The 112,414-nt window shown below is 65.1% G+C and carries 105 protein-coding genes, 3 tRNA genes, 1 rRNA gene, 1 pseudogene and 1 riboswitch (2 of these 111 cut by a window edge); of the genes and pseudogenes, 50 read left to right on the forward strand and 60 right to left on the reverse strand.

The window, feature by feature from the left end:
• The 3 genes from NLM15_RS40450 to NLM15_RS40460 form a co-directional block, all read right to left on the reverse strand.
• A tRNA-Ala gene (locus tag NLM15_RS40450) sits at window positions 1-12 on the reverse strand; it reaches 64 nt to the left of the window's first position.
• A gap of 33 nt (window positions 13-45) precedes the next feature.
• Window positions 46-122: transfer RNA gene (locus NLM15_RS40455), tRNA-Ile, on the reverse strand.
• Window positions 123-314: 192 nt separating this feature from the next.
• A 16S ribosomal RNA gene (locus tag NLM15_RS40460) occupies window positions 315-1,803 on the reverse strand.
• A 1,137-nt stretch (window positions 1,804-2,940) separates the two neighbouring features.
• On the opposite strand from NLM15_RS40460, the gene NLM15_RS40465 reads away from it, so the two are divergent.
• Together NLM15_RS40465 and NLM15_RS40470 are read left to right on the forward strand one after the other, a co-directional pair.
• Window positions 2,941-5,004 carry a M23 family metallopeptidase gene (locus NLM15_RS40465; RefSeq protein ID WP_254123523.1) on the forward strand — a complete coding sequence of 688 codons (2,064 nt, stop codon included), beginning with the start codon at window positions 2,941-2,943 and terminating at the stop codon, window positions 5,002-5,004.
• 155 nt (window positions 5,005-5,159) lie between these two features.
• Window positions 5,160-6,779, forward strand: coding sequence for a hypothetical protein (locus tag NLM15_RS40470; protein ID WP_254123524.1), 1,620 nt, complete (start codon window positions 5,160-5,162; stop codon window positions 6,777-6,779).
• A gap of 113 nt (window positions 6,780-6,892) precedes the next feature.
• Here the strand turns inward: NLM15_RS40470 and clpB are convergent, their stop codons facing one another.
• Entirely contained in the window at window positions 6,893-9,532 is a 2,640-nt protein-coding gene (clpB, locus tag NLM15_RS40475; protein ID WP_254123525.1) for an ATP-dependent chaperone ClpB, read from the reverse strand.
• 240 nt (window positions 9,533-9,772) lie between these two features.
• Between clpB and NLM15_RS40480 the strand changes: the two genes are divergently transcribed.
• The gene (locus tag NLM15_RS40480; protein ID WP_254123526.1) at window positions 9,773-10,561 is read left to right on the forward strand and encodes an MOSC domain-containing protein; all 789 of its coding nucleotides are present in this window, start codon (window positions 9,773-9,775) and stop codon (window positions 10,559-10,561) included.
• A 123-nt stretch (window positions 10,562-10,684) separates the two neighbouring features.
• Here the strand turns inward: NLM15_RS40480 and NLM15_RS40485 are convergent, their stop codons facing one another.
• A complete protein-coding gene (locus NLM15_RS40485; RefSeq protein WP_254123527.1) occupies window positions 10,685-11,353 on the reverse strand; it encodes a TIGR02594 family protein in 669 nt (222 codons plus the stop codon).
• A 216-nt stretch (window positions 11,354-11,569) separates the two neighbouring features.
• On the opposite strand from NLM15_RS40485, the gene NLM15_RS40490 reads away from it, so the two are divergent.
• Complete coding sequence (locus NLM15_RS40490; protein ID WP_254123528.1) at window positions 11,570-12,433, forward strand: alpha/beta fold hydrolase; 864 nt, start codon at window positions 11,570-11,572, stop codon at window positions 12,431-12,433.
• Between the two features lie 33 nt (window positions 12,434-12,466).
• Here the strand turns inward: NLM15_RS40490 and NLM15_RS40495 are convergent, their stop codons facing one another.
• The 4 genes from NLM15_RS40495 to NLM15_RS40510 all read right to left on the reverse strand — a co-directional run bounded on the left by NLM15_RS40495 (window position 12,467) and on the right by NLM15_RS40510 (window position 16,996).
• Window positions 12,467-13,174 carry a hypothetical protein gene (locus tag NLM15_RS40495; protein ID WP_254123529.1) on the reverse strand — a complete coding sequence of 236 codons (708 nt, stop codon included), beginning with the start codon at window positions 13,172-13,174 and terminating at the stop codon, window positions 12,467-12,469.
• Between the two features lie 140 nt (window positions 13,175-13,314).
• Entirely contained in the window at window positions 13,315-14,952 is a 1,638-nt protein-coding gene (locus NLM15_RS40500; RefSeq protein WP_254123530.1) for a hypothetical protein, read from the reverse strand.
• A 163-nt stretch (window positions 14,953-15,115) separates the two neighbouring features.
• Window positions 15,116-15,778 carry a methionine biosynthesis protein MetW gene (metW, locus tag NLM15_RS40505; RefSeq protein WP_254123531.1) on the reverse strand — a complete coding sequence of 221 codons (663 nt, stop codon included), beginning with the start codon at window positions 15,776-15,778 and terminating at the stop codon, window positions 15,116-15,118.
• Between the two features lie 15 nt (window positions 15,779-15,793).
• Window positions 15,794-16,996 (reverse strand): homoserine O-acetyltransferase, encoded by a 1,203-nt coding sequence (locus tag NLM15_RS40510; protein WP_254124679.1) that lies wholly within the window; start codon window positions 16,994-16,996, stop codon window positions 15,794-15,796.
• A gap of 92 nt (window positions 16,997-17,088) precedes the next feature.
• A riboswitch (SAM riboswitch) is annotated at window positions 17,089-17,168 on the reverse strand.
• 206 nt (window positions 17,169-17,374) lie between these two features.
• Here NLM15_RS40510 and NLM15_RS40515 point away from each other — a divergent pair.
• The 3 genes from NLM15_RS40515 to NLM15_RS40525 are packed head-to-tail and all read left to right on the forward strand — an operon-like array spanning window position 17,375 to window position 20,286.
• The gene (locus tag NLM15_RS40515) at window positions 17,375-18,223 is read left to right on the forward strand and encodes a chorismate mutase (RefSeq protein ID WP_254123532.1); all 849 of its coding nucleotides are present in this window, start codon (window positions 17,375-17,377) and stop codon (window positions 18,221-18,223) included.
• Between the two features lie 33 nt (window positions 18,224-18,256).
• Window positions 18,257-19,351 carry a histidinol-phosphate transaminase gene (hisC, locus tag NLM15_RS40520; RefSeq protein WP_254123533.1) on the forward strand — a complete coding sequence of 365 codons (1,095 nt, stop codon included), beginning with the start codon at window positions 18,257-18,259 and terminating at the stop codon, window positions 19,349-19,351.
• Entirely contained in the window at window positions 19,348-20,286 is a 939-nt protein-coding gene (locus NLM15_RS40525) for a prephenate/arogenate dehydrogenase family protein (RefSeq protein ID WP_254123534.1), read from the forward strand. Before hisC ends, NLM15_RS40525 begins: the two co-directional genes overlap by 4 nt.
• A gap of 134 nt (window positions 20,287-20,420) precedes the next feature.
• On the opposite strand, the gene NLM15_RS40530 is transcribed toward NLM15_RS40525, so the two are convergent.
• Entirely contained in the window at window positions 20,421-21,605 is a 1,185-nt protein-coding gene (locus tag NLM15_RS40530) for a DUF2125 domain-containing protein (protein ID WP_254123535.1), read from the reverse strand.
• Window positions 21,606-21,715: 110 nt separating this feature from the next.
• Here NLM15_RS40530 and NLM15_RS40535 point away from each other — a divergent pair, with 110 nt between their 5' ends.
• Window positions 21,716-22,321 carry a gamma-glutamylcyclotransferase gene (locus tag NLM15_RS40535; protein ID WP_254123536.1) on the forward strand — a complete coding sequence of 202 codons (606 nt, stop codon included), beginning with the start codon at window positions 21,716-21,718 and terminating at the stop codon, window positions 22,319-22,321.
• On the opposite strand, the gene NLM15_RS40540 is transcribed toward NLM15_RS40535, so the two are convergent.
• From NLM15_RS40540 to ftsE, 4 genes are all read right to left on the reverse strand, one after another.
• Window positions 22,318-23,091: a 1-acyl-sn-glycerol-3-phosphate acyltransferase gene (locus NLM15_RS40540; protein WP_254123537.1), complete on the reverse strand. Its 774-nt coding sequence runs from the start codon at window positions 23,089-23,091 to the stop codon at window positions 22,318-22,320. The two genes, NLM15_RS40535 and NLM15_RS40540, sit on opposite strands and share 4 nt — an antisense overlap.
• Before the next feature lie 23 nt (window positions 23,092-23,114).
• Window positions 23,115-23,819 (reverse strand): YdcF family protein, encoded by a 705-nt coding sequence (locus NLM15_RS40545; RefSeq protein ID WP_254123538.1) that lies wholly within the window; start codon window positions 23,817-23,819, stop codon window positions 23,115-23,117.
• Window positions 23,820-23,924: 105 nt separating this feature from the next.
• Window positions 23,925-24,893 (reverse strand): ABC transporter permease, encoded by a 969-nt coding sequence (locus NLM15_RS40550; protein ID WP_254123539.1) that lies wholly within the window; start codon window positions 24,891-24,893, stop codon window positions 23,925-23,927.
• Window positions 24,886-25,545: a cell division ATP-binding protein FtsE gene (ftsE, locus tag NLM15_RS40555; RefSeq protein ID WP_247435624.1), complete on the reverse strand. Its 660-nt coding sequence runs from the start codon at window positions 25,543-25,545 to the stop codon at window positions 24,886-24,888. Before ftsE ends, NLM15_RS40550 begins: the two co-directional genes overlap by 8 nt.
• Window positions 25,546-25,726: 181 nt before the next feature.
• Here ftsE and NLM15_RS40560 point away from each other — a divergent pair, with 181 nt between their 5' ends.
• Both NLM15_RS40560 and NLM15_RS40565 read left to right on the forward strand, forming a co-directional pair.
• Entirely contained in the window at window positions 25,727-26,605 is an 879-nt protein-coding gene (locus tag NLM15_RS40560; protein WP_254123540.1) for an MJ0042-type zinc finger domain-containing protein, read from the forward strand.
• Window positions 26,606-26,655: 50 nt separating this feature from the next.
• Window positions 26,656-27,030: a response regulator gene (locus NLM15_RS40565; protein ID WP_254123541.1), complete on the forward strand. Its 375-nt coding sequence runs from the start codon at window positions 26,656-26,658 to the stop codon at window positions 27,028-27,030.
• A 93-nt stretch (window positions 27,031-27,123) separates the two neighbouring features.
• Here NLM15_RS40565 and NLM15_RS40570 read toward each other — a convergent pair whose 3' ends face one another.
• Both NLM15_RS40570 and NLM15_RS40575 read right to left on the reverse strand, forming a co-directional pair.
• The gene (locus NLM15_RS40570; protein WP_254123542.1) at window positions 27,124-28,023 is read right to left on the reverse strand and encodes a DUF4175 family protein; all 900 of its coding nucleotides are present in this window, start codon (window positions 28,021-28,023) and stop codon (window positions 27,124-27,126) included.
• A 3-nt stretch (window positions 28,024-28,026) separates the two neighbouring features.
• Complete coding sequence (locus NLM15_RS40575) at window positions 28,027-30,147, reverse strand: TIGR02302 family protein (RefSeq protein WP_254123543.1); 2,121 nt, start codon at window positions 30,145-30,147, stop codon at window positions 28,027-28,029.
• Between the two features lie 178 nt (window positions 30,148-30,325).
• Between NLM15_RS40575 and NLM15_RS40580 the strand changes: the two genes are divergently transcribed.
• Entirely contained in the window at window positions 30,326-30,709 is a 384-nt protein-coding gene (locus tag NLM15_RS40580) for a carboxymuconolactone decarboxylase family protein (RefSeq protein ID WP_014491654.1), read from the forward strand.
• A gap of 137 nt (window positions 30,710-30,846) precedes the next feature.
• Window positions 30,847-31,755: an NAD(P)-dependent oxidoreductase gene (locus tag NLM15_RS40585; RefSeq protein WP_254123544.1), complete on the forward strand. Its 909-nt coding sequence runs from the start codon at window positions 30,847-30,849 to the stop codon at window positions 31,753-31,755.
• A gap of 186 nt (window positions 31,756-31,941) precedes the next feature.
• Here NLM15_RS40585 and lysA read toward each other — a convergent pair whose 3' ends face one another.
• The 3 genes from lysA to argH all read right to left on the reverse strand — a co-directional run bounded on the left by lysA (window position 31,942) and on the right by argH (window position 35,012).
• Window positions 31,942-33,207 carry a diaminopimelate decarboxylase gene (lysA, locus tag NLM15_RS40590; protein ID WP_254123545.1) on the reverse strand — a complete coding sequence of 422 codons (1,266 nt, stop codon included), beginning with the start codon at window positions 33,205-33,207 and terminating at the stop codon, window positions 31,942-31,944.
• 23 nt (window positions 33,208-33,230) lie between these two features.
• Window positions 33,231-33,521, reverse strand: a complete 291-nt coding sequence (locus NLM15_RS40595; protein ID WP_254123546.1) for a lipoprotein — start codon at window positions 33,519-33,521, stop codon at window positions 33,231-33,233.
• A gap of 93 nt (window positions 33,522-33,614) precedes the next feature.
• Window positions 33,615-35,012 (reverse strand): argininosuccinate lyase, encoded by a 1,398-nt coding sequence (gene argH, locus NLM15_RS40600; RefSeq protein ID WP_254123547.1) that lies wholly within the window; start codon window positions 35,010-35,012, stop codon window positions 33,615-33,617.
• A gap of 112 nt (window positions 35,013-35,124) precedes the next feature.
• Here argH and NLM15_RS40605 point away from each other — a divergent pair, with 112 nt between their 5' ends.
• Complete coding sequence (locus tag NLM15_RS40605) at window positions 35,125-35,790, forward strand: TlpA disulfide reductase family protein (RefSeq protein WP_254123548.1); 666 nt, start codon at window positions 35,125-35,127, stop codon at window positions 35,788-35,790.
• Between the two features lie 7 nt (window positions 35,791-35,797).
• Here NLM15_RS40605 and NLM15_RS40610 read toward each other — a convergent pair whose 3' ends face one another.
• From NLM15_RS40610 to NLM15_RS40635, 6 genes are all read right to left on the reverse strand, one after another.
• Entirely contained in the window at window positions 35,798-35,992 is a 195-nt protein-coding gene (locus NLM15_RS40610) for a hypothetical protein (protein WP_028182113.1), read from the reverse strand.
• A gap of 163 nt (window positions 35,993-36,155) precedes the next feature.
• Window positions 36,156-37,037: a 3-hydroxybutyryl-CoA dehydrogenase gene (locus NLM15_RS40615; protein WP_254123549.1), complete on the reverse strand. Its 882-nt coding sequence runs from the start codon at window positions 37,035-37,037 to the stop codon at window positions 36,156-36,158.
• 208 nt (window positions 37,038-37,245) lie between these two features.
• Window positions 37,246-38,190, reverse strand: a complete 945-nt coding sequence (locus tag NLM15_RS40620) for an electron transfer flavoprotein subunit alpha/FixB family protein (protein WP_254123550.1) — start codon at window positions 38,188-38,190, stop codon at window positions 37,246-37,248.
• On the reverse strand, window positions 38,190-38,939 hold the full coding sequence (locus NLM15_RS40625; protein ID WP_254123551.1) for an electron transfer flavoprotein subunit beta/FixA family protein: 750 nt from the start codon (window positions 38,937-38,939) through the stop codon (window positions 38,190-38,192). Before NLM15_RS40625 ends, NLM15_RS40620 begins: the two co-directional genes overlap by 1 nt.
• Window positions 38,940-39,076: 137 nt before the next feature.
• Window positions 39,077-39,649: a cob(I)yrinic acid a,c-diamide adenosyltransferase gene (locus tag NLM15_RS40630; RefSeq protein ID WP_254123552.1), complete on the reverse strand. Its 573-nt coding sequence runs from the start codon at window positions 39,647-39,649 to the stop codon at window positions 39,077-39,079.
• A gap of 2 nt (window positions 39,650-39,651) precedes the next feature.
• Window positions 39,652-39,846 carry a twin transmembrane helix small protein gene (locus NLM15_RS40635; protein ID WP_254123553.1) on the reverse strand — a complete coding sequence of 65 codons (195 nt, stop codon included), beginning with the start codon at window positions 39,844-39,846 and terminating at the stop codon, window positions 39,652-39,654.
• A 164-nt stretch (window positions 39,847-40,010) separates the two neighbouring features.
• Here NLM15_RS40635 and NLM15_RS40640 point away from each other — a divergent pair, with 164 nt between their 5' ends.
• A complete protein-coding gene (locus tag NLM15_RS40640) occupies window positions 40,011-40,904 on the forward strand; it encodes a YihY/virulence factor BrkB family protein (protein ID WP_254123554.1) in 894 nt (297 codons plus the stop codon).
• Here the strand turns inward: NLM15_RS40640 and NLM15_RS40645 are convergent.
• Both NLM15_RS40645 and gluQRS read right to left on the reverse strand, forming a co-directional pair.
• Window positions 40,831-42,087 carry an ATP-binding protein gene (locus tag NLM15_RS40645; protein ID WP_254123555.1) on the reverse strand — a complete coding sequence of 419 codons (1,257 nt, stop codon included), beginning with the start codon at window positions 42,085-42,087 and terminating at the stop codon, window positions 40,831-40,833. The genes NLM15_RS40640 and NLM15_RS40645 overlap by 74 nt on opposite strands.
• Window positions 42,088-42,190: 103 nt before the next feature.
• Window positions 42,191-43,060: a tRNA glutamyl-Q(34) synthetase GluQRS gene (gene gluQRS, locus NLM15_RS40650; protein WP_254124681.1), complete on the reverse strand. Its 870-nt coding sequence runs from the start codon at window positions 43,058-43,060 to the stop codon at window positions 42,191-42,193.
• A 114-nt stretch (window positions 43,061-43,174) separates the two neighbouring features.
• Here gluQRS and NLM15_RS40655 point away from each other — a divergent pair, with 114 nt between their 5' ends.
• Window positions 43,175-43,828: a DNA-3-methyladenine glycosylase gene (locus tag NLM15_RS40655; protein ID WP_254123556.1), complete on the forward strand. Its 654-nt coding sequence runs from the start codon at window positions 43,175-43,177 to the stop codon at window positions 43,826-43,828.
• A gap of 117 nt (window positions 43,829-43,945) precedes the next feature.
• Here NLM15_RS40655 and NLM15_RS40660 read toward each other — a convergent pair whose 3' ends face one another.
• A complete protein-coding gene (locus NLM15_RS40660) occupies window positions 43,946-44,833 on the reverse strand; it encodes a LysR family transcriptional regulator (protein ID WP_254123557.1) in 888 nt (295 codons plus the stop codon).
• A 181-nt stretch (window positions 44,834-45,014) separates the two neighbouring features.
• Between NLM15_RS40660 and NLM15_RS40665 the strand changes: the two genes are divergently transcribed.
• From NLM15_RS40665 to NLM15_RS40700, 8 genes are all read left to right on the forward strand, one after another.
• Window positions 45,015-45,989, forward strand: a complete 975-nt coding sequence (locus tag NLM15_RS40665; RefSeq protein WP_254123558.1) for a nitronate monooxygenase family protein — start codon at window positions 45,015-45,017, stop codon at window positions 45,987-45,989.
• Between the two features lie 51 nt (window positions 45,990-46,040).
• Window positions 46,041-47,225, forward strand: coding sequence for an ABC transporter substrate-binding protein (locus NLM15_RS40670; protein ID WP_254123559.1), 1,185 nt, complete (start codon window positions 46,041-46,043; stop codon window positions 47,223-47,225).
• A 24-nt stretch (window positions 47,226-47,249) separates the two neighbouring features.
• Window positions 47,250-48,776: an acyl-CoA synthetase gene (locus NLM15_RS40675; RefSeq protein ID WP_254123561.1), complete on the forward strand. Its 1,527-nt coding sequence runs from the start codon at window positions 47,250-47,252 to the stop codon at window positions 48,774-48,776.
• Window positions 48,777-48,875: 99 nt separating this feature from the next.
• Window positions 48,876-49,961, forward strand: coding sequence for a DUF2855 family protein (locus NLM15_RS40680; protein WP_254123563.1), 1,086 nt, complete (start codon window positions 48,876-48,878; stop codon window positions 49,959-49,961).
• Window positions 49,962-50,038: 77 nt separating this feature from the next.
• Entirely contained in the window at window positions 50,039-51,838 is a 1,800-nt protein-coding gene (locus NLM15_RS40685) for an NAD(P)/FAD-dependent oxidoreductase (RefSeq protein WP_254123565.1), read from the forward strand.
• A gap of 125 nt (window positions 51,839-51,963) precedes the next feature.
• On the forward strand, window positions 51,964-52,941 hold the full coding sequence (locus NLM15_RS40690; RefSeq protein WP_254123566.1) for a peptidyl-alpha-hydroxyglycine alpha-amidating lyase family protein: 978 nt from the start codon (window positions 51,964-51,966) through the stop codon (window positions 52,939-52,941).
• A gap of 222 nt (window positions 52,942-53,163) precedes the next feature.
• Window positions 53,164-53,721, forward strand: a complete 558-nt coding sequence (locus NLM15_RS40695) for an HNH endonuclease (RefSeq protein ID WP_254123568.1) — start codon at window positions 53,164-53,166, stop codon at window positions 53,719-53,721.
• A gap of 180 nt (window positions 53,722-53,901) precedes the next feature.
• Window positions 53,902-54,147 (forward strand): hypothetical protein, encoded by a 246-nt coding sequence (locus NLM15_RS40700; protein WP_254123569.1) that lies wholly within the window; start codon window positions 53,902-53,904, stop codon window positions 54,145-54,147.
• A gap of 761 nt (window positions 54,148-54,908) precedes the next feature.
• Here the strand turns inward: NLM15_RS40700 and NLM15_RS40705 are convergent.
• Both NLM15_RS40705 and NLM15_RS40710 read right to left on the reverse strand, forming a co-directional pair.
• Window positions 54,909-56,383, reverse strand: a pseudogene (locus tag NLM15_RS40705) (GH1 family beta-glucosidase).
• 2 nt (window positions 56,384-56,385) lie between these two features.
• Window positions 56,386-57,387 (reverse strand): family 16 glycosylhydrolase, encoded by a 1,002-nt coding sequence (locus NLM15_RS40710; protein ID WP_254123571.1) that lies wholly within the window; start codon window positions 57,385-57,387, stop codon window positions 56,386-56,388.
• Between the two features lie 272 nt (window positions 57,388-57,659).
• Between NLM15_RS40710 and NLM15_RS40715 the strand changes: the two genes are divergently transcribed.
• Window positions 57,660-58,907, forward strand: coding sequence for a glycosyltransferase family 87 protein (locus tag NLM15_RS40715; protein ID WP_254123572.1), 1,248 nt, complete (start codon window positions 57,660-57,662; stop codon window positions 58,905-58,907).
• A 5-nt stretch (window positions 58,908-58,912) separates the two neighbouring features.
• Here NLM15_RS40715 and NLM15_RS40720 read toward each other — a convergent pair whose 3' ends face one another.
• Window positions 58,913-59,794 carry a DMT family transporter gene (locus NLM15_RS40720; protein WP_254123574.1) on the reverse strand — a complete coding sequence of 294 codons (882 nt, stop codon included), beginning with the start codon at window positions 59,792-59,794 and terminating at the stop codon, window positions 58,913-58,915.
• Between the two features lie 148 nt (window positions 59,795-59,942).
• Here NLM15_RS40720 and NLM15_RS40725 point away from each other — a divergent pair, with 148 nt between their 5' ends.
• The 4 genes from NLM15_RS40725 (at window position 59,943) to NLM15_RS40740 (ending at window position 64,179) form a co-directional block, all read left to right on the forward strand.
• Window positions 59,943-60,164: a dodecin gene (locus NLM15_RS40725; protein WP_254123576.1), complete on the forward strand. Its 222-nt coding sequence runs from the start codon at window positions 59,943-59,945 to the stop codon at window positions 60,162-60,164.
• A 180-nt stretch (window positions 60,165-60,344) separates the two neighbouring features.
• Window positions 60,345-62,249 (forward strand): diguanylate cyclase domain-containing protein, encoded by a 1,905-nt coding sequence (locus NLM15_RS40730; protein WP_254123578.1) that lies wholly within the window; start codon window positions 60,345-60,347, stop codon window positions 62,247-62,249.
• A 178-nt stretch (window positions 62,250-62,427) separates the two neighbouring features.
• Complete coding sequence (locus NLM15_RS40735; RefSeq protein WP_254123580.1) at window positions 62,428-63,459, forward strand: helix-turn-helix domain-containing protein; 1,032 nt, start codon at window positions 62,428-62,430, stop codon at window positions 63,457-63,459.
• Between the two features lie 96 nt (window positions 63,460-63,555).
• Window positions 63,556-64,179 (forward strand): HAD-IA family hydrolase, encoded by a 624-nt coding sequence (locus NLM15_RS40740; RefSeq protein WP_254123582.1) that lies wholly within the window; start codon window positions 63,556-63,558, stop codon window positions 64,177-64,179.
• Window positions 64,180-64,203: 24 nt separating this feature from the next.
• On the opposite strand, the gene NLM15_RS40745 is transcribed toward NLM15_RS40740, so the two are convergent.
• The 6 genes from NLM15_RS40745 to NLM15_RS40770 form a co-directional block, all read right to left on the reverse strand.
• Window positions 64,204-65,172 (reverse strand): ABC transporter ATP-binding protein, encoded by a 969-nt coding sequence (locus NLM15_RS40745; RefSeq protein WP_254123584.1) that lies wholly within the window; start codon window positions 65,170-65,172, stop codon window positions 64,204-64,206.
• Window positions 65,169-66,164 carry an ABC transporter ATP-binding protein gene (locus NLM15_RS40750; RefSeq protein ID WP_254123586.1) on the reverse strand — a complete coding sequence of 332 codons (996 nt, stop codon included), beginning with the start codon at window positions 66,162-66,164 and terminating at the stop codon, window positions 65,169-65,171. The genes NLM15_RS40745 and NLM15_RS40750 overlap by 4 nt, the downstream gene beginning before the upstream one ends.
• Window positions 66,164-67,081: an ABC transporter permease gene (locus tag NLM15_RS40755; protein WP_254123588.1), complete on the reverse strand. Its 918-nt coding sequence runs from the start codon at window positions 67,079-67,081 to the stop codon at window positions 66,164-66,166. Before NLM15_RS40755 ends, NLM15_RS40750 begins: the two co-directional genes overlap by 1 nt.
• Complete coding sequence (locus tag NLM15_RS40760; RefSeq protein WP_254123589.1) at window positions 67,047-68,006, reverse strand: ABC transporter permease; 960 nt, start codon at window positions 68,004-68,006, stop codon at window positions 67,047-67,049. Before NLM15_RS40760 ends, NLM15_RS40755 begins: the two co-directional genes overlap by 35 nt.
• Before the next feature lie 30 nt (window positions 68,007-68,036).
• Complete coding sequence (locus NLM15_RS40765; protein WP_254123590.1) at window positions 68,037-69,827, reverse strand: peptide ABC transporter substrate-binding protein; 1,791 nt, start codon at window positions 69,825-69,827, stop codon at window positions 68,037-68,039.
• Between the two features lie 260 nt (window positions 69,828-70,087).
• Window positions 70,088-71,506, reverse strand: coding sequence for a M20 family metallopeptidase (locus NLM15_RS40770; protein WP_254123591.1), 1,419 nt, complete (start codon window positions 71,504-71,506; stop codon window positions 70,088-70,090).
• A 284-nt stretch (window positions 71,507-71,790) separates the two neighbouring features.
• Here NLM15_RS40770 and NLM15_RS40775 point away from each other — a divergent pair, with 284 nt between their 5' ends.
• From NLM15_RS40775 to NLM15_RS40785, 3 genes are all read left to right on the forward strand, one after another.
• Entirely contained in the window at window positions 71,791-72,762 is a 972-nt protein-coding gene (locus tag NLM15_RS40775; protein WP_254123592.1) for a S1C family serine protease, read from the forward strand.
• Between the two features lie 35 nt (window positions 72,763-72,797).
• A complete protein-coding gene (locus NLM15_RS40780; RefSeq protein ID WP_254123594.1) occupies window positions 72,798-73,868 on the forward strand; it encodes a phospholipase in 1,071 nt (356 codons plus the stop codon).
• A gap of 81 nt (window positions 73,869-73,949) precedes the next feature.
• On the forward strand, window positions 73,950-74,156 hold the full coding sequence (locus tag NLM15_RS40785; RefSeq protein ID WP_028159206.1) for a hypothetical protein: 207 nt from the start codon (window positions 73,950-73,952) through the stop codon (window positions 74,154-74,156).
• A 79-nt stretch (window positions 74,157-74,235) separates the two neighbouring features.
• Here the strand turns inward: NLM15_RS40785 and NLM15_RS40790 are convergent, their stop codons facing one another.
• From NLM15_RS40790 to NLM15_RS40800, 3 genes are all read right to left on the reverse strand, one after another.
• Window positions 74,236-74,895 (reverse strand): DsbA family protein, encoded by a 660-nt coding sequence (locus NLM15_RS40790; RefSeq protein WP_254123596.1) that lies wholly within the window; start codon window positions 74,893-74,895, stop codon window positions 74,236-74,238.
• A 98-nt stretch (window positions 74,896-74,993) separates the two neighbouring features.
• Window positions 74,994-75,470 carry a PaaI family thioesterase gene (locus tag NLM15_RS40795; protein ID WP_254123597.1) on the reverse strand — a complete coding sequence of 159 codons (477 nt, stop codon included), beginning with the start codon at window positions 75,468-75,470 and terminating at the stop codon, window positions 74,994-74,996.
• Window positions 75,471-75,473: 3 nt separating this feature from the next.
• Window positions 75,474-75,899, reverse strand: coding sequence for a thioesterase family protein (locus NLM15_RS40800; RefSeq protein ID WP_254123598.1), 426 nt, complete (start codon window positions 75,897-75,899; stop codon window positions 75,474-75,476).
• 110 nt (window positions 75,900-76,009) lie between these two features.
• On the opposite strand from NLM15_RS40800, the gene NLM15_RS40805 reads away from it, so the two are divergent.
• Window positions 76,010-76,558 carry a TetR/AcrR family transcriptional regulator gene (locus NLM15_RS40805; protein WP_254123599.1) on the forward strand — a complete coding sequence of 183 codons (549 nt, stop codon included), beginning with the start codon at window positions 76,010-76,012 and terminating at the stop codon, window positions 76,556-76,558.
• A 148-nt stretch (window positions 76,559-76,706) separates the two neighbouring features.
• On the opposite strand, the gene NLM15_RS40810 is transcribed toward NLM15_RS40805, so the two are convergent.
• Entirely contained in the window at window positions 76,707-77,198 is a 492-nt protein-coding gene (locus NLM15_RS40810) for a hypothetical protein (protein WP_254123600.1), read from the reverse strand.
• Window positions 77,199-77,401: 203 nt separating this feature from the next.
• On the opposite strand from NLM15_RS40810, the gene NLM15_RS40815 reads away from it, so the two are divergent.
• The gene (locus NLM15_RS40815; RefSeq protein ID WP_254123601.1) at window positions 77,402-77,689 is read left to right on the forward strand and encodes a PsiF family protein; all 288 of its coding nucleotides are present in this window, start codon (window positions 77,402-77,404) and stop codon (window positions 77,687-77,689) included.
• 101 nt (window positions 77,690-77,790) lie between these two features.
• Window positions 77,791-78,876: an AbrB family transcriptional regulator gene (locus NLM15_RS40820; protein ID WP_254123602.1), complete on the forward strand. Its 1,086-nt coding sequence runs from the start codon at window positions 77,791-77,793 to the stop codon at window positions 78,874-78,876.
• Window positions 78,877-78,990: 114 nt separating this feature from the next.
• Here NLM15_RS40820 and NLM15_RS40825 read toward each other — a convergent pair whose 3' ends face one another.
• Window positions 78,991-79,530 (reverse strand): disulfide bond formation protein B, encoded by a 540-nt coding sequence (locus NLM15_RS40825; protein WP_254123603.1) that lies wholly within the window; start codon window positions 79,528-79,530, stop codon window positions 78,991-78,993.
• 159 nt (window positions 79,531-79,689) lie between these two features.
• On the opposite strand from NLM15_RS40825, the gene NLM15_RS40830 reads away from it, so the two are divergent.
• The 3 genes from NLM15_RS40830 to NLM15_RS40840 all read left to right on the forward strand — a co-directional run bounded on the left by NLM15_RS40830 (window position 79,690) and on the right by NLM15_RS40840 (window position 80,651).
• Window positions 79,690-79,774, forward strand: a tRNA-Leu gene (locus NLM15_RS40830).
• 185 nt (window positions 79,775-79,959) lie between these two features.
• Window positions 79,960-80,262: a hypothetical protein gene (locus NLM15_RS40835; protein WP_254123605.1), complete on the forward strand. Its 303-nt coding sequence runs from the start codon at window positions 79,960-79,962 to the stop codon at window positions 80,260-80,262.
• A gap of 155 nt (window positions 80,263-80,417) precedes the next feature.
• On the forward strand, window positions 80,418-80,651 hold the full coding sequence (locus NLM15_RS40840) for a hypothetical protein (protein WP_254123607.1): 234 nt from the start codon (window positions 80,418-80,420) through the stop codon (window positions 80,649-80,651).
• 136 nt (window positions 80,652-80,787) lie between these two features.
• Here the strand turns inward: NLM15_RS40840 and NLM15_RS40845 are convergent, their stop codons facing one another.
• Window positions 80,788-81,747 (reverse strand): helix-turn-helix transcriptional regulator, encoded by a 960-nt coding sequence (locus NLM15_RS40845; RefSeq protein WP_254123609.1) that lies wholly within the window; start codon window positions 81,745-81,747, stop codon window positions 80,788-80,790.
• 295 nt (window positions 81,748-82,042) lie between these two features.
• Here NLM15_RS40845 and NLM15_RS40850 point away from each other — a divergent pair, with 295 nt between their 5' ends.
• From NLM15_RS40850 to NLM15_RS40870, 5 genes are all read left to right on the forward strand, one after another.
• Entirely contained in the window at window positions 82,043-82,285 is a 243-nt protein-coding gene (locus tag NLM15_RS40850; protein WP_254123611.1) for a hypothetical protein, read from the forward strand.
• A 26-nt stretch (window positions 82,286-82,311) separates the two neighbouring features.
• Complete coding sequence (locus tag NLM15_RS40855) at window positions 82,312-82,563, forward strand: GCG_CRPN prefix-to-repeats domain-containing protein (protein WP_375166917.1); 252 nt, start codon at window positions 82,312-82,314, stop codon at window positions 82,561-82,563.
• Window positions 82,564-82,830: 267 nt separating this feature from the next.
• Entirely contained in the window at window positions 82,831-85,548 is a 2,718-nt protein-coding gene (locus NLM15_RS40860) for a DUF2235 domain-containing protein (RefSeq protein WP_254123613.1), read from the forward strand.
• Window positions 85,549-85,626: 78 nt separating this feature from the next.
• Window positions 85,627-86,310 carry a response regulator transcription factor gene (locus NLM15_RS40865; protein WP_254123614.1) on the forward strand — a complete coding sequence of 228 codons (684 nt, stop codon included), beginning with the start codon at window positions 85,627-85,629 and terminating at the stop codon, window positions 86,308-86,310.
• The gene (locus tag NLM15_RS40870; protein ID WP_254123616.1) at window positions 86,307-88,211 is read left to right on the forward strand and encodes a sensor histidine kinase; all 1,905 of its coding nucleotides are present in this window, start codon (window positions 86,307-86,309) and stop codon (window positions 88,209-88,211) included. Before NLM15_RS40865 ends, NLM15_RS40870 begins: the two co-directional genes overlap by 4 nt.
• A gap of 135 nt (window positions 88,212-88,346) precedes the next feature.
• Here the strand turns inward: NLM15_RS40870 and NLM15_RS40875 are convergent, their stop codons facing one another.
• Window positions 88,347-88,631, reverse strand: a complete 285-nt coding sequence (locus NLM15_RS40875; RefSeq protein WP_254123618.1) for a hypothetical protein — start codon at window positions 88,629-88,631, stop codon at window positions 88,347-88,349.
• A 226-nt stretch (window positions 88,632-88,857) separates the two neighbouring features.
• Here NLM15_RS40875 and NLM15_RS40880 point away from each other — a divergent pair, with 226 nt between their 5' ends.
• Window positions 88,858-89,082 carry a cysteine rich repeat-containing protein gene (locus NLM15_RS40880; RefSeq protein ID WP_254123620.1) on the forward strand — a complete coding sequence of 75 codons (225 nt, stop codon included), beginning with the start codon at window positions 88,858-88,860 and terminating at the stop codon, window positions 89,080-89,082.
• A 58-nt stretch (window positions 89,083-89,140) separates the two neighbouring features.
• On the opposite strand, the gene NLM15_RS40885 is transcribed toward NLM15_RS40880, so the two are convergent.
• The 6 genes from NLM15_RS40885 to NLM15_RS40910 all read right to left on the reverse strand — a co-directional run bounded on the left by NLM15_RS40885 (window position 89,141) and on the right by NLM15_RS40910 (window position 94,831).
• Entirely contained in the window at window positions 89,141-91,033 is a 1,893-nt protein-coding gene (locus tag NLM15_RS40885) for a hypothetical protein (RefSeq protein WP_254123622.1), read from the reverse strand.
• 2 nt (window positions 91,034-91,035) lie between these two features.
• On the reverse strand, window positions 91,036-91,503 hold the full coding sequence (locus tag NLM15_RS40890) for a hypothetical protein (protein ID WP_254123624.1): 468 nt from the start codon (window positions 91,501-91,503) through the stop codon (window positions 91,036-91,038).
• Between the two features lie 351 nt (window positions 91,504-91,854).
• Entirely contained in the window at window positions 91,855-92,538 is a 684-nt protein-coding gene (locus tag NLM15_RS40895; protein WP_254123626.1) for a hypothetical protein, read from the reverse strand.
• An 86-nt stretch (window positions 92,539-92,624) separates the two neighbouring features.
• A complete protein-coding gene (locus NLM15_RS40900) occupies window positions 92,625-93,317 on the reverse strand; it encodes a hypothetical protein (RefSeq protein ID WP_254123628.1) in 693 nt (230 codons plus the stop codon).
• A 132-nt stretch (window positions 93,318-93,449) separates the two neighbouring features.
• On the reverse strand, window positions 93,450-93,698 hold the full coding sequence (locus NLM15_RS40905) for a hypothetical protein (RefSeq protein ID WP_014491549.1): 249 nt from the start codon (window positions 93,696-93,698) through the stop codon (window positions 93,450-93,452).
• A gap of 167 nt (window positions 93,699-93,865) precedes the next feature.
• The gene (locus NLM15_RS40910; protein ID WP_254123630.1) at window positions 93,866-94,831 is read right to left on the reverse strand and encodes a nitronate monooxygenase family protein; all 966 of its coding nucleotides are present in this window, start codon (window positions 94,829-94,831) and stop codon (window positions 93,866-93,868) included.
• 158 nt (window positions 94,832-94,989) lie between these two features.
• On the opposite strand from NLM15_RS40910, the gene NLM15_RS40915 reads away from it, so the two are divergent.
• A complete protein-coding gene (locus tag NLM15_RS40915) occupies window positions 94,990-96,552 on the forward strand; it encodes an AMP-binding protein (protein ID WP_254123632.1) in 1,563 nt (520 codons plus the stop codon).
• A gap of 417 nt (window positions 96,553-96,969) precedes the next feature.
• On the opposite strand, the gene NLM15_RS40920 is transcribed toward NLM15_RS40915, so the two are convergent.
• From NLM15_RS40920 to NLM15_RS40950, 7 genes are all read right to left on the reverse strand, one after another.
• Complete coding sequence (locus tag NLM15_RS40920; protein ID WP_254123633.1) at window positions 96,970-97,743, reverse strand: thioesterase family protein; 774 nt, start codon at window positions 97,741-97,743, stop codon at window positions 96,970-96,972.
• Window positions 97,744-97,964: 221 nt separating this feature from the next.
• The gene (locus tag NLM15_RS40925) at window positions 97,965-98,933 is read right to left on the reverse strand and encodes a nitronate monooxygenase family protein (protein ID WP_254123634.1); all 969 of its coding nucleotides are present in this window, start codon (window positions 98,931-98,933) and stop codon (window positions 97,965-97,967) included.
• A 186-nt stretch (window positions 98,934-99,119) separates the two neighbouring features.
• Window positions 99,120-100,520: an aspartate ammonia-lyase gene (locus NLM15_RS40930; RefSeq protein ID WP_254123635.1), complete on the reverse strand. Its 1,401-nt coding sequence runs from the start codon at window positions 100,518-100,520 to the stop codon at window positions 99,120-99,122.
• Window positions 100,521-100,547: 27 nt separating this feature from the next.
• Window positions 100,548-101,066, reverse strand: coding sequence for a hypothetical protein (locus NLM15_RS40935; RefSeq protein ID WP_254123636.1), 519 nt, complete (start codon window positions 101,064-101,066; stop codon window positions 100,548-100,550).
• Between the two features lie 46 nt (window positions 101,067-101,112).
• A complete protein-coding gene (locus tag NLM15_RS40940) occupies window positions 101,113-101,715 on the reverse strand; it encodes a YqaA family protein (RefSeq protein ID WP_254123637.1) in 603 nt (200 codons plus the stop codon).
• Between the two features lie 133 nt (window positions 101,716-101,848).
• Complete coding sequence (gene hisE / locus NLM15_RS40945) at window positions 101,849-102,253, reverse strand: phosphoribosyl-ATP diphosphatase (protein WP_254123639.1); 405 nt, start codon at window positions 102,251-102,253, stop codon at window positions 101,849-101,851.
• 117 nt (window positions 102,254-102,370) lie between these two features.
• Complete coding sequence (locus NLM15_RS40950) at window positions 102,371-102,748, reverse strand: hypothetical protein (protein WP_254123641.1); 378 nt, start codon at window positions 102,746-102,748, stop codon at window positions 102,371-102,373.
• 226 nt (window positions 102,749-102,974) lie between these two features.
• On the opposite strand from NLM15_RS40950, the gene NLM15_RS40955 reads away from it, so the two are divergent.
• The 6 genes from NLM15_RS40955 to NLM15_RS40980 all read left to right on the forward strand — a co-directional run bounded on the left by NLM15_RS40955 (window position 102,975) and on the right by NLM15_RS40980 (window position 110,599).
• Entirely contained in the window at window positions 102,975-104,024 is a 1,050-nt protein-coding gene (locus NLM15_RS40955) for an ABC transporter substrate-binding protein (RefSeq protein ID WP_254123642.1), read from the forward strand.
• A 91-nt stretch (window positions 104,025-104,115) separates the two neighbouring features.
• Entirely contained in the window at window positions 104,116-105,912 is a 1,797-nt protein-coding gene (locus NLM15_RS40960; protein WP_254123643.1) for a glucan ABC transporter ATP-binding protein/ permease, read from the forward strand.
• Between the two features lie 189 nt (window positions 105,913-106,101).
• Window positions 106,102-107,559, forward strand: a complete 1,458-nt coding sequence (locus NLM15_RS40965) for a D-alanyl-D-alanine carboxypeptidase family protein (RefSeq protein WP_254123644.1) — start codon at window positions 106,102-106,104, stop codon at window positions 107,557-107,559.
• 190 nt (window positions 107,560-107,749) lie between these two features.
• Window positions 107,750-109,435: a long-chain fatty acid--CoA ligase gene (locus NLM15_RS40970; protein ID WP_254123645.1), complete on the forward strand. Its 1,686-nt coding sequence runs from the start codon at window positions 107,750-107,752 to the stop codon at window positions 109,433-109,435.
• A gap of 16 nt (window positions 109,436-109,451) precedes the next feature.
• Window positions 109,452-110,006: a DUF924 family protein gene (locus NLM15_RS40975; protein WP_254123646.1), complete on the forward strand. Its 555-nt coding sequence runs from the start codon at window positions 109,452-109,454 to the stop codon at window positions 110,004-110,006.
• Window positions 110,007-110,113: 107 nt separating this feature from the next.
• The gene (locus NLM15_RS40980; RefSeq protein ID WP_254123648.1) at window positions 110,114-110,599 is read left to right on the forward strand and encodes a peroxiredoxin; all 486 of its coding nucleotides are present in this window, start codon (window positions 110,114-110,116) and stop codon (window positions 110,597-110,599) included.
• A 148-nt stretch (window positions 110,600-110,747) separates the two neighbouring features.
• Here the strand turns inward: NLM15_RS40980 and rnhA are convergent, their stop codons facing one another.
• The 3 genes in view from rnhA to ispH are tightly spaced (at most 6 nt apart) and all read right to left on the reverse strand, a layout consistent with a single transcriptional unit that may run on beyond the window.
• Window positions 110,748-111,212: a ribonuclease HI gene (rnhA, locus tag NLM15_RS40985; RefSeq protein ID WP_254123650.1), complete on the reverse strand. Its 465-nt coding sequence runs from the start codon at window positions 111,210-111,212 to the stop codon at window positions 110,748-110,750.
• Window positions 111,209-112,192, reverse strand: coding sequence for a homoserine kinase (locus tag NLM15_RS40990; RefSeq protein WP_254123652.1), 984 nt, complete (start codon window positions 112,190-112,192; stop codon window positions 111,209-111,211). The genes rnhA and NLM15_RS40990 overlap by 4 nt, the downstream gene beginning before the upstream one ends.
• Window positions 112,193-112,198: 6 nt before the next feature.
• A protein-coding gene (gene ispH, locus NLM15_RS40995; protein WP_254123654.1) for a 4-hydroxy-3-methylbut-2-enyl diphosphate reductase crosses the window boundary here: on the reverse strand, window positions 112,199-112,414 show its end. It continues 753 nt past the right edge of the window; only the last 216 of its 969 coding nucleotides appear in the window; its start codon lies beyond the right edge, outside the window — the gene reads right to left on this strand; the stop codon is at window positions 112,199-112,201.

Raw genomic sequence — 112,414 nt, forward strand, 5'->3', positions numbered from 1 at the left:
AGCTATGGCCCCGTAACCAGAAGACGAATGCTCACTCGATGAAAGTGGTGGGCCTGGGAAGACTTGAACTTCCGACCTCACGCTTATCAAGCGCGCGCTCTAACCAACTGAGCTACAAGCCCCTAACGCATATCCTGTTAAGGACCAGGGATTCTGCAAGCTTGCAGCCCCAGCGCGTGTTCGTCCGCGAAGAAAGAGAAACGAAGACGGCGAAATCCCGCCAATGCAGCTCAACAATCCTGACGACTGTTGGCCACTGATGTTTCTAAAACGATCCGATAGTGAGCCGAAGCTCGCTGAAGGATCATCCTTAGAAAGGAGGTGATCCAGCCGCAGGTTCCCCTACGGCTACCTTGTTACGACTTCACCCCAGTCGCTGACCCTACCGTGGCCGGCTGCCTCCCTTGCGGGTTAGCGCACCGTCTTCAGGTAAAACCAACTCCCATGGTGTGACGGGCGGTGTGTACAAGGCCCGGGAACGTATTCACCGTGGCGTGCTGATCCACGATTACTAGCGATTCCAACTTCATGGGCTCGAGTTGCAGAGCCCAATCCGAACTGAGACGGCTTTTTGAGATTTGCGAAGGGTCACCCCTTAGCATCCCATTGTCACCGCCATTGTAGCACGTGTGTAGCCCAGCCCGTAAGGGCCATGAGGACTTGACGTCATCCCCACCTTCCTCGCGGCTTATCACCGGCAGTCTCCTTAGAGTGCTCAACTAAATGGTAGCAACTAAGGACGGGGGTTGCGCTCGTTGCGGGACTTAACCCAACATCTCACGACACGAGCTGACGACAGCCATGCAGCACCTGTGTTCCAGGCTCCGAAGAGAAGGTCACATCTCTGCGACCGGTCCTGGACATGTCAAGGGCTGGTAAGGTTCTGCGCGTTGCGTCGAATTAAACCACATGCTCCACCGCTTGTGCGGGCCCCCGTCAATTCCTTTGAGTTTTAATCTTGCGACCGTACTCCCCAGGCGGAATGCTTAAAGCGTTAGCTGCGCCACTAGTGAGTAAACCCACTAACGGCTGGCATTCATCGTTTACGGCGTGGACTACCAGGGTATCTAATCCTGTTTGCTCCCCACGCTTTCGTGCCTCAGCGTCAGTATCGGGCCAGTGAGCCGCCTTCGCCACTGGTGTTCTTGCGAATATCTACGAATTTCACCTCTACACTCGCAGTTCCACTCACCTCTCCCGAACTCAAGATCTTCAGTATCAAAGGCAGTTCTGGAGTTGAGCTCCAGGATTTCACCCCTGACTTAAAGACCCGCCTACGCACCCTTTACGCCCAGTGATTCCGAGCAACGCTAGCCCCCTTCGTATTACCGCGGCTGCTGGCACGAAGTTAGCCGGGGCTTATTCTTGCGGTACCGTCATTATCTTCCCGCACAAAAGAGCTTTACAACCCTAGGGCCTTCATCACTCACGCGGCATGGCTGGATCAGGGTTGCCCCCATTGTCCAATATTCCCCACTGCTGCCTCCCGTAGGAGTTTGGGCCGTGTCTCAGTCCCAATGTGGCTGATCATCCTCTCAGACCAGCTACTGATCGTCGCCTTGGTGAGCCATTACCTCACCAACTAGCTAATCAGACGCGGGCCGATCTTTCGGCGATAAATCTTTCCCCGTAAGGGCTTATCCGGTATTAGCACAAGTTTCCCTGTGTTGTTCCGAACCAAAAGGTACGTTCCCACGCGTTACTCACCCGTCTGCCGCTGACGTATTGCTACGCCCGCTCGACTTGCATGTGTTAAGCCTGCCGCCAGCGTTCGCTCTGAGCCAGGATCAAACTCTCAAGTTGGACTTGAACTTTGAACCGGCTGATCACAACGTTTGACGAGGTCCCACCATTTTTCCGACGACCGAAGCCGCCGAGCTGCCCGCGATTCACATCGCTGGCAACGATGGTGTTTCCTTTAAAACGTGTACCGCCGAAGTCTTTCGTCCGGTCTCGATCAGAAAAGCCGAAGCTTTTCAGAAGCGAGACCCGCAAGGACTCCGCCGTCCACGTTTCTCTTTCTTCATCTTCACTTGTCAAACAGCCCGGGACCGGAGAGGCCCCAACCTTCCTGAGAGGAAGGGTTCCGACACCCTTACCGACGATGGATGAACTCCAATCGACTTACGTCGACTGTTGTGTCACTCAACAAGGTGAGGAGCATCAGTGGCGCGTTCGCTCGCCTTGGTCAGTGACCCGGCGGCGCCGCGCTCAGTGGTCGGGTTATAGGCCCCCGCACTCGGGATTGTCAACGCCCATTGTCAACAAATCGTCGCACGGTGGATTTCCAAAAAAACTCCAGCGATTCCAGACGATTAGAAAGGCCTGGGACGCACTAACCGGGCCGGCACGGTAAAAAATCTCAAAAAAAGTTTGCCCGCCAGCGGGCTCCGGAGCGGCTTTTGGCGCCCCCTCCAGGCGCCCTCCCCCTGCGCCCTTCCAGACCGCACCCATGTGCCCTGGCAGGCGGAGCCCCATCCAAACTGGACTTAGCCCTCGTCTACGGCAGACGAACCCCATCCCAAGCCAGACCGAGCTCATTCCACGCCAGAGCTGGTCCTCCGGCCCTGTGGCCAGACGGGCTCCCGGCTCCGGGCCGTTCAGGAAACTTTTTCCAGATTAGGCGCCGTACTAGAGCCACAATCCCGCGGCGTTCTGGTACAGACAAGCTTGAATCGCGGGATGCCAGTGGGGGCTGCCGGCGATTTTCATGGGGTCAGAGGAAGGCGATCTTGCAGATGACGCGGCCTTCTTCCGACATTCGAGAGACATCGAGAGACCTTTACCCGTCCAGTTGTTCGTAATTTCGGCCGGCCCCATTGAGGGCTTTCTGAGCGCGGGCGCCTGTGCGGCTTGCCTTTTCCGGCGATCCCCCCTCAAGAGGGCGGCCAGGAAGGGTTCGGAAGTGGGCATCTTGGGTCGTTGATTGGGGGACTTCGGTTGAACCACAGGACGTCACGCGGCGCTTACGGGCGTGAGACCGGGATCATCGATCTCGGCCACGAGCCGCCGCTTTCCGTCGATGGTTCCGAGGCCGCCGTCATCGATCGCCGCCGCGTGTCGGTGCAGTGGTTCAGCGGGACAATTCTGACCGGACTCTGCGGCGCAGCCCTGATCGGCGGCGCCGTTTTCGCGTCGCTCGACGGCGAGATGACCTTCGCCAAGGTGCCTGAGCGCGTCGAAGGCGCGTTGCGCGGCGCATTCGGCGCGGCCGACCGCGCCGCCACGCTGCACAAGAGCGACCGCCTGCCGCCGCCGAGCGAATCCACGGCATCGCGCAACATCATGCGCGTCTCCACTGTCGCCCGCGTCGGCAACCGCGACGTGATGCGGGTGCGCCCGTTCGTCCGGATCGCCGGCAATCTGTCGATGACGACGAGCGACCTGTCGGCGAAAATCCCGCCGTTCAACGCCCAACGCATGCTGACCGACGTCGGCTCCGATCCCAAGACCGCATCCGACGATCCCAACAATCCCGAGGCCGTCGAGCCCGACGCGGAAGTCTCCTTCGTCACCAAGGACCTGTCGCCGGTGCTGCCGAAGGCCAAGATTTCCGCGGTGGTGGCGCTCGACGACATCCTGATGCGGGTGCGCGATGCCGCCAACTGGCGCGGCAATGGCGGTGTCCGCTACGCCTCGCTCGCCAATGCAACCGCCGACGTTTCCGGCGCGACCGGCCCGTCCGACATCAGAACCGCCTACGCCAGCGAAGTGTCGTCGTCCGATCCCTATGCCGGCTTCGAGACGCGCGTGGTGCCGGAAAACGTCACGCTGCTGCCGAAGACCAAGGAGCAGATCACCGGCGGCAATCCGAACGGCGAACGCGTCCACATGGTCAAGAAGGGCGACAGCGTCGGCTCCGTGCTGCGCGATCTCGGCGCGACGGCCGAGGAAATCAAGGCGATCGCCGCAACGCTCGGCCCGCGCGGCCGCGACGGCGGCCTGAAGGAAGGCGAGAAGCTCCGCATCCTGATGGCGCCCGCAAGCCCCGGCGCCCGTTTGCAACCTTACCGCGTCGTCGTCGCCAACGAGACCATGGTCGAGGCGATCGCGGCGTTGTCCGATCTTGGCAAATACGTCGCGGTCGACGTCTCCAGCATGAACACCGTCGCGGACGCTGCGGCCAACGCCAGCAGCGACGACGATGACGACGATGACGGCACTGGCGTGCGGCTCTACCAGAGCATCTACGAGACCGCGATGCGCAACAAAGTGCCGATGCCCGTCATCGACGACATGATCAAGATCTACTCCTACGACGTCGATTTCCAGCGCAAGGTGGCGCCGGGCGATTCCTTCGACGTGTTCTATGCCGGCGAAGACGAGGGCGTGACATCGAGCGAGAAGAACGACGTTCTGTTCGCCTCGCTCACGGTCGGCGGCGAGACCAAGAAATATTATCGCTACCAGAGCCCCGACGACGGCGTCGTCGACTACTATGACGAGACCGGCAAGAGCGCGAAGAAGTTCCTGGTCAGGAAGCCCGTCAACAACGCGATCATGCGCTCGGGCTTCGGCGGCCGCCGCCATCCGATCCTGGGCTATGTGAAGATGCACACCGGCGTCGACTGGGCCACCACCTACGGCACGCCGATCTTCGCCTCCGGCAACGGCGTGATCGAGAAGGTCGGCCCCGAGGGCGGCTACGGCAAATATATCCGCATCAAGCACAACAACGGCTATGAGACCGCCTACGGCCACATGTCGGCTTTCGCCAAGGGCATGGAGCCGGGCAGGAAGGTGCGGCAGGGCCAGGTGATCGGCTTCGTCGGCTCGACCGGCGCATCGACCGGCCCGCATGTGCACTACGAAATCCTGGTCAACGGCCGCTTCGTCGACCCGCTGCGCGTAAAATTGCCGCGCGGCCGTTCGCTGGAAGGCCCGATGCTGGCCGGCTTCGAGAAGGAGCGCGACCGGCTCGACGCCATGATGAGCGGCCGCAACGGCGCCATCGCCCGCATGTCGGACGCAACCGGCGGCCCGTTGCAGGTCACCAACCGCTGATCCGGTCACCGTCGGAAATCGACCGGACTTTCTTGCAAACATGATCCGATGCGGCGTCGTCAAACGACGACGTTTCACTGCGTCTCAACTTCAAGTTTCGTTTGCCAAAGCGGCATGAGGGGCGAATACTTTCCAAAAAAACGGGAGGTCTCGCCATGAAGAACAGGCTCGCCTGCGCAGCCTTCGTCGCTGCAATTTTCTCGACCACGAGCGTATTGGCCGAGACCTGGGAGGTCACCCGGCTCGTCCCGGGCTCGGCGTTCCACGGCGTGCACGGGCTCGGCATCGACAAGGCCGGCCATCTGTTTGCCGGCAGCGTCGCGGGCGCGGCGCTCTACGAGGTCGATATTGCAGGCGGCACGGCCAAGATCGCGATTCCCGCTCCGATCGGAATGGCCGACGACATCGCGTTCGCCCCCGACGGCACCATGGCCTGGACCGGCTTCCTGACCGGCGACCTCTATTCGCGCAAGGGCGACGGCCCGATCAAGAAGCTGGCGACCGGCCTTCCCGGCATCAACTCGCTCGCCTTCCGCAAGGATGGCAGGCTCTACGCCACGACCGTCTTCCTCGGCGACGCGCTCTACGAGATCGACGTCGAAGGCGTCAAACCGCCGCGTCAGATCATGGAGAAGATGGGCGGCCTCAACGGCTTCGAATTCGGTCCCGACGACAAGCTCTACGGTCCGCTCTGGTTCAAGGGACAGGTCGCAAAAGTCGACGTCGACAAGGCCGAGCTGACCGTCGTCGCCGACGGCTTCAAGGTCCCGGCCGCAGTGAACTTCGATTCCAGGGGCAATCTCTGGGTGGTCGACACCGCGCTTGGCCAGCTCGTCCGGGTCGATCCCAAGTCGGGCACCAAAGCCATGGTCGCGCAACTGAAGCCGTCGCTGGACAATCTCGTGATCGACGACAAGGACCGCATCTACGTCTCCAACATGGCCGACAACGGCATCCAGGAGGTCGATCCCGCGACCGGCCAGGCCCGGCAGATCATCATCGGCAAGCTCGCCCTGCCCGGCGGCATCGGCGTCACCTCCGACAACGGCAAGGATACGATCCACGTCGCCGACGTGTTTGCCTATCGCACGGTGGACGGTGCGACCGGCGAGGTCACCGAGAAGGCGCGCATGCACGCCGACGGCACCACGCTCGAATATCCGATGAGCGCGACGGCGAAAGGCAACGACGTGATCCTGTCGAGCTGGTTCACCGGCACGGTGCAGGTGATCGACGGCAAGACCGGCGCCACCCGCGACATGCTGCACGGCTTCAAGGCACCGCATGACGCCATCGTACTCGCGGACCGCAGCATCCTGGTGGCCGAGCTCGGCACCAAATCGCTGGTCCGCGTCGGCGGCGAGCATGGCAAGGACCGCACCACGCTGATCGGCGGGCTCGAAGGTCCGGTCGGACTCGTCGGCGGAGCGAGCGGCGAGGTCTACGTCACTGAGGCCTTCACGGGTGTCGTATCCAAGATCGGGACAAACGGCGAAAAGACCGTGCTCGCCAAGGAGTTGAAAATGCCCGAAGGCATCGCGCACGGGAGCGACGGCAAGCTGATCGTGGCGGAAGTTGGCGCCAAGCGGCTGATCGAGATCGAGCCGGAGAGCGGCAAGGTCACCGAGATCGCTGCCAATCTTCCGATCGGCCTGACGGGCGCACCCGGCGGCCTGCCCAGCAACATCCCGACCGGCGTCGCGATCGGCGCGAGCGGCGTGATTTATTTCAGCTCGGATATCGAGAACGCGATCTACAAGGTGGTGAGGAAGTAGCGGCCGCCAACAGATCCGGCCGCCCGACCTGACACGACAATTCGCCCCGGAGAGACAATCTCTCCGGGGCGGCTTGTTGTTTCAGGCGGCCATGGCGTTCAGTGACGTGACGATCAGTTCAGCTTGCGCTTCGACACCGGCGCCTCGAACTGGGCGATTTCCGCGGTCTGCGCCGCCTTGCCGTTGAAGGTCAGGACGTTGCCTTCGGACGAGATCGCAACGTTGTCGCCATCCCTGACGTCGCCGCCCAAAATCATCTCGGCAAGCGGGTCCTGGAGGTAGCGCTGGATCACGCGCTTCAGCGGCCGTGCGCCGTAGGCGGGATCCCAGCCCTTGGTAGCGAGCCAGTCGCGCCCCGCGGCATCGAGCGTCAGCACGATCTTGCGATCGGTCAGAAGCTTCTGGAGCCGGGCGAACTGGATCTCGACGATCCGGCCCATCTCGCTCCGCTGCAAGCGGTGGAACAGGATGATCTCGTCGACACGGTTGAGGAATTCGGGGCGGAAATGCCCGCGCACCATTCCCATCACCTGCTCACGCACGGCCGAGGTGTCTTCGCCCTCCGGTTGATTGACCAGAAACTCCGAACCGAGGTTCGAGGTCATGATGATCAGCGTGTTGCGGAAATCGACGGTACGACCCTGGCCATCGGTCAGGCGGCCGTCGTCGAGCACCTGCAACAGGACGTTGAAAACGTCCGGATGCGCTTTCTCGATCTCGTCGAACAGCACGACCTGGTAAGGCCGGCGCCGCACCGCTTCGGTGAGCGCGCCACCCTCGTCATAACCGACATAGCCGGGAGGCGCGCCGATCAGCCGCGAGACCGAGTGCTTCTCCATGTACTCGGACATGTCGAGGCGGACCATCGCGGTCTCGTCGTTGAACAGATACTCCGCGAGCGCCTTGGTCAGCTCGGTCTTGCCGACGCCGGTGGGGCCTAAGAACATGAACGAGCCGGTCGGCCGGTTCGGGTCCTGCAGGCCTGCGCGCGAACGGCGCACGGCGGTCGCGACCGCACGCACGGCCTCGGCCTGGCCGACGACGCGGGTGCCGAGCTGCTCCTCCATCTTCAGGAGCTTCTCCTTCTCGCCTTCCAGCATCTTGTCGACGGGCACGCCGGTCCAGCGCGAAACCACCTGCGCGATGTGGTTGGCGGTAACAGCCTCCTCCATCATCTCGCCGGAGTTTTCACGGGCCTCGATATCCGCGAGGTGTTTCTCCAGCTGCGGAATCCGGCCATAGGCCAGCTCGCCAGCTTTCTGGAATTCGCCGCGCCGCTGGGCGTCGGCGAGATCGACGCGCAGGGCGTCGAGCTCGGACTTGAGCTTCTGGGCGTCGGAAAGCTTGTTCTTCTCCGCGCTCCAGCGTGAGGTCAGCGCAGCCGACTTCTCCTCGAGCTCGGCGAGTTCCTTCTGGAGCGTCTCGAGACGGGACTTGGAGCCGAGGTCGCTTTCCTTCTTGAGCGCTTCCTGCTCGATCTTGAGCCGGATGATCTCGCGGTCGAGCGAATCCAGCTCTTCCGGCTTGGAATCGACCTGCATCTTCAGCCGCGCGGCCGCCTCGTCCATGAGGTCGATCGCCTTGTCCGGCAGGAAGCGGTCGGTGATGTAGCGGTTGGACAGCGTCGTCGCCGCCACCAGCGCGGAATCGGTGATCCGCACGCCGTGATGCTGCTCGTACTTATCCTTCAGCCCGCGCAAAATAGAGATCGTATCCTCGACGGAGGGCTCGCTGACGAAGATCGGCTGGAAGCGCCGCGCCAGCGCCGCATCCTTCTCGACGTGCTTGCGGTACTCGTCGAGCGTGGTCGCGCCGATGCAGTGCAGCTCGCCGCGCGCGAGCGCGGGCTTGAGCAAATTGGATGCGTCCATCGCGCCGTCGCCCTTGCCGGCGCCGATCAGCGTATGCATCTCGTCGATGAACAGGATGAAGGTGCCTTCGCTCGCGGTGACTTCCTGGAGCACGGCCTTCAGCCGCTCCTCGAACTCGCCGCGGTATTTCGCACCGGCGATCAGCGCGCCCAGATCGAGCGACAGCAGCTTCTTGTCCTTGAGGCTCTCGGGCACATCGCCATTGACGATGCGCAGCGCGAGCCCTTCCGCGATGGCGGTCTTGCCGACGCCGGGCTCACCGATCAGGACAGGATTGTTCTTGGTCCGGCGCGACAGCACCTGAATGGTGCGGCGGATCTCCTCGTCGCGGCCGATGACCGGATCGAGCTTGCCGTCGCGCGCCGCCTGGGTCAGGTCGCGGGCATATTTCTTCAGCGCGTCATAGGCGTTCTCGGCGGTCGCCGAGTCCGCCGTGCGGCCCTTGCGCAGCGCCTCGATGGCGGCGTTGAGATTTTGCGGAGTGACGCCGCCCTTGGCCAGGATCGTGCCGGCTTCGCTGGTCTTCTCCAGCGTGAGCCCGAGCAGCAGCCGCTCGACGGTGACAAAGCTGTCGCCGGCCTTCTCGCCGGCCTTCTCGGCCGCGTCGAAAGTGCGGGCGAGCTCGGGTGCCAGATAGATCTGGCCGGCGCCGCCGCCGGAGACCTTCGGCACCTTGTTGAGGGCGTCCTCGGTCGCCTTCAGGATTGCGCGGGAATTACCGCCGGCGCGGTCGATCAGGCCGGAAGCCAGCCCCTCATTGTCGTCCAGCAGAACCTTCAGGACGTGCAGGGTCGAAAACTGCTGGTGCCCCTCGCGCACCGCAAGCGACTGCGCGGACTGGACGAAGCCCCTGGAGCGTTCGGTATATTTTTCGATGTTCATGTCTTTTCTTTCCCTCGGCCTGCCCCTGGAGCCCTCTAAGGCACTCCAACGGCATCTTCATTGGGTTTCCGCTTGATGCGTTGACGTTCCTCAACCAACAGCGGTCGTTATCAGCCGGCGCTGGCGCCGGCCTGACCCAGATGTGGGAAGCGTGCCCTCGGATCGGAAGAGGCGTGTTCACAATTTCGTGCGCTGATCCGCCTGCTTGGCGAAGCCCGGTCGAATGCCCTAAGTAGCGGCATGACAGCCAGCCAGACCGCCGAGATCACCGGCCTCTACCGCTATCCGATCAAGGGCCTGACGCCGGAGGCCCTGCCCCGCGTCCCCTTGCGGATCGGCCTGACCCTGCCCGCCGACCGCCGCTACGCCATCGAGAATGGCCCGAGCGGGTTCGATCCCGAGGCACCGGCCTGGAAGCCGAAAATCCAGTTTCTGATGCTGGCGCGCAATGAGCGGCTGGCGACCCTCGACAGCCGGTTCGAGGACGCGAGCAATCGCCTGACCATCCGCAAGGACGGCCAGACCGTCGCCAGCGGCGATCTCGAGACCGCCGCCGGGCGCGCCGCCATCGAGGACTATTTCAGCGAGAACTTTCAGCCGGAGCTGAAGGGCCCGCCAAAAGTCCTGTCGGGCCGCGACCACAGCTTTTCCGACGTCGCCCGCAAGGTGGTGTCGATCATCAATCTCGACAGCGTCCGCGCCATCGAAGCCATGCTCGGCGGCACTGCGGTCAATCCGCTGCGCTTCCGCGCCAATCTCTATGTGAAGGGCTGGCCGGCCTGGTCAGAGCTCGACCTCGTGGGACAGACGCTCGCGATCGGCCAGGCCCGGCTCAAGGTGGTCAAGCGCATCGTCCGCTGCCCGGCCACCAATGTCGACCCTGACACCGGCGCACGCGACCTCGAGATCCCGCCGACGCTCTCGCGCCATCTCGGCCACATGGACTGCGGCATCTATGCCGAGGTGATCGCCGACGGCGAGATCGGCGTGGGCGATGTCGTGGCAGTGGAAGAGCCGAGATTGGTGTGACGGTGCGGTCGCTGCCGTAGGGTGGGCAAAGCGACGCGTGCCCACCACTCCTACTCGTGAACATTGACACACCGCTGGTGGGCACGGCGCTTGCGCGCCTTTGCCCACCCTACGGCTCCGTCGTCAGTTCGGCATCACATACGCATAGATCCGGCCGCGCGAGACCGGCGCCTCGCGAACACGATTGCCGTTGTTGCCGGAGATCATGATCGGATTGCCCTGCGCGTCGACGCCGGTGATGATGCCGACATGGCCGCCGCGGCGGCCGCGCGACATGACTGCGATGGCGCCGACCTGCGGACCGGAGACGCGCGTACCGTAGCGCGCGAACGAGCTCGCCATGTCCGAGCCGGTGCCCTGATGTCCGGTATGCTGGAGCACCATGTTCATGAAGCGCGCGCACCACAGGCTGCCGCGCCCGGTCGGATTGCCTCCGATATAGCGGCGCGCCTCGGACACGAGACCAGATCCGCCACCGAGGCCACCGCTTGCAGCCATACCGTTATTGGCCATGCCGCCGACGTTGGCGTTCGGATTGTAGCTGGCCTGGGTGTCGGCAAAGCCATTCGTCTGCAACTGCGCCGCGCTGCGCTCGAAGCGCGAGCTGCGGGCATGATGCCGATAATGACGGTAATGATGATGTCTAGCGTGGTGCACGTAACCGTGCCGCTCTGCGCTATGACGATGATGCGGCCGCGCCGAGGCCGGAGAAACGAACGCGGCGACCGCCGCGAAGAACAGCGCCAGCGCGACAACACAACGCGACAGGCGAGACGCAAACAACTCGAACATACTTCATCCTTCGTTGACACCCCCACTTCCCAATCAGCCCGTGCACTGGCCGACATCCTTCAGGCCGTTAAGCCGCCACATGTGGCGAGAAAAAGACAGCCGTGACCGCGAATGGCTGCGATGATTTTGTGCTGTGCCGGTTTGATGCTGCCGCATTGCGGACAACAGCATTAACTGCAATCCTTCAAATGCGGCTTGAAGAGAGGGAAACAGTTAATGCCCCACGCCACGACCAGGGACGACGTCCGCATTTATTTCGAGGAAGCGGGCCAGGGAACGCCGATTATTTTTCTGCACGAGTTCGCGGCGGACTACACCAATTGGGAGCCGCAGATGCGCTATTTTTCGCGCGGCCACCGCTGCATCACCTACTCCGCGCGCGGCTACACGCCGTCGGACGTGCCCGATGGCGAGGTCTACACCTACACGCATTTCTACACTGACGCGCTCGCGGTGCTCGATCATCTCAAGATCGATCGCGCGCATCTCGTCGGACTCTCGATGGGCGCGTACTCGTCGCTCCAGATCGGACTGAACGCACCGCAGCGCGCGCTGTCGATGACGCTGGCCGGCGTGGGCTCCGGATCGGAGATCGAGAATCTCGACAGCTGGCGCAAGCAGTGCCGCACCAATGCCGAGCAATTCGAAACGCTGGGCTCGGCTGAAGTCGCAAAAGTCACGCGCGAGGCACCGAGCCGCATTCCCTTCCTGGTGAAGGACCCGCGCGGCCATGCCGATTTCTACGCCGCACTGGCGCGGCATGACGCCAGGGGCTCAGCGAACACGATGCGCGGCTTCCAGGGCGGCCGCCCTTCGATCTTTGCCATGACGGATGCGATCGAGAAGGTGATGACGCCCGCGCTGATCATTTGCGGTGACGAGGACGATCCGTGCGTCGGGGCGAGCCTGTTCCTGAAGAAGCACCTGCCCGCGGCGGGCCTGACGATGTTTCCGAAGTCCGGCCACGTGCTCAATCTCGAAGAGCCCGCGCTGTTCAACGAGAGCGTGGAGCGGTTCGTGACGCTGGTTGAAGCCGGGCGCTGGCCGGTGCGCGATCCGAGATCGCTGGCGGCGCACTGACTGTCAGCGGCGACGCTCCTGCCACGTCACCTCTCAGACCTCTTGAGCAGCCGGCAGCGGAGGCAACGCAGGGTTTTCGGCGGACGCCAAACGCCTGACGCTGGCTTCGATCGAGACCAGCAAGAACAGGAACATGATGAAGATAAAATAGGAGAAGGCACCCGCGGCGACATACAAGGCGACGGGCGCCATCAATCGCAGGGCCAGCCTCTGGTTTTGCTCTTCCTGGAATTCCTGAGAGACGAGTTGCAGCTCGCCTTGCAGCTTGTTGAAGAACCACACCACGAAATAGGGCGCGCGGGTGGGAGGCGTGGCAGCCGTGAAGCGATCCATCGCGGACGAGTATTGCTTGTCCTTGTTCGCCGTCGCCAGCGCCGGCGCGCGCGCGCTCAGCCGCCTAGCATAATCGAACAGCAGGGAGCGCCACAACACCTCGATGTTGCCCTCGTCAAGCGCGTTCCTGTCGTCCAGCGCGGCATAGCCGCGGAAGCGCGCGCCGTTGTTGTGCAGCCAATCCGAGAACTGCGAGGCGTTTTCGAAGCTGGCTCCCAGCGCACCATCGAGAAACCTGTTGAACTGCTGCAGTATCTCGGGGTCCAGTCGCTTGCCTTTTTCGTACGCCACATTGTCGGAGCCGCCGGTTTCCTTGACGATCGGCGCATCCGCCGGAAAAACCTCCCTGATCAGCCTGACCGGATCTGTCGCCTGGCGAAACCGGTCGATCTGCCCGGCGATCCGCACGCTCGGGTTCGGAGCGAACTGCGCGTACAATGCGAAGGCCAGCGCCAGGATCGTGATGAGGAAGGACACCATCGCGGTCGCGATGACCGTCCCTCTCAGGAGGCGAACAAAGAACGTCTCGACATTGCTCAGCATGACACTCACTTCTTGTTCAGGATGATTCCCGACCCACTGAGCCTGGATTGGCGATCCTTGTAATCCTCGTAGCTCTCGATGGTCTCAAATCCGTTCGCCTTTGCCGTTGCGAGACGATCGAGCCGGCCCGTATCGTAGAGGCCGTTGAGCGAACTCAAGGCACGCTTCAAAGCGGCGAGATCTCCCTCGGCTTGCGCCGTTCCCACGGCATCGACGGCGGTCTTCAGCTCCTGCACCAGCGGCGCATCGAAGCCGACGCCTTGCAGCTTCGCGTTCACGATCGCCACTTTCCGGCCCGCCACGTCGGAGACCCGGGTGAACTCGGCGGCTTCATCGAAGATCGCCGAAGCCGTATCGCAATCCGACGTGAGGCTCTTCAGCGAGGCCGAATCCGTGGCGTCGCTGACGGTGGCAAGCCGGGACGCGATCTCGTCCAGTCTCGTCTGGAAGTTTTTGTTCGGAAGATCTCCGCGATGATAGGTAACCCTGCTCAGCGTATCCTTGATCCGCTGCCGCGCGCGCTCATCGGGATCGAGACGTGCGATTGCCGGCGGCGATGAGACCTGCGGAGGTGACGGCGCCGCCGAGACCGGCGGGGGCGGCGAAGGTGCAGGTGCCGGCGCCGGCGCCGGTGCGGCCGGCTCGGGGATCGAAGGCGCGCGGATATTCGCCTGAACCTGCGGCTGGACGGCGTCCGGTCCCGAGAACGTGGACGCATCCACCGCAAGGAATCGCAACGTGCCTCGCCCACCCTGATCCCAGTTGGCGGCCCAGACGAAACCCGGTCCTCCGGCCAGACGGTAGATGGGCAAGCCGAGTTGCGCGGATCGACGGAAGTTGCCGAGAAAATCCACCATCAGCCCGGCCCTGACGTCCCGGCCCTGCGCGAGCTGAGCGACGTTGTTTGCGTCGAGCGGCAGCAACGTGACCGCGCCCCAGCTGGCCATGAGCCCCTGCAAGCCGTCCATTTGCGCCATTGTCGTGACTTTGGGCTGGGCTCCGTACTTCTTCGCAAGGCGTGCGATATCTTCATTCGCCTCGTTGCCGCTGAACCAGGCGGGCTCCAAAAACCGGTTCACGTAGGAGACCGTGCCCTCGGGCGAATGCAGGATCGAATAGGACGATACGAACGGCCCCCGTCTCGAGCTTTCCGGCACCTTGCGTGTGCACCAGGTCAAGCCGCTGAACTGCTCGCTGGGGTTACACTGATACTGCCGATAGACGGAGCTTTCGAAGCTGACCTTCGCACCGAGGCTGAGGCCATCGACCGAATAGATCGAGATCACACTCGGGCTCGAGCCAAGACCTGGCAGATTCTGACTTGGCAGATTTTGGCCTGGCGAATTCTGCACGACGCCGCTTCGGCAGAAGCGCCGCACCTCGGCAAGCCGGCCGTCGTTCGGACTGAAGCCCTGCTGGGCCACCTGTCCGATGGACGTGCCACGCTGGCGGAGATTGTCGTCGATGCAGGAGATCTCGGCCGGCGGAAGCTTGCGCCACTCGGCCTGGATGGCCTGGTTGATGGCAGACTGAACCAGGCCGCCGAAGATGTTGACGATGTCGCTTCCGCTCTGGGCGAATACTGTTTCGCACGTCAAGCCGACACTGAACAGCACAGCGAGTGCCGGCAGCGTTCTACCCATAGTCTCAGCCCTTAGCCGTTTCCCCAGCAACATTATGACTTAAGGAAACGAGGACATGCAACCGAGAGGCTCAACTTTGGCGGGCTGCCGAATTGAGAACTTTAGTCTAGTTGCCCGCACGAGGTAGCGGCGGGCCGCTTCTCGGCGTGAGGGTCTGCGAGCCTTACTTCCGCCCGCCCCGGCTCAGCAGAAACACCCCCTGCTCGCCGAACATATTCCACACCCACCACGGCAATCGCAGCCGCAGCGGACGGCCGTAGAGATCCAGCGCCTCGGCGCGCTCCATCTTGACACCGATCGCGTCGCAGAGCTCGACGAAGTCCTTGATGGTGCAGAAATGGATGTTGGCGGTGTCGTACCAGGTCGCGGGCAGGTTCTCGGTGCGCGGCATGTGGCCGCCGATCAGGAGCTGGAGCCGCATCTTCCAGAAGCCGAAATTCGGGAACGACACGATGGCGCGGCGGCCGATGCGCAGCAGATTCTCCAGCACGACCCGCGGCTGTCGCGTCGCCTGCAGCGTCTGCGACAGGATCACGTAATCAAAGGCGTCGTCGGGATAATTGACGAGATCGGTGTCGGCATCGCCCTGCACCACCGCGAGGCCCTTGGCGACGCATCGGTTGACGCCCTCGCGCGACAGCTCGATGCCGCGACCGTCGATGCCGCGGGTCTCCAGAAGCTGGAGCAGGTCGCCCTCGCCGCAGCCGACGTCGAGCACTTTCGAACCGGGCTTCACCATCTCGGCGACCAGCAGATGGTCCGCGCGAAACTGGCCGGATTGCTCCGTCGCAACGCCGCCCAGCGGCAACACTTCCTGTGCAGACATCGCTAGCCGTCCCTGTCAGTCATTCTTGCCGGTGAGCCCGCGCGCTTTCCCTGCCGATTGCAGGAAGGCGCGGGCGATATCGAAGAATTCGGGCACGTCGAGCAGGAAGGCGTCATGGCCGCGATCGGTCTCGATCTCGGCGAACGACACCCGCGCGCTCGACGCATTCAGCGCATGCACCAGCGCGCGCGATTCCGAGGTCGGAAACAGCCAGTCGCTGGTGAAGGAGACCACGCAGAAGCGCGTCTCGATGCCCGCGAACGCTTTCGCCAGCACGCCGCCATGGTCGCCGGCGATGTCGAAATAATCCATCGCGCGGGTCAGATAGAGATAGGCGTTGGCGTCGAACCGCTCGACGAAGGACGAGCCCTGGTAGCGCAGATAGGACTCGACCTGGAAATCAGCGTCGAACGAGAAGGTCGGCAGCTCGCGGTCCTGCATGCGGCGGCCGAACTTACGATGCAGCGCGGCGTCCGACAGATAGGTGATGTGCGCGGCCATGCGTGCGACCGCAAGTCCGCGATGCGGATGGATGCCCTGGTCCGTGTAGCGGCCGTTGTGCCAGTCGGGATCGGCCATCACCGCCTGGCGGCCGAGCTCGTGGAAGGCGATGTTCTGCGCCGAGTGCCGCGTCGAACAGGCGATTGCGAGTGCGGAGTACACGCGCTTGGGATAGGCCGCGGTCCATTGCAGCACCTGCATGCCGCCCATCGAGCCGCCGACCACCGCAAACAGCGTGTCGATGCCGAGACGGTCGATCAGCATCGCCTGCGCGCGCACCATGTCGGGGATGGTGATCACAGGGAAATCCAGGCCCCACACCTTGCCGGTCGCGGGATTGATCGAGGCCGGCCCGGTCGAGCCCATGCAGCCGCCGATCACGTTGGCGCAAATGATGAAGTATTGTTGAGGATCAAGAGGTCGGCCGGGACCGACCAGCGTCTCCCACCAGCCGGACTTGCCGGTGACGGGATGCACGTTGGCGACATGCTGATCGCCCGTCAACGCATGGCAGATCAGGACCGCGTTGGAGCGATCGGCGTTGAGCTCGCCATAGGTCTGGAACGCAATCTGGAACGGGGAGAGATCGACGCCGCAATCGAGCCGCAGCGGCTGGTCGGCGCCGAACTGCGCAACCTGCGAGCTTGGATGATCCACCTCATGCGACCGGTCGTCGGCGCTGATCGCGGGGCTCGGTACGGACTTGACGCCACCCATCTCTGACATCGACCTCGTTTGCGACCGGCTGTTAAGCCGCCGCTGACATCAGGCCATGAAAAACCCGGCCTGAACGATAGGTTCGGCCGGGATCGAAAGGGTCCCCGGCCTGTTTAGCGAGTTTTTTAACGTGGCTGCAAGCCGGCCGGCTCAAATGACCACGGAACAGGCAAAAACTACTGTCTTGGACGGTTTTCGTCAAGTCACGGCCCGGATCAGCCAATTTCATCCCGGTCTCATCAGCCAAACAGGCCGTCATTTCTCTTTGCTTTCGCCGCCCTGACTGCCTAATCAGGACATCGATCGTAGCGGGCCCCGACCTTACCAACCGACTTGGCCGACCCGCATTAAAACGCCTCTCAACAGCCCCTGTCAGATATGTCCCAACGTCCGCCCGCGCCACCATCGCTCCAGGAATTGCGCAAGGAGATCGACGCGATCGACGAGGGCATGCATCGCCTGCTGATGCAGCGCGGCGACATCATCGACCGCCTGATCCAGGTGAAGCAGACCCAGGAGGTCGGCTCGGCGTTCCGCCCGGCGCGCGAGGCCGCCATGATGCGTGACCTCGTGCAGCGCCATCGCGGCATCCTGCCGCTCGACACGGTCGAGAGCATCTGGCGCGTCATCATCTCCACGTTCACCTATGTCCAGGCGCCGTTCTCCGTGCATGCCGACATCTCGGTGAACGAGCCCGCGATGCGCGATTCGGCGCGCTTCCATTTCGGCTTCACCGTGCCTTACGTCGCGCATTTCAGCGCGCAGGCCGCGGTCGAGGCGGTGGCGAAATCCAAGGGCGACCTTGCGCTGGTCTCGGCAACCTCGAGCCGCACGCCGTGGTGGCTGGAGCTGGAAGCCAACGGTGCGCCGAAGATCATTGCGCGGATGCCCTTCGTCGAGCGCGCCGACCATCCGGCCGCACTGCCGGTGTTCGCGATCTCGCGCGTCGCCGACAGCGCCCTGGTGACCGAGGTCGAGACCTTCAGCGTGCGCGTGTCCGGGTGGAACGCCGAGGTCGCGCGGACGCTCTCGCCGCTCGCCGAGATCGTAGCGGTGCCCGATACCGCCTTTGACGGCGCGGCACTGCTGGTCTCGGTCACGAGCGCGACCAGCATCGAGAAAATCAAGGCTGCCCTGATCGAAGCGGGGGCCTCGGTGCGCTCCACGGCCCTCGTCGGCAGCCACGCAACGCGCTATACGGTGCCCCCGACCGGGCCGAAATCGTAAGTCACGAGCAGCCCAGCCTATCCGGAGTTGAAGATGTCCCGCCCCGTGCCGAATCCCGGCATTCTCGATATTGCGCCCTACACGCCCGGCAAGAGCCCGGTCGCCGAGCCGGGCCGCAAGGTGTTCAAGCTCTCGGCCAACGAGACGCCGTTCGGGCCTTCGCCGAAGGCGATCGAGGCGTTCAAGAACGTGGCGGCGCATCTGGAAGATTATCCGGAAGGGACCTCGCGCGTGCTGCGCGAAGCGATCGGCCGCTCGTTCGGGCTCGACCCCAACCGCATCATCTGCGGCGCCGGCTCGGACGAGATCCTCAATCTGCTCGCTCACACCTATCTCAGCCAGGGCGACGAGGCGATCTCGACCACCCACGGCTTCCTGGTGTACCCGATCGCGACCATGGCGGTCGGTGCCAAGAACGTCGTCGCGCAGGAAACCAACCTCACCTGCGACGTCGATGCCATCCTCAAGGCGGTGACGCCGAAGACGAAGCTGGTCTGGCTCGCCAACCCCAACAATCCGACCGGCACCTATGTGCCGTTCGACGAGGTCAAGCGCCTGCGCGCCGGCCTGCCCTCGCACGTGCTGCTGGTGCTCGATGCCGCCTATTCCGATTACGTCTCGCGCAACGATTACGAGATGGGAATCGAGCTCGTCGCCACCACCGAGAATACGGTGGTGACGCACACCTTCTCCAAGATCCACGGCCTCGCCGCGCTGCGCATCGGCTGGATGTTCGGGCCCGAGCACGTCATCGACGCCGTCAACCGCATCCGCGGTCCCTTCAACGTGTCGACGCCTGCGATGTATGCCGCGGTCGCCGCGATCGAGGACACCGCGCACCAGGCGATGTCGAAGCAGTTCACCGAGACCTGGCGCAACTGGCTGACCGAGGAGATCGGCAAGCTCGGACTGAAGGTGACGCCGGGCGTCGCCAATTTCGTGCTGATCCACTTCCCCGAAAAGGGCAAGACCTCCGACGAGGCCGATGCCTATCTCACCAGGCGCGGGCTGGTGTTGCGCGCACTCAAGAACTACGGCCTGCCGCATTCGCTGCGCATGACCATCGGCACCGAGGAGGCCAACCGCCTCGTCGTCGATGCCTTGCGCGACTTCATGGCCGGCAAATGAGCGCCACACCGCACTTCCAGCGCGTCGCGCTGATCGGCTTCGGCCTGATCGGCGGCTCGATCGCGCGCGCTGCGAAGCTTCAGGGCCTGGCCGGCGAGATCGTCACCACCGCGCGCTCGGAGAAGACGCGCGCGCGGGTAATGGAGCTCGGCATCGTCGACCAGGTCGTGGCGACCAATGCGGACGCGGTGAAGGATGCCGATCTCGTCATCCTCTGCATTCCCGTCGGCGCCTGCGGGCCGGTGGCGCAGGAGATCGCGCCGCACCTGAAGCCCGGCGCGATCGTGTCCGACGTCGGCTCGGTGAAGGGCGCGATCGTCAGGGACATGGCGCCGCATCTGCCGAAGAACATTCATTTCGTGCCGGCGCATCCGGTCGCCGGCACCGAGCATTCGGGCCCCGACTCCGGCTTCGCCGAGCTCTTCATCAACCGCTGGTGCATTTTGACGCCGCCGGAAGGCGTCGATGCGGCGGCCACGGATCGGCTGCGCGCTTTCTGGGCAGCGATGGGCGCCAAGGTTGAGATCATGACGCCGGATCATCATGATCTCGTGCTCGCGATCACCAGCCATCTGCCGCATCTGATCGCCTACACCATCGTCGGCACCGCCGACGAGCTGGCGCAGGTGACGGAGTCCGAGGTCATCAAGTTCTCCGCCGGCGGCTTCCGTGATTTCACCCGCATCGCGGCGTCCGATCCGACGATGTGGCGCGACGTCTTCCTCGCCAACAAGGAAGCCGTGCTGGAGATGCTCGGCACCTTCACCGAGGATCTCGCAAAGCTCACCCGCGCCATCCGCCGCGGCGACGGCGAGGCGCTGTTCGACCACTTCACCCGCACCCGCGCGATCCGCCGCGGCATCGTCGAGATCGGTCAGGATTCGGCAGCAGCGGATTTCGGCCGGCAGCACGGGCAGCTCGGCAAGAAGCCGTAGCTGTCACCTTCGTCATTGCGAGCGCAGCGAAGCAATCCAGATTCGTTCCGCGGAAAGACTCTGGATTGCTTCGTCGCAAGTGCTCCTCGCAATGACGGGTGGTGAGAGAGCTTCGCTCGCAATGACGCCCGCACCTAATACAGCGGCGGGATCTGGCCGACCTTGACCGGGCCGAGCAGCACGGCGCCGTCGACGAATTTGAGCGGGAAGCTGCGGGCCTTCTTGCCTTCCAGCGTGCTCTCGGTGCCGATCGAATTGATGCCGGCGGCAACGCCGGCATTGGCGTTCTGCTTGATGACCTTGCCGAGGCCGGGAACGGCGCGGTCGAGCGCGCCGAACAGATTGTTGAGGTCCTGCGACTTCACGCCGGGGGCGACACGATCAAGCGTCGCCTGCGGCACGCCCTCTTCCAGCATCTTCTCGATGCCGAGCGCCGGGATCACGCGCTCGAGGCCGGTCACGGTCATCTGCAATTCGCCGTCGAGTCGGCCATTGGCCGAGAGTCCGAGCGTGCCGGCCGCAACCGCGATCATCTCGCCCTGCTGGATCCGCGACTGCACGATCTCGATGTGACCGCCGGCGGCCTGGATCTCGCGGAAGCGCTGCGGCCAGGGTTTTGGCGTGATGTCGGAGAGCCCGGTGATCTTCGCGCGCGTGTCCGCCTCGAACGGCTCGGCCAGCAGCGGATGGACGCCCTGGATGCTGCCCTGCGCGACATGGAGCACGGTCTCGATCACAGGATGATCGGACTTCGATCCTTCCGCGAGACGGCCGTGCAGCTCGACCTGCTTGGCGCGCGCGAGCGGCACCTGCACGCTGCCGTCGAGGCGGTTGATGACGGGATCGTCGAACACGATGGAGGCGCGGTCCGGCACCGCCGGCAGGCCGACCACGCTGCTGCGGCCCTTGCTCCAATTCACCACGAAGGTGTTTTGCGTGACGCCGTCGGTCAACGTCGCAGGCGCGGTGAATTCGGCGATGACGCGCTTGGGATCGTAGACCTGGGCAACGACCAGGATGTTGTCGAGCCTGGCCGTGAACGGCGTCTTGCTGGCGTTCTGCGACACCAGGGCGACGCTGGCGCCGGAACACTGGACCTCGAAGCGGAACGGGAAGCCGGCGATCGAGCGCTTGGTGCAATCGTAGATGCGGCCGGACTTGGCCTCCTGCGCCCGCCAGGCGTCCGCGGCAATCTCGGCCTGCGACGCCGCATAGAACCAGAAGCAGCTCCACGCGACGGCGAGGATCAGGAGGATAATGGGGGCGATGAAAAGGCCCCAACGGGGGCGGCGGCCTGTGGCAACGGTCATATCGGACATGCGGCGACCCTTTGACCCCAGATTTGGGCAAATGTAAGCGAGGCCGGCCCCCGACGAAAGGTGGAGAATTCGCTTCGCTTGGGGGCACGGTTCTGGTAGCCGTGCCCGAAATGTCCGAAATCACCCTCCCCTCCGTCACCACAGCCAAGGGCGATCTCTGGGTGTTCGGCTATGGCTCGCTGATGTGGCGGCCGGGTTTCGAATTCAGGGACCGCGTCCCGGCGCGGCTGGTCGGCGAGCATCGCGCGCTCTGCGTCTATTCCTTCGTCCACCGCGGTACGCCGGAGCAGCCGGGCCTGGTGCTCGGGCTCGACCGCGGCGGCGCCTGCCGCGGCATTGCTTTTCGCGTCGCCGAGAAGGACCGCGCCGACGTCGTCGCCTATTTGCGCGCGCGCGAGCAGGTCACCTCGGTCTATCGCGAGGTGATGCGCTCGGTGTGGCTGGAGAACGATGCACGGCAGCGCGTCTCCGCGCTCGCCTATGTCGTCGACCGCGGTCATGTCCAATATGCCGGCCGGCTGTCGCTCGCCGACCAGCATCGCCATGTCGTCCAGGGCCACGGCCAGTCCGGCGCCAACCGCGATTATGTGACGGCAACGGTGAAAGCGATCGAGGCGGAAGGTTTTCGCGACGCCCAGCTGCATCAGCTCGCGGCGATGCTGCATGGTGATGCACAGCACGCGCCGGCTCCCGCGGAAGATCGAGAGAATCGCTAGGTCTCCGACGGCGCGTAGCTCGGCGACGAGCCGATGAGCTGCTCCTGCTCTTTGCGGCCCGCTTCAACGAGGCGGCCGGTCGCGTCTTCGATGGCGGTTTGCACGCGAGAGAGAAATTCGTCCTTCGGCAGGCCCGCTGGCAGCGGATCCAGGAACTCCACCACCAGCGTGCCGGGATAGCGCATGAAGGTGCGGCGCGGCCAGAACAGGCCGGAATTGAGCGCGATCGGCAGGCACGGCACAGCGCAGGATGAATAGATCTGAGCAAAGCCGGTCTTGTAGTCGGGCGCAGCGCCGGGCGCCCGGCGCGTTCCTTCCGGAAAGATCACGAGCTGCCCGCCTGCGCGCACCGCCTCGCGCGCCCGCCGCGTCATGTCCAGCAGCGCCTTCACGCCGGCCTTGCGGTCGATCGCGATCATGCCGGTCTTGACCAGGAACTGGCCGAAGACCGGGATCTGCATGAGCTGACGCTTGAGGATGAAGATCGGGCGATTGAAGAAGCCCGGCAGCACGAACGTCTCCCAGAACGACTGGTGCTTCGCCGCGATCACCAGCGGCCCTGCCGGGATCTTCTCCTGCCCACGAAACTCGACCTTGATGTTGCAGATCACGCGCATCAGGAACAGCGTCGCCTTCGCCCACCATTGCGCGACGGTCAGCATGGCACGCGGCGGCAATGCGAAGGTCGGCAGCGCCACGATCGCAAGGCACACCAGCACGGCGTAGAACAGCACGTTGAACAGGAGCGAGCGCAGGAAGATCAAAGGCATCGACGATCCGATCAATTTGCCGATCAATTGGCCTGTGCCGTGGCGGGCCGCTTCGGCATCGGGCCTGCAGGCTGCTCCGACATCTCGGGCGAAAGGTCAATCCCGAAATCCTCCAGCCGCACTCTCAGCTCGGCGGCGATGTACTTGACGTATTCGGACAGGAGCAGCCGCAAGGTGGAGGCCGAGGTCCACCACGGCTCCTCACGCCATTTGTCGCCGACCACCACGAACGGGATCAGTGTCGTCTCCGGCATCGCATGCGAGAACTCCACCAGCGCGCGCGGCATGTGATAGTTCGAGGTGACCACGATCAGCGATCTGAAGCCGCGCCCCTCGGCCCAGCGCCGCGCTTCCGCCGCGTTGCCGCGGGTCGAGACCGCGGTGCGGTCGAGATCGACGCAGCAATGCATGAAGGACTGGTTCTCCGGCAGGGTCCGGGAGATGTCGCTCGCCGTCGAGGTCGGATGCACGCCGGAGATCAGGAGCCGCTTGCCGTAGCCGGCAGCCAGGAGCTCCATCGCGTCCGACACCCGCGAGGAGCCGCCGGTCAGGACCACGATGCCGTCCGCCTTGCGGTCCGGCGCGAGCTCCGCGCCGCGCAATTGCGACAGGAACGCGATGAAGCCCGCCGCCGCGCCGACGAAGGCGAGCGCGACCGTCGACACCACGGCCGCGCGCAGCCAGCCGCGCGGTAATTTCGGCGATCGATCGTCGGTCGGCGAGGTCATATGATGTCGGTGATCCCTTCCCCGGATGATTTTAGGACGTTTTGAGGCGAAGTGGAGTCCGGTTTATTCACCCTCTCCCTTGTGGGAGAAGGAAAGACAACAGGCTCAATCCACATCATTCAGCGTCGCGAACAGCGTCTGGCGCGAGGCAGCCGCGGTGATGGCGCCGATCAGCACCGCCTGCACCGCGAGCACGATGTAGCCCGACGGCCGCAGCGAGAAGGTGCCGAGCAAAGCTGCGAACTGGTCGCCGACGGGGGTGCCGGAAAACCAGCCGGCGATCGACTCGGAGAAGCCGAACACCAGCATGGCGGCACCGCCGCCGATCACGCCGCCCTCCAGGCCCAGCCTGAGGAAGTGACGCAGAAAGCGGTTGGCGATGTAACGGTCGCCGGCACCAACGAAATGCAGGACCTCGACGATCGGGCGGTTCGCCGCCATGGCGCCGCGGGTCGCGAACGACACCGAGATGATGGTCGCGATGATGACGAGTGCGAGGATGCCGATGCCGGCGAGCACGGTGGCGTTGGTCATCGAGCGCATCCGTTCGATCCAGGCGCGGTGATCGTCGACGCTGGCGCTTGGGGCGGCCTGGGTCACGCGCGCGCGCAAGGCGCCGAGATCGAGCTGCGTGCCGGGCTGCACGCGCGCGATGATCATGCGCGGCACCGGCAAATCGTCCATCGACAGGCCGGTGCCGAGCCAGGGCTCGAGCAGCTTGCCGCTTTCATCCTTGGTGAACGGCTTGACCTCGACGATGCCGGCCTGCGCGCGCATGGCCTCGGTCACCGCCGCGGTGTCGCGATCGAGATCGCGGCCGGCCTGCGGGCGGACCTGGATGGTGATTTCGCTCGCAACGTCCGACTGCCATTCCGCGGCGGAGGCGCTGACCAGCAGCACCGTGCCCGTGGTCATCGAGGCGAGGAAGGTCATGATGGCAACGACGGCGACCAGCGCGCGGCCGTGGATCGAGGCGCGCGGCACGATCGGCGACATGTTGCGCGCCTTGGGCGGAAGCTGCGGACGCTCCTGTCCGAGGTCGACCAGCACGCCGCGCTCGTCGGTCCTACTCATAGACGTGCAACCGCCCCTGGTGCAGCACGAAGCGCCGCGCCTCGTACTGGTCCATCAGGCCGATGTCGTGGGTGGCGATGATGACGGCGGTGCCTGATTTGTTGAGCTCGATGAACAGCCGCAGCAGCCGGCGACCGAGCGTCGGATCGACGCTGCCGGTCGGCTCGTCGGCGAGCAGGAGCTGCGGCCGCGAGATCACGGCGCGCGCGATCGCCGCGCGCTGCTTCTCGCCGCCGGACAGGATCGGCGGCAGCGCGTCCATGCGGTCGCCAAGGCCGACCCAGCGCAACAGGTCGATCACCTCCTTGCGGTAGCTCGACTCGCTGCGCCCCATGACGCGGAACGGCAGCGCGACGTTCTCATAGGTCGTCATGTGATCGAGCAGGCGGAAGTCCTGGAGCACGATGCCGATGCGCTTGCGCAAATCCGCGATCTCGTCCTTGCCGAGCTGCGAGATGTCGTGGCCGAACAGATTGACGAGGCCGCGCGTCGGCCGGTGCGACAGGAACAACAGACGCAGCAGCGAGGTCTTGCCGGCGCCGGACGGCCCGGTGAGGAACTGGAAGGAATGCGCCGGAATCTGGAAGCTGAGGTCGCGCAGGATCTCCGGCCCCAGACCGTAACGCAATCCGACATTTTCGAACCGAACCAAGCTCAGCTCCGTTCGAGAGGGGGCGCGGGCGGGACTGCTGCGCTCCGCCACACGCGATCAACGGGTTTTGCGGCCGTTATGGTTTCCGGTTCGTTAACGGTCGCGCTGTAGCATTTGGGGTGCCCGGCTCTCCGCGACCGGGGCACCGTCAAGACCAGTCCGTGCATCAAGGCTCGTGTCCATGCATATCGTCTGCCCCCATTGTACGACATCCTACGCCATCAAGCTTGCCAGCCTGGGGGCGAATGGGCGGACGGTGCGTTGCTCCCGCTGCAAGGAGACCTGGGTCGCCTATGCCGAGGATGCCAGCGAGGAGGCGTCCGTCCGGGCCATGGCCGCTGCCAGCCAGGCCGACGATCAATCCGACCTCGCCGAGCAGTGGAACTCCTACGCCAAGGACGACGGCGCCGCCGAGACGCCTGTCGTCGACAGCCCCTCGATCGCCAGCGATTGGCCGGCCGAGGACGCCAGTCAGACCGAGGACGAATGGTCAGCGGCGGCCCGCGCCGCCGAGGATGAAGTCATCGGCGCGCAGCACCAGTCCTGGTTCCGCGGCCTGTTCAGCCGCCGCGGGGCACGGGTGAGGCGTCAGGCCCCCACCGTGGCGCCGCGAAAATCCCATTTCGGCCTGCCGACCGCTTGCGCCGCCATGGGCGCACTGGTGCTGGCGCTGGTGATCTGGCGCGGCGACATGGTCCGGCTGCTGCCGCAGACGGCAGCGTTCTACAAGATGGTCGGCCTCGAAGTTAATTTGCGCGGGCTGGCGTTCAAGGACGTTAAACTCTCCAGCGAGACCGTGGACGGTAAGCAGGTGCTGGTGATCGAGGGCGTGATCGTGGGCCAAAGCAAGAAGCCGCTCGATATCCCGCGGCTGCGCTTTGCGGTGCGCGATGCGCAAGGCGCGGAGATCTACGCCTGGAACACCGTGCTGGAGCAGACCGTGCTGCAGCCGGGTGAGCGCGCGTTCTTCCGCTCGCGCCTCGCCTCGCCGCCGCCGGAGGGCCGCAATATCGACGTCCGCTTCTTCAACCGGCGCGACATTGCCGGCGGCAGCGTGTAATCGGTCCCGCAAGGAAGGTTGGTCGCGAGGTTGGTCCCAAGGTTGGTCTCATGTCCAAAATCCTGATCGCCGACGACGAGGATTCGATGCGCCAGCTGGTGGCGCGCGCCATCGCCATGGACGGCCACGAGATCGTCACCGCGCAGGACGGCGCCGAGGCGCTGGAGATCCTGACCCGCGAGGACGGCGCTTTCGATCTCCTGCTCACCGACATCCAGATGCCGGTGATGGACGGAATCGCGCTGGCACTCTCCGCCGCGCGCGATTTCCCCAACCTGACCATTTTGCTGATGACCGGATTTGCCGACCAGCGCGAGCGCGCCTCGAATTTGAACGCGCTGGTGCATGACGTCGTGACCAAGCCGTTCTCGGTCGCCGACATCCGCACGGCGGTGGCGGACGCGCTGGCGGCGAAGAAGGGGTAACAGCTCGGTTGCTGCTTGTAGCCCGCATGAGCGAAGCGACATGCGGGGACAGTTGCCCCGGATGTCGCTTCGCTCATCCGGGCTACGAGAGTCTCAAAAATCCTTCAGCAGCCGCTCGAGATAATCGAGCTCGAGCTGCGGACGCGCGGGGTCGCTGAGGCGGCGGCGGAGCTCTTCGAGAATGCGGCGCGCGCGCTGGGCATCGATCTCGCCGGGGATCTTGACCGTGTAGTCGTCGCTGTATTCCTTGCCGCGCAGCGGCCGGCCCAACGGGTCGGTGCGTTCGCCGCCGCTCTGCTGGCGGCCGACAGCCTGACCGGGGCCGTCGCCGTCGCCCGGATCCTGGCCTTCGCCGTTCTGCTGTCCGCCAAGCGCGTCAGCGAGATCCTGCATGCCCTTGCGCAGGGCATCGATGGCCTTGCCCTGCGACGCCGTCGCACCGTCGGCATCACCCTCGCCGATCTGATTGCCGGCATCGCCCATGGCGTTCTCGGCGGCGTCGAAGCCGTCGTCGCCATCCTGATCGCCGTCCTGACCTTGACCCTGCTGGCCTTGTTGGCCCTGCTGCCCCTGCTGCTTCTGTCCGCGCTGGCCTTTCTGGCCATCCTGCTGGAGCCCCATCTCGGCGAGCTTCTTCTTGAGAGCCTCTAGCCGCTTCTTCAACTGCTCCTGCCGGCCTTGCGTATCCTGCGACCCTTCGCGCGAGGCCGAGGGATCGTTCGGATCGGGATAGAGATATTTCTCCATGTCCCGGATGGCCCTGGACTGCTGGCCGATGCTCTCGTCGGAGTTCTTGTCCTTCAGGCTGTCGGCCGATTGCTTCATCGACCGCTCGGCGCTGTCGAGCAGTGCATCCAGACTCTTCTGGTCGGCGCGCGACGACTGGGCGAGGCAAATCGAAGCCGTGGAACAGGAGAGCACCAGCACGAGGCAAGCCGTGGCGAGCCTTCCGCGGGCGGCCGTCCCATTTTGCCAAACTGAGTTATATGTCATGAGCTATCTCGCTCCCTGGGATTCACGCCAGGTCTTGAGCTCTTCGCGCAAGGCGTCCTGCTGCCTTGCCAGGTCCTCCAGCTGATCGCTGGTCGCGCCGCGCGTCTTCTGCCGCAGCTCTCTCGACTTGCGCAGGATCTCCGCGACCTTGGGCGGCAGGGGCTTGGTGCCGCGTTGACCGCGTTTGGAGTCCTTGCTCTGCCTGTCGGTCTCGTCCCGAAGCGCGTTCTGCTCGCGGAGCAGATCGTTCAGCTCGCGCGCAATCTCGTCCATCTCTTTCTGCTCGGCGCTGGGCGGCCCCGGAGGGTTTTCCAGCGCGCGCGCCAGGCGATCCAGCTCGCGCGCGGCCGCTTCGCGGTTGCCGCGCTGGATCAACCGCTCGATGCGCTTCATCTGGTCGTCGAGGCCGATGGCCGGCCGCGCCAGCGGATTGCTGCGCATCTGCTGCGCGTACTGGCGCATGTAATTGTCCAGCGCGGTCCGCAGATTGTCCATGAGCTTCTTGAGCTCTTCGTCGCTGGCGCCGCGCTGGAGCGCCTGCTTGAGCGCGTCCTGCGCCGCGCGCAACGCCTTGGCGACGTCGCTGATATTGCCGTCCTCGATCGTCACCGCGAGCGCCCACAGGCTGGCCACGACCTCACGCAGCGAGTCGTCGGTGCGCGCCGCCTCGAGCTGGCGCGCGACACTGTGCAGGCCGAGGTACTGCCCGGCCTCCGGCGTGAACATCTCCGGCGCGATCATCAGCGCGTCGAGCGCGGCATAGACGTCGGAATTCTTGTTGGCGTCGAGCGCGAGGATGCGGCGCTGCTCGATCAGCGCACGGGCGAGCGGCTTGGTGAACAGCCGGCCCGGCAGGCGCATGTTGAAGGGCTCGCTCTTCGCTTCGTTGCCGGCCTCGTCCTTGGCGGTGAGCGTCAGCGTGACGTCCGCGCCGGAATAGGGATCCTCGCTGAGGTCCTTCACCGTCTGGCCGACACCGTTGCGGGTCCGCGCATTGGGCAGCGTCAGCGCGAATTGCGGCGGCTGGAACAGCGGCCGCGCGGCCTTGCCGTCCGCATCCCTGGTTCCGTCCTTGTCCTCGGTTGCGCGCGGAACGAATTGCGCGGCGGCGCCGGTGACGCCGTAATCGTCCTCGATCTTGTAGGAGAGCTGCAACGCGCCATAGGCCTGACGCTCGGGATCCTTGGCGAGCGCGATGGTCGGCGCCCGGTCCGGCGTCGCCGTGAACGCCCATTGCGGCTGGCCCGAGGGCGCGCGGACATGCGCGCTGCCGTCGCCCGCGATGGTGAAATGCTTCTCGCTGGTGCCCTTCGGCGCGGCCTCGGTGGGCGCGACCTCCTTGAGACCGCCGGAGATGGCGACATCGAGGCTGCCACCGGAGGAGCGCACGATCAGGGTCGAACCGGCCGGAACTGCGAGCGGGCCGCTGGCGGGCAACGCCGCGGCCTCCTTGTTGGCGGCCGACAGGATGACCGGCGGCTTGCCGGTGTAGAGCGGCGGGGTGATCCAGGCATCGACGCGGACATTGGTGGGCGCCAGCACGCCGTTCCAGTCGAACGCGGCCCCCAGCCGCATCGCGCGCTCGTTGCCGGCAGCGAAGAAGGTCGCAACCAGCATCACCATGACCAGCGCGCGCAGCGCCCAGGGATCATGCAGAGGAAGGCGCGGACGCGGCAGGCCGGCACGGATGCGCTTGAGCGAAGCCAGCGTGCGCTCGCGCTGCGCCTGCCACAGCGCCAGCGCGACCGGGTCCTTTGAGCTCAGCGTGTCCGTGAGCGTCGTCGCCGGGCGGTGACGGATGCCGGAGCCACGATCGAGCCGGCTCAGGCCCTCGTCACGGGTGGGCCAGCGGAAACGGATCAACGGGATCAGCGCCGCGATTGCGATACCGGCAAAAATCACGAGACCGATGGCACGGACGACGGACGGCAGCGCCAGCCAGAGCCCGGCCCACGACACCACCAGGAACAGGCCGACGAGAGTCAGCACCCGCGCCAGATGCGGCCAGGCACGTTCCCACGCGATGGCATAAATGGCCCGATCGAGGGCCTGCGCCAGCTTCAGCCGCGACAGAGCGTCGCCATCGCGGATCGGGTCTGACGGGTCGGGGGTGACGCCGTTCAATCAACTCTCCAGGTTGCCCGGTAGAGAAGCCTACCACAACGGCAGCACTGAGGCATCCGTTCCCGTACGGGAGACACCCCTTTTCCCGCATAACACGAGGACGTGACTGGCCGGGTGCAACCCCGTAATTTCCGCGCGCCATTCCCAAGGGAAACGCAAGGGAAATAGAGGAAACGCCATGGACAAGAAGATGCACGACAAGGGCCTGGAAGTCCGCAAAGCGGTGCTGGGCGAGGCCTATGTCAACAACGCCCTGAAGAACGTCGACGATTTCAACCGTCCGTTCCAGGAGATGCTCAACGAATATTGCTGGGGCACGGTGTGGGGCCGCGAGGAGCTGCCGCGCAAGACCCGCAGCATGCTCAACATTGCCATGATCGCGATCCTCAACCGCCAGCACGAGTTTCGCGCGCATCTCAAGGGCGCACTCACCAACGGCGTCAGCCGCGACGAGATTCGCGAGATCCTGATGCAGGTCGCGATCTATGGCGGCATGCCCGCCGCAGTCGACAGTTTTCGCATCGCGCGCGAGGTGTTCGCGGAGATCGACGGGAAGGCATAAGCGCAACAAACAACACTCACAGCATTGCTCCGTCATTGCGAGCGAAGCGAAGCAATCCAGAACTCCCTCCGCGGAAATAGTCTGGATTGCTTCGTCGCTTCGCTCCTCGCAATGACGACGGGGAAGGAAATAGCACCATGGACATCGGATTCATCGGCCTCGGAAACATGGGTTTCCCGATGGCGCGGCGGCTGATCGAGGCGGGGCACAAGCTCGTCGTGTTCGACACGCGCAAGGAGGTCGTCGACAAGCTCGTGGCGCGCGGCGCCACCGCTGCGACATCGCCGAAGGACGTCGCCGATCAGGTCGAGACGGTCATGGCGAGCCTGCCCTCGCTGCAGGCATCGCTGGAGGTCGCGACGGGAGCGAACGGCGTGATCGAGGGAAGCCGCGCAAGACGCTTCATCGACCTGTCGACCGTCGGCTCGACGATGGCGACGAAAATCCACGGCCTCCTGGCAAAACGCGACATCGTGCAGATCGACTGCCCTGTCTCCGGCGGCGTCGGCGGCGCCGAGAAGGGCACGCTGGCGGTGATGGTGTCCGGGCCGAAGGCGGAATTCGAGTTGCTCAAGCCCGCGCTCGACGTGATCGGAAAGGTGTTCTTCATCGGCGAGAAGCCCGGTGCGGCGCAGACCATGAAGCTCGCCAACAATTTCCTGTCGGCAACCGCGATGGTGGCGACCTCGGAAGCCGTGGTGATGGGCGTGAAAGCCGGGCTCGATCCCGCCGTGATGATCGACGTCATCAATGCCGGCTCCGGCATGAACACCGCGAGCCGCGACAAGTTTCCGCGCGCGGTGCTGCCGCGCAGCTTCGACTTCGGCTTCGCCACCGGGTTGATGGTGAAGGACGTGCGGCTGGCGCTGGAGGAGATGAAGCAGCTCGGCCTGTCGATGGAGGTCGCGGACGCGGTGGGACGCCTGTGGGAGACCGTGATCAGCGCGGAAGGCGCCGATTCCGATTTCACCGCCGCGATCAAGCCGATCGAGAAGAAGGCGGGGGTCGTGGTCGGGGGAGCGAAGGGCGGATTGGCGGGGAAGTAGCGCCCAATCTCCACTGTCGTCCCGGACAAGCGAAGCGCAGATCCGGGACCCATAACCACAGGAAGACGTTTGGAGAAGACTCGGAGTTATCAGCTTCGCGCGACAACTCCGCCCTGGGGTTATGGGTCCCTGCGTTCGCAGGGACGACATTGAGTGTGAGGCGCGCTCATGCCGCCCCTCACCGCCTCACAGCCACGGCGCCGGCGTGTCCATCGCGATCAGCTGCTCGACCTCGATGCGCGGGCGCACCACGGCGTATTGATCGCCCTTCACCAGCACCTCGGGCACCAGCGGCCGCGTGTTGTAGGTGCCGGCCTGCACGGCGCCATAGGCGCCTGCGGTCATGATGGCGATGAGGTCGCCGGGCTTCGGCGTCGGCAGCGTGCGGTCGAGCGCGAGATAGTCGCCGGTCTCGCAGACCGGGCCGACGACGTCCGCCATGATCGTGGCCGCGCCCTGCGCCGGCTGCGTCACCGGCAAGATGTCGTGATGGGCCTCGTACAGCGTCGGGCGGATCAAATCGTTCATGGCGGCGTCGATGATGACGAAATTCTTGCCGTCACCGTGCTTCACATAGATCACCTTGGCGACCAGGATGCCGGCATTGCCGACGATCATGCGGCCCGGCTCGAACATCAGCGTGCAGCCGAGATTGTGGCTGACGCGCTTGACCATGGCGGCATAGGCGTCGGGCGCCGGCGGCGCCTCGCGGTCCATGTAATAGGGAATGCCGAGGCCGCCGCCGAAATCGACGTGCGAGATGTTGTGGCCGTCGGAGCGCAGCGTCTGCACGAATTCGGAGAGGATGCGGAACGCGGTCTCCATCTTGGAGAGATCGGTGATCTGGCTGCCGATATGGACGTCGGTGCCCGTCACCTCGATGCCCGGAAGTTTTGCGGCGCGGGCATAGACCTCGCGGGCATAGGCGATCGGAATGCCGAACTTGTTCTCGGACTTGCCGGTCGAGATCTTGGCATGCGTGCCGGCGTCAACGTCAGGATTCACGCGCACGGAGATGCGCGCGGTTTTGCCCATCTCGGTCGCGAGGCGCGAGAGCAGTTCTAGTTCAGGCTCGGATTCGACGTTGAGGCAGAGGATGTCGGCGGCCAGTGCGGCGCGCAGCTCGTCTTCCGTCTTGCCGACGCCGGAGAACAGGATCTTGCTGGCGGGAATGCCGGCGGCCAGCGCGCGCTTCAACTCACCACCGGAGACGACGTCGGCGCCGGCGCCGAGCTTGGCCAGCGTGCGAAGCACCGACTGGTTGGAGTTCGCCTTCATGGCGTAGCAGACCAGCACCTTCTCGCCGGCGAAGGCGTCGGCAAAGACGCGGTAGTGCCGCTCGAGCGTCGCGGTCGAATAGCAATAGAACGGCGTGCCGACGGTCGCGGCCAGCTCGGACAGGTTCACCGCCTCGGCGTGCAGCACGCCGTTGCGATAATCGAAATGGTTCATGGCGTTGGCTCAGTTGCCCCAGCCTACCGGCTGGGTCTTTCGTCCAGGAGCGGGTCGAGAATAAACGGTTTCTTCTTGCCCTTGGTCGCCACGGGCGCGGCGTCCGCACCATAGGTGGGATTGAACACGCTCGGCGTTCTCTGGGCTTCCATCTCGGTGTCGGTCGGCGCGGCACCGTTGGCCGTGGGTGCGTTGGAGGCGGTCGGCGGCAGATCCAGCGGGCCCTTGCGGCCGCAGCCGGCAAGCGCGAGCGCCGTCAGGCTCAAGACAATGATGGCCCACCCCGAGCCGGCCGGGCGAAACTTTGACGTCACGACGAAATCCCCACTACGCGGGGCGCACCATACAGAGGTTGGCGCGCTCTGGCGAGAGCCGGATGACCATGAAACATAAGCGAAATTTTGCCCTCAGCCCAATTTTCGCTCTTTTTCCAGCCGCTTCGCCCAAGCCTTGGCCTGCGACGCCACGTTCTTGGGCGCGGTGCCGCCGAAACTGGTCCGGCTCTTCACCGACGATTCGACCGAGAGCACGCCGAGCACGTCCTTGGTGATCCGGGGCTCGATCGCCTGCATCTCCTTGAGCGGCAGCTCGTGCAGCGCGACGCCGTCCCCGGCGGCCTTGGCGACGATCCGGCCGGTGACGTGGTGGGCGTCGCGGAACGGCATCTTCAGCGTCCGAACCAGCCAGTCGGCGAGATCGGTCGCAGTGGCGTAGCCCTCGCCCGCCGCGGCCTTCATCCTGGCCTCGTCGGGCACGAGATCGCGAACCATCCCGGTCATGGCGCGGATCGCCAGCGACAGCGCGGCAAAGCCCTCCATGGCGCCCTGCTTGTCCTCCTGCATGTCCTTTTGATAGGCGAGCGGCAGGCCCTTCATCACGATCAGGAGACCGTTGAGCGCACCGATGACGCGCCCGGTCTTGGCGCGCACCAGCTCGGCGGCATCAGGGTTGCGCTTCTGCGGCATGATCGAGGAGCCGGTCGTGAACTTGTCGCTGAGGCGGATCAGGCCGACCAGCGGCGACGTCCAGATCACGATCTCCTCGGCAAAGCGCGACATGTGCACGGCGCAGATCGAGGCCGCCGACAAGGTCTCCAGCACGAAGTCGCGATCGGAGACCGCATCGAGCGAGTTCGCCATCGGACGGTCGAAGCCAAGCGCCTTCGCGGTGGCGTGGCGGTCGATCGGGAACGAGGTCCCGGCCAGCGCGGCGGCACCGAGCGGAGATTCATTGAGCCGCTTGCGTGCGTCCTGGAAACGGCCGCGATCGCGTGCGGCCATCTCGACATAAGCAAGCAGATGATGACCGAAGGTGACGGGCTGCGCGGTCTGCAGATGCGTGAAGCCGGGCATCACGGTCGCGGCATGTTCGAGCGCGCGGTTGACCAACGACGCCTGGAACGCGGCGAGCGCGGCGTCGGTCTCATCGAGGACGTCGCGGACATAGAGACGGAAATCGGTCGCGACCTGGTCGTTGCGCGAGCGCGCGGTGTGCAGGCGGCCGGCGGCCGGTCCGATCAGCTCGGACAGGCGGCTCTCGACGTTCATATGGATGTCTTCGAGCGCACGCTTGAACGTGAAGCCGCCCTTGCCGATTTCTGACAGAATCGTGTCTAGACCCTTGCCGATATTTTTCGCATCAGAGGCCGTGATGATGCCCTGGCTGGCAAGCATCGCGGCGTGGGCCTTGGACGCGGCAATGTCCTGGGCAAAGAGGTGACGATCGACGTCGATGGAGACGTTGATCTCTTCCATGATCTCATCGGGACGTTCCGAGAACCGGCCGCCCCACATCTTGTTGCTCATGATCCCCTGCTCACGTCTTGCTTGCCGCGCCGGCCGCCGCATGTTTGCTGACGGCTGCCAGCCGTATTAAGAGGCCCCTGATAGCCATATCTGCGACCGGATGACAAACGATATGCTCGACAAGAAGCCCTCCGCCACGCGCCGGATCCCCCTCGTCATCGCCACGGTGGCGATCGGAGGACTGGCCGGCTTCGCCGCGCTGTACGGGCTGGGCCTGAGCCGGGCACCCTCAGGCGATCCGACCTGCAAGCCGGCGATTGCAACCGCGCAAAAAATCGCTCCACTCGCCCATGGCGAGCTGGCGGCGCTGACCATGGCCACTGCGCCCCTGAAGCTGCCCGACCTCGCCTTCGAGGACGCCGACGGCAAGCCGAAGAAACTGTCCGATTTCCGCGGCAAGACGCTGCTGGTCAACCTGTGGGCCACCTGGTGCGTGCCCTGCCGCAAGGAGATGCCGGCGCTGGACGAGCTCCAGGGCAAGCTGTCGGGTCCGAATTTCGAGGTGGTGGCGATCAACATCGACACCCGCGACCCCGAGAAGCCCAAGACCTTCCTGAAAGAGGCCAATCTGACCAGGCTCGGCTATTTCAATGATCAGAAAGCCAAGGTTTTCCAGGACCTTAAGGCAATAGGCCGGGCTCTGGGCATGCCGACCTCGGTGCTGGTCGACCCGCAGGGTTGCGAGATCGCGACGATCGCGGGGCCGGCGGAATGGGCGAGCGACGACGCGCTCAAGCTGATCCGGGCTGCGACCGGCAAGGCCGCCGCGTCGCTTTAAAGGGGTTTCAGGCGGTGACGTTGAGGTTGCCGCCCACGCCGGGGCCGACATTGGCGAGCGAGGGCTGACCGGCGCCCATCAGCGTCAGGACGGTGGATTTCTCCATGTCCATGTTCTGCTTCGTCAGCGTCGCCGCAATATTCGACTGCAGCGCGCCTTGCTGAGCGGCCAGCATGGTGCTGACCATCGCCATCATGTCCATTACGCAAACCCTATTTCCGGTCGTAACCTAGGGCGGATGGGTTAACGCGACATGAATTGTCACGGAGCCGCAAAGCGCAGCGTGCCCACCAATTTCACTGAGCAATCGGAGAGATGGTGGGCACGGCGCTTTGCGCCTTTGCCCACCCTACGGCACCGTCGCCTTACCTTGTCGGAACCGGCTTGGCGCCGCGGTAGTCGTAGAAGCCGCGCTGGGTCTTGCGGCCGAGCCAGCCGGCCTCGACGTATTTCACCAGCAGCGGGCACGGTCGATATTTCGAGTCGGCGAGGCCCTCGTGCAGCACCTGCATGATCGACAGGCAGGTATCGAGGCCGATGAAATCGGCAAGCTCAAGCGGGCCCATCGGATGGTGCGCGCCGAGCTTCATCGCCGCATCGATCGCCTCGACATTGCCGACGCCTTCGTACAGCGTGTAGATCGCCTCGTTGATCATCGGCAGCAAAATGCGATTGACGATGAAGGCCGGGAAATCCTCGGAGACCGCGACCTGCTTGCCGAGCTTGCCGACGAATTCCTTGGACGCCTCGAAGGTCGCATCGTCGGTGGCGATGCCGCGGATCAGCTCGACCAGCTCCATCAACGGAACCGGATTCATGAAGTGAATGCCGATGAAGCGCTCGGGCCGGTCGGTGGCGGCGGCAAGCCGCGTGATCGAGATCGAGGAGGTATCGGAGGCGACGATCGCCTCCGGCTTCAGCACCGCGCAGAGCTCGTGGAAGATCTTGCGCTTGACCTCTTCCTTCTCGACCGCGGTCTCGATCACGAGGTCGCAATCGGCGAGGTCGTCGATCTTCTCGGCGAGCTTGATGCGCGCCATCGCCTTGGTCTTGTCGTCCTCGCTGACGGCCTTCTTGGAGACCTGGCGCGCCAGATTGCCGTTGATGGTGGCCATGCCTGATTTCAGGCGGTCGGCCGAGACGTCGTTGAGGACCACGTCGAAGCCGGCCAGCGCCGCGACATGCGCGATGCCATTGCCCATCTGACCCGCGCCGATCACGCCGACCTTCTTGATCACTGCCGCCATAATGTCATCCACCGGAACGGCGCGCACGGCGCGCCTGCCTTTTCCCCCAAGCCGGGAGCTCTGATCTAATCAGAAGCCCGATTAGATCAGAACCTTGGCTCGAAACCTAGATTGGATCGCTCCCCCGGCGTGCCCCACGCCAAAGAAAACGCCTCAAAAAAGAAACACCGGCCGGGGTTTATACCTCCGGCCGGCGTTTTTGGCGCGTTTACTTGCCGAGCTTGGCGAGTTCGGCCGTCAGCTCCGGAACCGCCTGGTAGAGGTCGGCGACCAGGCCGTAATCGGCGACCTGGAAGATCGGCGCGTCCTCGTCCTTGTTGATCGCGACGATCACCTTGGAATCCTTCATGCCGGCCAGATGCTGGATCGCGCCGGAAATGCCCACCGCGACATAGAGCTCGGGGGCCACCACCTTGCCGGTCTGGCCGACCTGCCAGTCGTTCGGCGCATAGCCCGCATCCACCGCCGCGCGCGAGGCACCGACGCCGGCACCCAGCTTGTCGGCGAGCGGCTCGATGTACTTGGCGAAGTTCTCGCGGCTCTGCATGGCGCGGCCACCGGAGACGATGATCTTGGCCGAGGTCAGCTCGGGACGGTCGCTCTTGGCGACCTCCTCGCCGACGAAGGACGACAGGCCCGGATCGGCGGCCGCCGCCACGTTCTCGACAGCGGCGCTGCCGCCCTCACCCGCCGCCGCGAAGGTCGAGGTACGCACCGTGATGACCTTCTTGGCGTCCTTCGACTTCACCGTCTGGATGGCGTTGCCCGCATAGATCGGACGCTCATAGGTGTCGGGAGCGACCACCTTGGTGATCTCCGAGACCTGCATGACGTCGAGCAGAGCGGCGACACGCGGCATCACGTTCTTGAAGCGCGAGGTCGCGGGCGCGACGATCGCGTCATAGCCGGAGGCCAGCGAGACGATCAGCGCGGCGAGCGGCTCGGCGAGATCGTGCGCGTAAGTCTCGCCCTCGGCGAGCAGCACCTTCTTGACGCCGGCGAGCTTGGCGGCGGCATCCGCCGCAGCCTTGGCGTTCTGGCCAGCCACCAGCACGTCGACATCCGCGCCGAGCGCGGCAGCCGCGGTCAGGGCCTTGTTGGTCGCATCCTTCAGCGACGCATTGTCGTGTTCGGCAATCAGAAGCGTCGTCATCAGAGCACCCCGGCTTCGCTCTTGAGTTTCGATACCAGCTCGGCGACGTCCTTGACCTTGACGCCCGCCTTGCGGCCCGCCGGCTCCGTGGTCTTGAGAACCTCGAGACGCGCGGCGACATCGACGCCGTAATCGGCGACGGCCTTCTCCGCGATCGGCTTCTTCTTGGCCTTCATGATGTTGGGCAGCGAGGCATAGCGCGGCTCATTGAGACGCAGGTCGGTGGTGACGATCGCCGGTCCCTTCAGCTTCACGGTCTGGAGGCCGCCGTCGACTTCGCGGGTGACCTTGAAGTCGGAGCCTTCGACCTCGAGCTTCGAGGCGAACGTCGCCTGCGACCAGCCGAGCAGCGCGGCCAGCATCTGGCCGGTCTGGTTGCTGTCGTCGTCGATCGCCTGCTTGCCGAGAATGATCAGGCCGGGCTGCTCTTCGTCCGCGACCTTCTTCAGGATCTTGGCAACGGCGAGCGGCTCGACGGTACCATCAACCTTCACCAGGATGCCGCGGTCGGCGCCCATGGCAAGACCGGTGCGGATCGTCTCCGACGCCTGCGCAGGGCCAATGGAGACGACCACGACTTCGGTAGCCTTGCCGCCTTCCTTCAGGCGCAACGCTTCCTCGACTGCGATTTCGTCGAACGGGTTCATCGACATTTTGACGTTGGCGAGTTCAACGCCCGATCCATCGCCCTTGACGCGGACCTTGACGTTGTAATCGACCACCCGCTTTACCGGCACCAAGACCTTCATCGATCCTCTTTCACTCAATTTGGGAGGGGGGTTATCAACTGGCGCGGAACCTAAAGGCCTGATCCGGCCCGGTCAACGCGCGACAAGGCCAAATTTTAGACCTTACAAACGCGTCGCTCAATGGGCAGGAATCCGGGTCAGCGGTTCTGGCCCGGAACCCAGAGCACGTCGCCGGCGCCGTTGTGGTTGGCGGCACGGCTGGCGACGAACAGGAAGTCCGACAGGCGGTTCATATACTGGATGCCAGCGGCGCCCACGGGCTCGCCGGGCCGGGCTGCCAGCTCCACCATCACGCGTTCCGCCCTGCGGCAAATCGTGCGGGCAACATGGAGGTAGGCGGCGGCCGGCGGGCCACCCGGCAACACGAAGGAGGTGAGCGGCGCCAGCTTGTCGTTGAGCGCGTCGATGTCGCGCTCGAGCCGCTCGACCTGGCTTGCCACCACCCGCAGCCGTTCCGCCTTACCCTCACGCTCGGGCACGGCAAGGTCTGCGCCGAGATCGAACAGATCGTTCTGGATGCGGCCGAGCATCCCATCGAACTCGGGCATATCGCGGGTGTGGAGCCTGACCACGCCGATCGCGGCATTGGTCTCGTCGACGGTGCCATAGGCCTCGATGCGCAGATCGTATTTCGGACGGCGCTCGCCGGAGCCGAGCGCTGTCGTGCCGTCGTCACCGGTCTTCGTATAGATGCGGTTCAACGTGACCATGTTCAGCGTCCCATCGCCCAGACCGCGAGCATCGCGATCACGATCGCCACGAACTGAAGCAGCACGCGCCAGCGCATCAACTTCTGCGAAGTATTCGGCGAGCCGCCGCGCATCATGTTGACAAGGCCGAGCAGCAGCACCACCGCCACGGCGCCGGCTGCCACTGGCAGGAGGAAAGTACTCAGGAGAGATGCCATCCGGGGTAGATAACACCGTGTGCGCCGGTCCGCCATGGCGTTCCCGATCTGGCTTTCAGGCCGAGAATGTCAGAAGCTAGCGGCATGATTTCCGATTTGCGTCCGTCACTGGGCGTCTTCGCCTCTCCCCGCAAGCGGGACGAGGGAGCAGTACAGGGCACACCGTGAAGGCAATCCGCACCATCTACAACGTCGTGGAGGACGCCTTCTACACGTTCCTGGCCGATGACGGCTGGGCGATCGCGAGCCATATCGCGCTGTCGACGCTGATGGCGCTGTTCCCGTTCCTGATCGTGCTGACCTCGCTCGCCGGCTTCTTCGGCTCCAAGGAACTTGCCGACCAGGCCGCGAGCCTGATGCTTCAGGTCTGGCCCAAGCAGGTCGCCGATTCGATCTCGGGGGAAGTCCACGACGTGCTGACTACGACCCGCACCGGCGTGCTGACCATCGGCGCGGCGCTGTCGGTATACTTCGCCTCCAACGGCGTCGAGGCGCTCCGGGTCGCGTTGAACCGCGCCTATGCGGTGGTGGAGATGCGGCGCTGGTACTGGCTGCGGCTGGAATCGATCGGCTACACGCTGGTCGCGGCCATCACCGCGCTCGCCATGGCGTTCCTGATCGTGCTCGGACCGCTGTTCATCGAGGCGGCGCGGCGCCATATCCCGCTGTTCGTCGAATCCAACGAGAGCATCCTCACCTGGCTGCGCTACGGCATCACCGTGGGCGCGCTGATCGTGGCGCTGCTGATCCTGCACGCCTGGCTGCCGGCGGGCCGGAGGAGCTTCTTCCAGATCCTGCCCGGCATCGTCTTCACCATCGGGGCGTCGCTGATCTCGGGCGTCGTGTTCGGCCAATATCTGGCGCGCTTCGCCAACAATTACGTGACGATGTATGCGGGGCTCGCCTCGGTGATCATCGCGCTGGTGTTCCTGTATTTCATCGCCGCGATCTTCGTCTACGGCGGCGAGCTCAACGCCGCGATCATCAAGTCGCGGCTTCCTCACGGCGTTTCGCTTCAAGCAGCGCAGTCGCTAGAGCCCGCGGGGACACAGGCTTGACCAGGAAGGCGTCGGCGCCGGCATCGCGCGAGGCCGCCTCGTCCTCGCCACGGCCGGACACGCCGATGATGGGGATCTGAGCCAGCGGCGCCGGCATGGTGCGGATCCGCCTGATGGCCTCGACGCCATCGATGCCGGGCAGCACCATGTCCATCAGCACCGCATCGAACGCGCCCTGTGCCAGCCGGTCCACCGCGTCCTCACCGCGCCCGATGAACTCGGCCTGATGGCCGAGCTCGGTCAGGATGGTGTTGAGCACGACGCGGCCGAACGGGTTGTCCTCGACGCTGAGCACGCGCAGCGCGGCCACCGCATTCGCCTCGGCATCGCCCTTCGACTTGCGGGATTTGCGCGGTTCCGCCGCATCGAGCGACATGGTCAATGTGAAGGTCGCACCGCCGCCGCGCCGCGGCGCGACGGTGATGTCGCCACCCATCGCGCGCGCCAGCTGCTTCACCGAGGAGAGCCCGAGGCCGGCGCCGCCGAAGCGCGAGGCGATGGTGACATTGGCCTGGGTAAAGGGGCGGAACAGCCGCTTGATCTCGGCCATGGTCAGGCCGATGCCGCTGTCGGACACCGCGAAGGCGACGCCGACCCTGCCCTTCGCCTTGGCCTTGCCTTTGGCGGGACGCCAAGGCGCGACCGCGAGCGCGACACCGCCCTGCTCGGTGAATTTGACGGCATTGTCGATCAGGTTTTCGAGCGCGGCGCGCAGGCGGACGGGATCGCCGACCACCAGCCCGGGCAGCTTTTCAGAGATCTCGACCTGGGCCTGGAGGCCCTTGGCCGCGGCGCGCCCGGCGAGCGAATCGCCGGCGCTGCGGGCAAGCGCGCGCAGATCGAACAAATCCTGCCGGAGCGTGCTTCCACCATTCCCGGTCCGGGCGGCGTCCACGAACAGGGTGGCAAGGCTCGCCAGATGCTCGGCGCCGGCCTTGATGGTGTCGGCCCAGCGCCGCTCGCGCTCACCGAGATCGGAGGTGGCGAGCAGGTCGCTGATCGCGAGAATGCCGGTCAGGGGGGTCCGAACCTCATGGGCGAAGGCGGCGAGCGCGGCCTGAACCACGTCCGGCGCGACGGCCTTGGCGCCGCGCTGGCGCACCCGGCCGGCCGGCCCGGACCGCTTCCGAGGCGGTCGCCTGGACGTTCGCGTGGTGCGCGCTGGGCGCGTTTTCGCCGCCATGAATCCCCTTCGAAGGTCCCCTTCGAACCCCGGGCTCTCAAATCAGCATGGCACGGCGGAACCCCCGGAGTCACGGCGGCGTTTTGCTAACCCCCAGAGAAACTTAACCTAATCCCACCAGCCGGCGGATGCCGGCGGGATTGGCGCCGGCGGCGCGCAGCTCGCGCAGGCCGGTCGAGCGGCCCGATTTCGACAGCTTCCGTCCCGCTTCGTCCAGAATGAGAGCGTGGTGGCGGTAGGCGGGTTCCGGGAGGCCGAGCAGGACCTGGAGCAGGCGGTGGACCGAGGTGGCGTGAAACAGGTCCTGGCCGCGGACCACCTCGCTCACGTCCTGGAGCGCGTCGTCGACAACGACGGACAAATGGTAGCTGGTCGGCGTCTCCTTGCGGGCGAGAATGACGTCGCCCCAGGCCTCAGGCCGCGCCTGGACGACGCCGCGCTCGCCATCGGGCCCTTCGCCCAGTTCATTCCAGCTCAGGCCGGCAACTCGCCGGCAGGCCGCGGCCATGTCGAGGCGCAGCGCGTAAGGTGCGCCTGACGCGATCAACCGGTCCCGCTCGCCGAGCGGCAGTGATTTGGCATCGCCAGGGTAGAGTGGTGCGCCATCGGGATCGCGCGGCCATGGCCCGTCGGCCTCGCGGGCGGCCACCAGCAATGCGATCCCGGCGCGGCTTTCGAAGGCGGGATAGACGAGGCCGAGCGCGGAGAGTTTTTCCAGCGCGGCGCGATAATCGGCAAGATGCTCCGACTGCCGCCGCACCGGCGTCTCCCAGGCGATCCCGAGCCAGGTGAGGTCTTCGTCAATCGCCGTCTCGTATTCCGGCCGGCAGCGCGTCGCGTCGATGTCCTCGATCCGCAGCAACAGCCGCCCGCCGGTCTCGCGCGCGCGGTCGAGGTTCAGCAGCGCGGAATAGGCGTGGCCCAGATGCAGGAGACCGTTGGGGCTAGGGGCAAATCGGAAAACGGGTGGCATCATGTGCAAAGATCTCGTCATGGCGGGCTTGACCCGGCCATCCATCTCCCAGGACTCTGTTACGATAGGAGATGGATGCACGGGTCAAGCCCGGCCATGACGAGATAGGCGACAATGACCATCCACCTTGAAACCCAGTCCGATCTCGAAGAGGCCGTTCACGCGCTGATCAAGCGCGATCCGCGCCTGAAGCCCGTGCTTGCGACGGCCGGCATGCCCGCCTTGCGGCGGCGTGAGCCGGGTTTTACGGGGCTCGCCCACATCGTTTGCGGGCAGCAGCTCTCCACGGCGAGCGCTGCGGCGATCTGGGGGCGGCTGTCCGCCGCCTTCGATCCGTTCGACCACGACGCGGTGCGCCGCGCCCGCACCGACCGGCTGGGGCGGCTCGGCCTGTCAGCCGCCAAGATCAAGACGCTGAAACATCTCGCCCGCGAGATCGATGCGCAGCGGCTGAACCTCGACGTGCTCGCCGAAGAAGACGCCGACGCCGCACATCACACGCTGATCTCGCTGCCCGGCATCGGGCCGTGGACCGCGGACGTCTATCTGCTGTTTTGCCTCGGCCATGGCGATGCCTGGCCGGCCGGCGACCTCGCCGTGCAGGAGGGCATCAAGATCGGCCTCGGCCTCCAGGCTCGGCCGACGGAAAAGCAGATGGCACCGCTCGCCGAACCCTGGCGTCCTCTGCGCGGCGCGGCGGCGCATCTGTGGTGGAGCTACTACCGCGCGGTGAAGAAGCGCGAGGGCGTCATCGCCGGTGAAGCCTGAAGCGCGATGAGATTGGGCTAGACCGTCATCGCGCTTTGGTTTTTGTTTGAGCATGATCTTTTCGGAAAACCGCTGCACGCTTTGCGCTAACGCGGCCCTTCGGGTCCGGATCATGCTCTAACCCCGCAGCCTGACGCGATCGGCCCGGGCGCATTCGGCGACGAAATCGACCACGGCGCGCACCGCCGGCAGCTCGACGAGGTCGGGATGAGCGAGCAGCCACAGGTCCGCAACGCTGGCGAGCTTCTGCGGCGCGACGCGCACGAGATCGGGATAGGTCTCCGCGACGAAGCACGACAGCGCGGAGATTCCGAGCCCCGCGCGGGCGGCCGCGAGCATGTCGCCCTGGGACGAGCAGCGCATCACCACCCTGGCCTGCCGCGTGACGAGATCGCTCCACCGCGCAAGCTGGGCATTGGACGTCTGGTCGGCGAAGCCGATGATACTGTGCCCCTTCCACTCGCCGCGCCGTTCCGGCAAGGACCGGCCGGCGGCATAGTCGTGCGAGGCATAGAATCCCGTGCCGAGACGGCTGATCTTGCGGCCGACCAGGTTTTCCTCACCGCTGTCGAAGGGCCGCAGCACCACGTCCGCCTCGCGCCGGCGCACGCTGGCCGGAAACGGATGGGTGATGATCTCGAGCTGGATGTGATCGTGCGCACGCAGGAAGGCAGGCAGGCGCGGCATCAGCCAATGCGAAGCCAGCGTCGCCCCGATCGACAGCTTGACGGTGCCGCGCGCCTTGCGCCCTCCCGCCGAGACCGCGGTCTCGGCCCGCAGTGCCGCCGCAGCCATTGCTTCGGCGTGCTCGCGCAGCGTCCGTCCATCCGCGGTCAGCGCCAAACCGTCGGCGGCACGCGCGACCAGTCTGGTGCCGAGCTGGGCTTCCAGCGCCGCGATCTTGCGGCTGACGGTCGGATGGCTGGTGTGCAGCCGGCGCGCCGCCGCGGTGAAGCTGCCGGTATCGGCGACCGCGACGAAGGTCTTGCAAAGGTCCCAGTCCACCGGCAGCCTCCGTTCATATCTGAATGGCCGTTCGTTCAATATTGAACGACCATGGCTTGCCGTCCACCCCTTATAGTGGCGCCAAATCCACAGCACGGGGCGGCAACCCGCTCACAGAACAATCAACAGGGAAACGCCTCGTCTGCCGCCTGTCGGCGGGCTACGTTTCCGGGAGGACAACATGGCGCTGCCGGCTCTCTTGAAGGATTCGCTCGAGCTTCCCGTGGTCGGCTCGCCGCTGTTCATCGTCTCCGGGCCGGAGCTGGTGATCGCCCAATGCAAGGCCGGTGTCGTCGGTTCGTTTCCGGCGCTCAACGCCCGTCCGGTGGCAAAGCTCGACGAGTGGCTGAGCCGCATCGAGGACGAGCTCGGCGAATACAAATCGCGCAATCCCGGCAGGAAGGTCGCGCCCTACGCGGTCAACCAGATCTGCCACGCCTCCAACGACCGGCTAATGAAGGACATGGAGACCTGTGTGAAGCACAGGGCGCCCATCATCATCACCTCGCTGCGGCCGCCCGCCGAGATCGTCGAGGCCGCGCACTCCTATGGAGGGCTCGTGTTCCACGACGTCATCAACGTCAAGCATGCGCGCAAGGCCGCCGAGCAGGGCGTCGACGGACTGATCCTGGTGTGCGCCGGCGCCGGCGGCCATGCCGGCACGCTCTCGCCGTTCGCGCTGGTGCGCGAGGTCAAGCAATGGTTCAACGGCGCGATCCTGCTGTCGGGCGCAATCAGCGACGGCTTCGCAATCGCCTCCGCGCTGACGCTCGGCGCCGACCTCGCCTATATGGGCACGCGCTTCATCGCGACGAAGGAAGCCAACGCCGAGGAAGCCTACAAGTCGGCGCTGACGCAGCACGCCGCGCACGACATCGTCTACACGAACCTCTTCACCGGCGTGCACGGCAACTATCTCGGCCCTTCGATCGCCGCCGCGGGCCTCGATCCGGATAATCTGCCGGTGGCCGACAAGACGAAGATGAATTTCGGCTCCGGCGGCAACATGAAATCCAAGGCGTGGCGCGACATCTGGGGCTCGGGCCAGGGCATCGGCCAGATCGCCGACGCGCCGCCCGTCGCCGAACTCGTCGATCGGATGAAGGGCGAATTCGATCAGGCCCGGCAGGATTTCCTGATGCGCGCCAGCGCCTGACGGCCTGATCCGGCAGGCAAACCGGACTGACAAGAACAACGGGAGGACATCATGAAGCTGGCGACCGCACTGATCGGCATGTCGCTGCTGACGCTCGCTACCGGCAGCGCCCGCGCGGAAGGCAACAACGAGATCCGCATCGGGCAGACCCTGCCCTATAGCGGTCCGGCATCCGGCTTCGGCGCGATCGGACGGACGCAGGAGGCGTTCTTCGAGAAGGTCAATGCCGAAGGCGGCATCAACGGCCGCAAGGTCAGGTTCATCACCCTGGACGACGCCTACTCGCCGCCGAAGACGGTCGAGCAGACCCGCAAGCTCGTGGAGCAGGACGAGGTGCTGATGATGTTCGGCTCGCTCGGCACCGCCACCAACAGCGCCGTGCAGCGCTACCTCAACGCCAAGAAGGTGCCGCAGCTGTTCGTGCTCTCGGGCGCCACCAAATGGGCCGATCCGCAGAAGAATCCCTGGACGATGCCGGGCATGGCCGCCTACGAATCCGAGGGCGTGGTCTATGCCAAATACATCTTGCAGACCAAGCCGGATGCCAAGATCGCGATCCTGTCGCAGAACGACGATTTCGGCCGCGACTATGTCGCTGGGTTCAAGCGGGCGCTCGGGGCCAAGGCGGCCGGCATGATCATCGCGGAAGCGAGCTACGAGACCAGCGCGCCGACGATCAGCTCGCAGCTCTCGACCCTGAAGGCTTCAGGCGCCAACGTGCTGTTCGGCGTCGTGCTCGGCAAATTCACCTCGCAGATGGTCAAGGGCGTCGCCGAGATCGGGTGGAAGCCCGAGCTGTTCTTCGTGCCGACGTCGGCCTCGTCGATCTCGTTCCTGGAGCCGGCCGGGCTCGACAACGCGGTCGGCCTGATCTCGTCGAGCAACCAGAAGGACACGATGGACCCGCAATGGGCCAATGATCCCGGCGTGAAGGAGTATTTCGCCTTCATGAAGCAATACATGCCGACCGCGGACCTCTCCAACTCCAACTACGCCGCGGGCTATCACTATGCCACGCTGCTGATGACGGTACTCAGGGCGTGCAAGGACGATGTCAGCCGCGACAACATCATGCGCCAGGCCTCCTTGCTGAAGGAGGTCAAGCTGCCGCTGCTGCTGCCTGGCATGTCTGTTACGACCGCTCCCGACGACTATCTGCCGTTCCAGCAGCTTCAGCTCCGCCGCTTCAACGGCAAGAGCTGGGTCGGATTCGGCGACGTGCTCGACGATCGCTAGGCTCGAGCGGGATAGGGACGCACCATGATCATCAGCGGCGAACGCCGGATCGGCTATGACGAGATCCAGGCTCGCATCAGGCGGGCGATGACCGGTTTCCGCGCCCTGGGCCTTGCCGAGGCCGCGCCGGTCGCGATGATGCTGCGCAACGATTTCGCCCTGTTCGAGGTGGTTGCGGCCTCCGCGGCGCTCGGCAATCCGGTGGTGCCGATCAACTGGCATCTGAAGGCCGAGGAGGTCCGCTACATCCTCGCCGACAGCGGCGCGAAGATCATGGTCTGCCATGCCGATTTGCTGCCGCAAATCCGCGACGGCGTGCCGGCGGATGTCCGCCTCCTCGTCACCGCGACACCGCCCGAGCTCGCGGCGACCTTCTCAATTCCCCCTGATATGACCGAGGTCCCGGCCGGACTGACCGACTGGGACCGCTGGCGCGATGGCCATGCCGAATCGCAGGAGCCGCCGCGGCGCGCCGCAGCGATGATCTACACGTCCGGAACGACCGGCATGCCGAAGGGCGTGCGGCGCATGCCGATGCAGCCTGAACAGGCGTCCGCTTCCGAACGCGTGGGCGCGATCGCCTATGGCATCAAGCCCAGGGAAGACCAGGTCGTGCTGATCAACGGGCCGATGTATCACTCGGCGCCGCACTCCTACGGCATGATGGCATTCCGCAACGGCTGCACCATCGTCCTCCAGGCGCGGTTCGACGCCGAGGAGCTGCTCGCGCTGATCGAACGCCACGGCGTCACGCACATCCACATGGTGCCGACCATGTTCGTCCGGCTGCTGCGGCTGCCCGAGGCTACCAGACGGCGCCACGACCTCTCGTCGCTGCGTTTCGTCGTGCACGGCGCCGCGCCCTGCCCGTCCGACGTCAAACGCGCCATGATCGACTGGTGGGGAGGCGTCATCAACGAATATTTCGGCTCCACCGAGACCGGCATTCCGGTGTGGCATTCGGCCGAGGAGGCATTGAAAAAGCCGGGCACGGTCGGCCGCGCCATCGAAGGCGGCATCGTCAAGATCTTCCGCGAAGACGGCAGCCTCTGCGGTGTCAACGAGGTTGGCGAAATCTACATGCGCCAGACGGCGGTGCCCGATTTCGACTACCACGGCAAGTCCCAGGCCAGGGCCGAGGCAGGACGGGACGGCCTCGTCAGCGTCGGTGACGTCGGCTATCTCGACGAGCACGGCTATCTGTTCCTGTGCGACCGCAAGCGCGACATGGTGATCTCAGGCGGCGTCAACATCTATCCCGCCGAGATCGAGAACGCGCTGATTGGAATGCCGGGTGTGCGCGACTGCGCCGTGTTCGGCATTCCAGACGCCGAATTCGGCGAGCGGCTGTGCGCCTTTGTCGAGCCTGAGACGGACGCGCAACTCTCGGCCGCAGCGGTGCAGGTCTGGCTGCGCGAGCGATTGGCCAACTTCAAGGTGCCGAAAGACGTCCAGTTCATGGATGCACTGCCCCGCGAGGCGACCGGAAAGATCTTCAAACGCAAGCTGCGCGATCCCTACTGGGCCGGCCGGACTCCGAACCGCACCTAGGGGGGAGCGAACAAACGCCGTTTAAAACAATGTTGCTGTTGCAAAGCGCGCAACTGTGAAACAGAAGATGCCGGCACGGAGACAGCTGGGACCTTTACCATGACATCGACCGACTTTGTCGTTGCGCGCAATGACCTCGCCGAGTGCAAGCTGATCGAAACCGCAATTCCAGATTCGGCCGCCCTGCCCTCCGACGCTCTGCTCGTCAAAGTCGATCGCTTCGCCTTCACCGCCAACAACATCACCTATGCGGTGATGGGCGACGAGTTGAAATACTGGCAGCTCTTTCCAGCGCCGGACGGTTTTGGCAACATTCCGGTATGGGGCTTTGGCGAGGTGATCGCCTCCACGCATCCGAACGTTGCCGTGGGCGAGCGCCTGTTCGGCTATTTCCCGATGGCGACGCATCTCGTCATCGAGGCCACCGACGTCAGCAAGCGCGCCCTTCGTGACGGCGCCGAGCATCGCAAGCAGGTCTCGCCCGTCTACAACCTGTATTCCCGCGTCACCGGCGATCCCGCCTTTGCCGGACATCAGGGCGATCTTCAGGCACTGCTGCGGCCGCTGTTCATGCTGTCGTTCCTGGTCGACGACTTCCTCGCCGAGAACGACGATTTCGGCGCCCGCACCGTGCTGCTCTCCAGCGCCTCGAGCAAGACCGCGTTCGGCCTCGCCCACTTGCTGCACGCGCGCGGCCGCAAGGTGGTCGGGCTGACATCATCAGGCAATACCGGCTTTGTCTCGTCGCTCGGATGTTACGACGAGGTCGTCACCTACGACCGCGTGACGTCGCTGCCCTCGGATGCGCCGGTCGCCTTCGTCGACATGGCCGGCAACAGCGCGCTACGCGCCGGATTGCACCAGCACTTCGGCGACCAGATGAAGTGCTCCGTGCGCGTCGGTTTGACGCATCGCGCCACCGAGGCAGACGAAGGCGCCCTGCCCGGCGCAAAACCGCGCTGGTTCTTCGCCCCCGACCAGATCCGCAAGCGCGCCAAGGAATGGGGCCCTGGCGGCATCGAGCAGCGCTTTGGCACGGCATGGTCCGGCTTTGCGCCGCTCCTGGAGAGATGCCTGACCGTGGTCGAGAGCCGCGGACCCGACGCGGTGCGGCAGGTGTTTCTCGATACGCTGAATGGGCGCATTCCGCCGGAGCAGGGCCACATGCTCTCGCTGCTCGGGTAAACCGCTTTCGAGGCCTGTCGAACCGGTATAGCGTCCACCTCAGAGGAAACGCCGCGAAGACGGCCACGAGGTCGCGCATGCTGGACAAGACGAAGGATATTTCCGTCTCTGCACAGGCCTGGCTCGATGAGTTCGAGCGCACGCTTGGCAGCCCCCTTGGCAGCAACCTTGGCAAGCCTGATCCGGCCAGACTCGACCATCTCTTCCTCGCCGACAGTTTCTGGCGCGACGTGCTGGCGCTGAGCTGGAACCTGCAAACGATCGCGGGCCACGATCAGATTGCACGATCGCTGACGGCGCTCGCGCCCAAGGCCGCGCCGACCAGCTTCACGATCGCGCCGAACCGCGCGGCGCCGCGCTGGGTCACGCGCGCCGGCACGAGCACGATCGAGGCCATCTTCAATTTCGAGACCGCGGCCGGCCGCGGCAGCGGCATCGTCCGGCTCGTTCCGGACAGCGCCGACGGCGATCGCCTGAAAGCATGGACGCTGCTCACCGCGCTGGACGAGCTCAAAGGCTTCGAGGAGCAGCTCGGCACGTCGCGGCCGCGGGGACAGGCCTATTCACGCGATTTCCGCGGGCCGAACTGGCTCGATTTGCGCAACGCATCGCGCGACTACGTCGATCGCGATCCTGCCGTGCTGGTCGTCGGGGGCGGCCAGGCCGGCCTTGCGATTGCAGCACGGCTGAAGCAATTGAAGATCGACACACTGATCGTCGATCGCGAGAGCCGGATCGGCGACAACTGGCGCAAGCGCTATCACGCCCTGACCCTGCACAACCAGGTGCAGGTCAATCATTTGCCCTACATGCCGTTCCCGCCGAACTGGCCGACCTACATCCCGAAGGACAAGCTCGCCAACTGGTTCGAAGCCTATGTCGACGCGATGGAGCTGGATTTCTGGACCGGCACCGAGTTCGAGGGCGGATCGTACGACGACGCGAAGGGTGGCTGGACGGTCACGTTGCGACGCGCCGACGGCAGCAAACGCGTCATGCACCCGCGCCATGTCGTGATGGCGACCGGTGTCAGCGGCATCGCCAACGTGCCTGATATTCCGACTCTCGATAATTTCAAAGGCACGCTGCTGCATTCCAGCCGCTACGAGGACGGCGAGAACTGGACGGGCAAGCGCGCCATCGTCATCGGCACCGGCAACAGCGGCCACGACATCGCGCAGGACCTCTGCTCCAGCGGCGCCGCGGTGACGCTGCTGCAGCGGTCGCCGACGCTGGTCACCAATATCGAGCCGTCCGCCCAGCTCGCTTATGCGACCTACAACGAGGGCACGCTCGAGGATAACGATTTGATCGCGACCTCGATGCCGACACCGCTGGCGAAGAAAACCCATGTGATGCTGACCGAGCAGTCGAAGGAGCTCGACAAGGAGCTGCTCGACGGCCTGCGCAAGGTCGGCTTCAAGCTCGACTTCGGCGAGGCCGGCACCGGCTGGCAGTTCAAATACCTCACCCGCGGCGGTGGCTATTACTTCAACGTCGGCTGCTCAAACCTCATCGTCGAAGGCGCGATCAAGCTCAGGCAGTTTGCGGACATCGAGGGTTTCGTTACCGAAGGCGCGAGGATGAAGGACGGCACGACCGTCCCCGCCGACCTCATCGTGCTCTCGACCGGCTACAAGCCCCAGGAATATCTGGTGCGAAAACTGTTCGGCGACGGCGTCGCCGACCGCGTCGGCCCGGTCTGGGGCTTTGGCGACGGCCTCGAGCTGCGCAACATGTATGCGCGCACCGGGCAGCCCGGCCTGTGGTTCATCGCCGGCAGCCTCGCGCAGTGCCGGATCAACTCGAAATATCTCGCGCTCCAGATCAAGGCGATCGAGGAAGGGATTTTGCGGCGTGAGGTGGGCACAACGTAAACCAGCCGTCATTCCGGGGCGCGCGTAGCGCGAACCCGGAATCCATCAATCCACAAGGTATGCTGCACAATGGATTCCGGGCTCACGCTTCGCGTGCCCCGGAATGACAGAAGGAGAGACCACACATGCCAGCCATTCTCGGCGCCGGCGAGCACCGCTACCGCGTCGTCGAAAATTTTGCAAAGCTGCCTGACGGTTGGCAGCTCACCGACGTCGCCTCGGTCGCGGTCGACAGCAAGGACCGCGTCTACGTCTTCAACCGCGGCGCCCATCCGATGGTGGTGCTCGACCGCGAGGGGAATTTCCTCCGAAGCTTTGGCGAAGGGCTGTTCTCGCGTGCACACGGCCTGCACATCGATGCCGACGACAATCTCTATTGCACCGATGACGGCGACCACACCGTGCGCAAATGCACCACCGACGGCAAGGTGCTGCTGACGATCGGCATCCCCGAGAAGCCGTCGCCGTTCATGAGCGGTGATCCCTTCCATCGCTGCACCCACACCGCGCTGTCGCCGAAAGGCGAGATCTACGTCTCCGACGGCTATGGCAATGCGCGCGTGCACAAGTTCACGCCCGACGGCAAGCTGCTCAAAAGCTGGGGCGAGCCGGGCACCGACCCCGGTCAGTTCAACATCGTGCACAACATCGCCACCGACGCCGACGGATTTGTCTATGTCGCCGACCGCGAGAACCACCGCGTGCAGGTGTTCGACGGCGAGGGCAAGTACCAGACGCAGTGGAACAACCTTCACCGCCCCTGCGCGCTGTGCTGCTGTGGTGGCGGCAAGAGCCCGACGTTCGTGATCGGTGAGCTCGGCCCGGGCCTCGATATCAACCGCAACGTACCCAATCTCGGCCCGCGGCTGTCGATCGTGGACGCCAAGGGCAACCGCATCGCGCGGCTCGGCGGCGAGAATGGGCCAGGCGTTGCCAGCGGCAAATTCCTGGCGCCGCACGGCCTCGCGCTGGACTCCAGGGGTGACATCTATGTCGGCGAAGTCGGCGTCACCAACTGGAAGGCCAGTTTCGGGGAGGAGGAGATGCCGGCCGTGGTGCGCGCCACGCGCTGCTTGCAGAAGCTGGAGCGGGTGCGGGAGTAATTGGGCGGGCGAGGCCGCGATGCGCTGTCAGGTCGACCCCGCCCCCCACCCAACATCGTCCTCGCCCCCAGATCACGGCGTTTTTGAGCGCTTTTGCCACCCCGCCGCCGCATTGCTTGCGCCTGAATAAGTCGCTCAACGGGCTTCACAATCCCGTCACGCTGCATGTAGTATGTCAGTACATGCTGCTTCGCAGCGTATATTGGAGGCCGGGAGCGTTACTTGAACGCACATGTCTCGCAAGGCAGTTGGCCGGTGTTGGTGCTGAATGCGGACTTCCGGCCGCTGAGTTACTACCCGCTGTCTCTTTGGTCGTGGCAGGACGCGATCAAGGCGGTGTTCCTCGACCGCGTCAACATCGTCGCACATTACGATCAGGCGGTTCACAGTCCCACGCTGCAAATGCAGCTGCCGAGCGTCGTCTCGCTCAAATCCTTCGTCAAGCCGACCACCCATCCCGCCTTCACCCGGTTCAACGTCTTCCTGCGCGACCGCTTCAATTGCCAGTATTGCGGCTCGCCCGAAGACCTGACGTTCGATCACATCATCCCGCGCAGCAAAGGCGGCCAGACCACCTGGGAGAACGTGGTCGCGGCTTGCTCGCCGTGTAACCTGCGCAAGGGCAATCTCACGCCGGCGCAAGCCAAGATGTTTCCGCGCCAGCACGCCTTCGCCCCGACCGTGCACCAGCTCCACCGCAACGGCCGCCTGTTCCCGCCGAACTATCTGCACGATAGCTGGCTGGACTATCTGTATTGGGATACGGAGCTGGATCCGTAGGGACGCAGAGGCAGTGCACCTCATAAAAGTGTCAGAACACACATAAGTGCGTCACGTTTTGCGGCGTGATCTGCCAAAACGACACCATAGGACCGAGCGAAAACGCGGGATGACGTTCTTCTGAGCGGTATCCTCATCGACCAGCGCAGCGCCTTCCATTCGGCGACCATCCGCGAATCGGTGACGGCGAATTCCCTGCTCGGGCAGGCGCGGCTGGTCGCCGACGGTGCGGCGCAGGGCGTGGACGCGGCGACCGCGAAGCTGCCGGCAATTGCCCAACCATCGGGACAGATCCAGAGGCACGCGCTGGTGATGACCTACGGCGACTGCTTCTGGCTGCTCGGGATGACCCTGCTGGCCATCGTGCCGATCGTCCTCCTCTTGCGGCGTCCGGCGCCCGGCCTGGCCGTCTCCGGCGGGCACTGAAGCGCGCCCGCGCTGTCGCTCCTAGCCGCCTGCAAGCCTACGCCCGGCCGTTGTCGCTACAACCGACCATGTTTCTAAGCGCGCAGGCCGAAAGTTGAATGATCGAGACCTGCAATCGCGCGATCAGGCTAACGATGGGCGTCAACAGCGTGAACCGAGCATTAGATCGCAAAGGAACAATCGAGCTTCGTAGTGAATTACCCGTCGTTGTAATCGTGGAGAGTGCAAATGCGACCGACCAAAGTTCTCTTAGCAATCAGCTTCGTCGCTGCCGCAGCAACCGTTGTGCCTAGCATGGCTGACGCCCGTGGTGGGCGCGGAGGTGGTGCCCATTTCCACGGAGGTGGTGCACGTTTCCATGGAGGCGGTGCACACTTCCACGGCGGTGGTGCGCGCTGGCACGGTGGAGGGACACGTTGGGCCGGAGGCGGTCGCTATTACCGTGGCGGCTATCGCGGAGGCTATTACGGTCCTGGTTGGGGAGCTGCCGCGGCTGGTGTAGCAACAGGCGCCGCGCTGGGAGCCGCGGCTGCGTATGGTTCATCTTGTTACCAGCAACAATGGAACGGTTATAGCTATGTGACAGTGAGGGTCTGTTAGGCCGTGAACCCATAAATCTGCCGGGAGCGACGCGGGCCGCCGATCTTCAGCCGAAACATGCTTATCCTTTGGTCATGACGGCTATCGGTGGTAGCCGGACTCCCGGCAACTTGTCTCAACGTCGCTTCTGAGACGTCGGATGATCGGGACGCCGACGCGCCTCACACCCCGATTGCGTTCCTTGCCACCACGTCGCGATAGAACGCTGCGCTCAGCTTCGGCAGCCTCGCCTGGGTCTCGAAGTCGACCCGGTAGAGGCCAAAGCGCTTGCCGTAGCCGAAGATCCACTCGAAATTGTCCATCAGGCTCCACAGGAAATAGCCGCGGACCGGCACGCCCTCGGCGATCGCGCGCTGCATCTGGGTCAGGTAGTTGCGCAGGAACATGATGCGGTCGAGGTCGTAGACCTGGCCGTCGGCGGCGATCTTGTCTTCGGACGAGGTGCCGTTCTCGCTGATATAGATGTTCTCGATGTTCCAGATTTTCGCGGCAAGGCGTGGGGCCCAGTAGATCACTTCCGGGCCGACCCGCAGCCATTCCGAGTTCATATGCGGGAACGAGGTCGGGAACGGCAGCACGCGGAAGCCCGGCGCGCGGTCGGACGCGGTCACGTAATATTGCGGCGCGTAGATGTTGAGGCCGACGAAATCGTTCGGCGTGCCGATGATCTTCAATTCCTCCGGCGTGAATTTCGGCGCATCCGCCCCGGCATAGGCGAGGAAGCCGTCGGTGTACTTGCCCTCCAGCACCACGCCGAGAAAGCCGGCGTTGAGTTCGCGCGTCGCGACCTCGGCAGCGCGAATGTTTTCGGGCGTCGCGATCGCCGGCACGCAGGCCGCAATGTTCTCGGCGGCGCCCACACGGGTGCCTGCGCGCCCGGAGGCGCGGATCGCCTGCACCGCGAGCCCGTGCGCCAGTGCGACGTGATGGCGGGCCTGGTTGAGCTGCGCCGCGGGCAGCTTGAGACCGGGCGCGTCGATGCCCCAGCCATAGCCGAAATTCACGAAGCGCCGACTTCGTTCACGGTAAAAATGTTCTTCACGCGGTCGGTCAGGCGGCCCGCGACGTACGCCGCGTAATCGGCAAAGGCTTTCGATGTGTCGCTCGACTGCCAGCCGCCGACACGGTCCTGCAGCGTCTGCGGCAGGTCCCAATGATAGAGCGTCGCATAGGGTGTGATGCCGTTCGCGAGCAGCTCGTCGACGAGGCGGTCGTAGAAGTCGATCCCTTTGGGATTGGGCTGGCCGGCACCGTCCGGAAACACCCGTGGCCATGCGATCGAAAAGCGGTACGCCTTGACGCCGATCGCCTTGATCAGCGCGACGTCGTCCTTGTAGCGATGATAGTGCTCGTTGGCGCGGTCGCCGGTCGAGCCGTCCTCGATCTTGCCGGGCGTGTGGCTGAAGATATCCCAGATCGACTTGCCGCGACCATCCTCGTCGACGGCGCCCTCGATCTGGTAGGACGAGGTCGCCGTCCCCCAGAGAAAATCCTTCGGGAAGGGGGCGTGGCGGTCGACCGATGCCGGCGTTTCATTCTCCGCAGCCTTCGCTGCAGCGTTCGAACCCGCCGCTGCGCCAAGCGCGGCGACGCCCGCGAGCCTGGCAAGATCGCGCCGCGAGACATCAGCTGACATCGCTATCTCCGGGCCTGCTCCATGTCGATCTGATAGGCGGAAATCCGGTCGATCTCGAATGCGACGCTCGGTGGCGATTCCGCATCGACCGGACCAACGCCGAGAAAGAACTTCGATCCGATCGCGAGATTGACGATCATGTACATGGGATCGTCGAAGCCGATCGGCACCTTGATGTCGGAGACCGGCTTGCGGTCGATGAAGTAGACCAGGCGATCTTCCTCCCACAGCACACCGTAATTGTGGAACGCGCTGGAGGCGTCGCCGACCGCGTAGTCGAAGCCGCAGGACTGGATCTTCTGGGTCGACGGAATCCGCCAATGCGTGGTCATCACGAGATCGCCGGGCCGCTCGCCGCGGCCTTCCAGCACGTCGACCTCCGGCGGCCAGCCGCCGTCATCCGCCAGCATCCAGAACGCCGGCCAGACCGCATGGCCGACCGGCACCTTGGCGCGGATTTCGAAATAGCCATGCTTCTGCGCAAACGTGCCCTGGGTCGTCAGGATCCCCGAGATATACTCGTTGTTGAACAGAACCGACTTCAGTTCCGGCGGCGTGCGGCTCGCGATGATCGAGAGCACGCCGTCCTTCACCTTGAACGGATCGAGCCCAAGCGGCGTCGCCGCACGGCCGGCATAGCGGGGATCGACATAGATCTGCTGCTCGCCATTGGCGCTGGTCTTGCGCTTGAAGTCGGATCCGTCGCCACCCCAATAGCGCGCCTCGGGCCACGCCGCGCCGCCGGCGTAATGCGGCACCCAGCGTCCTGTCGCGAGCGGATGCTCGTCAAAATCGTCGTTGAAGGTCCGGCGCAGCGGCCGGAACTCGAGCAAGGCGGGATTGACCGTCGCCAGCTTGCGGCACTCGATCATGGAGGGATCGGTGGTCACTTGCAGCGACATCGTGCCGGGCGCACCATCGAGGCCGTCCTGCGCAACGCCCGGCGCGGCCACGGCAGACAGGCCGATCGCAACCAGGGCGCCCTTCGTCCAACTGTCGATCATCACCGCACATAGACATCGCAGGATATGGGCAGGTTAGCTCGGCTGTCTTCGAGCGGGCAAGCGCGGCCACCTGATGCCGGCGGGCGATTTCGAAAAGGTCATTTCGCGGCTGACCGGGCCCAGTTCCTCGCGCTCCAGCCGCGCCAGAGAGGCGCCGGCGCCAAAATCCTTCCGCATTCGTTACCGTCCCTTAAGCCTCCGATGGCAGTTTGGCCGGGATCCGCGGCGCTGCCTGTCCAGCCGCCGATCCGTCAGGTCCAAGGTCGCCGCTCATGTTTGCCGAGACGCTGGAAGCGGTTCAGTCCTCGCCGTCGAAGCGGACTGCCTATGTCCGCTTCGTGCTGGCGGCACTGGCGGCGATCGCCGTCTTCAAGTCCTTCTGGTTCGCACGCTCCGGCGGCTGGACGGAACGCGAGCTCGCCGACTTCGATGCCTTCCACATCGTCGCCCAGCACGTCTGGCGCGGCGATCTCGACCAGGTCTATCATTTCGATGCCCTGCTGAAGATGCAGATGGAGGCCGCCGGCGGCGCCACCGGCTTCATGCCCTGGACCTATCCGCCGCAATACGACCTCCTGCTCGCGCCGTTCGCATTCCTGCCGGTCGGCGTCGGCTATCTCCTGTTCACCGCCGCGACGCTCGCGCTCTATCTCGTGATGCTTCGCGCGAGCGCCGGCCGGAATTTCGCGCAGGTGCTGGTGATCCTGTTTCCCGCGATGGCGATCACCATCGGTTGCGGGCAGAACGGGTTTCTGACGGGGGCGCTGATCGGGCTCGTTTGTCTCAACGTGGAGCGGCGGCAGCTGCTGGCCGGCCTCGCGCTCGGCGCCATGGTGATCAAGCCGCACCTTGCGATTGCCGCCGGCATCTATCTGCTGGTGACGCGGCGCTGGATTGCGCTCGGAACGGCCGCGGCCGTCGTCCTGGTGAGCTCGCTGCTCTGCACGCTCCTCTTCGGATGGCAGATCTGGTTCGCGTGGCTCGGTGCGATCAGGGAATCGGCTAGCTATCTCGAGCAGGGCTTCTATCCGCTCTTTCGCATGATCTCGACCTATGCGGCGCTGTACAAGGCCGGCCTTCCCGCCAGCACCGCCTTCTGGGGACAGACGGCCGTTGCCGGGCTGGCCTTGTTCGCCGTCCTTCTCGGCGTGGCGCGCGGCGCGGCACCGGCCTTCACGCTCGGTGCCGCCGTGATGGTCTCCGTGATGATCAGCCCCTATGCATATGATTACGATCTGCCGATGCTCGGGATCGGTCTGGCCCTGATGCTGCCCGATCTCGCCAGGATGGCGGGTCCGCGCGAGCGTAGCGTGATCTACGGGCTGATCCTGTTCGCCGGAGCCTATGGGCTGTTGCAGTCGGCGCGGCTCGCGGTGCAGTTCGGGCCGAAGGCCGATCCCGATCAACATTTCGCGCCCGCCCTGGGCGGCTTTGCCCTGATGGCGCTCCTGGCCGTGCTGCTGCGGCTGCTGTGGCGCGGGACGCAGCCGGCGCCTGCGCTGCCGCAGGCTGCCGAATAGGCTCTCTACGCCTGTTGCAACGCCAGCGTCACGCCGCCGAGCGTGAGCGCCATCGCCCCCCATTCGCGCAGGCCCAGCGGTTCGCCCAGGATGATCGCGGCGGAGATCACGCCGATCACGGGGACGATCAGCATGCCGGTCGATGCCGAGGTCGGCGGCAGCCGGCGCAGTGTCTCGAACCAGGTGACGTAACAGACGCCCATCGGGACCAGCGTCATATAGACGAAGCAGCCGAGTCCCAGCGGGGTGATCGCGGTGATATCAGGATGCTCGAACAGGACGCCGAGGACCAGCATCGTGGCGCAACCGAGTCCAACCTGCCAGGCGACGACCACGAGCGGTGGCATCGGCAGCGGCTTGCGGTTGAGCACATTGCCGAGCGCGAACAGGATGGCGCAGAGCAGTGCGAGCGCAATGCCGAGCAGCTTGTCGGCGCCGAACGCAAAGCCGTTGCCCCCGAGGAGCAGCGCGACGCCGGCGACACCGAGGACGAGACCCAGGAGATCCCGCATGGTCGGCCGCGTGCGCAGCACCGGCCAGGCGAACAGCATGGCCCAGATCGGCATCGTATAGGCGAGCAGAGCCCCCTCGCTCACGGACACATATTTCATTGCGACCGTGCCGAGCCCCATCCAGGCAAAGACGTTGGTGAGGGTCGCAAACAGCAGCCGCGGAACCGCCTCGCGCGGAACGGCGAACGATTCCTTCCTGCTCAATGCCAGCATGCCGAGAATGAGCGAGGCGCACACGCCGGCCAGCCCGCGCGCGAATAGCGGCGGCCATTGCTGGAGCAGCAGCTTCATCAGCGGCCAGTTCAGCGCCCAGCCGAACGCCGTCACGCCGAGGCACAGAGAACCGATCATCCTGTCGCGGCGGGCCGAATCCATGGATAGCGCTTAGCAGGCGCGTGCGGCACACTCCACCTCGGCTGGCGCATGCGGGCCATGGCAGATGATGGAACCCGGAACGCCGGTACCCGTTCAGATGGGAGCGCGGGCGGCAGTCGTGCCGCAACGCAAACGAGGGAGACGCACCATGGCCACAGCCGAGACGGATCATGTCTACAAGATCCTGGAGCTGGTCGGATCATCCGAGACGTCCATCGAGGATGCGATCAAGAACGCGATCAGCCGCGCCGCCAAGACCGTTCGCGAGATGAAATGGTTCGAGGTGGTGCAGACCCGCGGCCACATCGAAAATGGCGCCGTCCGCCACTACCAGGTGACGCTACGCGTCGGCTTCACGCTGGTGGACTGACTCCGCGGACGGCGCGCGAAACCGTCATGCCGCGGCGGCGTGGTTAACGTTCGACGACGGGAGTCGATCAAATATCGACGACCTCCTCCGGCGGACTATGGACGCGCAAAATCATCGCGGAAGTTGCAACAGGCCGTTAAGACCAAAGTGAGAGGTTTGCGCCGATTTGGAGCAAGCCCGATGGTCACGAGCCGCGAACTCGGCAAGACCCGCCTTCCGCTCTGGGCGGCGGGATTCGTCGTGCTGATCTGCGTGGCGATCCTCGGCCTGAGCGTCTGGCGCGAATGGGAATCGCACGATGCGGATCTCAGGAACGCCGAGGTCGACGTCGCCAACCTCGCGCATTCGCTGGTCCAGCATGCGGACGACACGTTCGAGCTCGCCGATACGATCCTGATCGGACTGGTTCATCGGCTCGAACTCGACGGAATGGGCCCGGACACGATCTCAAAGCTCCAGACCTATCTGCCGACCCGCAAATCATCGGACCGCATTCGCGGCATCTTCGTCTATGACGCCACGGGTCGCTGGCTTGCCACGACCGAGCGCCTCGACTTCTCCAAGCTCAACAACAGCGACCGCGAATATTTCCAACGCCATCGCGACTCCCGGGAGACGGGCACGCTGATCGGACCGCCCATCAAGAGCCGTGCCGGGGGCCAATGGATCATCACGGCGTCGCGCCGGATCAACGATTCCGACGGCGGCTTCGCCGGCGTTGCCCTGCTTACGCTCGACGTCAGCTACTTCGCCAGGTTCTACGAGCGCTTCGACTTCGGGCCGAACGGCTCGGCGTCGCTGCTCACCAACGCCGGTATCATGCTGGCGCGCAGCCACGACGAGAGCAGCGCCTTCGTCGGCCGCGACCTGTCCAATGCACCGCTGTTCAGGGATTGGGAAAGCCGTCCGGCGGCCGCGGTCTACTACTTCAAATCACCGCTCGATGGCGTGCAGCGGCTGAGCTACTACCAGCGCAGCAGCCGCTATCCGCTGATGGTGCTGGCGAGCAAGTCGCAGGACGACGTGCTGGCGCCCTGGCGACGCGCGGCGACCGCACGCACGACCTTCGTGCTCGGCCTCGTCGGGCTGATCGCGGTGATCGGCTTCTACTTGGTCCGCCAGCTCTGGCAACGGCAGCGAATGGCGCAGGCCCTGGTTGCGACGGAAGCCCATTTCCGCCTGCTCGCCGAGCAATCCAGCGATATGGTATCCCGGATCGGGCTGGATAACCGGCTGCTCTACGTCTCTCCCTCGTGCGCGCGCATCATCGGCTGGTCTCCCGACGAACTGCTCGGCACGTCGGCGGTGGCCGGCATCCATGCGGACGACATGGAGCGGGTCGAGCAGGCCATCATCGCGTTGAAGAACGGCGAGGCCGAGGAAGCGCGGTTCGTCTATCGCCAGCGCCATCGCGACAAGGGCGATATCTGGGCCGAGGCGGCCTTGCACGTGACCCGCGCCTCCGACAGCGGCGAGGTCGACGGTGTCGTCGCCGTCGTGCGCGACATGACCGAGCAGAAGGACCTGCAGGACAAGCTCGCTTCGCTCGCAACCACCGATGGCCTGACCGGCCTTGGCAACCGCCGGGCGTTCGATGAGCGCCTCGCGGAGGAATGGGCGCGCGCCCGGCGCGACGGCACACCGGTCTCTCTCCTGTTGATCGATGTCGATCATTTCAAGAAGTTCAACGACCATTACGGACATCAGGCGGGCGACGGGTGCCTGCGCGCGCTCGGCCGGATCCTGTCCGCGCAGGCCAGGCGCCCGGCGGACCTCGCGGCGCGCTACGGCGGGGAGGAATTCGCCGTCCTGTTGCCGAACACCGGCCCGGATGGCTGCGCCGAAGTCGGCGAAGGGATTCGCCAGGCATTGCACGATCTCGCCATGCTGCATGCCCAAAATCCGCCCTCCCGGCTGGTGACGGCAAGCATCGGCGCCGCGACGAGCCTTCCGTCTCAGACCGTGCTGGACTGCAACACGCTGGTCGCTGGCGCCGACCGCGCGCTCTACGCCGCCAAGGACAGCGGCCGCGACCGTCTGGTGATGTCAGGACAGGTCGTAGCCTGGCCCGCGAAGAGCGCGTGAGAAATCGACCGCTCACCAGGCGGCGCACGCCAGATCCGGCCGGCAGCCCTGTCCACCATCGCTTGCGCACCGATTTCGGAATGGCTACATGCCGGAGCGATGTTGGTGTGCCGCCGGTCTTCGACTATCGAGTCCATGCGGTCTTGCCTCGTCGTGGGGTGATGCAGACGAGACGGCCGTGAACGAGAGCATTCTGGCGGACATTCCCGGGCGCGGGCCGCATGCGCTAAATCAGTTGCGTGCCATGACGGCCGACATCTGCGACGTCATTCCGCTCACCGCGGAGGACGACTTCCATGTCACCAGCGTGACGACGATGACCGGCAATGCGCTGCTGGTCGACACGCGCGCCACCGATCAGGAATACGACCGGACACCCGCGCACGTCGCCCGCGGCGCGATGGATCACTTTCAGATCACCCTGTGTGTCGAGGGCGGGATGCAGTTCAGCTCCGGCCGGCGCGAGGTGACACTGCGGCCGGGCGACATCGTTCTCATCGACATGGCGCAGCCAAACCGGACCGTGCTGCGCGCCGGATCCGGCCGCACCCGCCTGATGGTCATCATCCTGCAACGCGCGATGCTCGCGCCGCGGCTCGCACATCCGGATTCGGCGACGGCAACCCTGCTGCCGTCGGACCACCCTCACGCGCGGCTCCTCGCCAGCCACTACGCGGCGCTCGGACTGCCCCCGGAGCCCGAAGCCGGCAGCACCGGGGCCACGATCGAGGCGATTGCCGACATCGTCGCCGCGGCCGCCGGCGGGACGGCCGACATTGCGGCGGGCGTCGAACGGGCCGAACGGCATCTTTATCTCGCGATGATCAAGCGCCACATCGCGCAGAATCTCGAGACCGACGCCCTCTCCGTCGAAGAGCTTTGCCGCCACTTCCAGATCTCGCGCGCGACGCTCTACCGGCTGTTCGAGGCCGATGGCGGGCTTGCGCACTACGTGCGTGAGCAACGGCTCAATCTTGCGTTCCGAGGACTGCTCTCGCCGGCTACACAGGACAACCGCCTGATCGACCTTGCCGTCGGCATGCGCTTCAGCAGCGACTCCACCTTCATCCGCGCATTCCGCCGCAAGTTCGGCGTGACACCAGGCGAATTGAGGGAAATGGCCGAGACATGGCTCCGCGAGACCGGAGCGATCCCCGCCATCGACACGGTGCTGCACCAATTGGCCCGACGCCGCACGTCGCAGCCGTAAGAGACGCCGGCGCGGCGTCCGGTTTGTCGCTTGCGCCCCGGCAGGATATGACTCTGATCACGGCCGAAATGTTGCGGCCAGATTGAGAGCCTCGGCGTGACTGACGAAATCAAGCTCGTCCTCTTCGACATGGACAATGTCCTCTGCGACTACGACAGGGGGAAGCGCGTTGCGCGTCTCGCCGAGCTTGCCGGGACCAGCAACGAGTTCGTTCACAACGCGATTTGGGACAGCGGATTCGAACAACTTGGCGATTCCGGCGCGCTCGATGCCGAAGACTATCTGCGAGGTTTCGGCGAACGCATCGGCTATCCGCTGTCGCTCGCCGAGTGGGTCGAGGCGCGACGCCGGTCGATGCAGGCCGATCGCGCGATGCTGGAGATTGCCGGACAGCTGCGCCGAACCGTCGAAATTGCGATCCTGACCAACAACACCACGCTGGTCGCCGATCACATCGACACCCTGCTGCCGGAATTGCGGCCGCTGTTCGGCTCCAAAATCTACACCTCGGCCCAGTTCAAGACTGCGAAGCCCGATCCGCGCTGCTTCCGCCTCTGCCTGTCGGAGCTCAACGTAAAGCCCGAAACCGTCCTGTTCGTCGACGATCTCGCGGCGAATGTCGCCGGCGCGCGCGAGGCGGGCCTCTTTGCGCATCACCACAGGTCGGCGGCGACTTTCAGACAGGCTCTTTCGGAGCGCGGCCTGCTTGCGGCCGGGTGAATACGCGCTCCGTCTTCGCCGGCATCAGGCCAGATGACACGCCACGAAGTGTCCGCCCGCGCCTTCCTTCAGCTCCGGCGCGCTTTCCGAACACCGCGGCTGGGCGATCGGACAGCGGGTGTGGAAGTGGCAGCCGGACGGCGGCTTCATCGGGCTCGGCACGTCGCCCTTGAGGCGAATGCGTTCGCGCTTGAGCTTGGGATCGGGCACCGGCACCGCCGACAGCAGCGCCCTGGTGTAGGGATGCTGCGGATTGCGGTAGAGATCGCTCGCTTTCGCCAGCTCGACGATGCGACCGAGATACATCACGGCGACGCGGTCGGAGATGTGCTCGACCACCGACAGGTCGTGCGCGACGAACAGATAGGTGAGGTTCAGCTCGGCCTGGAGATCCTCCAGCAAATTGATCACCTGCGCCTGGATCGACACGTCGAGCGCGGACACCGGCTCGTCGCAGACGATCAGCTTCGGCTCGACCGCGAGCGCGCGCGCGATCACGATGCGCTGGCGCTGGCCCCCGGAGAACTCATGCGGATAGCGGCGCATGTGCTCGGCCTTGAGTCCGACTTTCACCAGGAGGCCCGCGACGCGCTCCTCGCGCTCCTTGGCCGAAGACGCGAGATTGTGGATGGTGAAGGCCTCGCCGAGGATCGCGCCGACCGTCATGCGCGGATTGAGCGAGGCGAACGGGTCCTGGAACACGAGCTGCATGTTCCGCCGCATCGCGCGCAAATCGTTGCCACCGAGCTGGCGCACGTCCTGGCCGTCGAACACGACCTCGCCGTCGGTCGGCTCGATCAGGCGCAGCACGCAGCGCCCCGTCGTGGATTTGCCGCAACCGGACTCGCCGACGAGACCGAGCGTCTCGCCGCGGTTGACCGAGAACGAGACCCCGTCGACCGCATAGACGCTGCCGACCTGGCGCGACAACAGGCCGCCGAGCACGGGGAAATATTTCTTCAGGCCGCTGACGCGGAGCAAGGGCTCGGTCATGCCGTGCCTCCCAACTGCGTATCTCCCAGATGACAGGCCATGCGGTGGCCGGGCGCGATCTCGCGCAGCAGCGGCTCCTTCTCGGTGCAGACGTCCATGGCGAACTTGCAGCGCGGCGCGAAGCGGCAGCCGACCGGCGGATTGATCAGGATCGGCACCGAGCCGCCGATGGCTTCGAGCCTTGTCTTGTGCTCGCTGTCGAGATCGATGCGCGGGATCGAGCGGATCAGGCCCTGCGTATAGGGATGACGGGGATCGCCGAAGAGATCCTCGACGGGAGCTTCCTCCACCACCTTGCCGGCATACATCACGACGACGCGCTGCGCGGTCTCGGCGACGACGCCCATGGCGTGGGTGATCAGCATCACCGCCATGCCGAAGCGTTCCTTCATGTCCTGCAAGAGGTCGAGGATCTGCGCCTGGATAGTGACGTCGAGCGCGGTGGTCGGCTCGTCGGCGATGATCAGCTTCGGCCTGCAGGCGAGCGCCATCGCGATCATCACGCGCTGGCGCATGCCGCCGGAGAACTGGTGCGGATAGTTGTGCACGCGGCCTTCGGCGTTGGGGATCTGCACCAGCTTCAGCATCTCGATGGTGCGCTCGAGCGCCTGCTTCTTCGTCACCGCTTCATGCCGGCGCAGGCTCTCGGCGATCTGCTCGCCGACGGTGAGCACCGGATTGAGCGAGGTCATCGGCTCCTGGAAGATGAAGCCGATCTCCTTGGCCCTGATCTCGTCGAGCTGACTGCTCGTCAGCGGCACGAGATCGCGGCCCTCGAAGATGATCTGGCCCGCCGCGATGCGGCCCGGGGGCATCGCGATCAGCTTCAGGATCGACATCGCGGTCACGGTCTTGCCGCAGCCGGATTCCCCGACGACGCAGAGCGTCTCACCCTTGTTGATGGAGATGTCGACACCGTCGACGGCCTGCAGGATGCCGTCGTCGGTCGAGAAGTGGGTTTTCAGCCCTTTGATTTCCAGCAGCGGCGCCATCAGATCACCCGTCGCGCATCGAGCGCGTCACGCAAGCCGTCGCCGATGAAGTTGATGGCGACCACCGCGATGAAGATCGCGCCGCCCGGGAACAGCGCCCAGTGCGGGCCGATATCGAGGAAATCCTTGGCGTCGAACAACAGCCGGCCCCAGGTCGGAGTATCCGGCGGGAAGCCGAGGCCGAGGAAGGACAGCGTCGATTCCGCGATGATGGCGGCAGCGACGTCGATGGTGCCGGCGATGATCACCGGACCGAGCGCATTGGGCAGGATGTGCCGCACCACCTGGCGCACCGGACTTGCGCCGAGCGCACGGGCGGCTTCGACGAACTCCTTCTCGCGGATCGACAGGAACTGCGCGCGCACCAGCCGCGCGACCGGCATCCAGCGCAAGCCGCCGATCACGAGCACGATCAGGATGAAGATGCCGCCCTCGGGACCGAACATCTGCTTCAGCCCGTCGCGGAACAGATAGATCAGCAGCAGCAGCAGCGGCAATTGCGGCAGGGACAGGAAGAGGTCGGTGAGCCACATCAGACCGTGGCCGAGCGCGCCGCGCGACATGCCGGCGAGCGCGCCGATCAGCACACCGATGAAGACCGAGACCAGCATCGCGGCAAGGCCGACCGCAAGCGAGATGCGCCCGCCATAGATCATGCGGGCAAGGATGTCCTGCCCGAGATCGTCGGTGCCGAAGGGATGGGCAAGCGACGGCCCCTGCATGCCCGCCACGATATCGATGTCGTCGATCTTGACCCGCCAGACGAAGGGGCCGGCGACCACCGCCAGGATCAGAATGAGGAGCAGAAACGCACTGACCACGGCGAGCTTGTGGCGGCTGTAGCGCCGCCACATCTCGCGCCAGGGCGAGTAGACGCGCCGCTCAGCGGAGGGAGATGCGAGGGTCAAGCCAGCCATAAAGGACGTCCGCGATGAGATTGAACAGCACGACGAGGCACGCGAAGACGAAGGTGACGGCCATCACCACCGGCGTGTCGTTGGAAAGGATGGAGGAGATCAGCAGCGAGCCGATGCCGGGGATCCGGAAAATCTGCTCGGTGACGATGGCGCCGCCGAACACGGCCGGCATCTGCAGCGCGATCAGCGTCACCACCGGGATCATGGCGTTGCGCATGACGTGCTTGACGATGACCTTGGCCTGCCCGAGCCCCTTGGCACGCGCCGTGGTGACGTAATCGAGCCGGATCACGTCGAGCATCGCCGAACGCACGAAGCGCGTCATCGACGCCGCCTGGAACAGGCCGAGCACCGCCACCGGCATGATCGCCTGCCGGATCATCTCCAGCACCCAATGGATGCCGGTGCCCTTGATATCGGTCGTATAGACGAAAGGCAGCCAGTCCAGCGTGACCGAGAAGATCAGGATGAACAGGATGCCGGTGAAGAAGGTCGGCAGCGAGAAGCCGACGAAAGCGAGCGTGTTGGCGATCTGGTCGAACAGCGAATAGGGCTTTGTCGCCGCATAGACCCCGACCGGGATCGCAACCAGGAGCGCCAGGATCTGCGCCGAACCGATCACGTAGAGCGTCGCCGGCAGGCGCTGGAGGATCAGCGTGTCGACGTTCATCCGGCTGACGAAGGAGAAGCCCCAGTCGCCGTGCAGCATGGCATTGAGCCAGTGCAGGTAACGAAGGTAGATCGGATCGTCGAGGCCGAACTTCGCCCGAAGCGCGAGAGCGACTTCGGGCGGTACGTTCGGATTGGTCGCCAGTTCCGAGAAGGGATCGCCGGGCGCCAGGGCAAGCACGACGAACAGCACCAGGGAGATGCCGAGCAGACTCGGAACGGCGATCAGCAGACGACGCAGGACATACTGACTCATAACGGACGATCCCGGTTTAAGCCTGCGTGATCATTCCTCCCGGTACCAGTCGAAGAGATTGTCGGTCTCGTTGGCCCAGCCGGAAACGACCGGCCGCAGATTGTTGGCGGCCGCCTCGACCTTCAAGCGGTGTTGCACCGGAATGAACACGGTGTCCTGGTACATGAGGTCGTTGGCCTTGATGTAGAGCGCGGCACGCTTGACCGGATCCATCTCGCCGTCCGCAGCCTGGATGGTCGCGTCGTACTCCTTGTTGACCCAGCGCGGGAAGTTGGTGCCCTGCCACTTGTTCTCCTTGGTGGCGACCAGGGTCGAGAGATAGCGGCGCATGTGCTGCGACGGATCGGGCTGGCTCAGCGGGATCTGGAACATCTCCATGTCGGCGTAGAACTTGGAATAGGTGTCGGGATTGCCGACGTCGGAGGAGAAGAACACGGAGGCGACGACGGATTTCAGTTCGACGTCGATCCCCGCCTTCTGGCAGGCCTGCTTGACGATCGCCTGCGTCTTCTGGCGCGGGCCGTTGATCGAGGTCTGGTAGAGGAGCTTCAGCTTCTTGCCGTCCTTCTCGCGGATGCCGTCGGCGCCCGGCTTCCAGCCGGCATCGTCGAGGATCTTCGAGGCCTTCTCCACGCTGAATTCCCACGAGGTGTTCTTGGACACGAACTTCTCGGGACCGTTGAGGAAGTTGGCGGTGGTGCGGCCGGCCCGGCCGTAGATCGCCTTCTTGACCGACTCGCGATCGATCAGCAGCGAGATTGCCTTGCGCACCGCCGGATCGGAAAACAGCGGGTGCTTGGTCTTGATCGACGAGCGTTCGCCATCGACCTCGGTGTTGGGGTCGGTGAAGTTCAGTGCGATGAACTCGGTGTCGCCGCCGACCGCGTAGACGGTCTTGCCCTTGCCGCCCTTCTCCAGGCGCAGCAGCACGTCGTCCTCGACCTGGATGTTCCAGCCGAAATCATACTCGCCGGTCTGGATCACCGCGCGCGCGGCAGAGACGGCATCGCCGCCGCCCTTCATCTCGATCGAATCGAAATAGGGGCGGTTCGACATGTGGTAATCGGGATTGATCACGCCGCGGACAAGATCGCCCGGCTTGAACTCGACGAACTTGTAGGGGCCGGTACCGACCGGCGAGAGGTTGGTCGGCGCCTCCCGCGATTTAGACCCCATATAGTCCTTGAACAGATGTTTCGGGATGATGGTGTTGGGAGCCCCGACAAAGGCGTCGGCCCAGAACGGCGTCGGCTTGTTGAAGAGGATGCGAACCGTGAGGTCATCGACCTTCTCGACCGTGATCTCGCGGAGCGTCGCGATCGTCAGTGCGGAGGTCGCCGGATCCTTGGCATATTCCCAGTTGAACACGACGTCGTCGGCCGTGAAGGGCGCGCCGTCATGCCATTTGACGCCGGGCTTGAGCTTCCAGGTCACCGACTTGCCGTCGGCGGCGAGGCCGCCGTTCTGGATCGAGGGAATTTCGGCGGCCAGAACCAGCTTCATGTTGCCGTCGGGATCCCAACAGGCGAGCGGCTCGTAGAACAGGCGCGCGCCGTCCTGGTCCTTGGTGCCGGTGGCGAAGTGCGGATTGAGCAAGGTCGGTCCCTGCCACCACAACAGCTTCAGCGCACCACCACCGCCACGCTTGGTCGGCTTGTAGGTGGAGGCACCCTCGGCCATGGCGACGCCGCCAAGCGCGAGGATCTGGTTGGCGAGCGGCGCCGTGAGGCCGACCGCGGCCATGCGCGTGATGAAGGCGCGGCGGTCCATCCGGCCATCCTTCACCTGACCGATCATCGAACGCAGTTCTTTATCCAGCATCGTTGTCCCCCGTCTGGTTCCCGTATGGATGCAGGCAGCCGCGCCGCGGCCGCCGGGTTTTGCTGGCGGTAGATGGCACACCGAATGGGCCGCGCGTCAACTGCGACCGTGTGTATGCAAACGGTGTTCTGACTGTCTGTTGGGCAAAAGCAACGTTCGCAGCCCATCCGCTCGGCAATCCAGCGTCAAAACACGCTGGATTTCGCGCTGCACTGCGGAAAATTTGTTCGCCGGATCAGACGAAGTATCGAGGCGAAATTCTACGCCACGGACATGTTCAGCGGCGGCGAAACGTGGTCCGGCAGCGGGCAGACATAAGGTGTCTTGGCCGTCCGCTTCTGAAGATCCGCCTTCGCGGCCTTGATCAGCTCGGGATCCGTCAAGGCCTTGATGCCGATACCGGCCATCGCCTTGGCCGCCTGCACCATCGCCTTGTGAGCGTGTCCGCTCTTGCCCTGCGCCACCACCTGCCAGGTGTGGAACGGCGTGCCGATTGCAACCGTCGGTGCATGGACCTGCACGGTCGGCACCACCCAGCTCACGTCGCCGACGTCGGTCGAGCCCACCAGCGGGTTTCGCTTGGCATCGAGCGGCACCAGGAAGTCGGCCAGCGGCCGGTCGGTCGGCTCCATGCCGATCGCGTAATAGACCGACGCGATGTCCTTGTCGCTGAGCGTCGCGCGGATCTGGGTCGCAAAACCCTTGTCGGCGTCGTCGAAATGCGGCGGCCCGAGCTCTTCCATCACCCGGTGCAGCGCCTGCTCCAGCGGGGTGTTCGGCAGGATGTTGGAGACCGCGGAGATGATCTTCATCTCGACCTTGGTCTCGGTCATCAGCGCCGCGCCTTCCGCGATCTTGCTCACGCGTCCGACCAGCTCGTTCATGCCGGGCAGATCGCGGGCGCGGATCGAATAGCGCACGCGCGCATGCGCCTGCACGACGTTGGGAGCGATGCCGCCGGTGTCGAGCAGCGCGTAATGCACGCGCGCGTCGCTCGGCATGTGCTCGCGCATGTAGTTCACGCCGACGTTCATCAGTTCCACCGCGTCGAGCGCGGAGCGGCCGAGATGGGGCGAGGCCGCCGCATGCGAGGTGCGGCCGGTGAAGATGAAGTCCGCGCGGGTGTTGGCGAGCGACGGCGTCACGGCCACTTCCCAGAAGCTGTGCGGATGCCAGGTGATGGCGATGTCGGCGTCTTCGAACGCTCCCGAGCGCACCATGAAAGCCTTGGCTGCGCCACCCTCTTCAGCCGGGCAGCCGTAATAGCGCACGCGGCCGGGCACCTTGTTCTCGGCGAGCCAGTCCTTCACCGCGGTCGCGGCGAGCAGCGCCGCGGAACCAAGCAGATTGTGGCCGCAACCATGACCATGACCGCCGGTCTCGACCGGCCTGTGCTCGGCGACGCCCGCCTCCTGGCTGAGGCCCGGCAGCGCGTCATATTCGCCCATGAAGGCGATGACCGGACCGCCCTCACCCCACTCGCCCATCAGCGCGGTCGGGATTCCCGCGACGTTCTCGGTGATACGGAAACCCTGGTGACGCAGCTCGGCGAGATGCTCGGCGGCGGACCGCGCCTCGGTGTAGCACACCTCCGGCATGCCCCAGACCTTGTCGCTGAGGTCGATGAAACGCGCCTTGATCGTGTCGACGCCACGCCAGATGTCGCTGCGGTTATCCATGCTTCGGTCCGTGATCTCTTGGTCAAACGAAGCGGCAATGGTTAGCAGCTTCATTGCATCCCGCCTAGCACCTCGCGGGACAGCAGCCATGCGGCCGGTGCCGGAATAGGCAGCCGCTTGCCGCCTGTGCAGGCGTTCATGTGCCTTTCCAGGAATTCACGCGGCGTTCTCCGGAATAGTTGGGAACGAGGCTTTCAAGACGGCCTCCCCCGGCCTAAATTATGCGTGCTTCGCGCGTCGTTCCGCAGCAATGGCGGAGCGATGCTCTCAGCCAGGAGAACTCCATGCCCGCCCTGACCGAATGGAGAGTGCCGCCGGCCAATCAGCCGCGCGCGAGCGATTACAGTTTCGATCTCGACCGCGCGCTCGCGTCCGTCGTCGGCCTGCACGCCATCATCCCGCCCGACGCCTTCAGTGCCGAAACGCTGGGCACCGAACGCGCCGGCAACGGCGTCGTGATCGACCACGGGCTGGTGCTGACCATCGGCTATCTCATCACCGAAGCAGAGTCCGTGTGGCTGCATCTCGGAGACGGGCGCGTGGTGGAGGGGCATGTCCTCGGCTTCGATGCCGCGACCGGCTTCGGGCTGGTGCAGGCGCTCGGCCAGCTGGACGTCGACCCCCTGCCGCTCGGCACATCGGAGGAAACCCGGGTCGGCGACCGCGTCGTGGTCGGCGGCGCCGGCGGGCGCACGCGCTCGGTCGCAAGCCAGATCGTGGCCAAGCAAGAATTCGCCGGCTACTGGGAATATCTGCTGGATGAAGCCGTCTTCACCTATCCCGCACATCCGAACTGGGGCGGCACGGCGCTGCTCAACGAGCGCGGCGAGCTGATCGGCATCGGCTCGCTCCAGCTCGAGCGCGAACGCGACGGCAAGGCAGAGCATGTCAACATGATCGTGCCGATCGACCTGCTGAAACCGGTCCTCGACGACCTGCGCAAGTTCGGCCGCGTCAACAAGCCGGCGCGGCCCTGGCTCGGGCTCTACTCGACCGAGATCGACAATCGCGTGGTGGTGATCGGGATCTCCGCCAACGGCCCGGCCGCGCGCGCCGAGCTCAAGACCGGCGACGTCATTCTCGCCGTGGACGGCGACAAGGTTACGAGCCAGACCGCCTTCTACAAAAAGATGTGGGCGCTCGGCGCCGCCGGCGTCGACGTGCCGCTCACCGTGCATCATGAAGGCGTCACCTTCGACGTCACGGTGACCTCGACCGACCGCTTCAAGCTCCTGAAGGCGCCCAAGCTGCACTGACAAGACCGAACTGACATCAGGCAAGGAAAGCGGCGATGACCGAGGCCGTCGTTGACGACATCGTGGCCGTGCTGCCGCCGCTGCTCAATGCGCTGGAAGCACTCGGCTTCTTCACCCGGAATCTGCATCCGCCGGCCTTTGCCTCGGTGATGAATGCGGTCGGCATGCCCGACGAGGCCCTGCAAGCGGCTCACGCTGCGATCGGCACCTGGCCCGAGCAGTTCACCGGGCTGCGCGAACGGCTCGACCGCGCCTGCAATGAAGCGCTCGCCGCCTTTGCCGGCATACGCGAGGTCGAGCGCGGCAATGGCGATCTCGTCGCGGTCTTCCGCGCACTACGCCATGTGCCGCGTGCCCAGGAGGCGCTGTACCCGCTGTCGACCCAGTTTCCGCCGGTGAGCGGCTTCTTCCTCAACGCCGCCAATCGCGAGAACGAAGATTTGCTGGCCCGGCTGGAAGCCGGCGCGGGCGAACACACCGGCATCTTCCACGACCACAACGAGCCCGGCAGCCGTGGCGGCTTTTCGGTCTATGTGCCCGAATATTACACGCCCGATCGCGCCATGCCCCTGGTGATGGCGCTGCATGGCGGCAGCGGCAACGGCCGCGGTTTTCTCTGGAGCTGGCTCCGCGACGCCCGCAGCCTTGGCGCGATCCTGGTGGCGCCGACCGCGACCGGTTCGACCTGGGCGCTGATGGGCGACGATAGCGACACGCCGAACCTCACGCGCATTCTCGACACCGTGCGCAGCCGCTGGACGATAGATACCTCGCGCATGCTGCTGACCGGCATGAGCGACGGCGGCACGTTCTGCTACGTCAGCGGCCTCGACGGCGCCTCGCCCTTCACGCATCTCGCGCCGGTGTCGGCAACCTTCCATCCGCTGATGGCGGAGATGGCGGACGCCGCGCGCCTGCAGGGGCTGCCGATCTTCATCACCCACGGCAAGCTCGACTGGATGTTTCCGGTACAGACCGCGCGCCAGACGCAGGCCACCCTCTCCGCCGCCGGCGCCGACGTCACCTATCGCGAGATCGACGACCTCAGCCACACCTATCCGCGCGAGATCAACGCAGAGCTGCTGGAGTGGCTGAACGGCGGATGAACGGGTCGTCCTTGCCTGCGCCGCACTGCCGCGGAACCATAACTCCGGGCCGACGTTATCGCCCGTCACCGGAGGTTCGCTATGCAGACTTTTTTCGGAATGATTTTGGGCGCACTGCTGCTCGGTTGCGGCGTGTACGTCTATGACTCCATGCAGACCTCGTCGGTCGCCAATGGCGAGGTCGCGACCACCAATCGCACCATCGTGAACTGGGATGTCGCCAAGGCCGATTGGGATGCCCTGCGCGATCGCGCGCACAAGGACTGGGTCCGCATCTCGTCGAAGTAACGATGCCGTATCATGAACGAGGCGCCGTCGCGGGTCCGCGGCGGCGCCTTTGTGTTGGCTGCGATCGATGCCGCCTGTTTCAGTTCATCTTGGCCTTGCGGGCGTCGGCGATGACCTGCTCGAACTCGGTCATGCTGAGCACGCCCGGCACGCGATATTTGCCGACAATGAAGGACGGGGTTCCGCGGAAGCCGAAGGCTTCGGCCTGGTCGTTGTTGCGCTTGAGGACCGCGTCGATATCCTTGCCGCGGTCGTTGAGGTCGCGCTTCAGGCGGTCCATGTCGACGCTGGCGGCCGCGAGCAGCTCGTTGATGCGCGGCTCTGTCAGGCGCGAGCTGACGCCCATCATGGCGTCGTGCGCCTGATGGTATTTGTCCTGGTACTTGGCCGCGAGCGCGATGCGCGCCGCGGTGACCGAGACCGGCCCGAGGATCGGCCAGTCCTTCATCACCAGCCTCACCTTGCCGTCGTCCTGTACGACCTGGCGCAGCTCCGGCTCGAGCTTGCGGCAGTAGGGACAATTGTAGTCGGACCATTCGATGATGCTGACGTTGCCGTCGGGATTGCCGGCGACAGGAACATCGGGGTCGCGCAGCACCTTGGCTTCGGTCAGCACCTCGTCATCATCGGCGGCCGCGCGCGCAGACGTGATCCTGCCTGCCGCAAGGGCACCCGCCCCGATCAGCGTCAGCGCCGCACGCCGCGTCGCCACGAGGCCCTTATTCCTGAATCCAGCCATATCTCGTCCCGTTTCGGTCCCATCGCCGCAAATACGGCTCGGGACCGGGAATTGTTACGCGTCATATAGAGCGTTGCGGGCACGATGTCATCGCCATGCTATGCGCGGATCCCGGCCGGCGCTTGCGAAGCCGTGGCGCGGGGGAGCATCGCCATCAGTGTCCCGGTCATCGTTGCGATCAGCGTGGTCTTGCCGTCATGCTCGGCAAAGGCCCTGGCCTCGCAGAAGGTGAGCGTGCGGCCGGGCTTGACCACCTCGGCCTTGAAGACGAAGCGCTCGCCACGGGCGGGAGCGAGCAGCGTGGTCTTGAACTCCACGGTGAGAATATCGGCCTCGGGCGGCATCAGGGTGAAGGCGGCGACACCGCAGGCATTGTCGAGGCCCGCGGTGATGATGCCGGCATGGACAAAACCGTTCTGCTGCGTGAAGGCGGGCGAATGCAACATCGCCAGCTCGACTTCGCCCGGTGCGAGGCGGACGATCACGATGCCGAGCGTCCGCATCGCCGGCTGGGCCTCGAACATGGCAATGGTAGCCGCACGATAGCCCGGGTTTTTCGGCTCGAATGTGGCCATGGCTCAGACCTCGGCCGGCTCGGCGAGATGCCTCAAGGCGACCTCGCGGATCGCATCCGTGAACGGCGCCGACTTCCGCTGGCTACGGTCCATGTGCACGCCGGTGATCTCGCAGAACGCAGCCATCTCGCCGGTCTCGGCATTCGCCATGTCGTGCCGGAAACGGATCGACTTGTCGCGAACCTCGAGCAAATAGCTGCGGATCTCGACGATGTCGCCGGCAAGCAGCTCGCGCTTGTAGGTGATGTTCTGCTGCACGGCGGCCATGCCGCGGCCGGACGAGCGCAGATAGCTCGGCGTCAGCCCGAGGCGGGCGAACAGATTCCAGTTGGCCTCGTCGAATTTACCGACATACCACATGATGTTCATGTGGCCGACGTGATCGCACTGCCACGGATAGACCGTGCCGCGATAGGTCGCCTCCCGCATCGCAATTCCTCCTGCCGTTTTCCGTCTTTTGATTGTTGATACGGTAGCGTATCAGGACCCGGTCGCGTTAGCAATACGGCACCGTATCAAGAACCGGTGAGGCTTTCTTCATGAGCGACGGCAAGGGCGATGTCTGGGTCGAGGCAGGATTTACCGAGCTCGCCCGCTCGGGGGTCGAGGGCGTGCGCGTCGAGGTGCTCGCCAAGAATCTCGGCGTCACCAAGGGCGGCTTCTATCGCCGCTTCGCCGACCGCGCCGCGCTGCTCGATGCCATGCTGGAACGCTGGCGCGAGGGGCGCGCGGCGTCGATCGCGCAACAGACCAGCCTCGACGGGCAAGAGCCCCGCGAGCGGCTGAAGGCGATGATCCAGCTTTATTCCGAACGCCTCAATCCGGAGGGTATGGCGATCGAGCTCGCGATCCGGCAATGGGCTCGCTCGGACGAGATCGCGGCAGCGGCCGTCGCGAGCGTGGATGCGGCGCGGCTCAAGCACGTCGCCGAGCTCTATCGCGCGACCGGCCTCGAGGCGGAGGCGGCCGATGCGCAGGCCTTCCTGTTCTACTGCTTCATCTTCGGCCAGAGTCTGCTGTTCGTCGAGCGCGGTCCGCGCAAGCGATCGCAGCTCGTGGCGAAGTCGGCCGAGAAGCTGCTCGACTAGAGCCATTTCCGTTCCGATGGAATCGGAACGGGGCTCTGGATTCTTGTCTTGACGCGTTTTCCTTACGCGAACCGGTACCCACTTCGCTCGAAAACGCTCCGAATGAAATGGCCGGAGCTCTGCTCCGGCCATCGCGTCCGCTCGAAGCTCAGGCGGCGCCCTTCAGCTTCTTGTTGCATTCGCTGTAATAGCCGCCGCCCTTCTCGATCCACTTCATGCCGCCATTGCCGTTGGTGGCCTTGTTGGCGTTGTACTGGTCGACGCAGGTGTGGAGACGCGCTTTGCCGGCGGTCTCCTTGGCGTATTTCGGATCGACCGCATTCGGATAGATCGCGGGGCCGGCCGGCAGGGTCGGCGCGGCAGCGGGGGCGGCCTCCTTCTTCGCCTGCTTCGGCTCGGCGGGAGCTGCGGGCGCAGCCGGAGCCGCCGCGGTCGGCGCAGCGGCAGGCGTCGCATCAGCACCGCACTGGGCCTTGCGGAAGTCATTCCACTTCATGGTACCGAGCGAGCCGTCCTTCTTGGCGGCCTGGTATTTCGCGCTGCACTCCTGCGAGGTCAGCGCCTGCACCGGTGCGCTCGCAACCAGCGCGGCAAAGCCAGACACGACAGCGGCACACAGCAGTTTTGATTGAATGGTCATCCTTGGGTCCTCCTCCTTGGTCTTCCCCGACGGAAGTGAAACGAGGATTGCTATCCTAGCGTGCCGCCCGCTCGCGACAAGGAAGTGATGGCCCCTGCCGCCAAAATATAGTGATCCCCCCGGTTCGAATTATTCATGTCGCGTTCAGCAACGCGAGCCGACGTTCCCAGCCTTCGCCATTCTCGCAAGAAGAGTGCAACACCATGACCTTCACGTCTCGCCTCGCCGTCGTCGCCCTCGCCTCCCTGCTCGCCACCGGCACCGCCTTCGCCCAGACGGCCGCGCCGGCCGCCAAGACCGATGCCAAGAGCACAACTGCCGCCGCCCCCGCCGACAAGAAGGCGCCGAAGGAGCGCTCGGCGGAGTCGCTCGAATGCTCCAAGCAAGCGGACGCCAAGGCACTGAAGGGCAAGGAGCGCAAGAAATTTCGCCGTGAGTGCATGAAGGAAGCGAAGGCCGGCACCGCCGCCCCCGCGGCCGACAAGAAGTAAATCCGTCACAATACGGCTTTCGAGCATCCGTGAGAGGCGCGCGCATTGCGGCATGACGAGCCTGCAATTGTGCGCCTCTCGCTGATTTGCGATAAGGTGGCGTGAAGCAAATCACCGCCTCCCTGCCGTTCGAATGGCCGAGCCGTGCCGAGATCTTGAGCACGGTGGAGACGCTCGTCATCGGCACCGCGGGCGGACTGGCGTTTTTGCTTGCGGGCCTTCCAGGCGGGCTGATCTCGGGCTCGATGATCGCGGTCGGAATCGCCGCGATCGCCGGACGCAAGCTCACGCTGCCGCCGATCCTGACCCAGACCGTGCTGGTGCTGCTCGGCATTTCGCTGGGCTCGGTCGTCTCGCGCCACCTGCTTCAACAGGTCAGTGCCTATCCCCTCACCATCGGCCTGCTTGCGCTCGCGACCTTCTGCTCGACCTTCGGTTCGAGCTATTACCTCCAGCGCATCCACGGCTGGGACCGCACCTCGGCCTTCCTCGCCGGCAGCCCCGGCGCCCTGTCGCAGATCACGATTTTGGCGGTCGAGCGCGGCGCCGACCTGCCGGGCATCGCGGTGGTGCAGACCATGCGCGTCATCATCCTCACCGCGGCGCTGCCGATGGTGCTGGCGATCGCGGGGGTCGCGCCCTCCGCGGCGCCATCGCTGACGACGGCGATCGCCTCGCCGCTCGACCTTGCGATGCTGGTCGCAGCCTCGCTCGCTGCGGCGCTGCTGCTGCGGCTGATCAAGTTTCCGGCGAGCTGGATGTTCGGCGCGATGATCGGCTCCAGCGTGTTGCACGGCGCCGACTGGGTCGAGGGCGGCCTGCCGAACTGGGTGCGCGGCGTGGCCCTGATCGGCATTGGCGCGCTGATCGGCAGCCGCTTCGCGCGGATGCGGATCAAGACGCTCGCCGGACACATCAATGCGGCGCTGGGCTCGTTTGCCGTGGCCATCGCGGTGTCGGCGATCTTCGTCGGCATCGTCGCGCTGACCACCCAAGTGAAACTCTCGGACGTCGTCGTCGCCTTCGCGCCGGGCGCGATGGATGCGATGCTGGCGCTGGCCCTGACGCTGCACATCGACCCGATCTTCGTCGGCGCCCATCATCTGTCGCGCTTCGTGTTCGTGACGATCGCGACACCGGGCATCGTGCACCTGTTCGGCCGCACCCAGGACGATGTGGACGATTGAGGAGGCATAGCTTCCGGGTGGGCTAAGGCGCGTCAGCGCCGTGCCCACCATGCAACCGCATTGTCGCTAGGAATGGTGGGCACGCTGCGCTTTGCCCACCCTACGGCATCTGAGCTAGCGCTTCGCCGTCGCCACAAATCCCCACGCGGCAATCGCCGTCATCAACAGCGAGATCAGCACGTTGTAGCCGGCGAGCGAGAGGCCGAGGAAGCGCCACTGCACCTCGTCGCAACGGACCACCTTCACGGTGTCGAGCCGCGAGAGCAGATCATTGGCGCTGCCGAGATTGACGACGGGGCCCGAGCAATCGGTCGGTCCCTTCCAAAACCCCCATTCGACGCCGGAGTGGTAGGTGCCGAGCCCGGCATTGGCGAGCGCCGCCAGCGCGAGGATCGCTAGGCCGGCGAGCAGCAGCGGCCGCGGCGCGCCACTCCGCGCCGCGAGCGCCGTGAGCGCACCGACCGGGATCGCAAGATAATAGGCGTAGCGCTGCTCCAGACACAGCGGACAGGGCAGGATCTCCAGCACGAGCTGGAAGAACCAGGCGCCCGCGATGGTCGCGGCGGCAATCAGCGTGACGAGAAGCGAGGCGGTCAGCGCAGGACCGGTCGCAGCAGGCCTGAACGCAGGTATCGCGTCACTCTGGGTCGTCACGGCAGCCTCTTCTGGATCGGTCGCTTTCTTAAGCCTCTAAACCCGGCCCAGGCGGCTGTCGAGAACGGCCGGGATCACTTTGGCGCGGGTTGACCCCGCCCTGTCCATGGCTATAGTCCGCCGGCTTCGCGACGCCCCCATCCGTGGGGCCGACCGAGGGCCCCTGTGGCGGAACTGGTAGACGCGCTCGACTCAAAATCGAGTTCCGCAAGGAGTGCTGGTTCGATTCCGGCCAGGGGCACCACGCTTCGCCCTTTGGGTTTCGCGTGGCGCGGCCACGCCGGACCGAAAGGGCAAAGCGTGTCCGGCGAAGTGTCTTGGTGGAGACGGACTGTCTCCTCAGCAAAGCTTGATCGTCTCTCTACCTTCCAATCGTCACATCCCACCTGTATAAACCGGTAGCTTCTTCTGTAACTCGAAGGAGCTCATATGAACGACCTGCACACGTGGCTTTCCCAGCAACACCACGGCCTGCGCACCTTCCGGACATTCCAGCAAAAGCTCGACACGCTCGGCCGGGACGATCCCGCCCAGCGCGGTCTTTGCCGCCTGCTCAGCGGTCTCGTCGGCAGCTATGTCGAGGCGTTTGACGAGGCTCCATTGCCGGTCGAAATTGCCGACAGCGCCTATCAGCGCCTGCTGACGCTGGTTGAGAGCATCGACCTCCACGGCGATGCCAGCCGGCGTCTTGCGGACATCAATCGCGTCGCGGACAGCCAGCTCTGGCAGTGACAAGGCAGCGCTGCGCGCGCCTCGCACCGGTGTCCCGGACTTACTGTATCGGTAAGCGGCCCCGTGCTCACCATCAGGGCCCCCCGAGGCGTTCGACTTCGCCACGCGACTACCTATATCGTGAGGCGGCGCGTATTGATGCAGCGAGCAGCTTGATGGCCCGGAGACGCACGACGGAAGCGGACGCCGACGACCTCCCCCGCTATTTCGTCTGGGTCCGGGGCCTCGAAGGCCCCGAGCCGCAGAAATGGATGGCGATGGATTTCGGCATCGATGACTGGAAGCGGCCGCAGGTGCTGGCCTTTCTGGCGCTGCCGGAGGACGAGCGGCATCTGTCGCTGTCGATACTGGCACGGCGCTATCCGCCGCCGAGGGTTGACGTCTTGTAGGGTGGGTTAGCGTCAGCGTAACCCACCACTGTCTCCATCCGTGGGAACAGAAGAGGTGGGTTACGCCAAGCGGGACTGCGCTTCGCGCAGCCGCAGGGCTAACCCACCCTACGAACAAACCACAAAAAGCGATCCCTCACTTCCCCCGTGCCGCCGTCGGCGTCAGGCCGAACCTCCGGCGGAAGCTGCGGTTGAAATAAGAGAGGTCGTTGAAGCCGCAGGCGAAGGCGATGTCGCTGATGCGGCCTTCGCGATGAGCGAGAAGATCGGCGGCCTTGCGCAGGCGCAGCTCGTTGAGGCGCGTGGTGAAGCTGGCGCCGGCCTCGAACAACAGCTCGTTGACGTAACGTGCGGAGAGACCGGCGGCGACGGCGAGTCTTTGTGCGGAAAAATCCGACTCGTGGAAGCGCGCCTCGAGGATCGACAGCAAGGCCTTGAGCCGCACGCCGCGCAGGCCCCGGCGTCGCGCCGCAGCGGCGATATCGCCGCGGGCACCGAGACCGATCGCCGCGAGGTCGAGCAGATGCGCGGCGATGGCCATGCCGGCTTCGTCAGCAGCCGTCGAATGACGTAGCAGGAGATCGCTGTAGTCCATCGCCAGCGACAGCGCGCCGCCGGGTTCGAGCTCGCAGCCGACGAGATCGTCGACGTCGGCAACCATCGCGCGCAGCGTATCGACCGGCAGATGCACGTTGGTGAAGCGCTTGTGGCTGGCGCCGTCGGCGGCGAAGAACGGCTCGTCCAGCTTGAGCAGCACCATCGATCCCGACCGCATGGTGAATTCGCGGCCGCGATGGACCACCTGCGAAGGGCGGTCGCCGGTGTTGCGCGCGAGGCAAAAGCGGTCGTCGCCGGTCTCGAGCACCTGGCGCTTTTCGCGCCTGACCGTGACGAAGCTGCCGTCGCAGCGTCCGAGCATGGTGGTGCCGATATGAATCGAGTTCATCGTGGCGCGAAACGGCACGTCGGACGCCGGATCGAGCTCGCCGGTGTTGGAGAAATGCTCGAACAATTCGGCGAAGCGGATGAAGCGCTGCCGGTCGGACAGGTCCTGCGGCAGCATGTCGGTCGAGAGCGCCTTCCTGATGACGGACATCGAAAGAACTTCCAAAAGGACTTCTGGGAAAAGCTCGTGCGCGAAAACGTGCCGTGACCTGTCAGGCAAAAATGAACGACCGCTGAATACCGGCGAGAGCAGGCTATCAGCACGCCAACGTGAATCAAGCTGCGCCGGTCAGTCCAAGCCGCACCACCGTCGGCGCCGGATAGTCCAAGACGGCACGCCCGGACGGGCCCTATTCAGGCGGCGGATGCGGCATCCCAGCACATATGGGAGTGCATCCGGGCAACCGGGCGGCCCCAGCCTGACGCCCGCTGGAGGAGACGACGACATGCGAACCTCTCTACCCCGCAGCCTCGTGCTCGGCGGCGCCATCGCGACCAGCCTCTCGATCGGTTACGCGCTCGGCGCGCAGCCGCACATGGACGAAGCCATCGCGATCCTGCAATCGGCCCGCGCCGAGCTCGGCAAGGCCGAGCCGAACAAGGGCGGCCATCGCGAGAAGGCGATCGGGTTGATCGACCAGGCGATCGCCGAAGTGCGCGCCGGCATCGCGTTCGCCGCCGGCCATTGAAGCAACGGCATTCGGGAGGACAAGACATGATGCGAACCGTGTTTGCCGCAGCCCTCGCACTCGGCGCGATCACAGGCTCTGCCCAGGCCATGCCACTCGCCCCGCTTGGCGCAGGCGCGAATGGCGACGTCATCGCAGTCGCCGGCGGCTGCGGCCCCGGCTGGCACCGCGGCCCCTATGGCGGCTGCCTGAGAAACTACGCCAACCCGGCCGCACATGCTTGCCCGCGCGGCTACCATATCGGCCCCGGCGGCGCGTGCCGCGGCAATGGCAAATAGAGGCTGAACATTTCGCCTCTCCCCGTTCGCTGGGGCGAGGCGACCGCCGGGACGGCTGCTCCGGCCGTCCGACACGCCGCCAGCAAGACGAAATTCCGCGCTCCTTCACCCGACGTCGTGCCACGGCTGCGCGATCCCGCTTGCTACCTCAGCGGGATTATGCACAAAATGCACCTTCATTTCCATGACGCAACCATTGACTGAAATCGGGGAGTGCTGCCCGGCTTCGGCCTGAAGTGCTTCACCGTCGATTGCCGGAGGGGCTCCATGACTCACCATGACGGCGAGCAGAATGTCGATTCCGCCAAGCCCAAACACACGCATGACGATGTAGGCGCCGACGGGACCACCACCCCGCCGAAGCGCAAGCTCGTGCTGTTCGCCGACGGCACGGGCAACGCGTTCACCGCCCAGGAATCGAGCGTGTGGCGTCTCTATGAAGCGCTCGACCACACCCAGCCGGACCAGATCGCCCACTACATCAAGGGTGTCGGCACCGCGGGCTGGGCGCCGCTCGCCGCGCTCGACGGCGCCACCGGCATCGGCGTGCCCGGCAACGTCCGCAAGCTCTACCGCTTCCTGTGCTGGAACTGGCGCGAGGGCGACGAGATCTACATCTTCGGCTTCAGCCGCGGCGCCTTCACCGCGCGCACGCTGGCAGCCATGATCGCGAGCCAGGGACTGGTGCCGGCGGAGATCGGCGGCACGCCGGTGTCGCATGCGGAGATGGACCGCAACGCCATGGCCGCGTGGCGCGAGTATCGCCGCGGCACCGTGCCATTGAACAAGAGCCTGCCGACGATCTGGATCGCGCGCCTCATCCGTGATGCCCTGCTCTATCTCTATCACGCGATCTGCGGGCACCGTTCCTACGACCATGTCCGCGCGGCGATGAACGGCCGCAAAGACGTCGACATCGAATTCATGGGACTGTTCGACACGGTCGAGGCCTACGGCGTCCCGATCGAGGAGCTGCGCGTCGCGATCGACTGGGCAATCTGGCCGATCTCGTTCCGCAATCACCGGCCCTCGCGCAAGGTGAAGCACATCTGTCATGCGCTGGCGCTGGACGACGAGCGCACCACCTTCCATCCGCTGCGCATCGACCAGAGCCATTTGGCGCCAGACCAGACGGTCAAGGAGGTGTGGTTCGCCGGCGTGCATTCCGACATCGGCGGCGGCTATCCGGACTCCACGCTGTCCTTCGTACCGCTGGTCTGGATGACTGATCAGCTCGGCGGCCGGCTCCGCTTCCAGGACGGCGAGATCGAGCACTTCAGGGAATACCAATCGGCGATCGGGCCGAAGCACGATTCGCGCAGCGGCGCCGCGGTGCTCTATCGCTACGGCCCGCGCCCGATCCTCGCCGGTCAGGTCAATGGCGGGCTGCCGGTCGTGCACTTCGCCGTCATCGAGCGCATGCTGTTCGGCTGCGACGACTACGCGCCGATCATGCTGCCGGCGGACTCGCTGGTGCTGATGCCCGACGGCAGCAAGCAGAACCTGATCGAGGACGGCACCCGCGAAGCGATGAAACAGGCCTATCTGGCCAAAGCCACCGGCCCGCGGCGCGAGACGGAGGCCGAAGCCTTCATCCGCATGAACACGCCCAGCGACGAAATGGCCAGGCTCACGCGCGACACCGTGTGGTGGCGGCGCGTCGCCTATTTCTCGCTGCTGGTCATGGCCGGGGTGATCGTGGTTTGGCCCTGGATCGCCAGCAGCCTGATCGGTGTGTCGAAGGACAGTGGCCTGCAAGGCACCATGCTGCTGAAAATCATCGCCACCATCGACTGGCTCGTTGGCGGCGTGCTGGGTCCGCTGGCCAATCTCGTCAGGAACGTCCTGCCATCCTATGCGGCGCCGTGGCTCGACATCACGCTGTACTACCCGTTCGCCACCTCGATCGTTCTGGCCATCACCTATCTGATCTGGCGCAGGAACACGGTGCTGCGCGACGCCATCCAGGAACGCGCGCGGCTGGCCTGGAGCAGGCCACACCGCATGGCAAGCCGGCGGCATGTCGACGAGCCCGGCATGCTGCTCCGCTTCGCCCGATGGATGCGGCTGAATGCGGGGCCGGCGCGCCTTCTCTTCGCAAGGTTCGTTCTGCCCGGCATCTTCCTGCTCATCATCTTCTACTCGGCGCTGCTCATTGGTGCGACCAGCGTCTTTACCGCCCGCACCGCGACCGGAAATATCTGCACTCTCCCCGGGCCGGAGCCCGGGACGCCGGTGCTCGACGAGCCGATCGATGCGCGCAGCCGCTTCGCGACAAAGGAGTTTTGCTGGTGGAGCGGCCTTGCGGTCGAGAAGGGTCGCAAATACCGCGTCTGGGTCGAGATCGAGGATCCCTGGTTCGATCGCACCATCTTGAGCGGTACGAATGGCTTCAAGACCTATTTCGTGCGCCATTATCTCGCCCTGCCGACGCTCCGTCAGTTCGGCGCCGCATGGTTCCAGCCCGTGGTGCGCGTCGGCACGAAGGGAATGAACGACATTCCGCTGGCGGCCGGCAACGTCATGCCGGCCGACGAATTGCCGCGCCGGATGAATCCGACCATTCCGGCCGAGAACGATGCGGACAAGCGCAAGGGCAGGTATCCGACCCGGCTCGACAAGACGAAGGAGTTCGAGGCTCTTCCCGATGACAATGCGCTCAAGCTCGCGGTCAGCAAGCTCGGACCCTTCGACCCGGTGCCGAAGGATCCCACGGCGCAAACGATCTGGGAAAATCAGAAACTGTCGGGGCGGCTGGTGGCGGAATTCGTCGCGCCAGACGCCGGCGATCTGTTCTTCTACGTCAACGACGCCGTGCAGATTTACCCGACCCTGGGCGTGGTCCAGGGGCCCTACGAGCAGTTCTACAAGAACAATGCCGGTACCGCGCGCATCGTCGTGCAGCGACTGCCGAGCCCGCCTATGCCGACGGATAAACCGGCCGTGGCGAAGCAGTACCCCCCCGCGCCGTTGCCGCCCCCATGATTATGGGTGTCGCGGCATCCGCGCTGCGGCTAAGCTTGGCCTTGCGCCGCGGGGGACACGCGGTGCGGGACGATGACCATGAGCGAACAGGGCGAGACGGGTGAGGCCATCACCATCCTCCTCGTCGAGGACGACGCGCCGACCTGCTGGCGGCTCCAGGATGCGCTGGTCAAGGCCGGCTACGAGGTGCGCAGCGCGGGCACGCTCGGTGAGGCGCGTCAGGCCCTGAACGGCGGCGCGCCGCGTGTGCTGCTGACCGACCTGCGGCTGCCCGACGGCCACGGTGTCGAGCTGATCCGCGAGACCCGGCAGCGCTTTCCCGACACCGAGATCATGGTGATCTCGGCACTCGGCGACGAGGAAAGCGTGATCTCCGCGATCACGGTCGGCGCCACCGGCTATCTGCTGAAGGATGCCTTCCCGACCGACATCGCCACCACCGTACGCGATCTGGTCGCCGGCCATTCGCCGATCTCGGCCTCGATCGCCCGTTTCATCGTGCGCAGAACGCAAGGTGCCGCCCAGAGCTCGGCCGAGCCGCCGCCGGGCCCTGTGCTCAACACCGCAAGACTGACCCCACGCGAGATCGACATTCTCTGGGGCATCGCCAAGGGCTTCAGCTACGCCGAGATCGCGAGTCATCTCGGCCTGTCCAGGCAGACCGTGCCCGGCCACATCAAGAACATCTATCGCAAGCTCGAGGTGCACACGCGCGGCGAAGCGGTGTTCGAGGCGGTGCAGCAGGGCCTGATCAAGCTGTGAGCGAGATTGCGGCGAAGGCACCCACGCGCACCAGGCGCCGGCTGATTGGCTCGCGCCTCGTGCCTTATCTGCTGCTGCAGGTCTTGATCGTGATCGCCACCATCCTCGGACTGCGGCTGCTCCAGCCCAGCGATCCCGAGGACTTCGCGCTGAACGGATTTTCGCTGCGGGAGGACGGCGCGAGCCGTCCCGTGACACTGCCGCATTTCACGTCGTCGCGTTATTCGCTTGTCGATCCCCCGCTCTACACCGGCACCTTCACGTTCAGAAGCGCCAACGCCGGATGGTCCGTGTACCTGCCGCGCTTCAGCAACGCGGTGGAGGTCGCCGTCAACGGCGTCGTCGTGCTCGACTCCCGCCGCGACGCCAACGCCAACCGCCCGGACCGCAACACACCGCAGATCGCGCTCATCCCCGCCTCGCTGCTGCACGACGGCAGCAACGAGATCACCGTGCGGCTGTTCGTCTGGGGCCCGCTCAAGGGCTTTCTCGACACCGTCTATGTCGGACCGGATACCGCGTTGCGTCCGTCCTACGAGACACGCACGCTGCTGTTCGTCACGCTGCCGGTGGCGTTCTCCGCCTGGCAATCGATCCTCGCCGTCATCCTCGCGATCATGTGGCTGATGCGGCGCCGCGAGCCGGTCTATGGCGTGCTGGCCGTGGCAATGGTGCTCGGCGTCGTACAGGCATTCTCGCCGCCGCCGGTGCCGCCGGCGCCGGTGTCCCGGCTCGCCGCAGTGCTGCTCGCATCCGCACCGATCGAGAGCGCCTTGATCGTCGCCTTCGGCGTATTGTTCTTCGGCTGGCGCTGGCCGCGTTACGGAACGCTGCTGTTCGTGCCGGGGCTCGTCGTGTTCGTGGTCGGACTGATCGCGGGGCCACCACTGCCGCGCATTCTGTTCCTGGTGCTCGGCATCCCCACGGTCGGGCTCTGCCTGTTCCTGATGGCCTGCGTCACCGCGGCCGCCGTGGTGCGGCGGCAGGACGCGGCGAGCTTCACGCTCGGCTGCGCGGTGACCATCGTGCTGACCTGCTGGGTCCACGACATGCTGGCGGCGTTCGAAATCATGACCAACGAGCGCATCTTCGTCTCGCGACTGTCCTATTCAGCGATGCTGGTCGCGATCGGCGCCGGGCTGACCTGGCGCTTCGCCCGCGCGCTGAACCAGGTCGACGGCTTTGCAAATCAGCTCGTGACGCGCGTGCGCGAGGCCGAGGAGCGGTTGAAGGCGAGCTTTGCCCGCGAGGAGGAGCGTGCGCGGGCCGCGGCGCTCGCCAACGAGCGCACACGGCTGATGCGGGACCTCCATGACGGCCTCGGCGGCCAGCTCGTCAGCATCGTCGCGCTCTCCGAGCGCGGCCATGAAGGCGCGAGCATCACGGACGCGGCGCGCGCCGCCTTGAAGGACCTGCGCCTCGTCATCGATTCCATGGACGACATTGGCGGCGACCTGATGCTTGCGCTCGGCTCCTGGCGCGGGCGCGCGGCGGCACAATTGCGCCCGCACGACATCGCGCTCGACTGGCGCGTGGCCACACCGCAGGGCCTGCCGCTGCATCCTGAGCTGCGGCCATGGCACGTCATCCAGATCGTCCGCATCCTCGACGAGGCCGTCACCAATGCGGTCAAGCACGCGCAGGCACGCCACATCGCGGTGACCATCGAGACCATCGACGATGGGCAGGGGGCGTGTGGCGTGATCAGCGTTGCGGACGACGGCAAGGGGTTTGCGCTCGCCGGCGAGGCCACAAGTCAGACCGCGCGGGGCCTGCGCAACATGAAAAGCCGTGCCGCACGCTGCGGGGCCGCGTTCGAGCTGAACTCGGATTTCTCGGGGACGCGTGTGCGGCTGCAATTGCCGCAGGTCTTTCCGGACAGCGACGCCGCCACCGGCTGAAAAGCCCCCTCCCCGAACGTGTGGGACGCGCGGAGAGAGGGAACGGGCCGGATTATTGTCATGCGGAGGACGGGGGGTTCGTCCGCAAGACTCCGTCGCCCGAAGCGATGCAATCAACTCAATCGAACGAGATCGTCAGCGCACGCCGACACGATTGACCGGACCGCCGCGATTCATCGGCGTTCCCGCGCGAACGCCGACACCGGGCGCACCGATGCCCGGCGTTGCCACCGCCGCTGCTGCGACCGGTGCGCCAACCACGACTGCCGCGGTCGGCCGCACCACGCAGCCCTTGGGCACGCCGACCGTCTTGCAATAGACCACCGCCTGCGCCGGGCTCGTGCCCAGCGACACCATTGCCGCACCCGCGAGCATCATGACTGTCAGCCCGGCGCTCAGCGCTCCCACGTTCTTCGACATCTTGCTCTCCTGCTTCCCGTTCGGCGCCCCGATGCAATCACCGGGTCTCGCAGCCGACGTGCAGCCTGAATGGCAAAAGGCGGCGCGCAGATACATGCCATGAAGATGGGGGGGCGGCGGCAGGGCCGATGCCATGAACATGGCATGGACCGGCCATGGGCCCCCGCGAGATGGTCCGGCTCACCCGATCCCAGCGGGACCATTCACAATCCCAACGAGGTGCTTCATGAAAACTTCAGTTCTTGCCGCGCTGCTGCTCGCTGCCGCCACCCTGCCCGCCGCCGCGCAATCCGGTCCGACGCCGCAGGAGCAGATGGCCTGCCGCAGCGACGCCGGCAAATTCTGCGCCGAACATATCGGCAAGCCGCCGCAGATGAATGCCTGCCTGCGCGAGAACAAGACCAAGCTCTCGGACGCCTGCCGCAAGGTGGTGGAGTCGCACGGCGGGTGAGCAAGCCGTCATTCCGGGCTCGCGCCGTTGGCGCGTCCCGGAAAAATCGCGTCCGGCGCTAATGCGTCAGGCCATAGACGTCGATGCGGCCGTCATAGGTCGGGCGATAGATGCGGCCTTTCCAGACGATCGGACGGTTGAACTTCGGATGCATGAAGGCGTGCTCGGGCCCCCAGTTCTCGCTGTCCCAGATCACCTGAAGCCGCTTGGAGCCATCCGGATTGGTGGCGAAATTCTGCGCGTCATAGACCAGGAAGCGGCCCGGGCTGAGGATCATGTTGCTGTCCTGATAGGGCACCATCGCCACGACGATGCCATCAGTGCCGTTGTTCGCGGCAAGAGTGATGCTCCAGCCCGGCATGCCGCCCGGCGGACGCGGCGATTGCGGCGAGGCGATCTCGTTGCCTCCGGCGAGATAGGTCGTTTTCCCATCGGCCGCGATCAACCAAGCCCGCAAGGCGCTGTTCTCGCCGCCGACGAAATGCATGGTGCCGTGGACGGCGGACTGGAACAGCAACGGCGTGCCATGCAGATGCCGCGTCGCGCCGCCGGGAAACAGATTCAGCTCCATCGGTGAGGCCGGCGCCGGCGGTACGCCAGGATCGAAATAGGTGTACAGGATCGGCGGCATGCGAAGCTTGTCGTAGTTCGCTGCGAAATGGCCGGCCACGAGTTCGCCCGGTTGCGTCTTGCCGAGCGCATTGGCATTGCCGGTGTAGAGGATGCCGTCCTTGCCGGCGGCCAGAATGGCATGGGCGGAGGCGACATAGACCGGACCACCGGAGCCGAAATCCTGGTCGCCCCACATCGACTCGTTCACCGCCTCCATGTGATGCGCCACGATTGGCGCGATCTGCGCATCAATTGCCGTGCGACTTGCGGTAACCGCGACATGCGGCATCTCGCGCGCATGGCGAGGCTTCAGCGGCATTCCCATGCGTCTGGCATGCGCGATCACGGAGGGCAGGTAAACGTTGGACGGCAACGCCGGTTCGTCATCGTCGTCATCGGCGCCGGCTGCCGCGACCGCGGCCGCGCCGACGCGGTTGGCGTCGGTCCATGGCGCCCACCACGACACGACCTCGAAATGCGCATGGTCTCCGGTGTGCAAGGCGAGCCGCACGATGCTCTCGCCGAAATCGCCATGCTGCGGCGAGAACGCTCCGTTGCCGGTGATGACGTAGATTGAACCGTCGGGCGCGACGGCCGGACCGGCCCCGCTGTGCCACAGCCCGCCGCCGGAGCCGGTGACGGTGGAGCACCACGACGCAGCGAGCCGCCAGGCCTGGACGTCGACCGCGAGCAGCCAGCCGCGCGCCGTCTTCGACGTCTCGGCGATCGTGCCGAAGGGGATCAGCACGTGGTTCTGCATCAACGTCAAGGCGCTGCGCTGCTTGCGCTGGGCCGAGACGAATTTCTGCACCGGCAGTCCGTTCGGCGGCGTGTAGACCGCGCCCTCCAGGTTCAGGAGGCCGTGCACCTTCGAGCCGTCGCGGATCCGCAGCGCGGCGAGGAAATGCTGTCCCCTGGCGGCGCTGCCGTCGTCACTGATCCAGGCGCACGCATAGAGAATACCCGCCCCCTCGTCGATCACAGGCGTCGAGAGAATGCCCCAATGAATGTTGGTCAAGTGGCCGTCGATGGCCCTCGTTCCGACGATGGGACGTCCGAGGTTCGTCGCCCAGATCCTCTCGCCGCTCACAGCGTCAAATGCATAGACCCAATTGCCCATGCTGGCCTGGAAAATCAGGTCGCGGGTCTTGCCATCGGCGGTGTGGACGCCGCCGACGGCCAGCGGCTGCGCCTCGAGCCTGGGATCGTCGGGAATCGGAAGGCTGAAGAGTTTGACGATGCCCCTGGTGCGGACGGCGGTCGCCGTCAGCACCGTCTCGGAATTGTTCGCACCGGTCCGGGCACGATCGTAGCTGCGGGTCGTGACGGAGGCGACCATGGTCAGGCCCCCCAGGCGAGGAGGCTTCCGGCCGCAATCAGGCAAGCCGCTGCAAGCCGTCGTACGTCGTACAAGCCTGCGCGCCACGCGCTCGACACGACGGCTCCGCAGGCAAAACCGAGGGCGGCCATGATCGCACTCGACAGCGCGGCAACGGCCGGCGCATCAGCTGAGTGCAACACGAAATTGTCGATCGCCAGCAGCGGTGGCAGCACATAGAACCAGCCCGGCGCATTCAAAAGGCGTTGCGCGATGGGGTGACGCACCAGCAGCGATGCACCGCACGCGATCAACAGGATCGCGGCGAGCCCGCCCGCGACCGGCATGGCGACGCCGAGCGCGGAGCCCAGCGCATCGCAAACGCCGAACATCAAGACGAGTGGCAGCACATGCCGTCGCGAAACGATGAATGCGAGCGCGAAGGCCGCGATGAGACTGTCCGCGGACGTCCACAACAGATGCAATGACATCGCGACCTCCAAAAGGTTTGCAATGCGAGACAAGTGAGATCAATCGAGAAGGCCGCGCCGCCGTCCGCCTTCGACGGCAATTGCAGCGCGGTGAAGCCGGGATCCCGCGCATGTCGCACTGGAAGCTCGATCAGCCGGGGTGCGCCGGCTCCGTCAACAGGCGCGCTGACGCTTTCGCCGTCCGGCCCGAACAAGCTCCAAGCTAACAGCGCTACGCCCATGACGCGGCCTTTGGCTGGCTGCGTCAATCATGCATTGAATGAAGATCGTCTGGAAGTTGAAATTCGAGGCAAGCGCGCCCGTAGAACGAACCGGCGCTCACGATCCCGTGCGCGACGGCGAGGAAGGGCGCTAATCGTCGTCAGGCCCGAACAGCCTCATCTGCGGGAAGCCGCCGCGCGGACGGCTGGCGACATCGCGCGCATCGGAATCTTCGCGGATGTTGCGTGCGACGTCGTCCCAATCGGTGCGGTCGCGCATGCCGCGCGGCTCGCGGGAATCGTAGTGCCGGCGCTCGGCCCAGCGCTCGCGGCGCTCCATGCGGCGCCGTTCCGACGCGGCGCGCCTCACGTCGGAATCCCTCGCCTTGGCATAGGCGTTGTCGGCTGAGGCTGGCTGTTCCGTCGAGGCCTGCTGCTCGGCAGGTTTTGCGACTTGCGGAGGTGATGCCGGTGCCGGCTTGGGCGGCTCCACCGCGGCCGCTTGCGAGGGCTGCGGCGCCGGCGGTTCGCCTTTCGCCTGGGTGGCCTGCGTATCGTGCTTTGCGGCCTCAGGCTTGGCTTCGGCCTGCGCCGGCGCGGCGATCATGGCGCCGAAGGCTTGCGAGCCGGTGAGATATTGCAGGCGCTCGGACGGCGCGTTCGTCGTCGCGGTTTTGGCGGCTTCAGCACGCTGCGCCATCTTGCTCGTGTCCGGTCCCTGCCTGGGCGAGACCGGATTCATGATATTGCCGGCGACAATGCCGCCGCCGAGACCAATGGCGATGGCCGCGATGATCGTTCCGGCACCGACGAAATAGGCTGTCGAGGCGCGCATTGGTCCACTCCCTCTTTGGAGCGGGCAACGCTTGTCGATTGCCGGATGTTCCTGATACCGGCGCGGTTCCCGGAGGAACTTCCGCGTCAGATCTGCTGCGCGACCTTCTCCAGCCCGATGATGCGGGCGAGCTTGCGCACTTCTTCCTTCTGATCCTCACGCAGCTGGAACAGGAGCGGCATCGCCGCCGACTTCAACTGCTGGACCTCGTCGCAATTCGGATCGATCGGCACGCCCGGAGCGTTCGGATTGGAGAGCTTGTTTGCGGAGATCTTGCGGACGACGTTGCGCAGCGCGGTCTCGACCGAGGGCCAATAATATTCCTGCGACGACGACAGTTTCAGGCGATCCCTGATGCCCGCGATCTGCACGTCGGAGAGCAGCGAATAGGATTTCTGCGGCTGCGGCTTGGCGACGACCTTCGGCTTGGCCGGAGCCTCGATCGCGGCAGGCGCTTCATGCGAAGTTGCCTTGGTCATCGGGAAATCGGAAGGCGTGGCGGCGGCAAAGGCCTGGCGCAGCGGCTCGGTCAGCACCGGCGTCTGCGAAAGCTTGTCCGCGGGCACCTGAACCGGCTCGATCGCGGCCGAAGCCAGCGCCAGCGTCGGAACCAGACGGTCGGCCTTGGCGGCGCGGTTGGTGGCGAGCGGCTTCGGCGGGGCCTGCGAGATCATCTCGGCGCTGACACTGGGCACGCTGTCGCGGCCGAGAATAGCGGTGGTGGCGGCGCCGAGGACGAGGAAACAGGTCAACACGACGATGGTGATGGCTTTGGACAAACGTCTCTCCGCGCCCAACTTCAAGTCCACGTGATCAGTGCCCGGAAACTGGGCGGTAATTAAGGCTTAACGGTGCCGGCGTAGTGACAATCGCGCGGACTGCGGCGACATGACCCGGAAACCTGAAGAAAATCAGGCAGCTAGCGCCAGATCGTAGGCATCCTGGATGTCGGCGACGATCTCGGAGGCTTCCCAGACCGCGCGCGGCTCGACCGATTGCAGCGTCACGGTCCAGTTGCCGCCCCGGCGGGTGCGGGGAACGCTGACGATGTCGAAGCGCACGTTGCGGCACAGCGGGTGACGGGCCAGGGCATGGGCCACGCGGACCCGGATTTCGTCCAGCGTCGCGGCTGTCTTGCTGTTGAGAAAATCGAAGTCCATCGCCTGTCCCTCACGGTCCTGATTGGCGGCCGTGAGGGGATTCTTGGCGGGCGTTGGTTAATCTGCCGTTAAGTGCGGGGGCGCGGAGAGGGCTCGATTAACCGTGATCGGGAGCGGCGGCTGCTCCTTTCCCCTCCCCCGCAAGCGGTCCGAGGTGAAGGAAGCGCCTACCGCCCAATCGCACCGCGATACTCGGCGAGTGTCCGTGCAACGAGATCGTCGACCGCCATCACGTCGGTCACGCCCGACGTCGAGTGCCCCCCGCTCCAAATATCGCGCCAGCGCTTCGGGCGGCTTTCGCGCGCGCTGACGTCGATGTCCTTGCCGATGTCGATCGCCCCGCGTGCCGGCAGATCGTCGGGATCGAGGCCGGCAGCCACGATCGACGGCTTCAGCATGCTGGTCTGCAATCCCGTGAACGCGGTGGTGAGCAGGATGTCGTCGGCACTGCTTCCGACCAGCATGTCCTTGTGGCGCTCGTCCGCCATGCTTTCGCGCGTCGCGATGAACTTCGTGCCCATGTAAGCGAGATCGCAGCCGAGCACTTCGGCCGCGTGCAGCGCATGGCCGTCGCTGATGCCTCCGGCGAGCACGATGATGCCGTCAAAGAACGCGCGCACCGCGCGGACGAAAGCGAACGGATTGAGCCAGCCGGTCTGCCCGCCTGCCCCCGCGGTGAGCAGCACGAGCCCGTCGGCGCCGGCCTCCACCGCGCGCTGGGCGTGGCGGATCGAGGCCACGTCCGCCAGCACCAGCGCGCCGGCCTCATGCAGCGGCTTCAGCACCGGCGCGGGCGATCCGACCGAGGTGATGACGATCTCCGGCTTGTGTCGCAGCAGCACGGCGAGATCCTGCTCCAGCCGCGCGTTGGAGCGATGCACGATCAGGTTCGGACAGAGCGGCGCGGCCTCGCGGCCGGCTTGATCCTCATGCTGCCGCAACCGCGCTTCGATCTCGATGAGCCACGCATCGAGTTGTTCCGTGCTGCGGCAATTCACGGTGGGGAAGCTGCCGATCACACCGTTGCGGCAGGCCGCGACCATGAGCTCGACGCCCGACACCAGAAACATCGGCGCCGCGATCAAAGGCAGGCTGAGACGATCGCGGAAGTGGTGCAGTCGATCGGATGTCACCCAAGCCTCTCTTTCATCCAAGCCTTGCTTTCATCGAAGCCTTGCTTTCATCCAAGCCGCCCTATGCGGGCTTTGGCGTTCCATCCCGCATTCTCTGTGCTAGCGTTGCACGCAACATTGGCACGCCAGAAGCCGATGACAAAGCAACGAGGAAACAAATGTCCGATCCGCTCCACGCATCGCTCCCGGCTTGTGCGCAGACGCTACGCGCGCTGTCGCGCTATCCCGGCCGCACTGCCTTCGCCTGGCCCGGCGGATCGCTCAGCTATCAGGGCACCATCGACCTGATCGGACGCATCCAGGGCGTGTTCATGCGGCTTGGACTGCAGCCCGGCGCGCGCGTCGCCTTTCTCACCGCGAACCGCGCCGACACCTGGTGCGCCGGCGTCGCCGCGCAATTATCCCGGCTTTGCATCACCTGGCTGCATCCCTTGGGGTCGCGAGGAGACCAGCTCTTCCAGCTCGAGGATTCCGAGGCCGAAATGCTGGTGGTCGATGCAGCCGCCTTCCGCGAGCGCGGCGGCGAGCTCGCCGCGCAGGCGGGCCGGCTCAAAGCGGTCTTCACCATGGGCCCCGCCGACTACGGTGTCGACCTGTTGCAGGCGATCGAGATCGAAGGCCATGCCAGCGCGCTGTGCCTCGCCCGCCCCGACGATCTCGCCACGCTGAACTACACCGGCGGCACGACCGGCAAATCCAAGGGCGCGCTACGCTACCACCGCGAAAACAGCGGGGCCGCCGGCGCGATCCTCGCCGACTTCGAAATCCCGGAAGAAGCGCGCTATCTGACGGTCGCGCCGATCAGCCACGTCGCGGGCACGAAGGTGCTCCCGACACTGATGCGCGGCGGCACCGTGCACATGCTGAAGGGTTTCGATCCAGAGGCCGTGCTGGCGACCATCGCGCGCGAGCGCATCAACTTCACGCTGTTCGTACCGACCATGATCTATGTGCTGCTCGATCATCCCGCGTTGGGCAAGACCGATCTCTCCTCGCTCGAGCTCGTGCTCTACGGCGCCTCCGCGATGTCGCCGAGCCGGCTGATCGAGGGCATCGAGCGGATCGGGCCGGTGTTCTCGCAGCTCTACGGCCAGACCGAATGCTATCCGGTCTCGGTGCTGCGCAAGGCGGATCATGATCCAAAGACGCCGGAGCTGTTCCTGTCCTGCGGCTTCCCGATCTCGGCCTGCGAGGTCAGGATCCTCGACGACAACGACCAGGAAGTGAATACGGGCGAGGCCGGCGAGATCTGCGTGCGCGCCCCGCATGTCATGGCCGAATACTGGAAGCGGCCTGACATCACCGCCGAGACGCTGAAGAATGGCTGGGTCCACACCGGCGACATCGCGCGCAAGGACGAGCGCGGCTACATGTTCATCCTCGACCGCAAGAAGGACATGATCGTCTCCGGCGGCTTCAACATTTTTCCGCGCGAGGTCGAGGACGTGCTGTCGCAGCATGCGGACGTTGCGATGGTCGCGGTCGTCGGCATTCCCGACGAGAAATGGGGCGAAGCCGTCACCGCCATCGTCGTGCCGCGCGAGGGCGCGAAACCCGACGAAGACGAGCTGATCGATCTGGTGAAAAGGCGAAAAGGCTCGGCACATGCGCCAAAGCAGATCCAGTTCGTCAAGCAGCTGCCGATGACCGGCGTGGGCAAGGTCGACAAGAAGTTACTGCGCGCAGGCTTCTGGAGCGGACGGGACCGGATGGTGGGGTAGTCATCTCGATCTGCAACCTGTGGCACGCAGCGCCGCACGGCTTCCCGTATCCGACACCGGGGTTTTACGGTGTCGCTGTGGCCCGCGAACAACAGCGCGCAAGGGACTTTTCAGGCGCGCCGTCCGCGCAATTGCGGGCGAATCAACGAATCAACTAGACCGATAACGGGGCTGGGAAGCGGAGAGTAGAATGAGAGTCGCTTCCCTGGAAAGTGCAGTGGCCGCGGTCACGTTGATCACGGCTATCATCGTGGTGCTGTGGGAGATCAAGATCTTCTACGGTATGTGAACAGGCAGGATGCCGCGTCAAACAAGAGACTTCCGGACAGGAAGCTCGTGGCCAAGCGTCCCTTCCGCGGCGGCGGAAGCCTGCCGTTCAATCGGCCCAAGGAGCGATCGCGGCACCCGCCGTCACGCTCACCGCTTCTCGATCACCAGGCTCTGCACCGCGCGGCCAAAGTAGCCCTGCCTGTCCGCGAGCCGCGACATCGCGAGCCCGGCACCGTCTGGGCCGATCCAGGATTCGCCGTCGAGCAGAATCCACTCGCCGACCGGCTGGCGCGACAGGTTCACGGTGAGGTCGGCATTGATGTAGGTCCAGGCACGGAAGTCGAGCGTCGAGGCGGTGCCGTTGGAAAAGTCGGCGGCGACCACGGCGCGCATCGCCTGGGAGACCGCCTCGCCTTCGATCAGCGGACTGTCGACGCGAAACCAGATCGCGCCGGCGCCGGCCTGACCGAAGCGACCGCGGGCGGCCCGCATCGAGACCGAGCGCACGAACGGGCTGGTGGCGGCGTGACCGTCCTCGACGAGGGAGTCCTCCGGTGACGGCAGCGTGACCAGGAGCTCCTCGACGCCGTCCGGCAGCGTCAACGCCTGCCGCTTGATCTTGAGAACGGTGGCACCGACGACCTGAAAGCCGTCCGCGAGCAGCTTGATTTCGCAGAGCTGGATCTTGCGACCCTCGCGCAATACCTCGGTCGCGATCGTCAGCGGCGCCACCGGGACCGGGCGCATCAGATCGATGGTGACGCGCGCGATGTCCATCGGGACAGGCGTCGGAATCCGTTCGGCCGCCCACGTCACCAGCGAAGCCGGCGCCGAGCCGTGCTGCATGCGCCGGTCCCAGGGGCCGGCGGCATCAGGGCTGGTAACGACATTGTTGCCGTCGACGCGGTAGATGGCGGTCATCGTTTCTCCGTGGAGCACATTCGGAGCTCAGAAAAAAGTGTCGTCCCGGCGAACGCCGGGACCCATAACCACAGGGAGAAGTTGTTGCGCAAGCTGGCAACCGCGAGTCTTCATCGAACTACTTCCTGTGGCTAGCGCGACGAGCGCAGGCGCTCGCGCGGGGGTCCCGGATCGGCGCTCCGCTTCGCTGCGCTTGTCCGGGACGACGGCTACGAGAGCGATCACAACGGCGGATCGATCGCTTCGTCGTATTCCTTCTTGAAGCGCGCGATCAATTCGGCGGCGGGGACGATGCCCTCGACGCTGCCGATGCCCTGGCCCGAACCCCAGATCTCCTTCCAGGCCTTCGGCTTGGCGCGCTCGCCGGAGGCATCCGTGCCGAAGTTCATCTTGGACGGATCGGACGTCGGCAGATTTTCCGGATCCATGCCGGCGGCGAGGATCGAAGGTTTCAGATAGTTACCGTGCACGCCGGTGAAGAGGTTGGAATAGACGATGTCGTCGGCCGTCGAGCCCGCGATCATCTCCTTGTAATTGTCGACCGCGTTGGCTTCCTTGGTGGCGATGAAGGCCGAGCCGATATAGGCGAAGTCGGCACCGAGGATGCGCGCGGCACGGATCGCCTTGCCGTTGCCGATGGCGCCCGACAGCGCGATCGGGCCGTCGAACCACTTTCGCGTCTCGGCGACGAAGGCCAGCGGCGAGATGGTACCGGCATGGCCGCCGGCGCCGGCCGCGACCAGGATCAGGCCATCGGCGCCCTTCTCGATCGCCTTGTGAGCGAATTTCTGGTTGATCACGTCGTGGAAGACGATGCCGCCCCAGCCGTGCACGGCCTGATTGAGCTCCTCGCGCGCGCCGAGCGACGAGATGATCATCGGCACCTTGTACTTGGCGCAGAGCTGCATGTCGTGATCGAGCCGGTTGTTGGACTTGTGCACGATCTGGTTCACCGCGAACGGCGCCGACGGCTTGTCGGGATGGGCCCGGTCATAGGCCGCGAGCTCTTCGGTGATCCGCGCCAGCCATTCGTCGAGCAGCTCCGGCGGCCGCGCGTTCAGCGACGGAAACGAGCCGACCACACCGGCCTTGCACTGCGCGATCACGAGATCGGGCACCGAGATGATGAAGAGCGGCGAACCGATCACGGGGATCGACAGGCGTCCCTTGAACAAGGCAGGCATGGACATTGCGGAACGATCCTCTATTGGCCGACAAATTGAAGGTTGGGGACCATACCAACAAGGCAATCTTTCCACTGTCAAGTATTGCGTTTTGACGCCGGACCGGACGTCGTTACCGCAATTCCAACGCGCGGAATTCCTTCTCTGTCATTCCGGCGCGACGCGCAGCGCCGAGCCCGAATGACAGCGATCCTACCCGATCAAATCCGGATTGATCAGCCGCTCGAACGAAAACATCTCGTCCCATTTCTCCTGTGTCAGCAGCTTGCGCTCGACCACCACGATCTGGTGCAACGACTTGCCGCTCTTGTAGCCCTCGCGCGCGATCTCGGCGCATTGCTTGTAGCCGAGCAGCGGCTTCAGCACCGTCACGATACCGAGCGAGTTCAGCACCATGTTGCGGGTGTGCTCCTCGTTGGCGGTGATGCCGAGCACGCAGTTCTCGCGCAGGCTGTTGACCGCGCGCTCCATGGTGCGGATCGAGAAGAACAGCGCGAACGAGATCACCGGCTCCATCACGTTGAGCTGAAGCTGGCCGGCGCTTGCAGCCAACGTCACGGTGGTGTCGAGGCCAATGACGAGGAAGCTGGTCTGGTTGACGACCTCGGGGATCACGGGATTGACCTTGCCCGGCATGATCGACGAGCCCGGCTGGAGCTGCGGCAGGTTGATCTCGTTGAAGCCGGCGCGCGGGCCGGAGGCCAGCAGGCGGATGTCGTTGCAGATCTTCGTCAGCTTGCTCGCCGTGCGCTTGAGCACGCCGGAGAGCTGCACATAGGCGCCGGTGTCCGAGGTCGCCTCGACGAGATCGCCGGCGAGGATGAAGTCGACGCCGGTCAGCGCGCTCAAATGCCGGACCGCGAGCTTGGGATAGCCGACCGCCGCGGTGACGGAGGTGCCGATCGCGGTGGCGCCGAGATTGATCTCGCGCAGCAGCGCACGCGCCTCCGAGATGCGATCGACCTCCTCGCCGATCGTGGTGCCCCATCCCCGGAATTCGGCGCCGAGCGACATCGGCACCGCGTCCTGGAGATGCGTGCGTCCCATCTTCAGCACGCGGTCGAACTCGCGGCCCTTGGTGAAGAAGGCTTCCTGGAGCTGGCGCAGCGCCGTCATGTAGCTTTCGAGCCGCAGGATCAGCGCCAGGCGAAAGGCGGTCGGATAGGTGTCGTTGGTCGACTGGCCGTAGTTGACGTGATCGTTCGGGCTGACGTGCTGGTAGTCGCCCTTGCCGAAGCCGAGCGATTCCAGCGCGAGATTGGCGATCACCTCGTTGGCATTCATGTTGGTGGAGGTGCCGGCGCCGCCCTGGATGAAGTCGGTGACGAACTGGTCCATCATGTCGCCGGCGATGACGCGGTCGCATCCGAGGATGATCGCGTCCGCCACCCTGGCGTCGATTGCGCCGAGATCACGGTTGGCCATGGCGGCGGCCTTCTTCACGTAACCAAGCGCCTTCACGAAGTAAGGCTCCTGGTTCATCGGAATGCCGGTGATGTGGAAGTTCTCCTTCCCGCGGATGGTCTGGACGCCGTAGTAGATGTCGTCGGCGATCTCACGCTGTCCGAGGAAGTCCTGCTCAGTGCGGCTCATGGGCGCTCCTTTGCTGGCGCGACGTCCTCAGTTCTGGCACAGCGCGCTGGTAACGACGGTATCGGTGCGGCAGTCATCCGGTTTGCGCTGCCGGCCCGGGATCAGAACCTTGGCCGAGCATTTTTCCGCGGAATCGGCGTTCAGGCTCTTGCCTTCCTTGTAGCCCTTGCTCTGGCAGAGCTGGTCGGCGGCTTGCTTGCAATCGGGCGCGCCGTTCGACGAGGCGGGGCAGGCCACACGCCCCGACACCATGGTCGACGGCGTCGCCAGCCGCGACAGGTCGTTCATGGTCTCGCTCGGGCTTTTGATCGGCGGCAGGATCGAGGGCAGCTTGTCGAACAGCTTGCCCATTTCGTTGATCAGCCCGGGATTTTCCGGCGCGGGAGTCGAGGGCGGCGGCGCGGTCTGCGGTCCCTGCTCCTGCAATCCAAGCGCCGGCGGCGCGGATTGCGGCCATCCGGTCCCGCCAGCACCGAGCAGGAGCCAAAGCACCGCAAATGTCAGCGTCCCCAGTCGCAGGACCGGATTGCCGGATCGAACCATCATGACCGCAACCGTAGCCGAACCCGCCGCAGCGGCAAAGCGCGGAGGTTTAGATCAGCTTGACCGCCACCACGAAGCCGAGCACCAGCACGACGGCGCCGAGCGTGACCCACAGGCCGAGATGCTCCTCGAGCTTGTGCCGGATCCAGTCGCCGTAACGGTTGAGCAGGATCGCCACGATGAAGAAGCGTCCGCCGCGCGCGACGATCGAGCACAGGATGAACAGGATGAGATTGTAGCCAGCAAAGCCCGAGGTGATGGTGACGAGCTTGTAGGGGATCGGCGTCAGACCCTTGAGCAGGATGATCACCGCGCCCCACTCGGCATAGGAGGCGCGGAAAGCGTCGACCTTGTCGCCGAGGCCATAGACCTGGATCAGCCAGTGACCGACCGAGTCGAACAGCAGCGCCCCGATGGCGTAGCCAAGGACGCCACCGAGCACCGAGGTGACGGTGCAGATCGCCGCATAGACCCAGGCGCGCTGCGGGCGCGCCAGCGACATCGGGATCAGCATCACGTCCGGCGGGACCGGAAAGAACGAGCTTTCCGCGAAAGACACGGCTCCCATGATCCAGAGCGCGTAGGGCTTGTGGGCGGCGTCGATGCACCAATCGTAGATACGTTTCAGCATGGCGCCGCGATGAAGCACCATGGGACGGATTTGTCCATCGCGAGTTTGTGACGTTTTAGCGTGATCCGGAAAAGTGTGTCGCGGTATTCCGAAAAGATCCCGCTCAAACAATAACCTAAAGCGCGATGACGCTTCGTTCCAATGTCATCGCGCTTTAGTGGCGCTTGCGCGCGACGCGCCCTTCCAGCGCGACAATTGGCCGCCTGGCGGCAACACGCGGTGACGCAACTTTGGGCAGTTTCATCTCCGACTTCGGCAGCTTCTCGGCAATGCCGAGCATGTCTTCCCGCCGCGACATCTCGCGCCAGACGTCTTCAGGGCGCACGCCGGCTGAAGCCCAGAGCACAGTGAGATTGTAGAGCAGATCGGCGCTTTCCCGGACCACGGCCTCGCTGTCGCCGTTGACCGCATCGATCACGACTTCGATGGCCTCTTCGGCCAGCTTCTTCGCCATTTTGGAGGGGCCACGCTGAAACAGCCGGGCCGTACGAGATGTTGCCGGATCAAGATCCTTGGCCGCGAGCACAGCCAGATATAGCCGCTCAAGCGAATCACTCATGTACTGGAAACTACTCTAAACCAATGGAGAGCGCGTTAACGTTCGATAGTAAAAGCAAAAAACCGGCCGCCGCGGCAAGCGCGACGGCCAGTTATGGTCAAGACTTGCTAGCCAAAGCTAGTAGCAGTTCTGGGCGTAGCCCTGGCCGCAGAGCTCGGAGGGAGCCGAGCCGCCATAGCGCTGATACTGATAGTTCGGGCCCGGACCGTAATAGGGGCCGTAGGCGGGGGCGCTATAATAGACAGGGCCACCGTAATAGCCGTAGCCCGGCCCCGGGCCGTAATCATAGGCGTAGGCGTCACGGGTCGCGGCGATCGCAAGGCCAGTGCCGATGGCGCCCGCAATGGCGGCGCCGGCGAAGGCTGCCCCGCCGCCGCCATGCCAGTGGCGGCCGCCTGCGTAAGAGGCAGTCGGGGCGACCGCAGTCAGCGCCACCACGGCGGCCGTGGCAAGGACGGCCTTACGGCCCGCAAATCTGGAAAATCTGTCAAACATGTCCTGGACCCTCCTTGGGACCTCGAATGGTGCCTGACGACAGGCTCATGTCTTTCAAACACCCGCATCCCATGTTGGGTTCCCCAACCCCAACACAAGCTGAACGGGGTTGCGTAATCATGCCGCAACCGCCGCTCATCCGCCGTTCATGTTGGCACGGACACAGTCGCCGCCAGCCGGCGCTCCGAGCGTCACCACACCAAACAATGCGGGACCGGCGCGACTGATGTTCGCATTCAAGACAATCGCCCTTCGCGGCCTGCTGGCCCTTGCAATCTCTCTCGCCGCGCTGACTGCACGCGATGTCGGAGCGGCCGAGACCGCCGCGCCCTCCATTGCGATTCACTTCACCTTCGACCGTCCGATCGACGCGAGCATGGCGCCGTTCTTCATCGCTGCAAAGGACGGCAATTTCGGCGCCGAGCGTCTCAACGTCTCCTTCAACAGCGCGGCCGGATCGCCCGACGCGCTCGCACGCGTCGCCAAAGGCGACAGCGAGCTCGCGCTCGTCGACATCAACGAGCTGATGCGTTTTCGCGACAAGGACGATGCCGCGCAAATCAAGGCGGTGTTCGTGCTGTTCAACCGCGCGCCCTATGCAATCGTTGCACGCCGGAGCCGCGGCATCCACTTGCTGCCCGATCTCGACGGCAAGACCGTCGGCGTTGCCGACGGCGATCTGTCGATGCGACTGTGGCCGGCGCTGGCGCAGCAGAACAGCATCAACCCGTCGCATGTGAAATTCCACAAGATCAGCGCCGCGGTCCGCGAGCCGCTCCTCTCCGCAGGCCAGGTCGATGCGGTCGCGGGCTTCAGCTATCTCTCGGCGGTGAACCTGCGCGACCGCGGCGTGCCCGGTGGCGATCTCGTGGTACTCCGCTATGCCGACTATGGCTGCGAGGCCTACGGCTTCGCCGTGGTGGCCAACCCCGCTTTCGCCGCCGCGAAGCCCGACGCAGTGAAGGGATTCGTCCGCGCATTGATCGCCGGCGTCAACGCGACCGTCAAAGAGCCGGCGCGCGCGGCAGGCGAGGCCGCGAGCCGGATCGACGACGGCGACCGCGACCTCGAGCTGGAACGCCTGCGCAGCGCGCTCATCGACAACATCCTGACCGAAGAGGTCAAGCGCAACGGCCTCGGCGGCATCGACCCGGCGCGCCTGGACCGCTCGATCGACCAGATCGCGCAGGACTTCAAATTCCGCAAACGGCCGACGGCCGGCGATATCTTCGACGACCGGTTCCTGCCGCCGGTCGCGGGGCGGCTGATCAACTGAGCAAAACCGACAGCTTCCGCTGTATCTCGCGGGCGACCCTGCTTAGAATACGGGCTCACCTTTGACTCAAGAGCCCGAGTTCTTCGCCCGCATGCCCATCCTCCGCCTCTACACCCGCGTTCTCGAACTGCTCGGCAAGGAGGCGCGGCTGGGCTGGTTGCTGGCGTTTGCCAATCTCCTGCTGGCCGCCTCGCAATTCGCGGAACCCGTGCTGTTCGGCCGGATCGTCGACGTGCTCTCCGGCAAGACGGTCGCCGGATCGAACTCGGCCTGGCCGTTCCTGATGGCCTGGGTGGCGTTCGGGCTGTTCACCATCGTCTGCAGCGCGCTCGTGGCGCTGCAGGCCGACCGGCTCTCCCACCGCCAGCGCCAGGCGGTGCTGACCGACTATTTCGAGCACATCCTGCAACTGCCGCTGACCTTCCATTCCGGCACCCATTCGGGCCGGCTGATGAAGGTGATGCTCAACGGCACCGATGCGCTGTGGCGGCTCTGGCTCGGCTTCTTCCGCGAGCACTTTGCCGCGATCCTCTCGGTCGTGGTGCTGCTGCCGCTGTCGCTCTATCTGAACTGGCGGCTCGCGATCCTGCTGTTCGTGCTCTGCATCGTCTTCACGGCGCTGACGACCTTCGTCGTGCGCAGGACCTTCGGCATGCAGATGGAGGTCGAGGAGCACTACAGCGAGCTCTCCGCGCGCGCCTCTGACGCGCTCGGCAACGTCGCGCTGGTGCAGAGCTTCGTCCGTGTCGAATCCGAGGTGAAGGGACTGCGTTCCGTCGCCGACGATCTGCTGGCCGCGCAGATGCCGGTGCTGTCATGGTGGGCGCTCGTCACCGTCATCACCCGCGCCTCCACCACCATCACGGTGCTCGCGATCTTCTCGCTCGGCATCGCCTTGCACGACCAGGGGCTTACCACTGTCGGCGAGATCGTGATGTTCGTGAGCTTCGCGACCATGCTGATCCAGAAGCTCGAGCAGGTCGTCAGCTTCATCAACAACGTGTTCATGGAAGCCCCGCGCCTGCGCGAATTCTTCAACGTGCTCGATGCGGTGCCCGCGGTGCACGACCGCCCCGACGCGATCGATGCGGGGCGGCTCTCCGGCCTCGTCGAATTCAACGACGTCACCTTCTCCTATGACGGCAAGCGCCCGGCGATCGAGGACCTCTCCTTCACCGCGCTGCCGGGCCAGACCATCGCGCTGGTCGGCCCGACCGGCGCCGGCAAGTCGACCGCGATCGCGCTCTTGCATCGCGCCTTCGATCCGCAATCCGGCTTCATCAGGATCGACGGCATGGACGTGCGCGGCGTCACGCTGACGTCGCTGCGGCGGAACATCGGCGTGGTGTTCCAGGAAGCGCTGCTGTTCAACCGCTCGATCGAGGAAAATCTGCGCGTCGGCAAACCGGATGCGACCGAGGCCGAGATGCGCAAGGCCGCCGAACGCGCGCAGGCGCTCGAATTCATCGAGCGCAGCGGCGGCTTCGCGACCAATGCCGGCGAGCGCGGTCGCATGCTCTCCGGCGGCGAGCGCCAGCGGCTGTCGATCGCCCGCGCGCTGCTGAAGGATCCGCCGATCCTGATCCTGGACGAGGCCACCAGTGCACTCGACGCCGTCACCGAGGCCAAGGTGAACGCCGCTCTCGACGAAGTGATGAAGGGACGCACCACGTTCGTGATCGCCCACCGCCTCTCCACCATCCGCAATGCCACGCGGATCCTGGTGTTCGAGAACGGCCGCGTGATCGAAAGCGGAACTTTCGATGAACTCGTGGCCAAAGGCGGCCATTTCGCCGAGCTCGCCAGGGCCCAGTTCATGGTTCATGAGAATACACGGGCCAGCGTGACGGCCGCTGAGGCTGCCGCGACTGCGGCCAAATCCCCCTAGCAAGTCCCCGCAGCACCGTCGAAATTCGGCCTATTTCATTGCGGAATACCGCACCGAAGCCCCTATTCTCGACGCAACAGCCGGTATAGGTTTGCGACGCCGCAAGCGGCGGCGCCGGATTTCAGAACCGAACATCAGATCACGAGAGCCGACCGGAACCGGCGGGTCTCCAAGGACCGGAATCGGATAGTGCACGCCCTTCGCCCGCTGCTTCGCAAGTCCCTGTTCAATCTGCTCGCTGCGGCCCTCGCATGCACCGCGCTGCTTGCGCCGCGCACGGCGAACGCCGAAGCACTGCTGCTGATCGAAGCCGACAGCGGCAAGGTGCTGCAGGCGGAGAACGCGACCATTCCCTGGTATCCGGCCTCCGTCACTAAGATCATGACCGCCTATGTGACGCTGAAGGCGGTGAAGGACGGCAGGCTCACGCTCGATACGTTGCTCACGGTGTCGCCGACGGCCGCATCGCAGTCGCCGTCGAAGATGGGGTTCCGTCCGGGAACGCAGCTCACCGTCGACAACGCGCTGAAGATGATGATGGTGAAGTCGGCGAACGACATGGCCGTGGTGCTCGCCGAAGGCGTCGGCGGCTCGATCGACGGCTTCTCGGCGATGATGAACGACACCGCCGCAAGGCTCGGCATGACGCAGACGAGCTACGTCAATCCGAACGGCCTGCCCGCCGACGGCCAGATCACGTCGGCCCGCGACCTCGGCATTCTCGCGCGCTCGTTCCTGCGCGACCTGCCGGAATACGAGTACTTCGTGCACATCCCGGCGATCCGCTTCGGCAAGCGCGTCACCGGCAATTTCAACAAGCTGATCGGCCGCTATCCCGGCGCCGACGGTTTCAAGACCGGCTTCATCTGCGCCTCCGGCTACAATCTCGTGGCGTCGGCGACGCGCAACGGTCGCCGGCTGATCGCCGTCGTGCTCGGCGCCAATTCCGGCACCGCGCGCGCGGTGAAGGCGGCGCAGCTGCTCGAGCGCGGCTTCAGCCAGGACAATCTCACCTGGCTGCGCCCCTCGCTCGGCACCGTCGACAGGCTGGTACCGGTCGACGCCTCACCGCCGAACCTGCGCGAGGACATGTGCGGCGGTCATCGCAAGCGGCCGGCCAGCGACGATGACGACGCGCTGATCGCCACCAATGGCGGCACGTCCGGATCGGCTTCCGCCACCGGCGGCGAAGCCCAGGTCAGCTTCTTCACGGCGGGCCTTCAGCCGCCGCTGATGAAGGCCTCCGAGCTGATGGCCACCGCCCCCGCTGCGGCCGAACCCGTGCTGGTCTATACCGGCCCGACCCGCACCGGCACCGCCCTGATCGCGGCAGTCGCGGCCGATGCCGACCAGCAGGCCACGCCAAAGCCGCGTGGCAAGAAGTCGCGCGTCGCCAAGAAGCCGGACGCAGCTGACAAGCCGAAAGACGCGGGCACCAAGACGGCGGCGAAGCCGGATGCCAAATCCGGCGCCAAGGGCGATACCAAGAGCGACACCAAGACCGCGGCCAAACCGGCCGGGGCCAGGCACGCTGCAGCAAAGCCTGATGCAGCCGCGAAGCCCGCTGCGAGCGGCGAGCCGGCGGCCAAGCCCGCCAAGCCCAAGGCCGCGACCAAGCCTGCCGCCAAGCCGGCCAACAACAGTTAACGCCCTCGCGGCCAAAACCGCCCCGCGCTTCGCACTTGCGGCAGCGCGGTTTGCGACGATTCCAGTAGCCACTCCCTGACCTTTGTCCTAAGCCTCGACCGGCTTGCCACCCGTTCCGGCAGGCTCGATACTGCCGGCAATGAGGCAAGCCCGAGACACAACGGGCTCTGGCAAATGAGGGGAGTTTTCCATGGAGCGCATCTGGCTCAAGCAATATCCGCCCGGCGTGCCCGCTGATATCGAGCCGACCCAATACGCATCGCTGGTCGACCTCTTGGAGGAGAGCTTCTCCAAGTTCGCCGACCGCAAGGCGTTCATCTGCATGGACAAGGCGATCACCTATCGCGACCTCGACCAGATGTCGCTGGCGCTCGCGGCCTATTTGCAGGGTCGCGGTCTCCAGCGCGGCGCGCGCGTCGCGATCATGATGCCGAACGTCCTGCAATATCCGGTCGCCACCGCCGCCGTGCTGCGTGCCGGTTTCGCGGTGGTCAACGTCAACCCGCTCTACACGCCGCGCGAGCTCGAGCACCAGCTCAAGGATTCCGGCGCCGAAGCCATCATCGTGCTGGAGAATTTTGCCCACACGGTCGAGCAGGTGATCGCGAAGACACAAGTCAAGCATGTCATCGTCGGCAGCATGGGCGATCTGCTCGGCTTCAAGGGCGTGATCGTCAACCTGGTCGTCCGCCGCGTGAAGAAAATGGTGCCGGCCTGGTCGCTGGCGGGCGCCGTGTCCTTCAACGATGCGGTATCGGCCGGCCGCAGCATGACGTTCAACAAGCCAAAACTGTCGCCGGGCGACGTCGCCTTCCTGCAATATACCGGCGGCACCACCGGCGTCTCCAAGGGCGCCACCCTGCTCCACCGCAACATCGTCGCCAACGTCCTGCAAAACGACGCGTGGCTTCAGCCGGCGATGGCCGCACCTCCGCATGTCGATCAGCTCATGATCGTCTGCGCGCTGCCGCTCTATCACATCTTCGCGCTGACGGCCTGCTACCTGCTCGCGGTGCGCGCCGGCGGCTGCAATCTGCTGATCCCCAATCCGCGCGACATCGCGGGCTTCATCAAGGAGCTGGCGAAGTACCAGGTCAACAGCTTCCCGGCCGTGAACACGCTCTACAACGGGCTGATGCACCATCCCGACTTCAAGAAGCTCGACTTCTCCAAGCTCAAGATCTCGAACGGCGGCGGCATGGCGGTGCAGCGCCCGGTGGCCGAACAGTGGAAGGCCGTGACCGGCTGCTTCATCGCCGAAGGCTACGGCCTGTCGGAGACCTCGCCGACGCTGACCTGCAATCCCGCGACCACGACCGAGTTCTCGGGCTCGATCGGCATCCCCGTGCCCTCGACCTGGATCTCGATCCGTGACGATGACGGCAACGAGCTGCCGCTCGGCCAGCCCGGCGAGATCTGCGCCAAGGGCCCGCAGGTGATGTCGGGCTATTGGAACAGGCCGGAAGAGACCGCGAAGGTGATGACCGCGGACGGCTATTTCCGCACCGGCGATATCGGCGTGATGGACGAGAAGGGATACACCAAGATCGTGGACCGCAAGAAGGACATGATCCTGGTCTCCGGCTTCAACGTCTATCCGAACGAGATCGAGGAAGTGATCGCGAGCAATCCGGGCGTGCTCGAATGCGCCGTGATCGGCATCCCCGATTCCAAGTCGGGCGAGGCGGTGAAGGCGTTCGTGGTCAAGAAGGACCCGAACCTCACGGCGGAAGCCGTGATCAAGTTCTGCCAGGAGCAGCTCACCGGCTACAAGGTGCCCAAGCACATCGAATTCCGCACCGACCTGCCGAAGACCAATGTCGGCAAGATCCTGCGCCGGCAGCTCCGCGACGAGAAGAAGGCGGAGGCGGCGTAAGCCGCGCCTCTGGTTCATGACTGACGAGGCCAATATCAGCCCGGCCGGCATTCTCGCCTTCTGGCGCGAGGCCGGCCGCGAACGCTGGTACGAGCGGGACGACGCTTTCGACGCGGAGGTCAGGCTCCGTTTTCTTCCGCTATGGCAGAAGGCGGTTGCCGGCGAGCTGTCCTCGTGGGAGGCGAGCGACGACGGCACGCTCGCGCTCGTCATCGTGCTCGACCAGTTTCCCCGCAACATGTTTCGCGGTACGCCGCAGGCCTTTGCCAGCGACGCGCTGGCGCGCGACCTCGCCCGCCGCGCCATCGATCGGGGCGTCGATCGCAAGATCGATCCGATCCTGCTCGAATTCCTCTATTTGCCCTTCATGCATTCCGAGCACCTGCCCGACCAATTGCATTGCGTCGCGCTGTTTCAGGACACCGACAATGCCGAGAACCTGAAATACGCGCGGGAGCACGCCGACATCATCCAGCGGTTCGGCCGCTTCCCCCACCGCAACCGCCTCCTCGGCCGCGACACCACCGAGGAGGAGCAGGCTTTCCTCGACGGCGGCGGGTTTGCCGGCTGATGACATAATGGTGAAGGGGCCGCGGCCCTCGTCGTCTCCCGCCGTCAATATTGTGCGGCGCCGCCGCACGGTCTAAAAAGCGGGACCGATTTTCAGGGAGACTGACGATGGCGATCCAGACTGGCGACAAGCTGCCCGAGGCGAAATTCCGCGTGATGACGGCCGAAGGTCCGCAGGTGAAGACCACCGACGATATCTTCAAGGGCAAGAAGGTGGCGCTGTTCGCCGTCCCCGGCGCCTACACCGGCACCTGCCACAAGATGCATCTGCCGAGCATCTTCCTCAACGCCTACGCGATGAAGGACAAGGGCGTCGACACCATCGCCATCGTCTCCGTCAACGACGCTTTCGTCATGAACGCCTGGAAGCGCGACACCGACCAGCGCGACGAGGCCATCTTCCTCGCCGACGGCAACGCCGACTTCGCCAAGGCGATCGGCATGGAGCTCGATGCCTCCGGCAACGGCCTCGGCATCCGCTCCAAGCGCTATTCGATGCTGGTCGAGGACGGCGTGGTCAAGAGGCTGAACCTCGAGGCGATGCCCGGCAAGGTCGAGGTATCCGGCGGCGATACGCTGCTGGGGCAGCTCTGAGTCGCGGCGGAAGTACCGTAGGGTGGGCAAAGGCGCGTCAGTGCCGTGCCCACCATCTTCCTCGATTTAAAAAAGTGGTGGGCACGCTTCGCTTTGCCCACCCTACGAAACCGGGCGATGACGGCGGAGAGTGTGGCCCCCTCGACGCCTACTCCGTCACCCGCTGCTGCGTTCGCGCCTTCACAATTCCATCCCGCGCCAGCTGATCCGCGCGCTCATTCTCCGGATGCCCGGCGTGGCCTTTGACCCAATGCCAACGGACGTCATGTGCCTTCAGCGCGGCATCGAGGCGCTGCCATAGCTCGACATTCTTGACCGGCTTCTTGTCGGCGGTGCGCCAGCCGTTGCGCTTCCAGCCGTGGATCCAGCCGGTGATGCCCTGCCGCACATACTGGCTGTCGGTGTAGAGATCGACCGTGCACGGCTTCTTCAGCGCTTCGAGCGCGGAGATCGCCGCCATCAATTCCATCTGGTTGTTGGTGGTGTGGCGCTCGCCGCCGTTCAGCTCTTTTTCCTTGTCGCCGAACTTCAGGATCGCGCCCCAGCCGCCGGGCCCGGGATTTCCCGAGCAGGCGCCGTCGGTATAGATCGTCACAATGGGAAGCTCGCTCACGCGACCAGTCCTGACGGCATCAGCCCGTAATCGCGCGCGCTGGACACGCTCTGGTGAAAGCGCAGCTTGCGGAAATATTCCAGCGGATCCTTCGGCTTGACCAGCGCGCCCGGAGGGACGTTGAGCCAGTCGACCAGCCGCGTCAGCAGGAAGCGGATCGCGGCGCCGCGCGCGAGCAGCGGCAGCGCGGCTTCTTCCGGCTCGGAGAGCTTTCGCACCCGGCCATAGGCATTGAGGAAGGCGCGCGCCTTGGTGACGTTGAACGAATGATCCGGTTCGAAACACCAGGCATTCAGGCAGATCGCGACGTCATAGGCCAGCATGTCGTTGCAGGCGAAGGTGAAGTCGATGATCCCCGAGAGCTTGTCGCCAAGGAAGAAGACGTTGTCGTTGAAGAGATCGGCGTGGATCACGCCCTCCGGCAGATTGTTCGGCCAGACCCCGCTCGAGAGATAATCGAGCTCGGCGGCGAGAAACGCATGCAGGCCCGGCTGGACCTCATCGGCGCGGCTTGCCGCCGCGTCGAACAGCGGCCGCCAGCCCGACACCGACAGCGCATTGCCGCGCTTGATCGTAAAATTGGCGCCGGCCAGATGCATCCTGGCCAGCCCCTCGCCGACGCCGGCACAATGGGTCGCGTTCGGCTTGCGCGGCCAGACCCCTTCGAGAAAGGTGATGATCGCGGCCGGACGGCCCGACAGCTCGCGCAGCGCCTCGCCGTCTCTGCCCTTTACCGGCAGCGGGCAGTTGACGCCATGCTCGGCGAGATGCGTCATCAGCGCCAGGAAGAACGGCAGATCGTTCTTCGCCACGCGCTTCTCATAGAGCGTGAGGATGAACGAGCCTTGCCCCGTGTGCAGCAGGAAGTTTGAATTCTCGACGCCCTCGGCGATGCCCTTGTAGGAGAGCAATTCGCCGAGATCGTATTGCTTCAGGAAATCCGCAAGCTCGTCGGCGGCAACGTCGGTGTAGACCGCCATAAAGGTCTACTCGGCGGCGGCTTCGGGGCGCACCTGACGCGGCAGCGGGAAGAACTCGTTCTCCTCCGCGGCCGAGACCGTCTCGACATGCAGCGTGTAACGCTCGGCGAACGCGTCCATGATCTCTTCGACGATCACTTCCGGCGCCGACGCGCCCGCGGTGATGCCGAGGCTGTTGATGTTGCCGAACTTGTCCCAGTCGATGTCGGTGGCGCGCTGCGC

The organism is Bradyrhizobium sp. CCGB20, from assembly GCF_024199855.1.
In the GTDB taxonomy this organism is placed as follows: domain Bacteria; phylum Pseudomonadota; class Alphaproteobacteria; order Rhizobiales; family Xanthobacteraceae; genus Bradyrhizobium.

What these genes read in the sequence shown, in the direction of transcription:
- NLM15_RS40470 (WP_254123524.1), top strand. Translation starts at nt 5,160, where the DNA reads ATGAAGAACAGGCTCGCCTGCGCAGCCTTCGTCGCTGCAATTTTCTCG.
- clpB (WP_254123525.1), bottom strand. Translation starts at nt 9,532, where the DNA reads ATGAACATCGAAAAATATACCGAACGCTCCAGGGGCTTCGTCCAGTCC.
- NLM15_RS40480 (WP_254123526.1), top strand. Translation starts at nt 9,773, where the DNA reads ATGACAGCCAGCCAGACCGCCGAGATCACCGGCCTCTACCGCTATCCG.
- NLM15_RS40485 (WP_254123527.1), bottom strand. Translation starts at nt 11,353, where the DNA reads ATGTTCGAGTTGTTTGCGTCTCGCCTGTCGCGTTGTGTTGTCGCGCTG.
- NLM15_RS40490 (WP_254123528.1), top strand. Translation starts at nt 11,570, where the DNA reads ATGCCCCACGCCACGACCAGGGACGACGTCCGCATTTATTTCGAGGAA.
- NLM15_RS40500 (WP_254123530.1), bottom strand. Translation starts at nt 14,952, where the DNA reads ATGGGTAGAACGCTGCCGGCACTCGCTGTGCTGTTCAGTGTCGGCTTG.
- metW (WP_254123531.1), bottom strand. Translation starts at nt 15,778, where the DNA reads ATGTCTGCACAGGAAGTGTTGCCGCTGGGCGGCGTTGCGACGGAGCAA.
- NLM15_RS40510 (WP_254124679.1), bottom strand. Translation starts at nt 16,996, where the DNA reads ATGGGTGGCGTCAAGTCCGTACCGAGCCCCGCGATCAGCGCCGACGAC.
- NLM15_RS40515 (WP_254123532.1), top strand. Translation starts at nt 17,375, where the DNA reads ATGTCCCAACGTCCGCCCGCGCCACCATCGCTCCAGGAATTGCGCAAG.
- hisC (WP_254123533.1), top strand. Translation starts at nt 18,257, where the DNA reads ATGTCCCGCCCCGTGCCGAATCCCGGCATTCTCGATATTGCGCCCTAC.
- NLM15_RS40525 (WP_254123534.1), top strand. Translation starts at nt 19,348, where the DNA reads ATGAGCGCCACACCGCACTTCCAGCGCGTCGCGCTGATCGGCTTCGGC.
- NLM15_RS40530 (WP_254123535.1), bottom strand. Translation starts at nt 21,605, where the DNA reads ATGTCCGATATGACCGTTGCCACAGGCCGCCGCCCCCGTTGGGGCCTT.
- NLM15_RS40535 (WP_254123536.1), top strand. Translation starts at nt 21,716, where the DNA reads ATGTCCGAAATCACCCTCCCCTCCGTCACCACAGCCAAGGGCGATCTC.
- NLM15_RS40540 (WP_254123537.1), bottom strand. Translation starts at nt 23,091, where the DNA reads ATGCCTTTGATCTTCCTGCGCTCGCTCCTGTTCAACGTGCTGTTCTAC.
- NLM15_RS40545 (WP_254123538.1), bottom strand. Translation starts at nt 23,819, where the DNA reads ATGACCTCGCCGACCGACGATCGATCGCCGAAATTACCGCGCGGCTGG.
- NLM15_RS40550 (WP_254123539.1), bottom strand. Translation starts at nt 24,893, where the DNA reads ATGAGTAGGACCGACGAGCGCGGCGTGCTGGTCGACCTCGGACAGGAG.
- NLM15_RS40560 (WP_254123540.1), top strand. Translation starts at nt 25,727, where the DNA reads ATGCATATCGTCTGCCCCCATTGTACGACATCCTACGCCATCAAGCTT.
- NLM15_RS40565 (WP_254123541.1), top strand. Translation starts at nt 26,656, where the DNA reads ATGTCCAAAATCCTGATCGCCGACGACGAGGATTCGATGCGCCAGCTG.
- NLM15_RS40570 (WP_254123542.1), bottom strand. Translation starts at nt 28,023, where the DNA reads ATGACATATAACTCAGTTTGGCAAAATGGGACGGCCGCCCGCGGAAGG.
- NLM15_RS40580 (WP_014491654.1), top strand. Translation starts at nt 30,326, where the DNA reads ATGGACAAGAAGATGCACGACAAGGGCCTGGAAGTCCGCAAAGCGGTG.
- NLM15_RS40585 (WP_254123544.1), top strand. Translation starts at nt 30,847, where the DNA reads ATGGACATCGGATTCATCGGCCTCGGAAACATGGGTTTCCCGATGGCG.
- lysA (WP_254123545.1), bottom strand. Translation starts at nt 33,207, where the DNA reads ATGAACCATTTCGATTATCGCAACGGCGTGCTGCACGCCGAGGCGGTG.
- argH (WP_254123547.1), bottom strand. Translation starts at nt 35,012, where the DNA reads ATGAGCAACAAGATGTGGGGCGGCCGGTTCTCGGAACGTCCCGATGAG.
- NLM15_RS40605 (WP_254123548.1), top strand. Translation starts at nt 35,125, where the DNA reads ATGCTCGACAAGAAGCCCTCCGCCACGCGCCGGATCCCCCTCGTCATC.
- NLM15_RS40610 (WP_028182113.1), bottom strand. Translation starts at nt 35,992, where the DNA reads ATGGACATGATGGCGATGGTCAGCACCATGCTGGCCGCTCAGCAAGGC.
- NLM15_RS40615 (WP_254123549.1), bottom strand. Translation starts at nt 37,037, where the DNA reads ATGGCGGCAGTGATCAAGAAGGTCGGCGTGATCGGCGCGGGTCAGATG.
- NLM15_RS40620 (WP_254123550.1), bottom strand. Translation starts at nt 38,190, where the DNA reads ATGACGACGCTTCTGATTGCCGAACACGACAATGCGTCGCTGAAGGAT.
- NLM15_RS40625 (WP_254123551.1), bottom strand. Translation starts at nt 38,939, where the DNA reads ATGAAGGTCTTGGTGCCGGTAAAGCGGGTGGTCGATTACAACGTCAAG.
- NLM15_RS40630 (WP_254123552.1), bottom strand. Translation starts at nt 39,649, where the DNA reads ATGGTCACGTTGAACCGCATCTATACGAAGACCGGTGACGACGGCACG.
- NLM15_RS40635 (WP_254123553.1), bottom strand. Translation starts at nt 39,846, where the DNA reads ATGGCATCTCTCCTGAGTACTTTCCTCCTGCCAGTGGCAGCCGGCGCC.
- NLM15_RS40645 (WP_254123555.1), bottom strand. Translation starts at nt 42,087, where the DNA reads ATGGCGGCGAAAACGCGCCCAGCGCGCACCACGCGAACGTCCAGGCGA.
- gluQRS (WP_254124681.1), bottom strand. Translation starts at nt 43,060, where the DNA reads ATGCCACCCGTTTTCCGATTTGCCCCTAGCCCCAACGGTCTCCTGCAT.
- NLM15_RS40655 (WP_254123556.1), top strand. Translation starts at nt 43,175, where the DNA reads ATGACCATCCACCTTGAAACCCAGTCCGATCTCGAAGAGGCCGTTCAC.
- NLM15_RS40665 (WP_254123558.1), top strand. Translation starts at nt 45,015, where the DNA reads ATGGCGCTGCCGGCTCTCTTGAAGGATTCGCTCGAGCTTCCCGTGGTC.
- NLM15_RS40670 (WP_254123559.1), top strand. Translation starts at nt 46,041, where the DNA reads ATGAAGCTGGCGACCGCACTGATCGGCATGTCGCTGCTGACGCTCGCT.
- NLM15_RS40675 (WP_254123561.1), top strand. Translation starts at nt 47,250, where the DNA reads ATGATCATCAGCGGCGAACGCCGGATCGGCTATGACGAGATCCAGGCT.
- NLM15_RS40680 (WP_254123563.1), top strand. Translation starts at nt 48,876, where the DNA reads ATGACATCGACCGACTTTGTCGTTGCGCGCAATGACCTCGCCGAGTGC.
- NLM15_RS40685 (WP_254123565.1), top strand. Translation starts at nt 50,039, where the DNA reads ATGCTGGACAAGACGAAGGATATTTCCGTCTCTGCACAGGCCTGGCTC.
- NLM15_RS40690 (WP_254123566.1), top strand. Translation starts at nt 51,964, where the DNA reads ATGCCAGCCATTCTCGGCGCCGGCGAGCACCGCTACCGCGTCGTCGAA.
- NLM15_RS40710 (WP_254123571.1), bottom strand. Translation starts at nt 57,387, where the DNA reads ATGATCGACAGTTGGACGAAGGGCGCCCTGGTTGCGATCGGCCTGTCT.
- NLM15_RS40715 (WP_254123572.1), top strand. Translation starts at nt 57,660, where the DNA reads ATGTTTGCCGAGACGCTGGAAGCGGTTCAGTCCTCGCCGTCGAAGCGG.
- NLM15_RS40720 (WP_254123574.1), bottom strand. Translation starts at nt 59,794, where the DNA reads ATGGATTCGGCCCGCCGCGACAGGATGATCGGTTCTCTGTGCCTCGGC.
- NLM15_RS40725 (WP_254123576.1), top strand. Translation starts at nt 59,943, where the DNA reads ATGGCCACAGCCGAGACGGATCATGTCTACAAGATCCTGGAGCTGGTC.
- NLM15_RS40730 (WP_254123578.1), top strand. Translation starts at nt 60,345, where the DNA reads ATGGTCACGAGCCGCGAACTCGGCAAGACCCGCCTTCCGCTCTGGGCG.
- NLM15_RS40745 (WP_254123584.1), bottom strand. Translation starts at nt 65,172, where the DNA reads ATGACCGAGCCCTTGCTCCGCGTCAGCGGCCTGAAGAAATATTTCCCC.
- NLM15_RS40750 (WP_254123586.1), bottom strand. Translation starts at nt 66,164, where the DNA reads ATGGCGCCGCTGCTGGAAATCAAAGGGCTGAAAACCCACTTCTCGACC.
- NLM15_RS40755 (WP_254123588.1), bottom strand. Translation starts at nt 67,081, where the DNA reads ATGGCTGGCTTGACCCTCGCATCTCCCTCCGCTGAGCGGCGCGTCTAC.
- NLM15_RS40760 (WP_254123589.1), bottom strand. Translation starts at nt 68,006, where the DNA reads ATGAGTCAGTATGTCCTGCGTCGTCTGCTGATCGCCGTTCCGAGTCTG.
- NLM15_RS40765 (WP_254123590.1), bottom strand. Translation starts at nt 69,827, where the DNA reads ATGCTGGATAAAGAACTGCGTTCGATGATCGGTCAGGTGAAGGATGGC.
- NLM15_RS40770 (WP_254123591.1), bottom strand. Translation starts at nt 71,506, where the DNA reads ATGGATAACCGCAGCGACATCTGGCGTGGCGTCGACACGATCAAGGCG.
- NLM15_RS40775 (WP_254123592.1), top strand. Translation starts at nt 71,791, where the DNA reads ATGCCCGCCCTGACCGAATGGAGAGTGCCGCCGGCCAATCAGCCGCGC.
- NLM15_RS40780 (WP_254123594.1), top strand. Translation starts at nt 72,798, where the DNA reads ATGACCGAGGCCGTCGTTGACGACATCGTGGCCGTGCTGCCGCCGCTG.
- NLM15_RS40785 (WP_028159206.1), top strand. Translation starts at nt 73,950, where the DNA reads ATGCAGACTTTTTTCGGAATGATTTTGGGCGCACTGCTGCTCGGTTGC.
- NLM15_RS40790 (WP_254123596.1), bottom strand. Translation starts at nt 74,895, where the DNA reads ATGGCTGGATTCAGGAATAAGGGCCTCGTGGCGACGCGGCGTGCGGCG.
- NLM15_RS40795 (WP_254123597.1), bottom strand. Translation starts at nt 75,470, where the DNA reads ATGGCCACATTCGAGCCGAAAAACCCGGGCTATCGTGCGGCTACCATT.
- NLM15_RS40800 (WP_254123598.1), bottom strand. Translation starts at nt 75,899, where the DNA reads ATGCGGGAGGCGACCTATCGCGGCACGGTCTATCCGTGGCAGTGCGAT.
- NLM15_RS40805 (WP_254123599.1), top strand. Translation starts at nt 76,010, where the DNA reads ATGAGCGACGGCAAGGGCGATGTCTGGGTCGAGGCAGGATTTACCGAG.
- NLM15_RS40810 (WP_254123600.1), bottom strand. Translation starts at nt 77,198, where the DNA reads ATGACCATTCAATCAAAACTGCTGTGTGCCGCTGTCGTGTCTGGCTTT.
- NLM15_RS40815 (WP_254123601.1), top strand. Translation starts at nt 77,402, where the DNA reads ATGACCTTCACGTCTCGCCTCGCCGTCGTCGCCCTCGCCTCCCTGCTC.
- NLM15_RS40835 (WP_254123605.1), top strand. Translation starts at nt 79,960, where the DNA reads ATGAACGACCTGCACACGTGGCTTTCCCAGCAACACCACGGCCTGCGC.
- NLM15_RS40840 (WP_254123607.1), top strand. Translation starts at nt 80,418, where the DNA reads ATGGCCCGGAGACGCACGACGGAAGCGGACGCCGACGACCTCCCCCGC.
- NLM15_RS40845 (WP_254123609.1), bottom strand. Translation starts at nt 81,747, where the DNA reads ATGTCCGTCATCAGGAAGGCGCTCTCGACCGACATGCTGCCGCAGGAC.
- NLM15_RS40850 (WP_254123611.1), top strand. Translation starts at nt 82,043, where the DNA reads ATGCGAACCTCTCTACCCCGCAGCCTCGTGCTCGGCGGCGCCATCGCG.
- NLM15_RS40855 (WP_375166917.1), top strand. Translation starts at nt 82,312, where the DNA reads ATGATGCGAACCGTGTTTGCCGCAGCCCTCGCACTCGGCGCGATCACA.
- NLM15_RS40860 (WP_254123613.1), top strand. Translation starts at nt 82,831, where the DNA reads ATGACTCACCATGACGGCGAGCAGAATGTCGATTCCGCCAAGCCCAAA.
- NLM15_RS40865 (WP_254123614.1), top strand. Translation starts at nt 85,627, where the DNA reads ATGAGCGAACAGGGCGAGACGGGTGAGGCCATCACCATCCTCCTCGTC.
- NLM15_RS40875 (WP_254123618.1), bottom strand. Translation starts at nt 88,631, where the DNA reads ATGTCGAAGAACGTGGGAGCGCTGAGCGCCGGGCTGACAGTCATGATG.
- NLM15_RS40880 (WP_254123620.1), top strand. Translation starts at nt 88,858, where the DNA reads ATGAAAACTTCAGTTCTTGCCGCGCTGCTGCTCGCTGCCGCCACCCTG.
- NLM15_RS40885 (WP_254123622.1), bottom strand. Translation starts at nt 91,033, where the DNA reads ATGGTCGCCTCCGTCACGACCCGCAGCTACGATCGTGCCCGGACCGGT.
- NLM15_RS40890 (WP_254123624.1), bottom strand. Translation starts at nt 91,503, where the DNA reads ATGTCATTGCATCTGTTGTGGACGTCCGCGGACAGTCTCATCGCGGCC.
- NLM15_RS40895 (WP_254123626.1), bottom strand. Translation starts at nt 92,538, where the DNA reads ATGCGCGCCTCGACAGCCTATTTCGTCGGTGCCGGAACGATCATCGCG.
- NLM15_RS40905 (WP_014491549.1), bottom strand. Translation starts at nt 93,698, where the DNA reads ATGGACTTCGATTTTCTCAACAGCAAGACAGCCGCGACGCTGGACGAA.
- NLM15_RS40915 (WP_254123632.1), top strand. Translation starts at nt 94,990, where the DNA reads ATGTCCGATCCGCTCCACGCATCGCTCCCGGCTTGTGCGCAGACGCTA.
- NLM15_RS40920 (WP_254123633.1), bottom strand. Translation starts at nt 97,743, where the DNA reads ATGACCGCCATCTACCGCGTCGACGGCAACAATGTCGTTACCAGCCCT.
- NLM15_RS40925 (WP_254123634.1), bottom strand. Translation starts at nt 98,933, where the DNA reads ATGTCCATGCCTGCCTTGTTCAAGGGACGCCTGTCGATCCCCGTGATC.
- NLM15_RS40930 (WP_254123635.1), bottom strand. Translation starts at nt 100,520, where the DNA reads ATGAGCCGCACTGAGCAGGACTTCCTCGGACAGCGTGAGATCGCCGAC.
- NLM15_RS40935 (WP_254123636.1), bottom strand. Translation starts at nt 101,066, where the DNA reads ATGATGGTTCGATCCGGCAATCCGGTCCTGCGACTGGGGACGCTGACA.
- NLM15_RS40940 (WP_254123637.1), bottom strand. Translation starts at nt 101,715, where the DNA reads ATGGTGCTTCATCGCGGCGCCATGCTGAAACGTATCTACGATTGGTGC.
- hisE (WP_254123639.1), bottom strand. Translation starts at nt 102,253, where the DNA reads ATGAGTGATTCGCTTGAGCGGCTATATCTGGCTGTGCTCGCGGCCAAG.
- NLM15_RS40950 (WP_254123641.1), bottom strand. Translation starts at nt 102,748, where the DNA reads ATGTTTGACAGATTTTCCAGATTTGCGGGCCGTAAGGCCGTCCTTGCC.
- NLM15_RS40955 (WP_254123642.1), top strand. Translation starts at nt 102,975, where the DNA reads ATGTTCGCATTCAAGACAATCGCCCTTCGCGGCCTGCTGGCCCTTGCA.
- NLM15_RS40960 (WP_254123643.1), top strand. Translation starts at nt 104,116, where the DNA reads ATGCCCATCCTCCGCCTCTACACCCGCGTTCTCGAACTGCTCGGCAAG.
- NLM15_RS40970 (WP_254123645.1), top strand. Translation starts at nt 107,750, where the DNA reads ATGGAGCGCATCTGGCTCAAGCAATATCCGCCCGGCGTGCCCGCTGAT.
- NLM15_RS40975 (WP_254123646.1), top strand. Translation starts at nt 109,452, where the DNA reads ATGACTGACGAGGCCAATATCAGCCCGGCCGGCATTCTCGCCTTCTGG.
- NLM15_RS40980 (WP_254123648.1), top strand. Translation starts at nt 110,114, where the DNA reads ATGGCGATCCAGACTGGCGACAAGCTGCCCGAGGCGAAATTCCGCGTG.
- NLM15_RS40990 (WP_254123652.1), bottom strand. Translation starts at nt 112,192, where the DNA reads ATGGCGGTCTACACCGACGTTGCCGCCGACGAGCTTGCGGATTTCCTG.